Below are 115,343 nucleotides of genomic sequence, written 5' to 3'. Positions count from 1 at the left end.
CGGGATTTCAATTAGATTCGGAATCAATTGGTTATTTTGAAAAAACCTCTGGCGTTGTGTTCAGTGAAAATGCGGTTCGGACATACCGGGCATTAGCAGAAAAAAATGGAGCAGACCTATATACAAACAGCTATGTCCAAGCGATTGAAACAACAACTGATCGTGTAACTGTGAAATTAGAAAATGGTGAAGTCGCAGGGGAAAAGTTACTCATCACTGCTGGGAAAGGGACAAATCAAGTAACAAAGCTGCTTGATATTACATTGCCGCTGACACCGGTACGTAAGACATTTTCCTGGTTTACAGCAGCCGAAGAAGCGAACTACGAAGAAGGGGCGTTTCCCGGCTGGGGCCATATCGGGGAGGAAAGTACATATTATGGCTTCCCGAGTATTGACGGTACAGGTTTGAAAATTGGCAGACATGACAGCGGACAACCTTTAGTTGATCCGGGAGAGTTGGACCCTTTCGGAGCTTATCCGGAAGATGAACAGGAGACGCTGCATTTTGCGCATGAGCATTTTTCGAAGGATATAGAATTAAAAGAAGGCAGGGTATGTACGTATACTAATACCCCTGATGAGGATTTTATTATTGATTACCTGCCGGGACATGCCAATGTTGTGGTTGCTTGCGGCTTCTCCGGTCATGGTTTTAAATTTGCAAGTGGTATTGGTGACTGTTTGGCAAACATATTAATGGAAAAAGAATCGGCTGTCAGTTTGGGAAGTTTTCGATTAAGCCGATTTGATGAATCATTATAAAAAGGAAGGGTGTGGTTGACACATCCTTCTGCAGCATATAGATAAGAAAGATTTAGAATTATAGAATATAATAAGGGTGTGTTTTAGAAGTCCGTTTACACACCAAGTATAGACATAATTGTTTGATTTTTGGTATTATATAGAAACATCTTTTATTTTATAATAAAAAGAAATGCAATGTGGCTTCTGTTGCTTTTTTCTTTTCAGAAATAACTGATTAAATTATCTGAATTTTATAGATGAGAAGCTGAGAACGAATGGATTTTAGGAGGATTTGAAAGTGAAGACGTTAGAAAGAATCAGTACCTTTGCGGGAAATACTTTTGCCTTTTGGGTTATTTTGTTTGCGATTATCAGTTTCCTGTTTCCGGCCGGTTTTACTTGGATTTCGCCGCATGTAGGTATTTTGCTTGGAATTATTATGTTTGGTATGGGGTTAACCCTTACCCCGAAAGATTTTAAAGATGTATTAAAAACACCGAAAAGTGTACTCATTACGGTTCTTGCACAATATATCGTGATGTCGCTCATAGCATATGGTTTAGCTGTTGCTTTTCAATTGCCGTCTGAGATAGCAGTTGGCGTTATTCTGGTAGGATGTTCGCCGGGCGGAACAGCTTCCAACGTTATTACTTACTTAGCAAAAGGAAATACAGCTTTGTCTGTATCAGCAACAACGGTTTCCACTTTATTAGCACCAGTGTTGACACCGGCATTAACCCTTTTATTAGCGAACCAGTGGATGCCCGTTTCCTTCCAAAATATGTTTATGGAAATATTGCAGGTTGTTCTTATTCCGATTATTTTAGGATTTATCATCCGATTATTATTTAATAAACAAGTTGAAAAAAGTATTCCCGTACTTCCGCTTGTTTCGGTCATAGGTATTGTTGCAGTTGCTACGGCAGTTGTTTCTGTAAATAAAGATGCTGTTGCCACGTCGGGTTTACTAATTTTTGGTGTTGTCGTGTTGCATAATTTATTAGGTTTGTTATTTGGTTTTGTTATTGCCAGACTATGTAAATTAAGTTTCCCGGATCAAAAGGCAGTATCTATCGAAGTTGGTATGCAGAACTCGGGCTTGGCTTCTACATTAGCATTAACATTCTTTACTGCTACGCCAATTGCCGCTGTGCCAAGCGTTATTTTCAGTATATGGCACAATATTTCCGGGCCGGTTCTTGCGACTTTTTGGTCAAAATATGATGAGAAAAACGAAAATACGTAAGGCAAAAGTTTTCAGAGAAAAATTGCCTCAAGAAAAAGCCGTCAATACAATTTTTGACGGCTTTTTCTTTAATTTACAGATTGGTTTAATAGTTGTAAGTCTTGTTTGGATAAGCGTTCTCCATAAAAAGTTACTTTTCCTTCTGAAATGGCTCTTTGTTCAATTTGGCCGTCTGTAAACGCATCGTTCGGAATAATGGAAGGGACAGGAGCGGTTATTTGTTTTCCTTCACTGTCATAAAGCAGGTATCCTTCTTTTTCATCCAAAATAAAAGAATGCACTTTCATATTTGGTGTGATAAGCAATGTTAACCTATCGGTATCATTCCAGATCACTTTCACTACCATTTTATTTTTTCGTTTATTTTCAACAAACGCTTTCCACTCCAAAATAGAGATATTATCTTGCATATTGATACAGACCTCCTGTATATGTGATTCATTCGTCTCACTCAAAATGATTGGTAACTTTTTGAGCATATTGCCACAGGAATAGTTTAACAGATACAGTATATTCTTGCTTAAAAAAACTGCTGTGGGGTATATGTGAGTGAAAAAGGAAGGATTCCTGACGATTGTAGCGTTTAAGGAATGTAAACGAAGGGGGAAGCGTTAAAATCAAAGAATTTGGGTTCATTTTCTGAAATATGGGCGAATAAAGAATTTTGAATAAAAACAGATTTTTGGTATAATTCATTTTAAGTACTTTGTTTTTATCCATATCAACCAAAATAACGATTAGGGGGCAAATGAGGATGGGGAGTAAAAAAAGTTATTGGATTTTGATGCTCGTATTCATTTCATTACTTATTTTAGCAGCATGTGGCGACGAGGGTGATGCTTCTGGCGATGATGGAGAAGCAGAAGCAGAGAATGGGGATTATGATTTGAATGACTCATACACCGTTGTAAGTGATAATTCTTTTGTGCCTTTTGAATTTATGGAAGACGGGGAGTTAGTTGGTTTTGATATTGAATTAATTACAGCGATTGCTGAAGAAGCAGGATTTGAAATTGAAGGAGAAATTCAAACAACGAATTTCGATGGAATTATCCCGGGCTTACAAACAGGCCAATTTGAAATTGCGGTAGCTGGCATAAGTATTACAGAAGAAAGAAAAGGAACTGTTGATTTCAGTGATCCTTATTATGAATCAGGTATTACCATTGCTGTCCCGGAGGATAATGAAGATATTAACAGTTTAGAAGACTTGGAAGGGAAAACGGTTGCAACAAGGTTAGGCTCTACAAGTGCTCAATTTTTGGAGGAAAATCTGGAGGATAAGACCATTGATACTTATGAACAACTAGATCAGGTATATATGTCTGTTGAAAATGGAAGTGCGGATGCAGCGGTGTATGACCTGCCTAACGTAGAATACTATATCGCAACAACTGGTGATGGATTAAAGGCCGTAGGGGAAACTTATCAGGCAGAAGACTACGGTATTGCGATTTCTAAAGGAAATGAAGAGTTAGTAGCTGCGATTAATGATGCTCTGGCTACGCTACATGAAAATGGAACATATGATGAGATTTATGACAAATGGTTTGACGCTTCAGAGTAAAAAAAGGGCAGGTACCTCATAGAACGACGAATTAAAATATGAAGTGCAGTTCATTTGGCAGAGATAAAATAAGGAGCTGGCAATCCGTGCACGGCTCTTTATTTTATTGTTAAGAGAGGTGAGGGGATGTTTGATTTTACGCAGATTGTTGATTTTTTACCGCAACTAGGTAAAGGTTTGTATTATACATTATTAATCTCCGTTATTGGCTTATTAATCGGATTTGCTTTAGGAGCTATATTCGGTTTGGGAAGAATTTCCAATAATAAGTTCTTTTTTATTATTGCGTCCATTTATGTGGAAGTTATCCGAGGAACACCGGTACTTGTGCAAGCCATATGGATTTTCTTTGCATTACCTATTATTACCCAATACAATCTGGATTCCATTACAGCCGGTATTGCCGTTATTGCGATAAACTCGGGAGCATATATTGCAGAGATTGTTCGAGGCGCTGTTGATTCGATTGATAAAGGACAGATGGAGGCAGGGCGTTCTTTAGGATTAAATAAACATCAGGCTATGCGATACATTATTTGGCCACAGGCTTTCAAGCGGATGATTCCGCCTCTTGGAAACCAATTCATTATCAGTATTAAAGACACTTCTTTATTATCCGTTATTTTAGTTCCGGAATTAATGTTCCAAGGCAGATATATTGCTTCCAATTATTTTAATGCAGTGGAAATTTATACAACCGTCGCTCTGTTTTACTTAGTTATTAATTTTAGTCTATCCTTATTGCTGCGGTATATTGAAAGAAGGTTGAATTATTAATGATTACTGTGCAGGATCTACACAAAAGCTTTGGAGAGAATGAAGTTTTAAAAGGAATTCATTGTAAAGTAGAAGAAAAAGAAGTCGTGTGTGTCATTGGCCCGAGCGGATCTGGTAAGAGTACATTTCTGCGGTGTCTGAATTTATTAGAGGACATTACAAGCGGCGATGTAATTGTTGATGGCTATCCCATAAAGGATAAGACGACAGATATTAATATGATACGTACCGAAGTAGGAATGGTATTTCAGCAATTTAACCTGTTTCCGCATAAAACAGTAATCCAAAATGTGATGCTTGCACCTCAAAAGGTTCGTAAGCTTTCCGAAAAAAAAGCAAGACAGCGAGGAGAAGCTTTGTTGGAAAAAGTGGGGCTGGCTGAAAAAGCAGATCAGTATCCATCCCAATTATCAGGAGGACAGCAGCAGCGGGTAGCGATAGCGCGGGCGCTTGCTATGGAGCCGAAGATGATGCTCTTTGATGAACCGACCTCTGCACTCGATCCGGAGCTTGTCGGCGAAGTTTTAGAGGTAATGAAGCAGTTAGCCAAAGAAGGAATGACGATGGTTGTTGTGACACATGAAATGGGATTTGCCCGTGAAGTGGCAGATAGGGTACTCTTTATGGATGAGGGCGTTATTATGGAAGAAAATACCCCAGACGTCATCTTCAGTAACCCTGCTTCTGAACGAACAAAAGACTTTTTAAATAAAGTTTTATAGTTACATGCAGTTCAAGTAGAAAGCAGATTGATAATGGTGTTAAGAATCTAATAACCTGCTTTCTATTTATTTTTAAAAAACATATACTGGTATTATGGAAGCGGGTGATTATTGGCAGGAAAGAAGGGTAATAGTTTTGGAAAGATTGTTTCGATGGCTATTATTTTTTGGAGGCGTATTTGTTTTTAGCGGCGGTATTGCGCTGGCAGTGAACATGCAGCATTTAGGCATCCACCCGTGGGATGTGTTAAATGTAGCTATGTTTGACATGGTTGGCTTCACGGTAGGGACTTGGAATATTATTATTTCCTTTCTGTTAATTTGTATTTGTTTCTTTTTAGACCGGAGTTATATTAAAGCAGGCACTTTTCTAAACGCATTATTAGTCGGATTATTTGTTGATTTTTATCACTGGACCGGTTTGCTTCCGACAGCAACAGACACGTGGCTGGATATCCTGTTTATATTGATTGGCATTTGTTTGATGGGTTTTGGCGGAGGCGTGTATAACGCAGCAGGTATTGGGTCTGGACCGCGTGATGGCTTTATGCTCTCGCTTGCAGATAAATTTGGAGCGCCGATCGGCAGAGTAAGGATTATCACGGAGTCCAGCGTGTTGGTGCTGGGATTGCTGATTGGTGGACCCGTTTTTCTATTTACATTTGTTTTTACGGTTATTCAAAGTCCGATATTCCAAGTGACGTATGTAAAGGTTGGAAAAATGGTATTGAAAAAAACGTATAAGCAAAACCAAAATCAAAAGGAACGCAATACACAGGCTTCCTCATAATAACCGATAGAAATGGACCGTTTCACTGAATAACAGATGAAACGGTCCATTTTAATAAAGCTAGATCAGTTGATCAAATAAAGCTGCTATACTTTCTTGATTTCCATCAAAGCCTTGCAGCCATAACCATGTAAAAAAGCCTGTCAAGATAATGAGAAGAATAATTATGATTACAACATAAGACCCTTTCAAATGGTACACCTCTTTTCATTGTTGACAATATCTTTCTAATTGTCTGGCTGACCTTTCCTTATTTAATTGCTGATAACACATCATAATGTTCCGGTTGAATATCCAGTTTATCATCTAAAGTTAATTTTGCAAGCTGTTGACCAAGAAAAGGTCCCATCGTTAATCCAGAGGAGCCGAGCCCGTTTGCCAGCAAAACATTGGTATATCCCGGAAGTTCCCCGATAACTGGCAAGAAACCAGGGGTATATGGACGGAAGCCGACCCGGGTTTCTAATACAGTAGCTTCAGCTAAATCAGGTGCAATCGCAAGTCCCTGATGTAAAATATCAAGAGAAGCGCCTGCGGTAACCCGGTAGTCAAAGTTTGTTTGATCTTCATGTGTAGAGCCGATGACAAAACGATGATCATCCTGTGTGAGTAAATATTTCGCTCCCGGCGGCATGACAACCGGCCAATCGGATGTTTCCAATCCCGGCATTTCCAGATGCATGATTTGTGCACGCTGGAAAGAGACATCGAGCTGGATTCCCAGAGATGCTGCTGTTTCCTTCATCCAGGCACCATTTGCTAAAATAACTTTTTCGGACGCAATGACTTCATTATTGCATAGGACACCTGTGACTCTATCTCCGGTCACTTGCAACGCTGCATCCCCTGATAAAAGTGTAGCGCCATTAGCTTGGGCTGCGTTTTTTAAGGATTGTAATAATTTTCTTCCGTCCACCCGTGCAGCCCCGCTTATAAAAACCGCTTGATAGTCTTTATCCAGCATAGGGAAGCGCTGCTGCGTTTCCTCCGCGTTTAACCGGATGATATCCCCGATTTCCGGAGCATCTTCCCGCCGTTGATACGCTCTTTCTTCCATGCCGTCTAACTTGGCGGTATCCGTATGCAGGCTGAGCGCTCCAACTTGTTCATACCCCGTGTCCTGTTCACCAAGTTTTTCTAACGCTGTTATCAAAGATGGATAGATACGGGCGCCGTTTTTAGCGAGGTGATACCATTTTTTATTGCGGCGCTGAGAAATCCACGGACATATAATGCCGGCAGCGGCATCGGTTGCCTGTCCTTCATCGTTCCGGTCAATCAGAATGACCTCTGCACCTTGCTGCGTAAGATAAAAGGCGGTACTGGCACCTAAGATGCCGCCGCCGATAATAACATAAGGTTTACGCATTTTTATCTTCAGCAATAACCTGATGCATGGTTTTGATTTTACCGAGAAGCTCAGCCTCACGGAAGGATAGCATAATTAATAAATCACCGTGTGTTTCGACACTGCCGAATGGCACTTTAAACGTTACATTGGATTTCCAAAATAGTTCGTTAAACTCATTAATACGCTGCTGCTGAAGTTCCAAATCTCTTAGCAGTTCTTCTAAGCTGGGAGGTTCTTCTTCCCAATCTTGCGGACTTATGCCGGAACTGAAAAAGTCAGCATAGCTTGCCGGAATATTCTCCGACTTAACAGGGTAACGGAATAAGAATTTTTCCATAGTTACGAGCGCGTGGCCCAAATGCCAGCGAATCGTTGTATCAAAATAGTCTGCTTGTACATCGACAACTGCATCATCCAGTTCGGATGCAAATGTAAGCAAAGCAGTACGCGTTAAATTAAATTGTTTTCTAGTCATTTTATTCATCCCTCCAACAAGATTTATTATAATCTAATAATCGTTATTTTTACAGTATTTTGAGTCAGTTGAAACATTTCTATAAGAAATTTTTAAGAAACACGATTTGGACTGGAGCAATCGATAGTAAATATGATAATCTATATATGGAAAGTTTGTCGAGGGAGGAATAAAGAGATGTCAAAAACATTTATTTTCGGACATAAAAGTCCAGATACCGATACGATCAGTTCCGCTTTAGCTTATGCGGATTTAAAAACAAAGCTGGGAGAAGAAGTAAGGCCGGTACGTTTGGGAGAAGTAAATGGGGAAACACAGTACGCCCTGGATCAATTTGGAGTGGAAGCTCCGGCACTTATTCAGGAACTGGAAGATGGCGCCGAGGTGATTTTAGTAGACCATAATGAATTTCAGCAAAGCGCAGATAATATTGAGAATGCTGCTATCCGTGAAGTCATCGATCATCACCGTGTATCCAATTTCCAAACAAAAGAGCCGCTTTATTTCCGTGCGGAACCAGTCGGCTGTACAGCAACTATCTTAAATAAGATGTACAAAGAAAATCATATCGAATTAGATAAAAGTATTGCCGGATTATTATTATCTGCCATTATTTCTGATTCATTATTGTTAAAATCACCAACTTGCACAGAGGAAGATGTAAAAGCTGCGCGTGAATTGGCCGAAAAAGCAGGTGTAGATTTAGAAGCATATGGTTTAGAAATGTTAAAAGCAGGTGCAGATATTAGTGATAAATCTGTAAAAGAATTGATTTCGATGGATGCGAAAGAATTTGCGATGGGTGACGCTAAAGTTGAAATTGCACAAGTCAATGCAGTAGATGTCAGCGAAATTTATCAGCTTCATGACGAATTAGTGAGCGAATTGACAGCAGCAGTAAATGAAAAAGGGTTGGATTTATTCCTGTTTGTTGCTACAGATATTTTAAATAACGATTCCGAAGTATTAGCAGTCGGACCTGCAAAAGCGAATGTAGAAAAAGCATTTAACGTTACGTTAGATGCTAACGACCGTGCGGTATTAAAAGGTGTCGTTTCCCGTAAAAAACAAATTGTAACAGCATTAACAGAGCAATTCTAATATACAATTGTAAAGAAAATCCCTCTGGCTTTATAAGTCAGAGGGATTTTCTTTCTTTAAAGGATAAGAACCACCCCAAAAGACCGGGGGCGCAGGTCTCTACGTTTTTCGACGCACACGATGTGCTAGTGCAGGTGTTGCGACAAGGATGTCGCGTTCTTAGCCTGCAAGGGCGCTCTGCGCTTTTCTTAACAGATATGAATGTTAAACCGGTGATATCAAAAAAAGCTGACCGTAATTGGTCAGCTTTTTTGTTTCTGGTTATTAGCCTTCTTTAACAACGTTAGCAGCTTGTGGTCCGCGGTTGCCTTCTTCGATGTCGAAAGTAACTGTTTGACCTTCTTCTAAAGTTTTGAATCCTTCGCCTTGGATTGCAGAGAAGTGTACGAATACGTCGTCTCCACCTTCTACTTCGATGAAACCGAAGCCTTTTTCAGCGTTAAACCATTTTACAGAACCTGTGTTCATTCTTTTACCTCCACGTGCACTTGTTGCACTGTTTATTACTATTTAGTTCAAAGTTAAATCTCAAGACGAAAGGTCAATCCTTTATTGAATCCCATCCTGTGTTTCGACCGAACCTAAATAATTAACTATATTATAGCATCTACAATGATAAATGCAAACCTTTTTTGAAAAAAAGGTTCTAAATGGGCTTGTTGATCGGTTTTTATTTCTTGGTATGACCTTTGAACGCTTGACAGGTTAGGGTTTTCACCTATTACTAAAAATTAAAAGAAATTAGGTGTCTGCCATATTCGACTTGTACGTTTATCACATATATTAGGTAGAGAGCAGAAAAGGGAGGGAACAGTGATGCAAAGAAAAGGGCCATTTCATCACCAACATCCGAATGAAAAAATGATTGTTCATCCGACAAAACATCAATATGTTCATACGACATCTGAATCAGTTATTCATCATATTCACCCCGTGCACACAACGTATGTAAATCATCCTGTACGAAAACATCCACATCATCAATCCGGTGAAAATCATCCTGTACGAAAACATCCACATCATCAATCCGGTGAAAATCAGGCGTTTATGGGCAGACCACAAGCAGCTCCTCGTCCGCCATTACCCCCTGGTCCGATGAATCCGCCATGGCAGAGGCCGTCCGGACCAGCGCAAGAACGCAGAAATCACCCTATTTTCCCGCAGCGTAGAAGCCCGGGAATGTGGTAAAAGAGTAAAAGGCAGTATGCCCTGCCTTTTACTTCAGCAGGACATGCTTTCAAAACAAAGGTTCTTACGTTAAAATACATATCATATGGTATGGACAGGTATTTGAGAGAAGTATGTGAATTGTAAAATAGGAACTTAAGGAAGGATATAATAGTGAAAATATTACACGTAACAGGTTATAAACCAACAGAATTAGGTATCTTTAAAGAAGATGATTCACGGATTGTTTTTATTAAAGCGGCTTTAGAAAAAAGGTTACGGGCATTTATCGAAGAAGGGATAGAATGGGTGATTATTTCTGGGCAAATGGGAATTGAACTATGGACAGCAGACGTTATCATGGATTTAAAAGAGGAATATGACATACAAATAGGGGTGTTTCCGCCATTTGAAAATCAGGATCAGCGCTGGCCGGATCCCATTAAGGAAAAATATGAAGAATTAATGATGACAGCTGATTTTTTCAAACCGCTCTATAAAGGAGAATACCAGGGAGCGTACCAATTTCGGGCAAAAGATTTATGGCTGATTGATAAAAGTGACGCTGCTTTGCTTCTTGTAGACGATGAAAATCCTGGAAGTGTGAATTATTTTTATCAAGCTACCCAACGGACATCGAAGGAATACCCTATTTTTACGATTACACCGCAAGATTTAGAGGAAACGGTAGAGGAACTGCAAATGCAGGACCCCAATTACTGGGATGAGCCGGATAATTATTGAATGGTACAACCTTCCTGTGTCATAGGATGATATGAAGGAGGGGTGTGCGCTATGTATTATACTTATGGAATGCCTAATTATGGCTACAATATGCCCGATCGTCAAAATAATCAGCAGCAAGGTACCATCACAGTTACTGGTGTCGGAACCGTCATTGTTTCACCAAGTATTGCCCGTATTTCATTGGTTGTTTCGACAATCAATAGTTCACTGGAAGAAGCGCAGACAGAAAACGCAGAACGGATGAATCAGGTTTTAGGGGTTCTGCAGCAAATTGGTATTCCAAGAGAGCAGATTCAAACAACCAGTTTTTCCGTCAGGCCCATTTATAACTATCAGGAGGGCAATCAGATATTACAGGGTTATGAAGTTCGGAATGAAATCACCATTGTTACCGATGATATGGACGGGATTGGGGAAATGATTGACCGTGTCACGGAAAATGGTGTCAATGAAGTCCTGTCGATAGAGTTTTCTGTAGAAAATCCGGAAAACTTTTATTTGGAAGCATTAAGTTTTGCGCTGGCCGATGCCAAAAGAAAGGCGGAAAGTTTGACGGAACAGCTGGGGGCTAATTTAACTCCGGTACCATTAAAAATAAATGAACAAACAACGTCACCAGGTGTCGGCCCGGCGCAAGTTTTCAAAATGGTATCTACCCCGATTGAACCAGGTAATCAATCAGTAGAAGCCAGGTTGGAAGCAGTGTATCAGGTTTAGGGGAACGATAGAATACCGTATGCAATGGGAGATAAAAATAAACGCACGATAAACCGTATCTATATGGTCGTCGTGCGTTTGATATGCATAGGTATGGTATGCATTAATGCAGGTTTTGAATTTTTTTCTCCTGTTGGGCAAACTTACTTAACAGAAAATTGGTCGTTTCCTGTGTCTCGGATAGTTCGACTTTAACACCATCTACTTTCTTATCCAGGTTATCGAAACGCTTGTCCATTCTGTCAAATCGCTGATCCATTTGCTCGAAACGTTTATCGATATCCTCAAACCGCTGATCGATCTTTTCAAAACGTTTATCGATATCCTCGAACCGCTGATCGATCTTTTCAAAACGTTTATCGATATCTTCAAACCATTTCTCCATTCCATCAAACCGTTTGTCCATTTTCTTCGAGTAATCTGAAAGCATGGTAGATATTTGTTTTAGAACCTCTGAATTTTCCATAGTAAAACCTCCCTTAAATGATGGACTGCATGTAACCATAGAATTCCAAATCGTGGCTGCTTATGAAGAATGAACTGATGAAGATAAACGATAGGGAGCCTGTATGAGGAGATATAGATACTTCTTTGATTACATGTGTACAACTATTATATATGATAAAAGGGCCATTTGGAAGCAGAATATATCAAAGAATAAGCTAATATTTTAATTCCCTTTCGTCCGCTTATACAAACGACAAAAAGTAATAGAAAATAAAAATGAAATGCTCCTCGACAAAAAAATTAGAACATCTTTATAAGATTTGCTATACTGGGATGCATAAAAAGAATGGGAGAAATCAATATGACGACTGCACTACTAACCAGAATCAACGAACGGCTTCCGCAATTCTCTAAAACGGAGAAAAAAATTTCTATATACATATTACACCATGCCGAACTCATTCCCAATATGACAACGAAGGAATTGGCGGAAAAGGCAGATGTCAGTGAAGCAAGTGTGATTCGTTTCGCTAAGACCATAGGAGTGGGGAGTTTTAAAACATTTAAACTTTCGTTAGCGCAGGAATTAGCTGTCCAAGAAGACTATATTACCGATTTTTCAATTTTACAGAAAAAGGATTCTCCCTATGAACTGTTTCAAAAAGTGGTTCACGTCAATAAGAATGCTGTGGAGCTGGTTATGGAATCATTGGATCGAAAAGAACTGAATGAAGCAGTGACGGCATTGAAAAATGCCCGGAAGATAGTATTTTATGGCGTGGGAGGTTCCTCGATTGCAGCAATGGATGCCTTATATAAATTTACCAAACTTGGATATCAAGTGGAATTTAATCTGGATTTCCATTATATGCTTTCAAAAATTCCCCATTTTAACGAAGAAGACGTATTTATCGCGATAAGCATGTCTGGAAAGACGAAAGATGTGCTGGATTTGGCACGTTTGTCTCAGAAAAAAGGCGCGAAAGTGATTGCCATCACAAATATGAGTAAATCTCCGCTATATAAAGAAGCGGATATTTGTTTAGCAACACCGTATGTGGAACAGGATTTCCGAATTGGAAGTATCACTTCAAGGATGACGCAGCTGACCATTGTGGATAGTTTATATATCAGTATTTTTAATATTATTGGTGAAAATGTGTTGGATGAATATCAAGAAGCTAGGGAACAAGTAGTAAAATTAAGGAGGTAACTTCTTTTTTTGGTAAAAATGAAATTAAATTTCATGATTTATAAAATTAACATTGACTTTTAATTTCAATAAGAATTAAAATAGAATCATAAGATAGAGGAGGATGATGGAATGCTGGATAAATTAACAACAGAGGCGCAAAATCAACATTCGATGCATTTAGATCAAATGCCTGTGAAGGACATTTTATGCTTGATGAATCAAGAAGATGAACAAGTTTTAACAGCCATTAAGAATCAACTTCCACAGATTGAGAAGGCGGTGCAATATACGATTGCATCATTTAAGGATCAAGGAAGACTTATTTATGTCGGAGCCGGCACCAGCGGAAGGTTAGGTGTTTTAGATGCTGTAGAATGCGTTCCAACATTCGGTACCTCATCAGAAATGGTAAAAGGTATTATTGCGGGCGGAATGAAAGCGCTTTACGAAGCGGCGGAAGGAGCTGAAGATAATCCGAAACTTGGAGCAGCAGATTTAAAAGAGATTCAGCTATCGGAGAAAGATACAGTCATCGGAATTGCAGCAAGCGGGCGTACGCCTTATGTTATTGGCGCATTACAATATGCTGATTCAATAAATGCAAATACGGTGAGTATATCTTGTAATAAAGATGCTGTCATGAGCGAGTACAGTTCGGTGGGGATTGAACTTCAAACAGGGCCGGAAGTATTGACTGGTTCTACCAGGTTAAAATCGGGAACCGCTCAGAAAATCGTCCTGAACATGATTTCTACCACAGCAATGGTCGGAATCGGAAAAGTGTACCAAAATTTTATGGTCGATCTAAAACCGACGAATGAAAAATTAGTGGAAAGATCCAAAAGAAACATCATGGAGATGACCGGTGTCGATTATGAAACAGCAACATCCTATTTTGAAAAATCAAATCACCAAGTGAAAGTTGCGATTGTGATGATTTTATTGCAATGTTCCTGCGAAGTTGCTGAAAACAGGCTTGAAAATGCGAACGGGTTTGTCCGGGATGCGTTAGCGCAATAACAAGGAGGGATGCATAATGAAGAAAGAACGGAGGATGGCCGAGGATATCTTAGCGTATGTTGGCGGAGAGAAGAACATCAAGCGGGTTGCCCATTGTATGACACGTTTGCGTTTGTCTTTAAAGGATGATTCGAAGACAGATTTGCAAGCTTTAAAAAAAGTGGACGGCGTGATGGGTGTTGTGGAGGATGAAACGCTGCAAATCGTAATCGGACCTGGTACGGTAAATAAAGTTGCTGCAGAGATAAGTCAGATTACAGGGTTAGGAATCGGCGAAGAATCCACTGCAGAGGAAGAAGATTTGACGTTTGAAGAAAAGGCAGCACTGGATAAGGAAAAAATGAAAGAAAAGAACCGGACGCCATTTAAAAACTTTTTGCGTAAAATTGGTAATATTTTTATTCCTTTGATTCCTGGACTGGTAGCATCAGGTGTTATTAACGGCGCGGCTAACTTTGCAGTCAACGCAGGAGTGGACGATGAACAGACATGGATGCAAATACTACTCTTGTTTGGCGGCGTTATCTTTGCTTCTTTGGGAATATTAGTAGGATGGAATACCGCCAAAGAATTTGGCGGAACACCAGTGTTAGGTGCGATTGCGGGAATGATTTTATTTAGTCCGCAGCTTGAAAGTATAACGATTTTTGGAGAAGAATTAACTCCTGGAAGAGGCGGTTTATTTGGTGTGATTCTTGCCGCTTGGCTGATGACAGTTGTTGAGAAGAATGTACGCAAAGTAATGTGGAACGCTGTAGATATTATTTTCACGCCATTAATTACCGTACTGGTAGTCGGATTGGTGTCATTATTTGCTATTATGCCGGTAGCAGGCTTATTATCAGATGGTATTACAATAGGTTTGATTGCATTAATTGATACTGGCGGTGTCATTGCAGGTGCCTTGCTTGCTGGATTTTTCTTGCCATTGGTTACAGTTGGTTTGCATCATGGTTTAACACCGATACATCTGGAATTAATCAATTCATTTCAGGAAACAGCATTATTAACGATTCTGGCAATGGGTGGAGCCGGGCAAGTCGGCGCAGCAGTTGCAATTTATATGAAAACAAAAAATACACATTTGAAAAACATTATTAAAGGGGCTGCTCCTGTCGGATTCCTGGGTATCGGGGAACCGTTAATGTATGGGGTAACTTTGCCGCTTGGCAGACCGTTTTTCACAGCTTGTTTAGGAGCTTCCGTTGGAGGTGCATTCCAGGCAGTAATGGGTACAGCTGCTGCAGGAGTCGGTGTGTCCGGTTTATCATTGATACCATTAATTACAAACGGACAGTATATCAGTTATTTCATCGGCCTTGTTATTTCTTATGTGTTTGGTTTCTTGTTCACATATGCATTCGGTTTTAAAGATAGTATGGCAGATGGAATTTAGCGGGGGCTGTTTCAGCCTCCCTTTTTCATATTATAATGGAGGGTATCGCTATGTTAGGAATTTCGATTTATCTGGGAAGTACACCAATAGAAAAACAGCTTCCCTATATTCGCAAAATGAAGGAAAGTGGATTTGATTCCATTTTTACCTCTTTGCATATACCTGAAGATGATCAGACAATATACAAAGAGCAGCTGCAGGCACTTGGGAAAGCAGCGAAAGACTTAGAGATGGAATTGATGGCAGATATTTCGCCAGATTCGTTACAAACCCTGGGAGTCAGCTGGGAAAATGCAGATCAATTACTGGACTGGGGGCTTTCCGGTCTGCGAATGGATTATGGCGTTGATGAACAGACAATGATTGATGTATCACATAAAATGCGAATTGCATTAAATGCTAGTACGTTAAGTGTTCATTCATTAAACCGGATGAAGGAAAAAGGTCTTCATATGGAAGCGGTGGAAGCGTGGCATAATTATTATCCGCGTCCGGAAACAGGTCTGGAAATAATGGATTTTATTGAAAAAAACATAACACTTAAAGCAGCAGGTTTAACTGTTATGGCATTTATCCCCGGAGATAAAAATTTGAGAGGACCGTTATATGAAACATTGCCGACGTTAGAGCAGCACCGTAACTCTCCTCCTTTTACAGCTTTTATAGAAATGGAAAAGCTGGCCGGGCTGGATAAAGTTGTAGTCGGAGATATTGAAATAAGTGATGCCGCACTGGAGCAATTTCAAGTTTATAAGCAGGGAGAGATTTTAATCCGGGCTGTTCCTGATAAATCAGCAGATCCGGATATGATGGGTAATACAGCAGGTGTATGGACCAACAGGGCAGATAACGCAAGGGATTGTGTGCGTGCTGTTGAATCAAGGGGGTATGCATCATTTGGAGCAGCAGTTATTCCTCCTTGTAACAGTATCGAGCGTATTGCCGGTTCGATTACTGTAGATAATGAGAAATACATGCGTTATCAAGGGGAAGTGCAAATAACGTTAAAAAATTTGCCGGCCGATGAAAGAGTAAATGTACTCGGTCAGGTTATTACAGACGATTTACCATTGCTGCATTGGATAAAAGGTAATCAGAAATTCCGGGTGAAATGGTTGTAATGAGGCAGACGAACAAATGCGGTCAACCTGCATGAAATAAGCTGAAATAAAAAATAACTTCCATTTTGTTTTCCCGCTACCCTCTGGAGCTGATGTCGCACGCGTTGTCTGTATAGAAAACAGCAATGCAGGTTGACATTCTTGAAATTCTGACGGAATTCTGAAGATATAGCATATTTATTCACCTCTAAAGAAAAATGTGGAATAATAAAGACAGGCTAAAAGAAAAAGTGGGGATGCTTAATGGATATACATATTGCAAGAATGACACAAAAGTATGCTGTAGAGGCGCTTTGCTGGAAGTATGAAAAACCTTATGATTTTTATAATAATATATTAACAACCAGTGCGATTGTAGAATTGCTTGGCGGCAATTATTATGCCATCGTGGATTCATCATATAAGTTAGTTGGTTTCTTTTGTACCGGCCGCTCAGCCAAAATTCCTGCCGGGGAGAGAAACGCCGCGTATATAGAAGATTGTGTTGATTTAGGCTTAGGTATGAATCCAGCGCTGACAGGTAAGGGAAAGGGAGATATGTTCTTAAAAAGAATCCTGCATTTCATTGAGCAGGAGCATAAGGGAAAGTCAATAAGGCTTACGGTTGCTTCCTTTAACAAACGGGCCATCCGTTTGTATGAAAAAAATGGTTTTATCAAAGAACATCTATTTTATTATAAGGAGATGGAATTTATAACGATGAAACGTCACAACTCATCCATATAGAAAAAACGTACATTTATCATATTCATAGTTATTTGCGCAGGACAAAACCGCTTCTTTTCATAAGATGTATTATGCATTGGAAAGGAGGGAGTCCGAATGAGTCGAGATAACTGTCAATGTAGCCGTTGCCGTAATTCGAACCGGGATGAGGATGTGCGTGTTCATCCAACAAGGCATGAGGTTCGTCATCACAATAGCGTAAGAACAGTTAAAAATATTCACCCAACAGAAATTAAAAATGTGCATCGTACCACTGTTCGTAATGAAAATTATTATCCAGTCAGAGAATCCAATGTGAACGAAACGGTTGTTGAAAATTATGATTGTGGCAGCGATGTAAATGATTCAAGCAACTGCCGCAGAGTTGGCGGTTCGAACAATAATGGTTGCGGAAATAATCATCATCATTCAGATCATTGCAAGGAACGTTCTGAAAAATGTTCATGCAAAAGAAAACGATCTTGCTGCTCAGGCAGAAATCGTAACTGGTTCTTCTAAAGAATGAACATGTTAAGAGTGGGAGAGTATTCCTTTCTCCTGCAAATGAGCATGTAAAAAATCATAACCCTAAAGAAGAAATTTTTCAACAAAGGATAATTTCTTCTTTAGGGTTTTTTATTGTAGTGTAACTGGCTGGGATTGGGGCTGGGGCTTAACTGGCCCCACTAAAACTTTCGCTAGGTAGTTTTAGTGCTTATCACTTGAATCTAATATAAATTTCACGACTTTCGAGCTTTAAAAGTAACTTCTTTTCCATAGGAACAGGGATTGATCGTTTCTTCCAGTAGAAGGTGAAGTGTAAGGATCACCGCTGCGGCGGACCGTTTTGCTTTCCTAGGGGCACGCTCTTCAGCTAACTTTTGCCAAGAAGAGCACTTGGCAAAAGTGGATCTTCAGATGGTGCTGATCCCTCAGGAGTCAAAACGGTCCGCCTCCGCTTGTGGGATGTTCTATACATGAAATAGTTAAACAAATACACGTAGATCAGACAGAACACATTTTTCGTGGTGCATGAAAGCTATTCTCGATATGAACGATTCATGCTTTTATCAATCATTTGAAGCACCAGAATGATGGTTTATCAGGTTAAAACCGTGACTCCTGGGGTTTCGCTTACTCGCCCCATCGAAAAGAGTTGTACGTCGGAAAGCGGAGGGGTTGCCGGAGCGGCAGCTACACACCATCTCCTGTTCAAAAAATAAAAGGATGCTTTAATCAAAAGCAAGCATGATAATAAAGATCATGTTCTTCCTGGAACAGCAACGTTTATATACTTATTCTCATCTGACAACATTGAGCCCTGCGATTACTCGGTCTATTAAAACCGTTGCTGTAATTACTTATCCCATCGAAGGAAATTTCATTTTACGCAAGAACATACGGTATATTTTCAAACAGATTTCTTGCTATGGATGAATGAATATGGTAATAATATTTATTGTGTTTAAAAATGTTGCAATGATATGTGATAAATATAACATGTAAATAGAGTAATACGAGGGGGAATATGAATGAAAATTGCCGCTATGATTGGAAGCAATCGCGCAGAATCTTACAACAAACAGCTTGTAGAATATATGAAGGATCGTTATCAGGAAAATGTGGAAATCGACATTTTACCGATAGAAAAGTTGCCATTTTTTAATCAGGATGAAGAATTAAATCCGCCGGAAATAGTTAAAGAAATCCGTCAGCGTATTAAAGAGAGTGATGCACTTTTATTTGCCACGCCTGAATATAATGGATCGATTTCGGGGATGTTAAAAAATGCAATTGACTGGTTTTCACGAGTAGATTTAGTCATGGTAAATAAACCCGGGATGGTCGTTGGTGCTTCGATGGGAGCGCTTGGTACCGTTAAAGCACAATTGCAGCTCCGCCAAATTTTAAATGCCCGCGGAGTCGGTGTATTAACACTGCCGGGAAATGAAGTATTAATTGGTTCTGTTCAGAACAAAATGGATGAGCAAGGAAATGTAACAGATGAACAAACGATTGATTTTCTGGATTCCGTTGTTCATAACTTTGTCCATTGGTGTGATACAGTATTGAAATAATGTGATGCCGGTGATTTTACAGTCACCGGTTTTGTACGTATTTACGGATTATTATCGTGTTCTATCCTGCAAGAGACGTATGGAAATAGGGGAAATAGGGTAATAAAAAAGTACATATGTTAATTAAATTGAAGGAAGGGTTGAAAATGGATGAGCATCATAAACCATCATTAGAAACAACAAAACGCAGCCGATTGCCCATTCTGGTTGTTTTATTATCGGGAGCCTTTGTTGCTATTTTAAATCAGACATTACTAGGAACAGCACTGCCGCATATTATGTCGGATTTGGATATTGATGCCAATACTGTGCAATGGCTGCAGTCGGCATTTATGCTGGTAAATGGAATTATGATTCCAATTACGGCATTTTTAATTGGAAGATTTACAACACGCACGCTATTTTTAACAGCCATGTCGCTTTTTACTGCTGGTACGATTATATGTGGAATAGCTCCAGAATTTTTCTCTTTGTTATTAGGCCGTGTTCTTCAGGCTGCAGGCGCTGGAATTATGATGCCGCTGATGCAAACAATTTTAATGTTGATTTATCCAAGAGAAAAACGGGGCAGCGCGATGGGAATGTTCGGTTTAGTTATCTCCTTCGCGCCGGCAATCGGACCGACCTTGTCCGGTTATATTGTAGAGAGCTTTCCGTGGAGAACGTTATTTTTTATGGTGTTGCCAATCGCTATTTTAAACATCATTATCGCTTACTTCTTACTTAAAAATGTAACAGAACGAACTTTCCCTGAATTGGATAAGCTATCCATTTTACTTTCTACATTAGGCTTTGGCGGTATCCTTTACGGATTCAGTACTGCTGGAAATGCAGGATGGCTGAGCTATCAGGTCATTGGTTCACTGGTTATCGGCGGAATCATGTTGGCTTGGTTTATTACCAGACAGATGAACTTAAAAACGCCCATTCTGGAATTCAGGGTATTTAAGTATCGTATATTTACCATTACTACCGTTTTAGGTATGGTTACCTTTATGACCATGATTGGAGCAGCGGTTATTTTACCAATGTACATGCAGCAGATGCTGGGATTCAGCGCCTTTCATTCCGGCCTGGCGCTACTTGCAGGCGCTGTTGTACAAGGGTTGATGAACCCTGTGACAGGAAGGCTTTTTGACCGGTACGGAGCAAGATATCTAGCGATGATCGGCCTGGTTCTCATTGTTATTACAACATTCATGTTAAGTACACTGACGCCCGAAACAAGCTTTGTATTTATTGCCACGGTACATGCTTTCAGAATGCTGGGAGTAGCTATGGCAATGATGCCTGTTACCACAGCTGGCCTTAATGTATTACCGGAAAAATATATTGCACATGGGACAGCAGTGAATAATACATTAAGACAGGTTTCAGGCGCAATCGGTACAGCATTGCCGATTACAATCATGTCTACTGCTGCTATTCCTGAGCAGGGCATTGAAGGGATGGTCCACGGTGTCAATATTTCCTTTCTGGTAACCGGAATTATTGCTATTGTTGGGTTCATCATGACTTTCTTTATTCACGACCGGGATCATTAAGTGATTACCATCGAATCGGCTATAAAGTACTCCTTTATCCAAACTAAAAAAAGACCTTAGAGCTCTAAGGTCTTTTTTTTATACACTGAATACTTCTACTTTTTTACTGTCTGTTTTATTATAAGCTCCGTGCATGACAGGTCCTACATATTCGTTTAGCTTCCAGCCATTTGCAATAGCTGCAGCGACAAAGGTTTTTGCTGCTTTGACTGCATCATGCACATTCTCTCCATGAGCTAAATTGGCTGTGATAGCTGCTGCGAACGTACAGCCAGCTCCGTGGTTATATGACGTGTCTACTTTTTCGCTTTCCAACAGGTCAAAGTCGGTTCCATCATAGAATAAATCAACAGCTTTGTCATGATCCAGTTGTTTTCCGCCTTTAATGACAACATTTTTTGCGCCCAGGGCATGGATTTTTTGAGCTGCTTCTTTCATTTGTTCGATTGTTTTCACTGGAGCCATTTGTGCTAATTGGGCTGCTTCAAATAAGTTAGGTGTTACAACCAAAGAACGAGGCAGTAATTCTTCACGCATCGCATCGGTATTTTCTGGCTGAAGAACTTCATCTTCTCCTTTGCATACCATGACTGGGTCCAGCACATATTTATCAATATGGTATTCATCAATTTTTTTGGCACCCAGATTAATAATATCTACAGAGCCTAGCATACCGGATTTCATGGCATCTACGCCGACAGAAAGAATCGTGTTCAATTGTTTTTCCACTACATCTACATCTATTGGTGTAACGTCATGACTCCAGCCTTCCGGATGCATTGTTACAATGGAAGTTAAGGCAGTCATGCCGTAAACATCATGTTCTTGAAACGTTTTTAAATCTGCTGCAATTCCAGCTCCGCCGCTGGAATCAGAACCGGCAAGCGTTAATGCTTTTTTCATTGTCATTGTTTTTCCTCCTTCAACACAACATCGTCTGTTATCTTTACAAACGCTGTGTGCCTGCATCTCTATATAATATCTCTTGTAGTTAGGATAATCCTTTCTGACCTAATTGTAAAGCAATGCAAAACATGAAACCGGATGTCGTTTATTGATTAATAAATGTATTCGTTGCATTTATACGACCCTTGACTTTAGTCGCATGTAATTTATCTCCCTGCAGCCACTTTCTAAAAGAGAATACAAATGGCTGACGGTCACCGCCTAATGCGATCCACGCAGAGAGCTCACTAGGTATATAAAGGGCGGTATGAAGGGTTCCTGCCCAAGCCCCATATTTTTCAGAAAAAATGCCCTGATCAACATCGTTTAACATACGAAATGCTTCGTAAGGAGAATAAATCGCTTGTTGCTTGGCTTCTATTTTCTGAAGCCGCTCCATGGATTCATCGGAACGATATCTGTTTTCTTCTGTCAATGCATCAAAATGATTGGTGCAGCTGCTGCCTTCTCTGACGAAGAAATGACGCGGGGAAACTTCTACAATACGTTTTTTTCCGGAGGGATCTAATAACACATAGCTGAATGTATTTCGATGGGGGATATCCCGCAGTAATTGAATGGCTTCTTCTACAGTAGCACAATTTTCTAAAATGAACCTGCCAATCATATTACAGATAAAGCCGTCACCTGATTTTTTGCGATTGACGAAATTATAACCCATTGTCAGTCCTTTTTCGTTGATACCATCTGTACGGCCGGTAATCTGCATGGACGGACCGGCGCTGGCGTATCCTGTATCAGAAGGAGCATAGAGCACATACCGGCCTTCATAAGAATCCGGTGCATTGTCATAATTCCGGACCAGAAAATCCTTTTTTGTATGAATCGAACAGCCGCTTCGGCCATACTCGTAATAGTATCCGCCAAATTCACGTATCGCATCATTCCACGACATATCTAAACCATCGCTTAATCCTTGTATCTCTTCCCAAATAGCGGGGGAAAAAGTCTGGAATGCGGCTTTTACTTCCGCTTCATCAACCAGAAAGTTTCTCCAGCGTTTGCTCAAGAGTGCTCTCCGGTGTGTGCGTATCGGGGAATTTTTTAGTTTTTCTGCTTGAAACAGCCCGAATTGATAATGACTTCCGCTGAATTGTATAATATCAGTGTGAACAGATTGCATGATTGTTCTCCATTTCTTTCAGATTTGCAATGTTAGTGTATCTTGTTAAAACTGGTTTGAAAAGAAATCCGCTTGATGAAGCAGAGGAGCTGTAAAATGGCAGAAAAGATAAGCTATAATGAATTATATCAAAAATTATTCCATTATTATGGTCCACAAGGATGGTGGCCGGCAGATTCGGATTTTCAGATGTTAATCAGTGCGATTTTAGTACAGCGGACGAACTGGAAAAATGTCGCTTTGGCTTTAGACAACTTAGGGAAAGATGTCACAGCCGGTACGCTCATTCAGATGGGGGAAGAGGAACTTGCTGAGAAAATACGTCCCAGCGGCTTTTACCGGATGAAAGCAAAAAAGGTTAAAGCCTGGCTGAACTGGTTTCAAAAGTATGATTTTCAAATAAATCAGGTGAAGAAAGCAGATCGGGATACGTTGCGTCATGAATTGCTGCAAGTCTACGGTATTGGCGGAGAAACAGCGGATGCGATGATGCTTTATGCTTTTGATAAGCCCGGTTTTATTGCGGATAACTATGCAATGAGGCTATTTCAGCGGCTCGGTTATTCGATTCCGAAGACGTATGATGCTTTTAAAACAGAGGTGGAGGCTTCCGTCCCTTTTGATTTAGACATGCATCAGGAGTTTCACGCATTAATTGTCGAGCATGGAAAACAATATTGTAAGAAGACACCATTATGTGCTACTTGTCCGCTTCATGCTTTTTGCAGAACAGGAAAAGAAAACACAGCACAATCACAGCATGCATGAAAATATTTTTACCATATGAAACAGGGGCAGCATATGACGATTTACTGCCCTTGATGTTCCATCTGGTCTATTTTTTGCTGTAACAGCGTAATTTGTTGCTGCATCTCTATAAGCTGCCGGTTTGTAACAGGTGCATTTTCTTCAAACGCAGTTTCTTCTTCTATATCCTGGTAGTATAAAATAGTCGAGCCGACGACAGCCACGATACTTCCCAGGGTAGCAACTATTTCGCCATAATAAACTAATTTATCTCCGAGAGATTTCTCATCTGTATTTACACTTGATGACGGGCTAAGAAAGAAGTTAGACATCGTATAACACCCCTATACGTCATTGTATTCTTATCTCATGCATTTGGGACAGTAGTGTATAGGTTAATATATGTGTTTTTCTCAAAAACTCTACTATATCATGTTCAAAGAATGTTCATTACATGAAGCTATCATGCGCCGTATGGTAAGCGATGTGAAGGATGCTGTTGTATAATGGAATAGAAAGGATATCGTAATACGCTTTGTCGTTTAAGAAGGTGGTGGTCTGTTGTTAAAGGAATTTATGAAAACTTTTCGTGGCAGGATGATGTGGATGGGGGTTGCCTCTGTTTGTATGGCATTCGCCATTGTAGTTCAGAGCTATTTTGTTGTAACGATTATCCAGGATTTGTTTTTGGATGGTGAAGCATTTTCGTCTATTCTTCCTGCTGTCAGTATTTTAATCGGTATGTTGTTATTACGAACAATGTTTCAATATATTATCAAGGAATCCGGAATCAAAATGGCACAGACGGCAAAAATTTCTATGCGGGAAAAGCTGCTTCAGCATTTTACCAGTCAGCCGGTAACCGAAGCAGATAAAGGGCAATCTGGCCAAAAAACAAGTTTGTTTATGGATACCATAGATGAAATTGACGGATATTTTAGCCAATATCTTCCGCAAGTCATGCAATCTGCTGGTATTGTCTTGATTGTCTGGGCAGTTATTTTCATCTTGAATTGGACAAGCGGGCTGATCATTCTTGTTTCTGCTCCCTTTATCCCCATTTTCATGATGCTGATCGGGGTGAAGACGAAGGATAAATCGAAAGAACAACTGTCACAATTAGCGGCATTTTCAGGAACTTTTCTGGACACCTTGCAAGGTCTTCCGACGGTGAAATTATTTGGTCAATCTGCCGATCAGAGAGAAAAAATCGCGAAAGACAGTACAAATTTTCGGGATGCAACAATGGGGATATTAAAGGTGGCATTTACGAATTCATTAGCTTTGGAATTTATCGCCATGCTGAGTATCGGTCTGATTGCATTAGAAATTGCGATTCGTATGATTATTTTTCAAAATCTCAGCTTTTATACCGGCTTTTTTGTGTTACTGCTTGCTCCGGAGTTGTTTAATCAATTGAAACAGCTTGGATCTGCTTTTCATTCCGGAAGGGCAAGTATGGGTGCTGCCTCGCGCGTGGAAGAAACGCTGGAGGAAGAGACTGCTCCGGTTTCTTGGGGACAGGAACCGCTAGAAGAGCAGAAAATACCGGAATTAGAGCTTGACCGGGCTGTTTTTCATTATGAAGAGGGAGATTTTCAACTGGAGGCGTCTTCCATGCGTGTTTCAGCCTATGAACAGGTGGCGATTATTGGGAAAACCGGTGCAGGGAAATCGACTTTGCTGTATTTACTTGCCGGTTTTCTGCCTGTGAAGGAAGGGGCATTCCTGATTAACGGCGTTCCGCAAGAGAAGATACAAAAAGCAGATTGGTTCGGAAAAATCGGGTATTTGTCTCAACAGCCTTATATTTTTTCTGGAACGGTACGGGAAAATATATTGCTTGGTTCTCAAGAAAAACAAAGTGATGAAACCATACAGGAAGTTGCTGCACAAGCGGGAATCCGGGAATGGATTGCTTCCTTGCCGGAAGGATTGGATACCGCTATTGGAGAAGGCGGCAGAGGCCTGTCCGGTGGGGAGAAACAGCGGGTTGCGATTGCCCGGACCCTGCTGAAAAAGCCGCAGATACTGTTTTTTGATGAGCCGACGACAGGATTGGATATCCAGACGGAGCATATTTTGCAACAATCCTTAGATACTTTAAAAAATAAGGCAACGATAATAACCGTTGCACACCGCCTGCACACCATTCGAAATGCCGATAAGATTTTTCTAATGGATCAAGGGAAAATAGCAGGTGAAGGCACGCATACAGAGCTTTATCACCATAACCTAATGTACCAGCAGATGTTAGACACACAGCAAGGGGGAACGGAATCATGAAGGATCTCAGTCTGGTTATGAAAATGATGCTGAAAGAAAAAAAAGATATATTTCTCTCTATCTTTTTTGGGTTTCTAGCTGGGATTACAGCTGTTTCTTTGTTTGCAGCAAGTGGATATTTAATTTCACAAGCTGCTTTTGCACCGCCGATTTACACGTTAATGGTGCTGGTGGCCAGTGTGAAACTGCTAGGCATTTCATCGGCTGTCAGCAGATACGGAGAACGTTATTTTTCCCATCGCGGCACCTTTACAATTCTGAAAAATATCCGCTTAAAGGTTTATGACCGGATAGAACCGTTAGCAAACAGGATTTTACAAAAATACCGGAGCGGCGATATTTTAGCCCGGGTTGTCGGCGATGTGGAGAGCTTACAGCATTTCTTCTTACGTGTGTTTTATCCGCCGGTTGTGCTGGCAGTTGTGTTTATAGCTACTGTTTTCTTTACCATGTATCTGTCTGTTGGCGTGGCGCTTACGATGATTGCCGGTATGGCGGTTGTACTCCTTGTGTTTCCGTCTGTTTTTTATCTGTTTCAGAGAAAGACAGCGGCATCGATGCGTGAAAGAAGAGGTGCGTTGTCCTCCGCATTCACAGATTATTTATATGGTTTCCGGGAATTGACCATCTTTCAGCAAGCTGAAACTAAAAAACAGCAATTAGATCAAGATATGCATCACTATGAAGCAATGAAAGCGAAAGAAAATCGTCAGCTTGCCATGCGGGAGGCAATGGTTATATTCTTTTCTTTTCTCGTTGCTGTGATTGTCCTTGTGCAGGCAGGTTTTTATGTGGCAGAAGGGAATCTGGCTGGAACACTGTTAGCGGTGATGTTTATGATCGCGATTACGGTGTTTGAAGATACTCCTTCCATGGCAGTGCTTCCTGCTCATTTAGAAGAAAGTAAAGCTTCTTCCAAGCGTCTTATCGAAGTGTGGGATAATGAAACACCTTCCGACACCGCTGAACATGAATTAGAAGCAGATGTACCGATTCAATTTGATTTTAAGGATGTTTCCATTCAATATCCGAATGAAAAAAAAGCAGCTGTACAGCATGCTTCTTTTCAAATTCATCCCGGTGAAAATATCGCTATTGTCGGTCCCAGCGGTTCGGGAAAATCCACGTTGATGCAGGCAATGCTCACCTTTGCGCCCATACAATCTGGACAAATTGATGTGAATGGCAAAGCATTAAGCACCCTTGTTCCTGATAGCCTGTGGAGACAAATGAATGTATCGCTGCAGCATAATCATTTTTTCTATGGCAGCATGTATGAAAATTTACGGTTTGCAAATAACGAAGCAGGGGAAAAAGCTTGTCGAGAAGCGTTGAAAAAAATTCAATTAAGCCATTTTTCGTTAGAGGATCAAGTATTGGAAAAAGGATCGAATTTGTCTGGCGGGGAAAAACAGCGCCTGGCCCTTGCCCGCTTGTTTTTACGTGATGCTTCTGTGTGGCTGCTGGATGAGCCGACCTCCTCCTTAGATGCCATTACAGAGCAGGATATTATGGATGAAATAGAGAAAGCAACCAAATATCAGACGGTGGTGACTATCAGACACCGGTTAACAGGATTAGAAAACATGGACAAAATTATTGTGATGAACCATGGTGAAATTGTTGAACAAGGCACCTACAGGGAATTGATGAAAAATGAGAAAGGATATTTTAAAGCCATGAAAGAGCTGGAAAATCAGCAGTTAGCTTTTTAACAAGTAAAAACCCGCGCATTGCTGTGTTCCTTTAAGCAATGCGCGGGTTGTTTCTATCTGTCCTTCGCTGCAGCAATAAAGGCAAAAATAATTGCTGCAATCAGGATAATAAAAGGAGCGACAAAAATCAAAAATTGATTAAGCATATCATCACTTCTTTCCTTTAATATAGTTTTTATCAAACAGGAACAACTTGAGTAATAAATACAGGGACGGAACAAGCAGTATCATACCTAAGATAAAGGCCACAATCAGCGAGATAGCCATGGCCGGATTGGTAAATCCTTCATGGATGCTGACATGCGGATATAACAAGTATGGATAATGTGCTATTCCGTATCCAAAGAATGCAAAGGCGAATTGTCCGGTCAGAAGCCAAAAAGCAGTTCCATAATTACGGCGTTTCCAAATCAGTACGACCGTAAATATCCATAGAATAAAGGAAATGGCGAACATCCACCATAAACTCAAAAGGCTGTCAAAATGCGATGCATTATGGAAATAGAGTTCCACAATAATTCCTGAAGCGGCAAGAATTAAAGGAACGGACCAGCCTAATGCATATTTGCGCATGAGATCTGTTGCATCCTTATCTCCCGTTTCATTGGCATACCAAGTTAAGAATACGGCGGATATATAGAGTACAGCGATGATACTCAGGACAACAATGGACCAGGTTAACGGACTGAAGAACAAGGCACTGTAATCTAAGACCGGATTGCCATTTTCTATAGAGACAAATCCGCCTTCTGAAATGGTCAGCACAATGGATAAAGAAGCAGGTATAAGCAATCCGGATAAGCCATACATAATGGCATAGCCTTTGTGACCCTGCTTTCCATAAGATTCAAATGCATAATAAGAACCGCGGATAGCTAGTAAAATTAAAGCCAGACTGCCTGGAACCAGCAGAACGGTTCCGAAATAGTATGCCGTCTCTGGAAAGAAACCGACGATCCCGACAAAGAAAAAGACGAAGAATACGTTGGTAACTTCCCACACAGGAGACAGATAACGCTGAATAATTTTAGAAAGAATATGCTGTTTTCCGGTAACGATGCTATAGGCGTTGAAAAAACCTGCTCCATAATCAATCGACCCAACAATAATGTAACCAAATAAGAATAACCAAAGAACGGAGATACCGACAATTTCCATTATCATGATGGATCACCACCTTGCATGCGTTCTAAATCCTTTTCTACCGGGTTTTTTCGGAACATATGTCGTAATACGACAACTGTACCGACCCCGAGGATAAGGTAAAGGAGGGCAAATAACACGAACATCCAGCCTACATAATCACTGGTTGTTGCGCCTTCTTCAATCGTCATCAGTCCTCTTAAAATCCATGGTTGACGGCCCATTTCCGCCATCCACCAGCCCGCTTCAATGGCCAGGAAGGAAAGCGGTCCGCCTGCAACGATAAGCCGGCGATACCAAGGTTTTTCAACAAAAGCCCATTTTCTCCGCATACCAAACCAGTAAAGCAGCGATAAGGCAATCATAAACATGCCGATGGTTACCATCGTGTCAAAGAAATAATGAATAACAAGCGGCGGCTGTTCATCCGCCGGGAATTCTTCCAAACCGGTTACTTCCGAGCTTGGAAATCCATGTGCCAAGATACTCAAAGCATACGGAACATGCAGGGCATATTGCGGTTCATTATTTTCATCTAATGCGCCCCACATCACAAGCGGTGCCTCTGTCGATGTTTCAAAATGCCATTCCGCTGCAGCCAGCTTTTCCGGTTGATGTTCTGCTAAGTATTTCCCAGATAAATCACCTATTAAAGCTGTTGCAACTGCAAAGATTAAACCGACCTTCATGGCCATATGCAGGGATTTTTTGTGGTATTCCTGATTTTTATTCTGCAGCAGCCGGAACGCGGCGATTGCTGCAAACATGAAGGCAATCGTCATATAAGCTGTAGACAGCACGTGAGACACTTTTGTCGGCATCGATACCGTAAACATCGCCAACAGCGGATTGGCATTGACCAATTCTCCGTTTACCAGGTCAAAGCCGGCCGGACTGTTCATAAATGAATTGACGACTGTGATGAAATAAGCCGACATGCCGCCGCCGACAGCTACTGGGATTAATAACAGCAAGTGTTTTTTTGGATTGTCAAAACGATCCCAAGTGTACAAATAAATGCCTAAGAAAATTGCTTCAAAGAAAAAGGCGAATACTTCCATGAACAGCGGAAGAGCAATGATGTTTCCCGCTAATTCCATGAAGCTTGGCCATAACAGAGATAATTGGAGTCCAATAGCTGTCCCTGTTACAACGCCGACAGCAACAGTAACAACAAATCCCTTTGCCCAGCGTCTGGCCATCAACAGGTAGTGCTGATCATTGTTTTTGATGCCGATCCACTGTGCAAGCATAATCATGAGCGGAACTCCGACACCGATTGTGGCGTAAATAATATGAAATGATAATGTCAACAGCGTTAGCATTCTGCTGGCAAATGCCGGATCTTCAAATAAGGTCATAGGTCAGCCTCCTTTATGCGTTTTTAAACTGTCTGTATTTTAACATTCCCTTTGACCAATTAATTAATCCAATGGAATATAAAATTCATTTTGCTGCACCTTGTCTTCTTGACCATATGTCCTTTCAATAAAAGTCAGATTATGATGATAATCGATACATAAAATAGTCGATGCTCTAGTTCCATAATCCGGTGTGTCAATAAAGATAGAAGACAGTGCTTTTTCTAAATCCTTATCAACTCCAGTCTGTGGTAAGTGTTTATCATCAGCCTGTGTTTTATCCTCTAACAAGGACCATAAGTCTTCTGTATGCACGTCTGTATGTGTTTGCAGATAATCGGCCAGGCCGCTCTTTGAACGTTCGACTTTGGGCCAGGCTGTATTCAGTGTGTCATTGCTTAATCCATGTATCCCAGGTTCAATCTGAATAATTTGGTTATACACATTATTATAGTGATACAGTGAATCTTTGTCACCGAAAAGAAGGTTATATCCAGCGTAGTTATGACGATTTTTTGAAAGCTGATGTGAAAAGGCTTCATTGCCATTATTCTGTAACAAAAAATCTACCGGAAGTTCTCCGCGAGAGAATTTCTTAGCGTCTGGGACTGAAGGATCACGAAAATTTGTCACTGCTGCGAATTTTCCCTGCTTTGAAACAGCCAGCCAAGTTCCAGACTGCAGTAAATCTCTTCCGCCCAGAATATCCGGTTTATCTTCCCAAAAAGAAGCAGGCAATGTCGGTCTCTGATAAAATTCATCTCGATTACTAAGTAAAATAAATTTATATTTTGGGTGAGCCTGATAAGCAAAAGTAATTAAACACATTCGATATAGCACCCTCTTTCTGTATAATCACCCCCAAAGATCGGGGGCGCAGTTGTTACGTTTTTAAACGACGCTTTCCGCTTTCCTATCAGAAGTCAAAACGGTCCGCCTCCGCTAGTGAGATGTTCTATGCATGAAGTAGCTGAACAAATAAACATAGATCAGACAGAACCTATTTTTCGTGGTGCATGGTAAAAATGTTCAGCAATTAGTCCTTTCTGCGCATGAAAGCTATTATTTCATCTAATTTCATTAAGATGTTATTTCTTCCATGCGCTGTAGAATCCTATTAGAGCACTGGGCAACCGCGGAGAAGCCCATGAAAAGCGGAGGGCTTGGCCGGAGCGGTTGTTATTAGCAAAAATACAGTATTTTATTCTCCATGGAGTTCGGTGAAAAAACTACGATATTTTCAGTATATATTTGTTGTCTCCAGTATACTTTTCTGATATTTTAGAATCAATATGTATGTTTTTGAAAAGAAGACAGCATTACCGGTTGACAAAGTGAAGATTTCTGATGATAATAAATATCAATCATATTTGAATCGCAGAACGTTATGGAAGGATTAGTAAGTAAGCCATCACAATGTCAGAGATGGAATTGGAGGATGGAAGCAATAGGAAAAATGTTTCTTTATTTGCATCTATCCAAAGCTGTAAGATTCCTCATTGTTGATTTATCGAACCTGCCTTCATCAGTCTTATGCAAACATAAGCGTTTTCCAAACGTTATCTTGGAATAAGTGAAATGCGATTTTGTACATCGTATTTAAGTTGTGGTGGTACCGCGGAAGTAAACTCTTTCGTCCCTTCGTTTTTATCAGGGGATGGAGGAGTTTTTTTATTTTCATCGACATGTTTTTTAGAAAGTGAGAGGTGAAAGAATGATGGCAGCAAAACGTATTGTCGTAAAAATAGGCAGCAGCTCGTTGACCAATACGCAGGGCGAAATTGATAAAGAACAGCTGGAAGATCATGTACACGCGCTGGCACTATTGCATGCGCATAATATGGAAGTGATTTTAGTTTCATCCGGAGCAATAGCTGCCGGCTTTAAACAATTGGGGTATTCTTCCAGACCTGTTACACAAAAAGGAAAACAAGCAGCTGCTGCAGTCGGACAGGGGCTGCTGATTCAGACCTATATGGAAAAATTAAAAGCATACGATATTACGGCTGCCCAAATTCTGTTAACCAGAAGTGATTTCTCCGATCAGGGAAGATATCGAAATGCGTATGCGACAATGGAAGAATTACTGGAGCGGCGCGTTATACCAATTATTAATGAAAATGATACGATTGCGATCGATGAGCTCACATTTGGAGATAATGATATGCTTTCTGCTTTAGTGGGCGGCTTAATTCATGCCGATCACTTAGTGCTGTTAACAGATATCAACGGCATATATGATAAAAATCCGAATAGGCATCCGGATGCTGTACGATATGATCATTTAATGAAACTGAGTGAAGATTTAATTGAACAAACAGAAGCAACAGGGTCCAAGGTAGGCACAGGAGGAATGAAATCGAAATTGTTAGCTGCTAAGATGGCATCTTCTGTAGGAATTCCGGTATTTATCGGACGCGGCCACGGGAAAGAGAAACTGACAGCTATATTAAATGGTCAAGGCGATGGCACTTATATTGACAGTGAACGAAAAGTACATCTGCCTGCGAATAAGCAGTGGATTTCTTTGCATTCCCAGTTAGATGGACGTGTAGTCATTGATGAAGGAGCAGAAAATGCATTAATGCATCATGGCAGCAGTTTGCTTTCCCCCGGTATTACCGCAGTAGAAGGGTATTTCGCCCGTGGAGATGTTGTCGAAGTCTATGGAAATTCCGGTTTATTAGGAAGAGGACAGGTCAAATGTTCCTCTGAAGAATTAGAAGCTGTTATGAAATTGCGTGCATCTACGTATATACAGACTGTACCAACTATTGAAGTCATCCACCGCGACAAATGGGTATCATTTGCGACAATGAAAGGAGAATTATCATGAGTGAAGTCATTGAAAAAGGAAAACTTGCAAAGAAAGCCAGCTATCAAATTGGAATATGCACAACAAAGGAAAAGAATGACGCATTAGCAAAGATTGCGGAAGGATTAAGAAAAAATGAGAAAGCAATTCTTGCTGCTAATCAATTGGATATTCAATCTGGAAAAGAGAAAGGGTTATCTCCATCCATCCTTGACCGGGTGGAATTAACAGAAGAGCGGATTACAGATATTGCGGATGCTATTTTACAGGTGATTGATTTAACAGATCCAATTGGCGAAGTGATGGAAACGATAGAGAAGGATAATGGACTTGAGATTGACAATACACGCGTTCCTATCGGTGTTGTCGGCATGATTTATGAAGCAAGACCGAATGTCACTGTTGATGCAGCAGCACTTGCAGTGAAAACAGGAAATGCGATCATCCTGCGCGGCAGTTCCTCTGCGATTCATTCGAATCTGGCAATTGTCAAAATTATTCATGAAGCGCTAGCAAACAGTGCGGTTGTCCCAGATGCAGTTCAATTAATTGAAGATACCAGCAGAGAGACCGCAAGTGAATTATTCCGGTTAAACGATTATTTAGATGTGCTTATTCCGCGTGGCGGCAAGACACTTATTGACACTGTCGTCAGAGAATCCCGTGTACCAGTGATTGAAACGGGTGCTGGTAATTGTCATGTCTATATAGACGATTCTGCAAAGCCGGACATGGCAAAGGCAATTACGTTAAACGCCAAGTTACAGCGTCCATCTGTCTGCAATGCCATCGAGTCTCTGCTGATTCAATCCGATTGGTTTGATCAATATGGAGAAGAAGTGATCAGTGCTTTGATTGAAAAAGGGGTTACAGTCTATGGCGATACACCAGTAGTGGACAAAGTTCCTCTAGTGCAGGAAGCAGCCAATACAGATTGGGGAACAGAATACCTTGATCTGAAAATCAGCGTAAAAATTGTAGAAGATGTGTATGAAGCAATCGATCATATTAATACGTATGGTACCAAGCATTCTGAAGCCATTATTACGGAAACAGCGGATCATGCATCTATTTTTAAGCAAAAAGTAGATGCAACTACGGTATATCATAATGCTTCCACCCGTTTTACGGATGGTTTTGAGTTTGGTTTTGGCGCGGAAATCGGCATCAGCACACAAAAACTGCATGCAAGAGGCCCAATGGGATTAAAAGCATTAACATCGAATAAATTTATTGTTTCCGGTGACGGACAGATTCGGGAATAGATAAAAATGGATAATGATTTAACAGCTCAGGCTGTCGGGAAACTCTCGACAGCCTGAGCTGTTCATGATAAACCAGCTCTTCAAACAATCTTGCTCAGCTGATAAGTTTTGTTTTGCAAATACTTCAAATAGCGATAAAATATATAGTATACAGAGATGTAGAAAAGAGAGATGTAACATGATAGAGCAAATAACCGATGATATTTACCGCCTTCTGGTCCGCTTTAAAGGGGCAATGGGAGAGGTGAACAGTTATCTTATTAAAGGAGACAATGGCTACACCGTCATTGATACAGGAATCCATGCACCAGAAACGAAAACACTGTGGGAACGTGTGTTGAGCACCTATAAAATAGAAAAGCTTGTCCTGACACATACGCATGAGGATCATATCGGCTTAGCGCGCTGGTTTCAAGAAATATATAATATTCCAGTATATGTATCCCGGCGCGGGTATGAAGAAATGCGTAAAGGCAGCGATGCAAAAGCACGGAAAAATCGGATGAAACGCTTAATAAAAAAGCATGGTGCTCCGCCGATTCCAATAAAAATAAAAGATCAATCTCATATTTTTAAATTTGAACCGGACGGGTTTTTTGATGACAATGATGCAATTACACTCGGCAACCGGTTGTACCAAACGGTATGGACACCAGGCCATGCACCGGATCATTACTGCTTTTATCAGCCGGAATCAGAGATAATGATTATCGGCGATCATGTATTAAATTATCTTTCCCCGGTAATTGGACTGTGGATGGGAGAAGAATATAATCCATTGGAAGATTATCTGGAAGCATTGACTGCATTGAAAGACTATCCGGTTCGATTGGCTTTGCCGGGTCATGGCGATATGATCGAAAATCTGGATGAACGGATAATAGATATATACCGTCGTCATGAGAAGCGGCTGGAGCAATTGTTGGAGCTGATGACAGAAGATGAAATGACTGCTTTTAAATTAACGACGAAAGCATATGGGCCAATGAAAAACGCGGCTTTTGCAAGTCAATTTATGGCCACCCTGACAAGATTGATTTATTTGGAAGAACAGTCAAAAGTGAAAGTGCAGACTACAAAAGGGAAGAACTATTATGGACTTCCCGCAACAGATTTAGAAGCTATTAGGAGCTGATAACCGATGAAGTTTGCAGCAATCGATTTTGAGACAGCCAATGAAAAAAGAAACAGCGCCTGTTCAATTGGCGTCGTTCGTTTTGATGAAAAGGAAATCTTTGATGAATATTATTCCCTGATTAACCCGAAGAGCGATTTTCGCAGCATGAATATTCGCATCCATGGTATTCAAGAGGAAGATGTACAAGATGCACCTACTTTTGAAGATTTATGGCCAAGTTTGCAAGAAAGGCTGGAAGGACATGTCATTGTGGCGCATAATGCCAGCTTTGACATGAGCGTGTTGCGGCAGTCTTTACTAAAATACGATTTAAGGAATCCCGATTTTACCTCTTTATGCACCGTGAAAATATCCCAGCGTGTATGGCCGTATTTAGACAATCACCGTCTGCATACAGTGGCCAATTATCATGATATTCCACTTATTCATCACCATGCCTTGGAAGATGCTAAGACATCGGCGCTTATATTGATGAAAGCACTGGAAGCTCAGCAGGAGGGAGGAGCAGAGTACTTTCTGGAAAGGTGGCTCGCTTCAAAGAGAAATAATCGAAAAACAAATGCTAAACCGAAGTCAGGAAGAGGCCCGACAAAGCTGCATTTATGATAACGGGAGAGACAAATACCTGCATGAAAAATCTAGTTAAACATGGCATTCCAAGTCGAGAGAACAGTATGCAATTGACGCTGTTTTCCTGTAAAAAAAGAAAAAATTAGGCTGTCCATGTGCTTGCCTTTTTTATCAAAAAAGCGTATGATATAAACTACAAGCTACGTTGTTCGTATCCATAAAAGTTTTAACCTCTAAAGTTGGAATAGGGAGTTTTACATCGAAATTAAAATGTCGAGCCGTCATAAAGGAATGGAAGACAGGAAGATTTCTGCGGACACCCACTTTGCGAAGTGGTGGTTAAAAACTTTTTATTGCACGATACGGCAAATGTGGCCTGTGTACATAATAGATTGTCTAAGATCCCGGTAACAATTTCAGTTACCGGGATTTATTGGTTGCATGGGTGTTTATATTAAACCTCATCATGTTGTGAACGGCTGCGGACAGTTTAATTAACGTTGGCTAAAGTCAACGTTTAGTTCTTACTGGACCGGGAATTATAATAGTGTAATGTATTATCTTTTTTGAGAACAGGAAGGAGAAATAGAAATGCCAAGTAGATTTGATGAAAAAACAGTTATTGTTACAGGTGCAGCAAGCGGTATCGGCGAAGCCACTGCTAGAAAATTCGCTGAACAGGGAGCAAAGGTCGTGCTTTCCGATATGTCTGAAACAGGAAAAGCGTTGTCAGATAAGCTCAACCAGCAAGGTCTGGAAACGACTTTTATTGAAGCGGATGTGTCCAAAGAGGAAGACGTACAAAATTTGGTAAATGAAACTGTTGCGAAGTATGGTCAATTGGACGTATTATTTGCGAACGCGGGAATTGGAACCAGCACCCCAATTCATGAATTATCCTTTGAAGAGTGGCAGAAGGTAATTGATGTCAATCTGTCAGGTGTATTTTTAACTAATAAATATGCCATCGAGCAAATGTTAAAACAAGACAATGGCGGTGCGATCGTTAATAATGATTCCATTCATGGTTTTGTCGGAAAAGCAGGCGTTGGCGCCTATGCTGCAGCAAAAGGCGGTGTGAAGCTGCTGACTCAAACAGCCACAGCCGAGTATGCAGCAAAAGGCATACGGGTCAATAATGTGAACCCTGGATACATTGATACACCGTTATTAAAAGACGCTCCGGATGAAATGAGACAAGATCTTGTAAGTCTTCATCCAATCGGCAGACTTGGAGAGCCGGATGAAGTTGCCAATGCGGTGTTGTTTTTAGCAAGTGATGAAGCTTCCTTTATTACAGGTTCAAGTTTACTGGTTGATGGCGGCTATACAAGTGTATAATAGTCATAAAGAAAGTCTCCTGGTAACGGGAGGCTCTTTTTATGATCTCAACTTTTGGACTTTAAAAAGTAACTTTCTTTATTCCATACACCTAAGGATAAAGGGAAAGGTAGAGTTTAAGGCGGCCGCTGCGGCGGACCGTTTTGCTTTCCTAGGGGCACGCTCTTCAGCTAACTTTTGCCAAGAAGAGCGCTTGGCAAAAGTGGATCTTCAGAGGGTGCTGATCCCTCAGGAGTCAAAACGGTCCGCCTCCGCTAGTGGGATGTTCTATGCATGAAATAGCTGAACAAATAAAAGTAGATCAGGAAGAACACATTTATCGTGTTGCATGGTAAAAATGTTCCGCAATCTTTCCTTTCTGTGCATGAAAGTTATTCTCGATATGAATGATTCATGCTGTTATGCAATCATTTGAAGCACCAGAATGATGGTTTATTTAAGCTAAAAAGCGATTATTTCATCTCGCTTTATCAGGATGTTATTTCTTCCAAGCGCTGTAGCATCCTATTAGAGCGCAGGCAAACTACGTAGACTCCAATGGGAACAGGGCGAGCTGAAGATCCACTTGAAAAGCGGTCTTCTTTTCAAGTTAGCTGAAGCCGTCCCCATAGAAAGCGGAGGGCTTGGCCGGAGCGGAAGCTATACACCATATCTTGTTCAAAAAATAAAAGAATGATTGAAATCAAAGCTAGCATGATAATAGAGATCATGTCCATTCTGGAACAGCAAGGTTTATATGCTTATTCTTAAGTGCGTTAGTTGAGTTATGATAAAAAGCACTTCAGAGATCGATGTCTGATTTCGCTAAAATGGAACAATTAAGGACAACCTTTTAAAATATTAAATCGGAATTGTTAGAAAGATTTTAATTTTTTTCTTATGCTTGTTTTTGTGCGTGTACGTGCTATACTATAGGCATTCTTTATTTTTAACCCAATACAAAATGAATATTTTTCATATAATCGCGGGGATATGGCCTGCAAGTTTCTACCAGTTTACCGTAAATAAACTGACTATGGAAAAGTATAAAAAGCATGTATCATGTCTAAAAATAATACACGCTTGCTTGATTATTCGACAAAAATTCCGAAAATCTACTTTTCCATAAAAGGAGATTTTCGGAATTTTTTACATTAGGAGGAATCATTCATGGATTTATTGAAAGAAAAAATTGTAGCAGAGGGAAAAGTCTTATCAGATACCGTACTAAAAGTGGATGCCTTTTTAAATCATCAGATCGACCCTGTATTTATGCAGGAAATCGGCAAAGAATTCGCGAATCGGTTCCGTGATAAAAATATAACTAAAATTCTTACGCTGGAGTCCTCCGGTATTGCCCCTGCAACGATGGCAGGGCTGGAGCTTGACGTTCCAGTTATTTTTGCAAGGAAACGCCAATCATTAACATTAACCAATAATCTGTTAACAGCTGATGTTTATTCCTTTACCAAACAGACCACCAGTAAAATTTCTGTATCCCATGATTTTATTCAAGCGGATGACCGGGTGCTGGTTATCGATGATTTTCTGGCAAACGGACAGGCAGCGCTGGGCTTAATGGATATTGCGGAACAGGCAGAGGCGACTGTTGCCGGAATCGGTATCGTTATTGAAAAAGGTTTTCAAGAAGGTGGACAAGCACTTCGCGATAAAGGGGTGAAGGTGGAATCATTAGCAATTATCGACTCCTTAGAAAACAAGCAAGTGGTTTTTAAAGAGGAGGTCCGCCAGCAATGAAAATGGCAGCATTAGGTTTTCAGCACCTGTTGGCAATGTATGCCGGTGCCATTTTAGTACCGCTCATTGTCGGAGATGCTTTAGGGCTGAATCCAGAACAATTAACCTATTTGGTAGCAATCGATATTTTAATGTGCGGCGTGGCTACGCTGCTGCAGGTGTTAAATAGTAAGTTTATCGGTATTGGTTTGCCGGTTGTTTTAGGGTGTACCTTTACTGCTGTTGCGCCAATGATTGCTATTGGCGGACAGTATGGTATCACGGCCGTTTATGGTGCGATTATCGTATCTGGTTTATTTGTTTTCATCGTGAGCGGCTTTTTTGGAAAACTAGTCCGTTTTTTCCCGCCAGTTGTCACTGGTTCAGTCGTAACAATTATTGGAATTACGTTAATTCCTGTAGCGATTAATAACTTAGGCGGCGGAGAGGGAGCTGCCGATTTTGGCTCCACTGCGAATATTGCGCTTGGTTTTGGAACGTTATTGTTTATCATTTTAATGTATCGATTTACAACAGGTTTTTTAAAATCCATCGCCATATTAATTGGATTAGGTGCAGGGACAATTGCTGCCGCTGTGATGGGAAGAGTAGATTTTTCCGCTGTTGCTGATGCTTCTTATTTCCATATGATTCATCCATTTTATTTTGGAACACCAACTTTTGAATGGTCGGCTATTATTACGATGATTTTGGTTGCGATGGTGTCATTGGTCGAATCGACAGGTGTGTATTTTGCTTTAGGCGATATTACCGACAAGGATTTAAAAGAGAAAGATTTATCCAGAGGATACCGGGCAGAAGGTTTAGCGATTTTTCTCGGAGGGATTTTTAATGCATTTCAATACACGGCTTTTTCTCAAAATGTCGGTTTAATGCAGATGACAGGCGTGAAAAAAAGAAGCGTGATTGTTATTACCGGAAGTATGCTGGTAGTATTAGGATTCGTTCCTAAAATTGCTGCGATAACAACCATTATTCCAACCTCTGTCTTGGGCGGGGCCATGTTAGCCATGTTTGGAATGGTCGTTGCACAAGGTATAAAAATGCTTAGTACGGTCATATCAGAGTCCTCTGAGAATTCGATGATTATTGCATGTTCTATTGGCATGGGCCTGGGCGTTACCGTTGTACCAGAGTTATTTGCAGTACTTCCGAATTCCCTGCAAATTTTAACCAGCAACGGTATTGTGGCAGGAAGTGTTACGGCGATTGTGTTAAATATTATTTTTAACATGACCCCAAGGCGTAAAAAGGAAAAACAAACTGCTGGAACAGGTGAACTGGCAAAAGAAGCATTATAATGAATTCAAACTGTCACTCAGGTGGCAGTTTTTTCTTTGATTTCATAGATTACTGGAATTCAGGCTTATAGTAAGCTAAAATCAAAGTATATATTCATGCAAATGGAAGGAGGAACTCAAGATATGACAGATTTATCAACCAGTACACTTCTTATTTATGGCTTTGTTATGTCAGCTGCACTGCTCATTGGCATCATTCAGTGGGTCAGAAGAAGATATGAAGCATTAGCTGTGACCGCTATTATTTTATCTCTTTTATTACCTCTTGTGAGTTTTTTATATAGTATTAACCGTCCGGAAGGGATGGACGAAATAGCTTATATATGGCAGCAGGCCAGAGGAAGAAGCGGAATGGGTGTGTTTCTTTTATTAGGGCATCTGTATATCCTTTTCTGGTGTCTGTTTGGTCCGGAATTTAAACGCTTATTTGCGTTTCTTGTTCCCAAAATAAAACGTATGATTCAATGGTTTAAAAACCGTAAACAAAAACGAAATAATAACAACATGAAAGAGGAGATGTAAATGTTAACAGAAAAAGAGAAAATGCAGGCAGGAGAAATATATAATCCGGAAGATAACGGATTAGTAAAAGATCGGCTGCATGTCCGGAAAATGATACGGTATTATAATGGATTGACAGAGGACGATACAGTCAGACGCACCAACTGTCTAAAAGAGATATTTGGATCCACAGGAGAGTCCCTGTTTATTGAGCCTGATTTTCATTGTGATTATGGCTATAATATCCATGTTGGAGAACATTTTTATGCAAATTTTAATTGTGTCATGTTAGATATTTGTCCGATACGAATCGGTGATAATTGCATGCTGGCACCGGGGGTACATATTTATACAGCAACACATCCGATCCATCCGGCAGAACGTAATGCTGGAAAAGAATACGGGAAACCGGTGACCATCGGTAACAATGTCTGGATTGGCGGCGGCGCCATCATTAATCCCGGCGTAACCATTGGGGATAATGCCGTGATTGCGTCTGGATCTGTCGTGACAAAAGATGTACCTGCAAATGTTATTTATGGAGGAAATCCGGCTGCGTTTATTAAAACGATAGAACTGTAGGATAGCATGTACCAGGGAGGGAAGATATGGATAAACTGCAATCCTTCGCGCCGATTATTGGTGCAAAACCTAAAGTATTGATTCTCGGATCCATGCCGAGTAAAAAATCATTGGAAGAGCAAGAATACTACGGAAATCCCCGTAATCATTTCTGGCCAATGATGTATCGTATTCTGAATGAAAAAGCAGCTGTAACGTATTCTGAAAAAATAGAGATTATCCAAAAGCATCAGCTGGCTTTATGGGATACAATCGGATATTGCTTCCGGCAGGGAAGTCTTGATATGCACATTGAAGAAGAAGAACCAAATGATATTGCCGGACTGTTAAAAGAATATCCATCAATTCAGCTGATTGCTTGTAATGGAACTAAGGCCTATCACAGTTTTAAAAAGTATATCACTCCCATGCTGGAACAGGAAATAGATGTTCTCAAACTTCCTTCCACCAGTCCCATTCCTGGGAAATATAATAAATCATTTGAAGAAAAGATAGAAGTTTGGCGTGTGATTGAAACCTATTTAGATGAAACGAAATCGTAAGTAAAAAGCTTATCGAAGCCGTTTACAGTGTAATGAAGGGCGGACTGGTATTGCATGATGAGGTAACTGCTAAGGTTATGCCGAAATTATTAAAGCAATCTAAAACACAAGTGCTACAGCCGAAATTGACCTTGATATTGACCTGACTGAGAGAAAGAGAGATTGCCAAATGAGTTGGCCAGGGCAAAACAAATGAAGAAATTGCTGCAGAATTGTATTTGTTCATTGGGATAGTAAAAAACCATATTTCTGTTATTTTATAAAAGATAGAATGACATGAACGGATACAGCTTGCGATATTTGCCGTAACGCATGATATAACGTAAAAGATATTGGAGCATGTAATCTGTAATATACACTTCCAAGAAAGTTCGGAAGGCGAATGTCAAGAAATTGTACGAATTCCCTGCTGAAGTTAGCCGTTACATAATTTAAGATGGAGATAACCTAAAAAAAGTTTGGTGAAGAAGATATGATTGCAATATTTTTAGATGAATTTCATTTTTCAACGTTATGGAATGGTGGAATCTTTTTATTTTGTGCATTTATCATAGTTGGTTATTTTTTTATGATTCCATCCCGCGGCAAGAGCGGTATGTTACACCCTATTTCTTTCCTCCTTGGCATGGTGGTTCTCTTTTTGGCTGCAGGCAGTCCGTTAAATATTATTGGCAGATTAACGCTGCAGGCACATATGTATCAAATTGTGGGTTTATTATTTATTGCAGCGCCTCTGCTGGTGATTGGATGGCGGCCAAAATCCTGGATCAGCCAAAAAATCAGCTGGATACAAAAGACGCTGGCTTTTCTCCGGAAACCGGCAACAGCGATTGTTTTGTTAACCATCTTTTTTTACGGGTACCATACCCCGTTTATGTTTGATATTGCCCGTATCGAGTTATATTGGAATCATTTCTTTATGCTGGGTCTGTTTATGGCTGCAATGAATTTCTGGTCTGCTTTTTTCTATTATTGGCTGGAAAACCGAGTTCGATGGTACGCCATGGCTATTCAAATATCTGCCTTTTTGCCGTACTGTTTTTATGGCCTTTTGTCGAGCACCGGGATTTACCAGACTTACAATGACCCTGCTGTTTTTTTGGAATCTTTAAGGGTTTGCATTCCGGTTGATTTACAGATGCCGGATGAGTTTTATACCGGCTTCCTGCCTTTTGATCCGGTCTATGAACAGCAGATGGGGATTTTAATTTTCCTTTTCAGTATTGCGCTGATATCCGTGATTACACTGGTCTGGTCACAAAGACAGTTAAAAAATAAGATAAAATGATAGATATTAAACAGCAGAGCTTCAAAGGCAGTTCTGCTGTTTTTGTGTGTCAGAAGCAAACCACAGATACTCCTAAGTGGTTTGCAGGCTAAAACCGTGACTCCTTGGGCTGGGGCTGAAGCCGTCCCCATAGAAAGCGGAGGGTTTGGCCGGAGCGGAAGCTATACACAATGTTCATACCGGAACAGCTAGGTTTACATGCTTACTTTTAGGTGCGTTAGTTAAGTTAACCGTTTAATAGCGCAGTTTTTTTCGCGGTGGTTGCTGCTCTTAAAATTTAAAATATCTCAAACTACCAGGCAACTTCCCATAACTTGGATGATACGCAGAAGTTTTTTTCTTGTATAATGGATAAAGAGATTGTTAGACAGAAAAGAGGGTCAAAAGGTGAGGAAAAAGAAAAAATGGATTTGGATTATTTCCGGAGTAGTCCTTCTACTCCTTATTATAAACTTTGCAGCAGCGATTTTCTTTTATAATCTCGCTATTGAACGTAATGTAAAAGACTTTTTAAATGATAATGATGACCTGGAAGTAGAAGCAGAAACCATGGACGTATTATTAGACGGCGATTGGCGGGATTGGTCGGATGAACAGCCGTTTGAAACATGGCATCAGGCTTCTTATGACGGGCTTGATTTACAGGGATATTATCTGGAGGCGGAACAGCCTACCAATAAAGTGGTTATCTTCGCTCATGGTTATCTGGGCAGAGGGGAAGATATGTCTTTATATGGACAGCATTACTATGAAGACTTAGGATATAATATATTTACGGCAGACATGCGCGGACACGGTGAAAGCAAGGGAGATTATATTGGTTTTGGCTGGCATGACCGTATTGATTTAATCCATTGGATTGATGAAATTATCGAACATGTTGGTGATGATGCTGAAATCGTGTTACATGGGGTTTCCATGGGAGGATCCTCTGTTTTAATGGCGAGTGGAGAAGAACTCCCGCCAAATGTAAAAGCAGTTGTGGCAGATGCATCCTATACAGATGTGAATGATCTGTTCTCTTATCAAATTGACCGGATGTTCCATTTGCCTTCTTTTCCGTTTATTCCGTCTACGAGTCTGGTAACGCAGATTCGTGCCGGCTATGGGCTGAAGGAAGCCTCTGCTTTAGATCAAGTTGCAAAAGCAGACGTACCCATATTATATATTCATGGAAAAGAGGATGTCTTTGTACCGACTGAGATGACAGAGGAACTCTATGAAAATACCAACAGCGAAAAAGAACTGTTGCTTGTGGACGAAGCGAGCCATGGAGAATCCTTTGTGAAAGACGAAGAACTGTATAAAGAGACGCTGGATAGCTTTCTGGAGCGTTTCATAAAGTAAACACCATGCATAATTGGAAACCTGCTGCAAAAAGTGCATATATAAAAAAGGCGTTGATTCGTTAGCTGTATAAAGCGAATCAACGCCTTTTTTAATACACTTATCATACGAAAGAATAGATAATTTGAAGAAATTTAATTAATATTTATAAATTCCCTTGCATAAACATACATAAAAATTTATAATAATGAATAATTCATTTTTCAGATAAGGGAGAGAGTGTTTTGAAGAAAGCAGCAATTATTGGCGGAACAGGATACGGGGCGATTGAACTTATCCGGCTTCTCCAAGCACATAAAGAAATAGAGATTACGAAAATTATATCCCAATCACAGGCAGGAGAGGATTTAGCAGCAACGTATCCGCACCTGACCGGTATAGTTACGACAGAAATGGAATCTTTAGATACAGAAGTGTTAGAAAAAGAGATTGATATTTTATTCCTGGCAACCCCGGCGGGTGTGGCTAAAAATATCATTCCTTCCTTTCAAGGTACTTCTGTCCAGTGCATCGATTTGTCCGGTGATTTTCGGCTTTCCCCGGAAGAATATAGCGAATGGTACGGGAAAGAGCCTGCTGATGCCGCTGTTTTAGAAAAGGCCGTGTTTGGACTCAGTGATATTTTTACTGAAGAAGTCAAAGCAGCATCTATTATTTCCAATCCAGGCTGCTTTCCGACTGCAGCTTTATCTGCATTAGTTCCGCTTATCGACGGTGATAAAATCCATACAGAAGGTATTCGGATTGATGCAAAGACAGGCATCTCCGGAGCTGGGAAAGGGTTAAGTGAAAAAGCCCATTTCTCTTCAGCAAATGAAAATGTGGTTCCTTATAAAATTGGAAAGCATCAGCATATTCCTGAAATAGAGCGCTATGCTTCCAGGTTCACGAATGAAGACGTGAAAGTATCTTTTACAACACACCTCATTCCAATGACCAGAGGTTTACTGTGTACGATATATGCAGATATGAAACAGGAAGAAACAACGGCGTCTATTTTGGAACATTTACAGCATTATTACCGGGAAAAACCTTTTGTCCGTATTTTACCAGAAGGGCAATTTCCGGCAACAAAAGGGGTAACAGGCAGTAATTACTGTGATATTGGCGCATATGTAGATGAACGGACTAACAGTATTGTGATTGCTGCAGCGATTGATAATTTAGTAAAAGGAGCAGCTGGTCAGGCAATTCATAATGCCAATCTGATGAACGGCTGGGAAGAAACAATGGGATTGGAATTTATTCCGGTATTTCCATAATAAGAGGAGGAAAACACATGGAACACACATTATCGAAGTCATTTAAAATAGTGGAAAATGCACATATTGATCAGCCAAAAGGGTTTACAGCAGGTGGTATACACGCCGGTCTGCGTAAATCCAAGCTTGACTTCGGCTGGATTTATTCCGAAGTTCCGGCAAATGCAGCGGGTATTTATACGATGAATACATTCCAAGCTGCTCCGCTTGAAATTACTAAAGAAGCATTACAAGCTTCCGATCAGCTTCAAGCAGTGGTGGTGAATTCAGCAAATGCAAACTCATATACCGGAGAACAAGGTTACCAGGATGCAGTGCAAATGCAGCAGTTGACTGCGGGGAAAATAGGAGTTGACCCTTCCTTGGTAGCAGTTGCTTCGACCGGTGTGATTGGCGAGATGATGCCGATGCATTTGATTAAACAAGCAATCGCACGGATTGGTGAAAGTGAAGCAGCCGATGATTTCGAACATGCGATTTTAACTACGGATACCAAAACAAAACATATTGCAGTGGAAGTGGAAGTAGACGGAAAAACTGTCACCATCGCCGGTGCTGCGAAGGGATCAGGAATGATTCATCCCAATATGGCAACGATGCTATCCTTCATGACAACGGACGCGAAAGTCGATACTGCCAGCCTGCAGCAAGGGTTAAAACAAACTGCCAATCAGTCATTTAACCGTATTACTGTAGATGGCGATTGCAGTACTAATGATATGGTGCTTGTATTAGCCAATGGCATGCAACAAAATGAAACGTTATATCCTGAGCATCCCGAATGGGAACAATTTATGCAAGCATGGCAATTTGTCAGCCGCGAACTTGCAAAAATGATTGCCAAGGATGGCGAAGGAGCGACCAAATTGGTTGAAGTAGAAGTGGAAGGAGCTGCCTCGGAACAGGATGCAGCCGGGCTGGCCAAAGCGGTGATCGGTTCCAGTTTGGTGAAAACAGCTATTTATGGAGAAGATGCCAATTGGGGAAGAATTATCAGTGCACTAGGAACGTGCGGTATTCCTTTTGATAAAAACGGCTTATCCCTATCTATCGGATCGGAACAGATTATCCAAGAAGGACAATTACTTTCCTTCCATGAACCGAATTGTGTAGAAGAACTGGTCAAAGATACAGTCCACATTTTTATCAGCCTGAAAGAAGGTTCGGAAAAAGCAACGGTATGGGGTTGTGATTTAACCTATGATTATGTACAAATCAATGCATCCTATCGAACGTGAGGTGTTCTTATGACGAAAGTAGTGTTCAAGGTAGGCGGAAGTATTTTGAAGGAACTCCCGAAATCCTTTTATGAGCTGCTGATTGACTTGAAAGAAAAAAAGATTTGTGAGCCTGTGATTGTGCACGGCGGCGGACCGGAAATTAATCAGGCACTGGAACAGATGAACATTGAAAGTACCTTTGTCGATGGATTGCGTGTTACCACAGAAGAAGTGTTAGAAGTTGCACAAATGGTGATGAGCGGAACCATTAACAAGCGTATTGTCAGCCTATTTCAAAAACAAAATGGGAAAGCGATCGGATTAAGCGGGGTGGACGGTAACCTGCTGCAGGCCAAACCGATTCTAAACGGGAAGTTGGGCTTTGTCGGAGAGGTTACTGAAGTGGAAACATCCTGGATCGATATGATTTTGAATGCAGGCGGTATCCCGGTGATTTCGCCGATAGCTTCCGGTGAAGGGGATACCCGCTTAAATATAAATGGCGATACAGCTGCTGGAGCTGTAGCCGAAGCGTTGGGATGCAGGCTCGTTCTTATCAGTGATATTCCCGGTGTGATGGAAACAGTTAATCAAAAAGAAATCCTCCATCATCATTTGACGAGAACGGATGCCGAAGCATTGATTGATTCCGGCGTTATTTATGGCGGTATGATACCGAAAGTACGCTCTGCATTGGCAAGTTTACAAGGTGGTGTAGAGGAATCCGTTATTTTAAACGGTTTGGAGCCCGATGATATATTGAAATATTTAAATGGCGAAAAAGTAGGAACTATTTTAAAGGAAAAGGAGTTTGAGCATGTCTGATTTGAATACTGCAACGACATCATCAGCATTAATGAAAACCTATCAGCGTCTGCCGCTTACCATTTTAAAAGGAAAAGGAAGTTATGTATGGGATGATCAGGACGTAAAATATCTCGACTATACAGCGGGAATTGCAACATGCAGTTTGGGGCATGTACCAGACCAAGTACAGGCAAAATTAAAAGAACAATTGGATGATTTATGGCATGTTTCTAATTTATATCAGATTCCGCAGCAGGAAGCATTGGCTGAAAAGATTGTTTCTGTAAGCTGCTTTGACCAGGCATTTTTCTGTAATAGCGGAGCAGAAGCAAATGAAGCAGCTATTAAATTAGCAAAAAAATATGCTAAGGATCATCAAAAGCCGGAAAGAACGGAAATTGTTACTTTTTCCAATTCGTTTCACGGAAGAACAGGTTCAACCATGGCTGCGACAGCACAAACAAAAATTCATAACGGTTTTACGCCAATAACTCCCGGTTTCACCTATCTGCCTTTTAATCAGATGGAAGCTATTGAACAGATAGATACGGAAAAAACAGCAGGCGTATTATTGGAACTTGTGCAGGGAGAAGGGGGCGTTCACCCGGCAGACGCGGCGTGGGTCCAAGCGCTCGATACTTATTGCAAGGAAGCGGATATTTTGTTGATGGTCGATGAGATTCAGACAGGAATGGGCAGAACGGGGACCCTCTTTGCCTACGAGCAATATGATATCGAACCAGATGCGATAACACTGGCTAAAGGGTTGGGTTCCGGCTTTCCGATTGGGGCGTTAGCAGCAAAAAATAAAGCTGCAGACAGTTTTTCACCAGGTACCCACGGCAGCACCTTTGGCGGAAATCCGCTGGCAGCAACAGCTGGACTCGCTACATTGGATCAAATAGCAGATACAGCCTTTTTACAAGATGTGCAAGAAAAAAGCATTCTGCTGACAGAAGCATTAAATGAGCTGGTTGAGAACAATACGCTTGTGAAAGAAGTAAGAGGAAAAGGATTCCTCATCGGGCTGGAAGTAACCAATAAAGCAGGCACCTGGGTTGAGAAACTAAGAGAAAAGCAGATTCTTGTGTTAACAGCAGGAGACCATGTCGTGCGTATCTTGCCTCCATTAACTACAGATAAAGAGGAGTTATTCACTTTTATCGGTGTGCTAACGGCTATTGCAGCAGAATTATAAAAGAAGGGAGAATAGTGTATGCCATTACATCCGGGGATTAAAAAAGTGCTTGTGATCGGTTCGGGACCGATTGTTATCGGGCAGGCGGCAGAGTTTGATTATGCGGGGACACAAGCTTGCCTTGCTTTAAAAGAAGAAGGGTTAGAAGTCGTGCTCATTAATAATAACCCTGCCACGATTATGACAGATGAAACGATTGCTGATCAGGTTTATTTAGAACCATTAGAAGTAGAGGCGCTCGAAAAAATCATTGAGCAGGAAAAGCCGGATGGTTTAATTGGAACATTAGGCGGACAAACAGGGTTAAATCTATCTCTGGAACTCCATGATAAAGGTATTCTAAAAAAACATGGTGTATCCTTACTCGGCACCTCCATTGCTTCAATCCAAAAGGGAGAAGACAGAGAGAAATTCAGAGATTTAATGATTTCCATTCAGGAACCGATTTCTGAATCGCAAATCGTGACAGGTATAGAGGAAGGGTTGCAGTTTACGGAGCACATTGGTTATCCTGTTATTCTGCGTCCTGCTTATACATTAGGCGGAGAAGGCGGCGGATTTGCGAAAAATGAAGAAGAATTCCGTGAATTGTTGGCACAAGGCCTGCATTTAAGTCCAATCACACAGGTGCTGGTAGAACGCAGTATCAAGGGCTGGAAAGAAATTGAATACGAAGTCATGCGTGATGAAAATGATGCTTGTCAAATCATTTGTGACATGGAAAATGTAGACCCCGTTGGTGTGCATACAGGTGATTCGATTGTGGTTGCCCCAACACAGACATTAACAGCGGAGCAAAGCCAAATATTACGTGAGGCATCCATAAAAATTATTCGTGCCCTGGAAGTGGTTGGTGGCTGCAATATTCAGTTTGCCTTACATCCGGAAACGAATGAATATTGTATTATCGAGGTTAATCCTCGTGTCAGCCGTTCGTCTGCTTTGGCTTCCAAAGCAACAGGCTATCCAATTGCTAGAGTGGCAGCAAAATGTGCAGTAGGTTATCAGCTGGATGAATTAGTCGATCCTGTCAGCGGAGCAACCTACCTTCATTTCACCCCTGACTTGGATTACACTGTTGTAAAAATTCCGCGTTTTCCGTTTGATAAGTTTTCCGAAGCAGACCGTACCCTCGGCACCCAGATGAAAGCAACTGGGGAGGTTATGTCGTTAGAGAAAACGTTCGAAGGTGCATTAAATAAAGCGGTTCGTTCCTTGGAAATGCATGTTCAATCTTTGCTTTGGCCAACCTTTGCAGAAAAATCGGATGAAGCGCTAATGACGTTGTTGACAGAACCGAATGATTTACGTCTCTTTGCTATTGGAGAAGCTTTCTGGCGTCAATATACCGTTACTGAAATAGCGGAACGGACGCTGATTCAACCTTATTTTTTGGAAAAGATAGCGGCGATTATTCAATTGGAAAAAGAAATGGCAGCAACCGGCTGGGAGAATATCACAGAAGAAAAGATTTTACGGGCAAAGCAATATAATATCAGTGATGTCCAGTTAGCTAAACTTCTCGATATCGAACCGGCCGCTCTTCGTCTATTTTATCAAGAGCATGGGCTAGCGCCTCAATATCGTTTTGTGGATACTTGCCCTGGTACTTCAGGTGAAAATTCAACCTATTTTTATTCTACCTGGTCAGGCGGCAATCAAGTACATCCGGTATCGAATAAGAAGAAGGCACTGGTAATCGGTTCTGGCCCGATCCGTATCGGACAGGGGATAGAATTTGACTACTGCTCTGTGCATGCTGTACAGGCGCTGCAGAAAGCTGGTTATGAAGCGGTTATGATCAATAATAATCCAGAAACAGTAAGCACTGACTATACCGTGGCGGATCGTCTTTATTTTGAACCGCTTGCCTTGGAAGATGTGTTGAATGTCATAGAAAAAGAGAATATCCAAGATGTCCTTGTTCAATTTGGCGGACAGACAGCGATTAATCTGATGGAGCAGTTACAAGAAGCAGGTGTTTCTGTTGTAGGCACAACGCCTGAAAATATGGATAAAATGGAAGATAGGGAACAATTCTATGCTTTCCTGGAACAATTAAACGTTGCTCATATTCAAGGAGAAATTGTTCATGATACGGAACAAGCAAAAGAAGCGGCGCATCAGTTAGGTTTTCCAGTTTTGATTCGTCCATCTTATGTCATTGGCGGACAGTCTATGTTTGTCTGCTACAACAAAGAAGAACTTATCAGTAATGTGCAAAGAGTGCAGATAGATACGTATGACCAGTGCTGGCCGTTATTGATGGATTCCTACATGCCAGGATTAGAATGTGAAGTAGATGTAGTCAGTGACGGAGAAAACGTGGTTATTCCAGGAATCTTTGAACATATTGAAAAAGCAGGGGTTCATTCCGGGGACAGCACGAGTGTGTTTCCGGCTGTCACCTTAACAGAGCAGCAAAAAACACAAGTCTCTCACATATCTAAAAAGATTGCCAAAGAGCTTCCGATTATTGGAATGATGAATATCCAGTTTGTTCTTTATAAAGATGAAGTGTATGTTCTGGAAGTAAATCCGAGATCCTCCCGTACGGTTCCGGTAATCAGCAAGGTAACCGGAATTCCGCTGGTGGCTTTAGCCGTTAATGCGCAATTAGGCGAATCGCTGCACCATTTTATGAAGGAGTTCGCTGCCTATCAGGAGCCGGAATATTACACGGTAAAAGCACCGGTGTTTTCTAAAAATAAATTAAAAGGTGTGGACCATATTTTAGGGCCGGAAATGAAATCCACCGGAGAAGCTATAGGCATGGATGTATCATTGAAAAAGGCGATAAGAAAAGCGGTTATACCTTCTCCCCATAAGGTAAATAACACGAAAAAATGGTTTGTATCAATTAGCGATCATCATAAGGAAGAAAGCATTCCATTGATGCAGGAAATCGCCAAAAAAGCAGAAATGATGGCTACTCAAGGAACGAGTGATTATTTGAAGGAGAAAGAAATTCCTTCTACTGCAGTAAATCGGGAAATAGGTCATCTGAAAGAGCTGTTTTTACAAGATCCGCCGGGATACGTGGTCAATGTTCCAAGCATCGGCAGAGATAAAGAACGGTTCGGTTTCCAGCTCAGGGAGTTATGTATTCAATTAAATATACCTTATTTCACAAGTCTGGAAACAGCAAAACTGGTCTGGCAATATCCGTATTTAGAGAATGCAGATATGCAATCATTGCAGGAGTATATAAAGACATTGTACAAAGAGAGCAGTATAAGTTCATGAGGATGATAAAAGAGACTGCCGCACAATTAGGTTATGAATTGTGCGGCAGCCTCTTTTTATATGATCTAATGAATATAAATCTTGTAATAAAATATATCACTAAACCAATAAATCTTGTTGTACCAGGATGAACATGATTTCTATTATCATGCTTGCTTTTCGTTCAATCATCTTTTTATTTTTGAACAGGATATGATGTATAGCTTCCGCTCCGGCCAACCACTCCGCTTTCCATGGGGACGGCTTCAGCTAACTTGAAAAGAAGACCGCTTTTCAAGTGAATCTTCAGCTCGCCCTGTTCCCACGACGGACAGGACGTCCTAGTGTCGGCCGTTGGTCACAGGACGTGACCGGTCTTAGCCGACTAGGAGTCTACGTGGTTGGCCTGCGCTCTAATAGGATGCTACAGCGTTTGGAAGAAATAACATCTTGATGAATTTAGATGAAATAATGGCTTTTCAGCATTAATAAACAATCATTTATTTGTTCAACTATTTCATGTATAGAATACCTTACTAGCGGAGGCGGACCGTTTTGACTCCTGAGGGATCAGCACCATCTGAAGATCCACTTTTGCCAAGTGCTCTTCTTGGCAAAAGTTAGCTGAAGAGCGTGCCCCTAGGCAGACTAAAGTCGCAACGTCCTGTTGCAACGTCTGCACTAGTACGTCCTGTACGTCGGAAAGCAAAACGGTCCGCCGCAGCGGTCGCCTTATACCTTACCTGCTATTACACGTTTTTTATTAATTTATCGGAGATTTTAGCGTCTTGTTCATATGCTTTTTGTAATGTCCGGGTGATTTTTCCGGGTTCGCCGTTACCAATTACAACACGATCAACCTGGGTAACTGGTAATACTTCTGAAGTGCTGCTGGATAAAAACATTTCGTCTGCGTACTGGATGTCTTCTAATTGGAAGGCTTCTTCAATCAATGGAATGTTTTCATCTTTTAAAAAGCGCTCTATTGCCATGCGTACACAACCGTGCAGGATATTATTCGTAGCTGGATGCGTGTACACTTTTCCGTCTTTTACTAAATAAATATTGGACGAACTGCATTCTGTCACCACGCCATCACGGTGGAGAATAGCTTCATAACAATCATTCTCTTTTGCCGTTTGTTTTGCTAAAACATTCGGAAGCAGATTTAAACTTTTGATATAACAGTTTTCCCAACGGACATCACGCTGCGAAATCGTTTTTACGCCATTTTCCAATAGCTTTTCGTTTCTGGGCAAATCCTGGAGGTAGGCATAGATATTTGGTGTGACTTCATGTGGAAAGGCATGATCACGGGGAGCAGAACCGCGTGTGATTTGCAGATACACCTTTCCATCGGTGTGCATGTTGTTCTTTTCTAATAATTGATACAACAGTTCCGTCATTTTTTCTTTATGATAAGGGATGTTAATTTTGATAGCTTCGGCAGAACGGAAGAGTCGGTTGACATGTTCTGTCAAGAGGTAATATTCGCCGTTATAAATACGAATGACCTCATAAACGCCGTCGCCAAACTGTAATCCTCTTTCTTCAAACGGGTAGCTGAGACTATTCTTATCAACAAAATCTGATTGGCTAAGAATAGTTGAATATAAAGACATGAAAAAATCTCCTTTCATCTTGGGAAACATCATAATAGTTTTAGTTTATTACGCGGTCAGAAAATTGTAAACAGATAAGGTGCTGTATGAAAATGTCAGGCATCGTAGAAGTATATGTGCTGATAGGGGAAGTTATTCTCGCTGTATAAGTTGAAATTAATATTTTACCCTCTGTTGCTCGCTACGGAAAAACACTACGCTTTCCGTGGGCTTGTCCTCAGCCTCCTTTAAAGAAGACTTGCTGATTGGCAAGCCGTCAGGCGCTGACAGAAGCAAAGTCGCTCTTATGCCCCGCGGGTAGAAAAAAGAAGTTCGCTTTTTTCTGCGGGGTCTTCACACTGCGCATTCCCACAGGAGTCTCCGTGTTTTTCCTCCGCTAGTTATAGTGCTTAATCCTAAAATAAATAACTTCATTGTTTAAGCACAAAAGATAGGTTTATTAGTTCAATTTATATGTATGTTTGTTTTTATTCATTTTTTTGGGGAAGAGCCTATTTTTTATGAAAAAAATTAAATTTATTGTTGATTTTTATCGAATGCGTTGCTATAATAATTCTTGTCATTGAAAAAGGAATATCTATCATGCGGGTGTAGTTTAGTGGTAAAACCTCAGCCTTCCAAGCTGATGATGAGGGTTCGATTCCCTTCACCCGCTCCATACATATGTGATAACGCAGTGTTTCGTACGTAGCCTACGAAGTGTTGCGTTTTTATTTTGTAATAAGCATAACGATTTCCATGAATAAATTCTTAAGCAGGAACAGCCGTGTCCAGCTCCGAGCGCCAAAAACTAGGAGACAACACGTGAGTGCCCTACGATAAAGAAGACTTAGCGATTGGCAAGCCGACAGGCGCAGACAGAGGTGAAGTCGCACTTTCATCGACTAAGAACGGTCACGTCCTGTGACCAACGTCGATACTAGGACGTCGTGTCCGTCGTGCCCCGCGGGTGAAAGTCATCATCGGTTCGTACTTCACCGTGATCCCTCTATCTCAAAAGGGAAAGGAAGTTCGACTAAAGTCGAACCACCCCTAAAGAACGGGGGCGCAGTCTCTACGTTTTTCGACGCACACGATGTGCTAGTGCAGGTGTTGCGACAAGGATGTCGCGTTCTTAGCCTGCAAGGGCGCTCTCCGCTTTTCGTTCTGCGAAATAATTGTTTCTGCTACTTTCACATAGTACCCTGTTCATATAGGAGTTCAAAAAGAACGGAGGAGTTATTATGAAACAACTAAAAAATACGTTATCACAAATTGATCATAAAAGTTATAAAGCATATAAACAAATTGCCGGGAGTTACACGTACCCGCGTCATACACTCTATATAGATTATGTACAAGGAGATCCGTTTGCCAGCCCTTCTAAAATAAGGGTTGTTATTCCGGAGAAAGAACGTGCTATTGAAGCAGAATGGCTGCAGACAAAAGCGCGTCGCATTGCTGTAGAAGACGCTTTTGCCAGAGCGGTCAGCAAAGCGGTAAATCAAAATAAAATTTCTGTTAAAGGTTCAGGGAAAAGCGGTATGGTCGCTTTTGACGGCCCGGGTCAGGAGATTTTAGAACGCACTGCTGTAAGCATATCAGAACAAGCGATTACAGTTTGTTTATCTGTAGGTTTACCTGCCAGCGGACGTACGATAAACGGAAAAGAAGCAATGAAATTATTTGACCAGGTCATTCCTTCTTTAATTGAGCATTCCGTCTTGCAAATTCAGAATAAAACGATCCAGCAAGCTGTCCAGTTAGCGGACCAGCAGGAAGCGATATGGCAGCAGATGAAAGAAAATAATTGGGTTAGTTTTATTGCCAACGACTCCATTTTACCGCGGAAAAGCGGCGTCAGCGATTTGCCTGCAAAGGGGGCAATAGCCTTTCAGAGCCCTGTAGAGGATGAAGTGGAACTGGAACTTCCGCATGGTAAAACCATAAAAGGAATGGCGGTCAAACAAGGAGTTACCTTGATTACTGGCGGCGGCTATCACGGAAAAAGTACATTGCTTCAGGCGATAGAGCGCGGTGTCTATCCGCATTGTAACGGTGATGGTCGTGAATTTATCTGTACCGATCCGAGCGCTGTCAAAATCCGGGCAGAAGACGGCAGAGAGATTTCGTCTGTGGATATCTCGCCGTTCATTTCTAATCTTCCACATGGAAAAGATACGACTTCTTTTTCATCCAGTAATGCGAGCGGAAGTACATCACAGGCTGCAAATGTGATGGAAGCATTGGAGATTGGCGCAGAAACGTTACTGATTGATGAAGATACGAGTGCGACCAATTTTATGATTCGTGACGGTCGGATGCAAAAACTGATTGATCCGGAAAATGAGCCAATTACACCATTTATTCATCGCATCACACAGCTGGCAGAAGAAGCGAATAAATCGGTTATTTTAGTGACAGGCGGTTCTGGAGATTACTTTTCAGTAGCTGACAATGTTATTCTAATGGAAGAATATAAACCGAGAAATGTAACCAAAAGAGCCAAGGAAATTGTACAAGAAGATCCTATTGTCGATAGTCAGGTTGAACCGGCAGATTTCATGAACGTAAAGAAACGGAAATTATTAGCTTCTACATTTCCAAAACAGGCGGATAGAAAATTCAAAATCCAGGCGAAAGGGCAATTTCAAATTCTATTTGGAAAAGAACCGATTTCCTTTGCTTATACAGAGCAGCTGACAGACCCGTCTCAAACAAGAATGATTGCCGAAATTATTCAATACCTTTATCGGAATAATGAGGTACAATATGCTACGTTTGCAGATTTAATCGAGCATATTGATGATAAAATGGATCAAGGATTGGAAAAGCTGACAAATAGCAATGGAAAACATCCTGGAGACTTGGCCAGACCAAGAAAAAATGAAATTGCAGCGGTATTGAACCGCATGCGCAAAGCTGCATTTTCTATGAAATAGGCAGCAACGATGTAAGTTAGCACGTGTTTGGGTAAATATAAACCTGTACGGATTTTAAATACAAGAAAGGGGGCGGTATGGTGAACGTAGACGAGCTGAAAAAAGATATTCAAGCCTATGCCAAAACGATTGGTATCGATGAAATTGGTTTTGCGGCAGCTGATATTTTTACGGAATTAAAGGAAAGGTTGCGGCGTCAGCAAGAACTAAATTATCAATCGGGTTTTGAAAAGGGCAGCATAGAAGAAAGAACCGAACCGAAAAGGCTGCTTCCAGAAGCACAATCTATCATTTCCATTGCCGTCGCCTATCCTTCACGGATGGATAACACACCAAGAGGGACGAAAGGCGACAGACGAGGGATTTTTGCCCGCGCTTCGTGGGGAATTGATTACCATGTCGCTTTAAAAGAACGGCTGGATAAACTCGGGGAGTATATTCAAGAGCGGGTACCTGATGCCGTTGTAAAGTCAATGGTAGATACAGGGGAATTAAGTGACCGGGCAGTAGCTGAACGAGCTGGTGTTGGTTTCAGCGGCAAGAATACCTCCATTATTACTAAAGAACATGGATCGTTTGTTTATTTAGGAGAAATGCTGACCAATATTCCATTTATCCCGGATTCCCCGATAGAAGACGGCTGCGGGGATTGTACCATCTGCTTGGATGCTTGTCCGACAGGCGCTCTTATTCAGGGCGGACAACTGAATGCACAGCGTTGTATTGCATTTTTGACACAAACAAAAGATTTTTTGCCCGAAGAATTTCGGAATAAGATAGGCAACCGTTTATACGGTTGTGATACGTGTCAGCAGGTATGCCCCTGGAACCGTGATAAAGATGCGCATTTTCATGAAGAATTAGAGCCAGATCCGGAACTGGTAAAACCAAGGCTCAGGCCGATGCTTCATTTATCAAATCGGGAATTTAAAGAAAAGTTCGGTCACATGTCTGGTTCCTGGCGCGGGAAAAAACCAATTCAGCGTAATGTGATTATAGCGTTAGGTCATTATAAAGAAAAAACAGCGGAAGAAGATTTAGTTGCAGTGATGAAGCGTGATCCGCGCCCGGTTATCCGCGGTACGGCAGCATGGTCATTAGGAAAGATAGGAACAGATACAGCCAGAGAAGCTCTTGCGGAAACATTGGAAAAAGAAGATGATGAACAAGTGCAGTTTGAAATAGAAAATGCGCTGTCTGTGATGAAGGTTAAATAAACGAAAGAAGAATCGATTGCACATATCGATGCCGGTTCTATATATCGCCTCCTCTGCCAGAAGAAAATGCCTGGGGAATGAAGTTTCATTTGAAGCATAAGCTTTCAGAAGGAGGCGATTTTAATGGGCGATATTGCAACAGATTGGCTGCGTTTTTTCCGTGGGGATAAAGCAGGGCAGAACTGGTGGGATAAAAAGAAAGCACTCTGCAGGAAGAGGGAAGCGCAACTTGTAAAGATAACAGGCAATGGGCTTATCTTAGGCAAGCAATCCTATGAAACAACGAGCCGAACAGCATATGCTGTACACTTGGAATATCTGATAAAGCAGGGAAACTTTTTTTATACAGAAGAACAGGTGCTGCCGTATCAACTTGTGAGAAGTGCTGACGGAAAAGTACGGCATGAAGCGTTTGAAAAACCTGTTGTAGAGAAGAACATAAATCCTTTTCCTGTATTTAAACAGGGAAACCAAAAAGAAACACACCGTGAAATAACATATAACCGGCTGGAAGCAGTCAAATATGCAGAACGATGGTGGAATAGTTATAACCCAGAATATCTGCGTTTTGAAGATGATTGTACGAATTATATTTCCCAATGCTTACGGGCAGGAGGCAGTCCGATGTGGGGCGAACCAGTTCGGGAGCGAGGCTGGTGGTATGGTAGTGATTCCTGGAGTTTCAGCTGGTCTGTAGCACATTCTTTCCGCTGGTACTTAAGCGGTTCTGAACGTGGTATAAGAGGAATAGAAGTGGAAACACCAGAAGAATTAAAGCCCGGCGATGTCATTTGCTATGATTTTGACGGGGATGGCGCATGGAACCATACCACGATCGTAGTGCGAAAAGATGCTGATAACATGCCGCTTGTCAATGCCCATACGGATAACAGCCGCAACCGCTATTGGTCGTATGAAGACTCAACTGCCTGGACACCGGAAATACAATATAAGTTTTTCCGTATTGAAATTAATTAGTGGAGTATTGTTTGGGAAAAATAAGATAAAGAACAAGTTTGTAGCGGGAAGGATAATCCCGATGTGTTGAAGTGAGTGCACATAGGCAACTGCGATAAAACTGCGGCTATAAGAAAAGATGAGCAAATGCAGGTTTTTCAAGAATTTAATATTGAAGGAGAATGAATGGTGGGTTTACATGTAGTATTATTTGAACCGGAAATACCTGCGAATACGGGGAATATCGGGAGATTGTGTTTAGCGACCGGAACAACGCTGCACCTGATTCATCCGCTGGGCTTTTCAACGGATGATAAAATGGTGCGGCGGGCCGGACTGGATTATTGGGAGCATGTGGATGTAAGAGAATATCATTCTATTAAAGCATTGTACCAGACTTATCCAGAAGGTAATTTTTATTATATAGAAAATTTTGGTGCAAAGTATTATACGGATTTTGATTTTTCACCTGTGGAAACAGACCAATTTTTTGTATTTGGAAAAGAATCGACGGGAATTCCTCGGGAACTGCTGGAAGGGAAGGCAGATAAATGCCTGCGGGTGCATATGAATGACCAGGTACGATCGTTAAACCTGTCGAATACAACTTCTATTATTATTTACGAGGCGTTAAGACAGCAAGGATTTCCTGATTTACATTAATAAAACATTTAAAAAAGATGTCTCCGGAATAGGAGACATCTTTTTTACGAACTTTGATAAAGCTTCTTTCGTGTTAAGCAGTACGTTGGTCTTCTTTTGGAACGCCCGGTTTTGCTTCGTAACCGGATGTGAAGCAAGAAACTAGAAAAGTTACAACAACGCCCATGATTAATGCTAAATTCATAAACGGATTCCTCCTTCTATGTAGTAATAATACCTGTTTGAAACATTATCTGTTATTTACCTTTATTATAACGGAAAAATCACAGCTTGTGAACTATTCTTATATTTAACGTATACAAGCCAAATATGTTACGTTAAAAGTAAACGATATATACATGTGAATCAGCTTTTTATTATCAGAAAAATAAGAAACCCAAAACGGTTTTGGGGCCATTTTTTCTTCTATATAAAAAATGTCGAATTCTCCCCGGGAATCGGTGCTGATTCCTTGTAACTACCTTGAAAATCATGTATATTAATTAATGTAAAGATAGTAAAATGATTATTACAAAATTGAACCGTTTTCAAAGACGGATTAGTAATGCAATGGGGGTATCAGTCGTGCCAGGAAATGAAGAGTCTGCAGAAAAATTTTGGGGACAGTTTCACGGACCAAATGCGGGGTATTTAGAACAGCAATATGAGCTATACAAAGAAGATCCGGAACAAGTGGAATCTTCTATTAAATCTTTGTTTGATACACACGGTGCACCTGATTGGCTGACAGGAGAAGATGCAGTACGTCCTGTTGTCAACGGGCAAATTGCTTCCAGTGAATATGTATCAGAAAATTTTGATGTGACTAAATTAACCTCAGCAATGAAACTTGTTGAGGCTATTCGGCGTTATGGTCATACAAATGCTGACATTTATTCTGTCGGCGGGTATAAAAGTGCCCCGTCAAAAATGCTGGATTTAGAGCATTATAATTTAACAGAGGAAGATTTGAAAAAAATCCCTGCGACATGGATTTGGGAACGTGAAAAAGAAGGAATTGCAACAGGATTAGATGTTATTAACCTGATGAAGAAATATTATACAGGTACGATTACATTTGAGTACGATCATGTAAATAATGATGAAGAACGCAACTGGCTGTTTGACCTGATTGAAGAAGGAAACGCAAGATATGATCCAGATCAGGAAGACAGAAAAGATATTCTTAAGCGTTTATATGAAGTAGAAGGCTTTGAAAAATTCCTTCATAAAACATTTGTCGGTCAAAAGCGTTTTTCCATTGAAGGTTTGGAAACGATGGTTCCAATGATTGATTACCTTGTCAAATATGCAAATGAAGATAATATCGAGCATGTGATGATGGGAATGGCGCACCGCGGACGTTTAGCCGTACTTGCAAATGTACTGAAAAAACCGTACGATAAGATTTTTTCGGAATTTAATTATACAAGGGACAAGGAATTAATGCCGTCAGAAGGTTCCAAAGCAATTAACTATGGCTGGACCGGGGACGTTAAATATCATTTCGGTGCAGAAAAAGAAGTGATACATGGAAGTAAAGTGAATACCAAAATAACGCTTGCACATAACCCGTCACACCTTGAATTTGTTAACCCGGTTGTAGAAGGATTTGCCCGGGCTGCTCAGGATGAACGTGATGTAAGCGGTTATCCGACGCGGGACATTAACAAGTCTATGCCGCTGGTTATTCATGGAGATGCCGCTTTCATCGGGGAAGGTGTAGTTGCTGAAACGCTGAATTTAAGTAATCTGCCGGGATATACAACAGGCGGTACAGTTCACCTTATTGCCAACAACCAGCTTGGTTATACAACGGATCGTCATGACGGACGTTCAACACGCTATGCGAGTGATTTGGCAAAAGGTTTTGAAATTCCTGTTATTCGTGTAAGCGCTGATGATCCGATTTCCTGTATTTCTGCTGTTAAAATAGCTTCCGAATATCGTAAAAAATTCCATAAAGATGTATTAATTGATTTAGTAGGTTATCGTCGTTATGGACATAATGAAATGGATGAGCCAAGAACGACACAACCTCAATTATACGGAGAAATTGATGAGCATCCTTCTGTATCAACGCTGTTTGCGCGCGCGATGGAACAGCGAAATCTGCTGGAATCCGGTGAATTTGATGAAATCAAGCATGGAGTTGATAAGAAACTTTCTGATATTTATAAGGAAATGACAGAGAGTGAAATCGGAGAACCGCAGCCGAAATCTATGCCGGAAGTATTATCTAATAGATTAGATCAATTTGAAACAGCAGTAGATTTAGAGATTTTGAAGAAACTGAATGCGGAATTGCTGGAACGTCCAGAAGGGTTCAAAGGCTTCCGGAAAACCGAAAGAATCTTGAAACGCAGAGAAAATGCATTAGAAGAGGGAAATAAAGCTGATTGGGGTACCGGCGAAGCGTTAGCATTCGCTTCTATATTAAGAGACGGCACACCAATCCGGTTGACAGGCCAGGATACAGAGCGTGGCACCTTTGCACACCGTCATGTTGTCCTGCATGATGTGGAAACAGGTGAAAAATACAGCCCAATGCATGGATTATCTGATGTCAAAGCATCCTTTGATGTCCGGAACAGTCCATTATCAGAGGCTGCTGTTTTAGGATTTGAATATGGATACAGCGTTTACTCGCCAAGTACACTGGTTATTTGGGAAGCTCAATTTGGTGATTTTGCAAACGCCGGACAAGTTATCATTGATCAGTTTATTGCTTCAGCACGGGCCAAATGGGATGAGAAGTCAAATATGGTACTACTGCTTCCTCATGGATATGAAGGACAAGGACCAGAGCATTCCAGCGCACGGTTAGAACGTTTCTTGCAAATGGCTGCAGAAAATAACTGGATAATAGCGAATGTTACGTCATCCGCACAACTATTCCATCTGCTTCGTCGTCAGGCAGCAATGCGTTCCCGTCCGGAAGCGCGTCCATTGGTACTGATGACACCGAAGAGCAGCCTGATCAGAGATTACAAGATGGCTTCTGGTCCAGAAGCGTTTACAAGCGGCAAATTTAAATCATTACGTGAACAGCCATATTTTGATACAGATCCGGAAAAAACAACGCGACTGTTATTAGGAAGCGGTAAAATTATGGTTGATATTGAAGGGGAAATGGAAGAAGCAGAAGAGAATTGTGACTGGATTCGCTCGCTGCGTGTAGAACAAATCTACCCATTCCCGCAAAAAGCAATTCAAGAAGAAATTAAAAAGCTTCCTCATTTGAAAGAGATTGTATGGGTACAAGAAGAGCCGAAAAACATGGGAGCTTGGGATTTTGTTGATGACCTTCTAAGAGAACTTCTGCAAGATGACCAGGAATTACATGTTATCAGCAGGCCGAAGCGTGCAGCACCAGCTGGAGGAATTCCTACTGTGCATCAAACAGCGCATAAATATATTATTGATCAAGCATTGAGTGAATTCGAAGGAGGAAAATAAAGTGCAAGATATTAAAATACCTGAACTGGCGGAATCTATTACAGAAGGAACGATAGCGGAATGGCTTGTCAAAGAAGGCGATAAAGTAGAAAAAGGCGACGCTATTGTAGAATTAGAGACGGATAAAGTAAATGTGGAAGTAAACGTTGAATTTACAGGCGTTATTTCCGAAATCACAAGTGGAGCAGGAGAAGATGTTTCTGTAGGCGATACCATAGGGAAGCTGGATGAAAATGGGGAAGCCGGAGCATCATCTTCTGATGGAGAAGAAAGTAAGGAAGCTGCTGCAGATGAAAAAGAAGAGGAATCTCCTAAAGAAGAGCCAAAACAGGAGCCGAAGCAGGATTCCTCTCAGGAAAGCAAGGAAGAACCTGCTGCGGAGCAAAATAATGGCGACGTCATTGCTTCTCCTGCGGCAAGAAAACGTGCCCGCGAATTGGGTATTGATTTAAGTCAAGTTCAGACACGCGATCCTCTTGGCAGAGTCCGCCCGGATGATGTTGAAGCGCATAATAATGCACCAAAACAAGAATCAGCACCATCAAAACCGGCAAAGAAAGAGGAGCCTAAATCAGAAAAAACAGAGTTTGATAAACCGGTAGAACGCGTAAAAATGACACGCCGTCGTCAAACCATCGCTAAAAATCTTGTAGAAGTACAGCAAAATACGGCGATGCTGACAACATTTAATGAAGTAGATTTGACTGCTGTGATGGACCTTCGTAAAAAGCGGAAAGATAAGTTCTTAGAGAAAAACGGCGTGAAACTCGGCTTTATGTCTTTCTTCACGAAAGCAGTTGTCGGAGCGCTGAAAGAATTTCCATTATTGAATGCAGAAATTCAAGATAATGAATTAGTTCTTAAGAAATTCTATGATATCGGCATTGCTGTTTCCACCGATGACGGCCTGGTGGTTCCAGTTGTTCGTGATGCGGACAGCAAGGATTTCGCCGGAATTGAACAAGATATCGTTGACCTTGGTACAAAAGCGCGCGATAATAAACTATCTTTAAAAGACTTGCAAGGCGGTTCTTTCACAATTACAAACGGCGGTACATTTGGCTCTATGCTGTCAACGCCGATTTTAAATGCGCCGCAAGTGGGTATTTTAGGAATGCATAATATTATAAAACGTCCAGTTGCTATGCCGGATGACTCCATTGAAGTGCGTCCGATGATGTATATTGCATTGTCCTATGATCATCGTATTGTGGATGGAAAAGAAGCAGTTCAATTCTTAGTTCGAATTAAAGAGATGCTTGAAGACCCATACGATTTATTACTGGAAGGTTAATGATAAGAAAAGACCTTGATACACAGCTCGTATCAAGGTCTTTTCTTTCCATGATATTATTTGCCAGTGAAAAATGTCATAAAACAGATATCATTTAATTTCTTGTATTGGAAATAATTTTAATAATTAATTCTTTTTGAGAGTATTGAAATTCTGTTCTATGTCGAATATGATTATATTTGAAGGAACAACTTGTATGAAAGAAGGAAATAAGCAATGTTTTGTATTTTCCTTGGTATACTTGTGTATGTAAATGAATACTCATTCATTCACTAGTTTTTATGGAAATGAATAAAAGCGCTTTTATTAAGGAGGGAACAATTTGGATATTCTCTTAGGTATTCTTGCAATTATTATTACATTTGGCTTAGCGTTCCTTATGTCCAATAATAAGAAGAAAATCAATTTTATAGGTGTCGGTGTTATGCTGGTTTTACAGCTGCTGATTACCTGGTTTATGTTTTCAACTAGCTTGGGGCAAAATATTATCACAGGGATAGCAAATGCCTTTAATAAGTTAATTGAATTTGGACAAGAAGGAATCGGTTTTGTTGTAAACGGGTTTGTACTGGAAGAGGGCGGCGTATTTTTCTTTAACGTGCTTCTATTAATCATTTTTTTCTCCACGTTGCTTTCGGTATTAACTTATTTAAAGATTCTTCCGATAATTATCAAATATATTGGCGCGGCGATATCAAAAATTACCGGGTTACCCCGAATTGAATCATTTAACGGGGTTAACAGTATTTTCTTTGGCCAGTCTGAAGCATTGATTGCCATCCGTTCTCAATTTCATCATTTAACAGAAAATCGTCTTTATATTATCAGTGCATCTGCAATGAGCTCAGTGTCTGCATCCATTGTTGGATCATATATGCTGATGCTGCCGGAAGAATATATTTTAGTCGCACTGCCATTAAATATGTTCAGCTGTTTAATGATTTCAAGTATCATTGCACCAGTCAACGTTCCTAAAGAGCAGGATAAAGTAGATATTAAAGAAGTCAGCACAGATAAAAGTATTTTTGAAGCAATGGGAAATGGTGCGCTGGAAGGCGGTAAAATTGCTTTAATTGTAGCAGCTATGTTAATGGCTTTTATCGCATCATTAGAACTTGTAAACTGGATTATCCAATTGATATTTGCAGGAGTTACCATAGAAGAAATTCTTGGATATGTTTTTTATCCGATCGGCATTCTGATGGGAATTGCTCCAAATGAAGTGTTGGAAGCGGGAAGTATCATGGGTACGAAAATTGTTACCAATGAATTTGTTGCTATGTCGTTGTTTGAGCCTTTAACAGAGCAGCTTTCTGAAAAAACAGTCGGTATTGTTACAGTATTCTTAACAAGTTTTGCTAATTTCTCCTCTATTGGTATTATTGCAGGTACAGTTAAAGGAATTGACAGTGCTAAAGCTGTGATTGTTTCTAAATTCGGCATGAAGTTGCTGGCAGGTTCGATTCTAGTATCGATTCTTTCCGCAACAATTGTTGGCTTATTCTTATAAAATAATGTAAAAGCACCCTGAACTTCAGGGTGCTTTTTTTAAAGATACAAAAGTATACGATTTCCTTTTTAAATTTTTATTCAGGAATAGCCATGTCCACGAAAGCGCCAAACTTTAGAGATTTCACGTCGTGCCCTACGATAAAGAAGACTTAGCGATTGGCAAGCCGATAGGCGCAGACAGAGGTGAAGTCGCACTTATGCCCTGCGGGTGAAAAGAAGACTTGCTGACTGGCAAGCTGACAGGCGCAGACAGAAGTAAAGTTGGGACTGCGCTTACTCGTCCCATCAAAATCGCCGCACTTATGCCCCGCGGGTGAAAGTCATCATCGGTTCGTCACCTCACCGTGATTCCTTTATCTCAAGTGGTAAAGGAAGTTCGACCATGGTCGAACCACCCCCAAAAAACGGGGGCGCAGTCTCTACGTTTTTAAACGGGCGCTTTGCGCTTTTCGTTCAATAGCCGTTAGCCATGTTTAGCTGCCTTTTACCGGCTTATTCTGCTTAACATTACGTTGAACATATAGTAAACGAAGCAGAAGGGCGATCGCGCCTGCGCTTAATCCGACAATAATGCCGATCCAGTAGCCGAAAGCTTCTAAATTCGTATAGTTTGCGAATAAAAATCCGACCGGCAGACCGATAATCCAATAAGAGACTAATGCGAGAACTAGTGTTATATTCACATCTTTATATCCTCTTAAGGCACCTTGAATCGGGGCGCCGATAGCATCTGCGAGCTGATAAAAAATCGCAAACAAGATAAATTGTTTTGTTAATGCAATTACTTCTGGATTGGTATGGTATAAACGGGCAACCGCTCCATCAAACAGGAATAAAATAATCCCGATGAAAACAGCAATCATAATGCCGCCGATAATCCCGAGATACGTATAGGAACGGGCATCTTGAAAACGTTTGGCACCTACTTCAAACCCGACAGCAATGGTCAGAGCCATCCCGACACTTAACGGCAGCATATATAACAATCCTGCAAAGTTCATGGCTGCTTGGTGAGCCGCAATAGTATTTGTGTCATAGTTACTCATCATGATGGTTACGACGGAAAAAATGCTTGTTTCAAAAAACATAGCCAGCCCGATAGGCATACCAATTTTTAATTGGCTGACCCAATAGGAAAGCTTGGGTTTTACAAATACTTCAAAAACCCGGTATGTTTTGAAAGGGGCAACCCGATGGATCATATACAAAGAAATGATACTGACAATCCAATAAGTGACACTTGTCGCAATTCCTGCTCCAATGCCTCCGAATGCCGGCATTCCTAACTTGCCAAAAATAAAGATATAATTCAGGAATGCATTAATGGGCAGCGATATTAAGATAATAATCATCGAAGCTCTTGTCTGTCCCAGACCATCCATAAAACTCCGGATCGTGTGAAAAAGAAATAGGGGAATAATTCCTGTTCCCAGCGTTACTAAGTAATATTTTGCAATATGATGGACATCCTGTTCTAAACTCATCAGCTGTAATATCGGGTCTAATACAACAGAACCGATAAGGAGAATAAAGAAGGACAAAGCAATAGATAAGTAAATTCCCTGCTGAATAACTTGCGGAACATCCTCTTTCTTTTTAGCTCCGATCAGCTGGGCAATAATTGGCGTAATTGCAAGAACTACCCCATTAACAGCTGTTAAAATAGGTACCCACAGACTGGAACCAATCGCAACGCCTGCTAAATCACCAGCGCTGGATTGGCCAGACATAACGGTATCAAAAAAATTCATCAGATTCATACTGACCTGTGTTACCAGGATAGGAACCATAATAATTATAAAAAGCTTGATTTTCTGTCTGCGATTGCTTGTTTCGTACATCTTTCATCTTCCTGACATTTCGTGATTCTTTAATTATCATAAATTAATAGGTGCACTGGCAATTTTACACTGATATAATGATTTGGGAAAGGATGAATTGATCCATGGAGAAACGAAATAAAAAACGTATATTATTTACTGGCGGAGGGACTGCTGGTCATGTGATTGTTAATTTAGCACTTATACCATATTACCAGGAGCAGGGCTATAAAGTCGATTATATTGGATCTTATGAAGGGATCGAGCGAAATTTAATTGAAAAATTAGATGGCGTCACTTATTATCCGATATCTACGGGGAAGCTGCGCCGCTACATGTCCAAGGAAAACTTTAAAGATCCATTTAAAGTTTTAAAAGGAACGATACAGGCTTTTCGTATTTTAGGGAAAGGTAAAAAGCCATCGGTTGTTTTTTCAAAAGGCGGATTTGTATCCGTACCGGTTGTTGCAGCAGCGAAATTAAGAGGAATTCCGTCTGTGATTCACGAGTCTGATTTTACCCCCGGTTTGGCAAATAAGCTGTCCATACCATTTACAAAAAAAGTACTAGCGACATTTCCGGAAACAATGAAGTATCTTCCGGAAAAGAAAGCAGCTTACGTTGGTGCAGTTATTCGTGATGAATTATTTACAGGGGATAAGAAGGCTGGTTTAGATTATGCCGGACTTCCGGGAGAAAAGCCTGTTCTTTTAATCATGGGCGGAAGCGGCGGATCGGAAAAAATCAATGAAACGATCCGTGAAGCATTAGATGGCTTATTAAAGGAATTTGAGATTATTCATATCTGCGGAAGCGGAAAAGTAGATGTTTCCCTTCGTATGCCAGGGTACGCGCAGTTTGAATATGTACATGAGGAATTAAAAGATATCTTTGCGGCAACTGATTTTGTGGTATCTCGTGCTGGTTCTAATGCGATTTTTGAATTTTTAGCGTTGCGCAAGCCCATGCTGTTAATCCCGCTTTCCCGTGGTGCAAGCAGAGGGGATCAGATTATTAATGCCGATTCTTTTAAAGAAAAAAATTACGCCAAGATTGTGGAAGAAGAAACATTAACAGCAGAAAAACTGACTCAGGAAGCAGAATCCCTGAAAAAAGCGGCTCCTGTAATGCTGGATGAAATGAAGAAGTATAAGAGTGAGGAATCTAGACAGAAAGTAATCGAAATCATTACATCTATTCAAAAAAAGTAAGCTAATTGCATATGATAGGACCTGCCCATCTCTATAAAAGGGGCAGGTCCTTTGGTTGTTTAATCTTCTCTTGTAACCACATCTAATTTTCCGGTTTCTGGATCAATGACTAATCCATGAACATTCACTTCATTCGGAAGCAATGGATGATTACGAATAATGCCTACACTTTGCGTCACGGAGTCCTCAATTTTTTCAAAACCGTGGAACTCTTTATGAAGGTTAATTCCGGAATGTTCCAAGGTATGTAATGTATCTTCAGTTATTCCTCGATCAAGCATGGTTTGCTGTAATGCTTCTGTGTCCACATTAGACATGCCGCAGCCGTGATGTCCGATGACAACAACTTCCTCCGCTTTTAAAGTGTAAATCGCTACTAATAAGCTTTTCATAATACTGTCAAAAGGCTTACGAATAATAGCGCCGGCATTTTTAACCATTTTCACGTCGCCATTACGAATATTTAAAGCTTTTGGAAGCAATTCTACCAGACGTGTGTCCATACAAGTAAAAATAACCATCCGTTTATTTGGGAACTTGTCCGTTGTATAAGCTTCATAGTCTTTACTATCCACAAATTTTTCATTGAAATCTAAAAGTTGATCTAAATTCATATTTTTTCAGCTCCTTTAATAGAAAATAATAGCACTAAATATAAAATATGAAAATAAATAAAATGTAAAAAGTCATTAACAAATAGCTTGTTTGATTTATTTTAAAAACACAATTGGCTTTATATCAGACAAGAGAGCATTGTTATAGCCGGTAAGAATACATTTGCCATATATGAAACAGAATGAATATAGATGCTCCAGATAGAAAAGAAGGGCTGCTTCTGTTTAGATTTGTTAAAATAAACACAGGATATGTTAGCAACAAAAGGGGGGGTTGGACTTGAAGGACCAAGAGAAGCATCATGACAAACGAAAACATATGGATAAAGACTTAATAGAAGATTTTGATGAAGAAGAAATGAATGAACTGGCGATGCAAGCAAAAGCAGACGCATTGCAAAGAGAGCAGGCAGAGAGAAATGAGCCGAAACACAAGCCAAAGCGGCGATTTTCAAAGGTAATCGCTGTTCTCATTGCAGTTGCGATGGCTTTATATGCCTTTTCGCTATTTCCAAGAGTGATTTCGATTCCTGCTCTTGATTTTCTTCAAGCATCGAGCCGCCTTTTACAGGATGAACAAGTAGCCGCGTATAAAGAAGCTGTCGTTGTAATTGAAACAAATGATGGCAGGGGAACAGGATTTTCGATCTCTGAAGAAGGGACGATTGTAACCAATCAGCATGTTATTGAAGATGAGGAGACTGTAACGGTAGCTTTTCCGGAAGAAGGCTTATTTCAAGGAGAAGTCGTGGAGGAAATGCCTGAGATAGATTTAGCGGTGGTGGAAGTAGAGGAGGATAATCTTCCGTATCTCCCTCTGGATGATACAGCCACAGCAGAACAAGGAGATTATATCCGTTTTATAGGGAACCCGTTATTTTTTAATGGCATTGCTAATGAGGGTACCATCTTAAGTCCGCTGCAACTTTCCGACTGGGAAGAGGAAGTTATGATGATAAGAGCGCCAGTATATCGTGGAAACAGCGGCAGTCCGGTTATAAATGAGGAAGGAAATGTCATTGGGGTGATTTTTGCTACATTGGATCATGAAGAGCATGGAAATGTCGGCCTTTATGTACCCATTCATTATTTTACAGATAGATAACAAATAAAATAGAGCAGTTTAAATTGCTGTTAAAAGGGTATGGAACAGTAAAACCTTTTTTCGGGGGTGTTTACATGTTTCTCAGTTCAACATTAACGAATTTAACCATTCATGCAACAGATGGAGAAATAGGCAAAGTCAAAGATTTATATTTTAATGACAATTGGGAATTACGATTTATTATTGTCGATACAAGAAAATGGCTGCCCGGAAAGAAAGTACTGCTGCCTTATCATGTGCAAGAAGAAATCAATTTGGAAGAAGGCTATATCAAGGTAGACAGAGATAAAGAAACCATACGTGACAGCCCGAAAGCACCTATAGATGACAATGATTATATTTTTGCTTATCAAGAAGCAGTGATGGATTATTTTGGCTGGAACAGTTATAAAGACAATGCAATCATAGATTCCGATCATGGTCCAGTGCAAACCGGGAATGGAGATACGGAAAATCATCATGCTCCGCCAGAACCAGATTTAGATGCACCGGCAAGCTCCAATGATAATTTAAGAAGTATGGAAGAATTGATGGCATTTAAAGTCCATGCGAAAGACGGTAAAATCGGTATTATGGATAATGTTATTTTAACAAAACAGGGAAATATCCAATATCTTGTTGTAAACAGCAACGAGAGCTATGTAGAAAATAATTTATATCTATACCGTACGGAGCAGGTTACCTCCGTAGATTGGTTTGAAAAAGATTTGTATATAGATGATTCCGTAGAAGGATTAGAACAAGTCACATCATTAAAAAGTAACGAGGAAGTTTTCCGTCATGTAAACCATGCGTAAAATCACTCCATCAACAACAATAAACAGCAGCGTTCAGCATTTCATCTTGACCATTGCAGGTAAGGGTGGAATGCTTTTTATATAGCATGTATATTTCTTACTAACTCAACTTTCGCACCTGAGCATAAGCATATAAACCTTGCTGTTCCGGGATGAACATGATCTCTATTGTCATGCTTGCTTTTGGTTAAAGCATCCTTCTATTTTGGGAACAGGGTAGGGTGTTAGCTTCCGCTCCGGCCAAGCCCTCCGCTTTCCGACGTACAACGGTTTTTGATGGGGCGAGTAACCGCAGTCCCAGGACGTGCAAGTGCAGGCGTTGTGACAGGAGTCACGGTTTTAGCCTGCAAACCACTTAGGAGTCTTCGTGGTTGGCCTGCGCTCTAATAGGATTCATGCACCACGAAAAATGTGGTTTGTCTGATCTGACTTTTATTTGTTCAGCTATTTCATGTATAGAACATCCCACTAGCGGAGGCGGACCGTTTTGACTCCTGAGGGATCAGCACCCTCTGAAGATCCACTTTTGCCAAGCGCTCTTCTTGGCAAAAGTTAGCTGAAGAGCGTGCCCCTAGGAAAGCAAAACGGTCCGCCGCAGCGATAGCCTTACACCTTACCCGCTAACCTTTGTCAACAGATGAATAGAAGAAACAATCACCCCCTGTTCCTATGGAAAAGAAATTACTTTTTAAATGGCGAAACTTAAGTTACTTGTAATATTTTTTACAAAAACCAATTTTTTTCGGGTCTGTTTTACAAAAAAATGTTTTTCGTCATATTAATTTAAATGAAATGTTATTCGTTTGTGATAGTAACGGCGCAGGATATAGGGTAATATGAAGTATAGAGACTAAAAAAGTCTGTGTATATATAAGCAATAAAATTAATTTTATTGCTATTTAAAAGTTCATTGAAATAATGAATTTAACCAACAAGAACGACAAAATGGAGATTATTTAATATGAAAATAATAAATACGAAGACAGATTGTGTAAATATAAATGTTAAACCCGAAAAAACAAAAAGAATGTCGAATTATATAATGTTTGGGGGAGTTATAAAATGATGATGACGAAACAATTAACAGATACCCCTATTGAAGAAAAAATTGAAGCCATTCAGGAAGGCGATATCGTATTACAAAATGAAATCCTGCAAACATACAAGCCATTTATTGCTAAAAGCGTTTCAGAAGTTTGTAAACGATATATTGATCCGAAAAAAGACGACGAATTCAGTATTGGATTAATGGCTTTTAATGATGCTATTTTTTCTTTTGAACCGGATAAAGGCAGTTCCTTTTTATCCTTTGCTAAACTCGTTGTGAAGCGAAAAGTTATCGATTATATCCGTTATCATCAAAAGCGCCCGAATCTGTTATCCTTAGATGAAATAAACGAAGAAGAGCAGATGGAAAACCCGCTGATTATTGCTGCTGCTAAAGAAAAACATCAAATTGAAGCGGAGAATGCCAAAAGACGGGAAGAGATTATTTTATTCCAGGAAAAATTAAATGCGTACCGGCTTACGATGGAAGAGCTGACCCAGGCTTCCCCGAAGCATAAAGACGCCAGAGAATCAGCGGTACAGGTAGCTTATGCCTTATATCAGGACAGCCAGTTAAGTGCATATGTCCAGCGCAAGAAAAAGCTGCCGATTAAAAAATTATTAATGAAAGTGGAAGTCAGTAAAAAAACATTAGAACGGAATCGCAAATTTATTATTGCTATCTTTATTGTGTTGAGCAGTGAATATGCTTATCTTAAGGACTACCTTAAGGATTACCTCAAGGATGTGAAAGAATGAAAAAAGGAATTGTGATGGAAATCCATCGCAAATATGCCATTTTACTTACGAAAGATGGCAGTTTCGAAAAGGGAATTATTTTAACAGCATATGCGGACCAGGGAGATGAGGTTATTTTTCAGTCTGTAGTTGAAAAATCCGGATGGAGAAGCTATTGGGCGAAAATGCCCTTATCTGTCAGGTTGTCTGCAATTATTCTTTTGGCATTATTCATTTTTAGCTTTTCTCTATTTTATGGCGCGAATAATTCAACAACGGAGGCCTATGTTGCTATTGATATCAATCCCAGTATTGAATTAGAGTTGGATGATGATATGGTGGTTACAGATATCCATGCTGTAAACGAATCTGCAGATAAGCTGATTGAAGAAGTGCGCAGTATTTCAGAGCGGAATGTCAGCTCGGTTTTAACAGATATCATGCATGAAAGTGAAGATCAGGGAATGGCAGAGGAGAAAACAATGATTGTAGGAGTCAGTTCGGAAAACCCGAATGACAAACTGGGAAATCTTATTTCAAAAATCAATACATACATAGCATCTATCCCTGAATGGGAAATTGCAACATTGCCGGTTCCGGAAGAGGTCCGGAAAAGCGCACAAAACAAAAATAAATCCATGAATGAAGTGATGGCTGCTGAATTGGCAAATCATCATGTTGAAATAGAACAAACATTTTTAGATATAACAGACGCGGATAATCGTGCTATTATTGATTTTTTTTATGGAGAAGAAGCGTCTGATTCAGATACAAATCGTTCTATAGAACAGGAAAAAATGCCGATGAAGCTGCAAGATACGGAATGAATAGATGCAACATTTGAAAAGAAAGAAGAAGAGGATGATTCCATTTAGACTGTGCCAGGTGAAATACTTCTTTGCTGGAAGAAAGTAGTAAAATGGAGATGGAATAAATGACTGTATAAGCAGATGCAAGCCTGTTTTTGACCAGCATCTGCTCCGTCAGCGCGGGGCTATTCTAATTCATACATCCATGGGCTGCTGATTTGAAGAGCATGTTCTAAATAATAAAGCAGGGTATCATGTGATTGATTGACATGTTTCTGGCTCGAAGAATGATGATAAGCATAAAGAAAGTGTTCAATTTTTTTGGCAAGTAAATCATCATCTGTCCGTGACATTAATATGAACAGGTTATCCCATTGGCCCCATATGGTGTAGTATAATGCTTTATCGTAGTCAGGTATCAACATTTTCACTCCTTTATCAGAAGGAATTCTGCAGAGAATAGAAGGTAAATGACAATTGCAGTGCCATGTGACGTTCCTCGTGTTTAGCTTCTCCATTGTTCTTTAAATATCTCTGCAACTTTCATGGTCTTATTTCCATAAATTAACGAATGCTTTATGCATAATTCCTTATTTGTTTATCCATAATAAAGGCAAACAAGTAAGGAGGAATGAAAATGAAATTACGTTTATTTACGGTTTTAACCGTTCTTATGATGGTCTTAGTTGCTTGTCAGAATACGGATAACCAGGATACTAATCCGAATGACACGGATGGAAATGTAGAGCCGACACGTTACGAAGGTCAAAACATCAATGATGGTGGCAGAAATGGTGACAGGGATCAAAATCGTAACCACATGGTAGAAAGAGATGCTGATCGTAATGCAAATGCGGAATACAATGTATCCAAAGAAGCAGCTGAAAAAATTACGAATGAAATGGATAACATCGATTATGCGTATGTGTTAACAACAGAAAACAATGCGTATGTAGGAGCAAACTTGGATATAGACAATAATGATAACGCAAGAAATGACAGCAACATGGAAATCACGGATGATGTGAAAGGTGAAATTGCAGATATTGTTCGTTCCGTTGATTCATCCATTGACCATGTTTATGTCACGTCTAACCCAGACTTTTTAGACTTAGCAGACAGATATGTCAATGATATGGATAATGGCAACCCGGTTGAAGGCTTCTTTGACCAAATGGGCAGCATGATTGACCGTGTTTTCCCGGATGCCAGATAATTTCTGTGATACCGTACAGGTACCTTTTCTGAGGGAATGAAATCGTTCCATCATTGATCAATGTATCTGTCAAAGAACTTGATGAATCCAATTTCTTCCTAACTTTTAGAAAGAAATTGGATTTTTATTTTCTCTCCGAAATTGAAAAGAACGGCCTGATGCTTTGAGAACGCACGCTGCTTTTCTTACTTCATCATTTCATGTATGATGAAAAGAGATACGATGCTAATCAAAGTATAAAGAAAAGGGGAGTTTCACAACATGTCTCAAAAAATGAACGTAGAAAGTTTTAATTTAGATCATACGAAAGTAAAGGCTCCTTATGTACGGCTCGTAGGTGTTACGGAAGGCGTGCATGGAGATAAAGTGTATAAATACGATATTCGTTTTAAACAGCCTAACAAAGCTCATATGGAAATGGACGGATTGCATTCTTTAGAACATTTAATGGCGGAAAATATTCGTAATCATTCAGATGTGGTATTAGATATCGGTCCAATGGGATGCCAGACTGGTTTTTATCTTTCTTTAATGAATCAGGATAATTACGAGGAAGTACTGGATATGGTGGAAAGAACATTAAAGGACGTTTTAACAGCTACAGAGGTTCCTGCATGCAATGAAGTACAATGTGGGTGGGCGGCAAATCACAGCCTGGAAGGTGCAAAAGAAATTGCTGCCGAGATGCTGAAGTATAAAGACACGTGGCACGAAGTATTTTAATTAAGTAGCCGCGAGAAGCTTCATATATCCAACGATGAAGGAGGAGAGGCGCTATGAGCGATAAGGCAATTGCTTATCTGAAAGACAATCAAGACGCACTATTACAAAAATTATATGATTTTCTGGCTATTCCAAGTGTAAGTACGGATCCAGCTCATAAAGAGGATATCATACGCGCTGCAGATTTTTTAACGGAATACTTAAATGAATTAGGATTTGAAAGTGTAGAAAAAGTAGAAACAAAAGGGCATCCGCTTATTTTTGCGGAATATACAAAAGCAGGTCCGGAAGCTCCGACTGTTTTGCTTTACGGCCATTATGATGTGCAGCCGGTAGACCCGATTGACCAGTGGAAAAGCCAGCCATTTCAGGCAGAAGTGCGTGATGGAAGAATTTATGCCCGAGGGTCAAGTGACGACAAAGGGCAGGTATTGATGCACCTGGCTGTTTTTGAAGCTTTCTTAAAAACAGAAGGGAAGCTGCCGATGAACGTCAAAGTTTGTATTGAAGGTGAAGAAGAAATTGGAAGTGAAAACCTTTATGAGCTTCTGCAAGAAAAGAAAGAAGAATTTCAAGCAGATTTTGCGGTGATTTCTGATTCAGGGATGGCCGAAAAAAATCAACCGACCATTTTGTATGGCTTAAAAGGGTTCACCGGAATTGAAATCACCTTAACCGGCCCTGATCATGATCTTCATTCCGGAATGTATGGCGGTGCTGTTCGTAATCCCTTGATGGCGATGAGTCACTTGCTTGCATCAATGAAAGATGAGAATGAGGTCATTACAGTAGATGGTTTTTATGATGGGGTAGAGGACTTGACATCAGAAGAGAGAGAACTGATGGAAAAAGCACCTGGAGAAGATTTTGTTAAAGCAACCAATATCCCGGAAACGGTCTCTGAAAAAGGATATACAGCAAAAGAGCACACGATGGGCCGTCCGACATTGGAAGTAAATGGATTGTTTGGCGGGTATCAAGGAGAAGGTACGAAAACCATTATTCCTTCTGCGGCAACTGCAAAAATTACTTGCCGGCTTGTTCCTGGTCAGGAACCGCAGGATGTACAAGATAAGTTAGTGAAACATATTGAAAAATTTGCTCCAGCAGGTGTTCATGTGAATATTATGAAAGAAAGACTCTCTGCGAAAGCTTACAAAGTAGAACCGGAGCATCCATTAATTAAAAAAGCTGCGAAAAGCTATACAAAAGCATTCGGAAAGGAAACTGTTTTCTTAAGAATGGGCGGATCCATCCCTGTCGTTGAATGGTTGGAAGCAACGTATCAATATCCAATTGTCCTGCTGGGCTTTGGAACACCAGAAGACCGTCTGCATTCACCAAATGAAAGCTTTCCAATAGACAGCTTTGAAAAAGGCATGGAAACATTGGCTTATTATTGGACAGAATTATAAAGGAAAACTTTTATGTAAAACAAATGAAAAAGATCAGTTTTCAAGAAACCAGTCTTTCATGGAAACGGGTCTTTTTTATTAATCAACACGCAACTTTCACACCTAAGGATAAGCATATAAACCTTGCTGTTCCAGGGTGAACATGATCTCTATTATCATGCTTGCTTTTCGTTCAATCATCCTTCTATTTTTTGAACAGGATATAGTGTATAGCTTCCGCTCCGGCCAAGCCCTCCGCCGCAGCGATAAGCCTGACACTTCACCTTCTCTTCTTCAACTGTATGGAAAAGAAGTTACTTTTTAAAGTGCAAAAGTCAGGCTAATATAAATTTCTCTGATATGCTTAAAAAATGAAGTTATTTATTTATGTAAGAATGAAGCACAGTAACTAGCGTAGTCGAACGTCATCAGGTAAAATATTAATTCCAAGTTATCTACATAAAGTATTTTTTGCAAAAACAAGTAGTAAAGTGTAGCAAAAGAGGGAATAGGATTATAAGTACAAAATTCGGGAAAGGAGATGTGTTTATGGAGATAGCAATCATTACAGGAGCGTCCAAAGGATTGGGAGCATCAGTTGCAAAACTGTTTTTAGAGTCAGGAATTCATGTAGCGGGCATGTCCCGGACAGATAATAACAAATTATATGACTATGCAAAAGAAAATAATACACATTATGATTTCATTCCATGTGATTTATCAGACAAAGATTCCATACAAGCCGCATGTAAAAAACTTGATGACTTTGTATTTCAAGATACATTATCAAAACTGTATTTAATTAATAATGCCGGTTTAGTTGATCCGATTGACCGGGCCGAAAATATCGACATGGATAGTCTGATGAAGCAAATACAAGTAAATACAACTGCGCCTATGTTCTTAACAAATCATTTTTTAAGAAAAGCAACGGAAAATAATGTGCAGCTTCTGACAGCAATCGTAACTTCCGGAGCAGCTGAAAAGCCAAAGTACGGATGGAGCGTTTATTGTTCAACCAAAGCCAGTATGAACATGTACACGAAAACAGTTGCGATAGAACAGAAGGAAACAGGGCATAAGATTATTGCATTCAGCCCGGGCGTTATGGATACAGGAATGCAGGAAACCATTCGCTCCAGCTCGCAAGGTGCGTTTAAAGATGTAGAAAGTTTCCGAGCGCTAAAAGAAAATAATCAACTAAAAGATGCTGATATGATAGGCGGAGTGTTGATTGATATTCTAATGGATGACAACATTGAAAACGGGAAAATATATGATGTGAAAGAGTATCTTTAATCCTTATAAAAAGAAAGCAAAGGCTTTTTCTCAAAAAAATAGTCATTCGCCTTCCCAATCTGGATGAACGTGCATAAGTTAAAGTAGTTCAGATAGAGGAGGTTATACACATGGGTAAAGAATGTTGTGAGCATGATTGCAATAATCAAAGCTTCGGCTCAGCGGGCTTTGCGTTATTAGTTGTGTTATTTATTTTGTTAATTATTATTGGAACAGCATACTCAGGCAACCAGGGCTACAATGGTGGCTATTACTGTTAATAATGTTAGAAAACTTGGTTGTCACCAAACCTTTAGGTGACAACCTTAGTTACACTGATGCAGTAAGAAAGTTTATACTTTCTTAACTGCCAATAGAAGAAGCCTTCCCCGGCAAGGATTTGTTGCCGGGGAAGGCTTCTTCTATTTGTCACCTAGATGTTGCAGTGTTTCCAGTGTTACTTTTTTACGCAAATAATTTTGTGTAAAAATAGTTATGAGAAGTATAACAACAAGCAGGGTGAACAGCATCATATAGGCGCTGGTAATTGCCGTATTCCACAGAAGTATCGTTATAATTCCAAACAAAGCAACTTGGCCGAGAAAAATAAAAAACGGAATGAATCTTCCTTTAAATAATTCCTGTTCATCTGTCCAGTGAAGTTTCGGATTTTGAATATCAACGATAAAATTAATCATGACAGCTAACCAATTATATAACAAGGAAATAACAATCCAGCCAATGAAGATGGGAACAGGAAGTTGGATATAAATACCGACACCAACGATAAGAATAAAGGGCAGCAGTGCCACCAGATAGGCAATAAATAATTTTGCGTTAATTAATTGACGAAAAGGAATCGGTAAAAATAACATTAATTTTCGGCTTTCCCCTTCTCTCGAAATGGATGTAAAAGCTGTTGCATTCATGCTGAATATCAATACCGAGACCATAAATAAGATAAGCAAAAGGTTTTTCTCCGGTACAGCAGTAATGAGCGCAGTCAGTTCCTCTCCCATATCCAAAAACAGAATCACAGTCAGGAATACCGGGAAAAATAAGGATTGAATGACACACTGCATCAGAAAGGCAGGGGTGCGAAAAATGACTTTTACGTCCTTAAGCATATATGTGATGAGACTGGAACGCTGTTTTGTCAGTTTCTGTGCGGCTCTATCCGATAAACTGCCTTTGCTCCCGGAACTCATTCCGCGGACACCTTTCAAATAAAAACGCTGACCTGCCCAAACAAACAATAATACACTGATTATAAATAAAAGCAGCAGGGCAAGCAGAGACAAAAAACCGGACCAGCTGGCCGCAAAATGAAGACTGCCTGCACCGAAGTAAGCGGGCGGAAAAATCAGGGTAATTAATCGCATAAAGCCTTCCTGTTCTTGCATATAGGTCATTAATGTATCCATTAACGCGCTGCTATCCATATTTAACCGAATCACCACATTGATGAGAATAACAAACAGCAAAGAGGCGGTCCCCATAAAGATTTTAGAACGATCTTTATTTTTAGCAATATTGACATAACGCATAATAAACATAAGAATAACAGCAACGAGACTAAATGGAATAATAGGAAAAATGATAAATAAAATAAAACCATAAACATAAAATAAAAAAGGTGCATCGCTTAAACTTCCATACATAAATAGAAAGGGAAGCAACATAAATGCAGCAGCGAAATAATTATAAATTAACGGGTTTGCTGCCTTCCCGGCTAGTAATTGATAAGGATGAACCGGTAACGGGATATAAGCTGAAATATCATCGGAAAAATAAAAAGCAGATAAAATCATAACAAATGATAAAAACATTAAGACAATTGCAACAGAGAGAAGCACTAACCCGAGAAGCATACTTTCCTGGTTTATTTCAGCCAGAAAATTGTAGCTGTAGGTAAGCATGGAATGCAGCCCTTGCAGAACCAAAATAGCAAACGGAATTAAAAAAATAGCGAGAATAACGTACACCCATGCGTTACTCTGTTTTCCAGCAGAAGAATACTGCATTTTTAACATGATCTTGGTCAGTGTCCATGTATTACGCATCATTGGTCAACTCCAAAAATACATTTTCAAGGGACTGATCTGTATGGTATTCATCCTGCAGTTCCTCTATCGTACCGTAAAATAAAAGCCTGCCATGATTAATAATCGCTACTTCATCACAGAGCTGTTCTACGACTTCCAGCCCATGACTGGAAAAGAATACAGTTTTTCCTTTGTCGGCATGCTCCCGCATCATTTGTTTTAAAGCATAGGATGATTTTGGATCCAGACCGGTCAGCGGTTCATCTAAAATCCAGATATCCGGATCGTGCAGCAGTACAGATGTAATCATTATTTTTTGCCGCATGCCATGAGAGTAGCTCTGAATATAATTTCCCAGTGCATGATCAATCGCAAATTGTTTGGCATAATATGTTATTTTTTCTTGGCGCTCCTCTGCAGGGACTTGATATATATCTGCAATAAAATTTAAATATTCCATCCCTTTTAATCGCAGAAAGATATCTGAACGATCAGGTACAAAACCGAAATTTTGTTTTGCTTTTAACGGGTCCTTTTCAATATCAATGCCATTTAATGTAATGGTTCCATCATCAATTGGCAGAATACCGGTCATCATATTAATCGCAGTAGATTTGCCGGCACCGTTAGGTCCCAGAAAGCCAATGATTTTCCCGTCAGGTATAACCAGGGAAAGATCTTCAATAATTTTCTGATTGCCATCGAAACTTTTATTCACGTCAGAAATTTCTATCATCGTGTAACCTCCAACTCTATTTACTTGTCCAAATATATATTTTAGAGGATGTTCAAAAAGTCCAATAAAAATGACGCGGCGAGATTTCTGCGTTGACTAGCAAATTCCAATACTCACGTATTATAAAACATACGCTCCGTTTGGAATTTGCTAGTCGCCTTGAACTTCTTGGTCCTATTTATCGGACTTTTTGAACACACACTTTAAGGAAATATATGTTTATGATAACATGCGGTTTCTTTTTATCAATAAATTGCAGTTACTATTTTGCAGACAGAAGCTATTTTTTGCTTAATGTATAGCCGGACATTCTGGCATGATTTTCTATTTCCCTCCGTCAGAAAATTTGTGCTTAAGGGCAGGAAAAGGGTCTTTACTATCCGATTCAGAATGGTTGTGTTAAAATTTACAATGGAATATGGGTGTGAAACATTATATAAAATTGAATTGATTTCCTATATAGTATCGTGACTAAAGAATACAGAAAGGAAGAAAATTGATGATTACCAGAAAAAGTAAAAGAGAAGTACAACAAATGCAAGACGCCGCAGATTTGCTTGTTGCTACACATAAAGAAATTGCTAAAAGGGTTAAGCCGGGTGTAACAACGCTGGAACTGGATACATTTGTGGAGAAATTTTTGGAAGAGCATGGCGCTACGCCGGAGCAAAAAGGCTATAATGGTTATCCTTATGCTATCTGTGCTTCTTTAAACGATGAAATATGTCATGGCTTTCCGACAGACAGACCATTAGAAGAAGGAGATATCCTGACAGTCGATATGGTCGTTAACTTAGATGGAGGTCTAGCTGATTCTGCATGGACATATGCTGTGGGAAATGTAGATGAAAAAGGGCAGAAGCTGATTGACGTTACGAAGGAAGCATTGTATCGCGGAATTGCCCAGGCAAAACACGGTAACCGTCTTGGAGACATTGGTCATGCCATTCAGTCTTATGCAGAAGCAGAAGGTTTTTCCGTTGTGCGTGACTTTACTGGTCACGGAATCGGACCTACGATTCATGAAGAACCGCATGTTCCGCATTATGGGTTGCCTAATAAAGGAATCCGTTTGAAAGAAGGAATGGTCATTACAATCGAACCAATGATTAATGAAGGCGACTGGCGCAGTAAGATGGATGATAACGGCTGGACGGCCAGAACGATTGATAAAGGACGTTCTGCACAGTTTGAACACCAAATCGTTATCACGAAAGATGATGCGATCATTCTGACAGATCAAGATAAATAAGCAGCAAGAAGCCCTGATGAACGATATACGCATCAGGGCTTTTGTTTGTTATTTTTTAGCTGTTCTCGCGCCAAATAAAATAGTAATGATCGGGCTCAGCAGACAGAAAAACGCAAACGGCAGGTACGTCAGTACAGGAACACCTAAGACGTCTGCGATAAATACGCCGCATACACTCCAAGGAACAAGCGGATTAATCACTGTCCCTGCATCTTCTAACGTCCGGGATAAAGCTTTTTTTGTTAATCCTGCCCGTTCATAAATTTGCTGAAATGTTTCTCCGGTTAATAGAATAGAAAGGTATTGTTCGCCGATGAAAACATTGACTCCAATTGCCGTACAAGCGGTTGAAGCAATAATCGATCTGGTTCTTCTCAGTCTGGTTTGAAGTGCCTCCAGAATGACCGGAAGAATTCCCGTCACGAATAATAATCCGCCAAAGCTTAACGCAAGGAGTACAAGGGCAATTGTGAAAAACATGCCTTCCAGACCGCCCCTGGTAAGTAATTCATTTACAGGATCAAACTCGGAATTTCCAATATATCCGCCGAACCAAATCCCCGGAACAGCCGTTAACGGAAATTTATTAACAGCAATTGCAAAAATACTGGCAACGATACTGCTGATAGACAGAGATATGAAAGCGGAAAGTTTAAAAATCGTACAAATAATTAAAACGATTAATGGAATCCAGGAACTCCAATGCACTAGACCTGTAGCTTGTAATGCTTCCTGGTATTGTGCAATATTATTGCCTGCATGAGATTCGTTTGGCGATAAGATAGCAAAAGCAATAAAAGATATAATAAATGCAGGCACCGTTGTTAAACTGATATGTTTAATATGTTGAAACAGATCCACGCCTACGATGGTGGAAGCAAGGTTGGTTGTATCCGACAATGGCGACATTTTGTCCCCGAAAAATGCGCCGGAAACAATTGCGCCTGCTGTGATAGCTATCGAGGCATCCATGGCACCAGCCATACCTAATAAAGCTACGCCGACTGTGGCTGTTGTGGTCAGAGAACTTCCTAAAGAAATACCGATAATTCCTGTAAGGGCAAAGACAACTGCATAAAACCATGTCGTCGAAATAATAGATAGTCCGGTCATCATCAGAACAGGTATCGTTCCGCTGATCATCCAGCTGCTGATTAAAATACCAATAACAAAAAATAAAAAGACTGCCCCCATGGCAGACCCGGCACCTAAAGCCATTGCATGCTGCAGGGATGGATAACTGATCTTATGCCATAAACCATAGGCAATCAGAATAAAAATCCCGATGAGGATAGGGACATGCGGTGCAACATCCAGACCGATCATAAATAAGCTGATAATCACTACAATCATGAAAAGAAAAATGATTGAACCGGTTAATGATGGTTGGTGTTCTGCTTTGATTGAATTCATTTTTAATTCCTCCTGTTTGGTTGTTCCAATGCCATTATGATTTTCACATGAAGTACGCAGGATGGTTAGCATTTTTTTACCAATAAAAAAACTCCGCCCCTAAGAATAGGGACGAAGCACAGCTCCGCGTTACCACCCTGGTTGATGCACAGATGGGTGCATCCGCTTGATTGCAGTGACAAGTATTCTTGCAAAGCCTGTAATTCGAATCCATTATACACCAAGGTTTTCACCAGCCACCTCGTCTCTCATATCCTGTGATATAATGGTCTACTGCGGACTTTTCTTGTCTGACGATAAGATTGTTAATACTGACTATACAATTAATTTACTCGAATTGTCAATAAGAGATTTAAATAATAGGTATCTAACTATCCATTTTGGTTAGCACAGTATGTTTGTACTGTTTCTTTTCAAAAGCAGTTTAGTTTTCTCTTTTCGCAGATAAATTTACAAGAATTCCGGCACAAATCATCATCATGATAATGGAAGAGCCTCCATAGCTGATGAATGGCAAGGTTACGCCTGTTATTGGTAATAGTCCAGAGATCGCTCCTAGATTGATTACTGCCTGAATCATAATCAGAAAGGTCATTCCAATTGCTAATAATTGATAAAAGGAATTGGATAACTGTTTGGCGATGAAGATACCTCTGAACAGAATAATCATATAACAAGCAAAAACGATCAATAAACCTGCAGCTCCGAGCTCTTCTATTGTAATGGCCATAATAAAGTCGGTATGTGCTTCTGGAAGATATCCGAGCTTTTGAACACTGTTGCCTATTCCATTTCCCATGATTCCGCCGCTATTGATCGCAAGCAAAGAGTTAGCCAGCTGATAGCCGCCCTCTGAAAACTCCTCAAACGGATTCCTGAAAGAAGTTAAACGATTCAAACGATAGGCAGAACTGAAGGCGAAGTAAACAATACCTATAGCAGCAACACTTCCTAATAAAAGAAGATGCCGCATTTTCACACCGCTGCATGTAACAATAATGCCGCAAGCAGCTAAAATAATGCCGGCCGCTCCTAAATCAGGCTGTGATAAAATAAGTAAAAATACAATAAGCAATATGATGACTGGAGGCAGCACCCCCTGTACAAAATGGTTGATATATGCCTGTTTTTTTGCATAAATCGAGGCAAAGTAAATCACCATGGATATCTTTACCATTTCTGAAGGCTGAAATAAAAAACCTCCAATTGAAATCCAGCGCTGAGAGTAGTTGCGCTCTACTCCTATACTCGGCAGCAGGACAGCTATTAACAGAATGAATGAAAGCATAACTAGCGCCGGGCTCCATCTGGCATACAGCGCAGGATTTATTAATGCAGCCAGGATAAAGAAGACCATGCTGATCAAGAGCCATTGCAACTGTTTTACAAAAAAGTAATTTCCGCTATTATAATACATTTCTCCAATTGGAAAGCTTGCACTGTACACCATCATCAGTCCAAAAATGGATAAAATAAAAACCACAGCAATCAACAAAAAATCCATTTTTTTCACTTTTGCCCAAAGCATATTCTCATCCTCACTACATAAAAATCATGCCCGAACTGCTCTTTTTGAGAACAAATTATGTTTGCATACCATAATGGCATATTGCCGGCCAGGCTGATCATTATTGAAATATATTTAAAATACTTAAAAAGCAAGATTTTCGGTAATTCTTATTCAATATACTAGGGGTGTTGACATTTCGTCAAATAGCGCAGCGTTTTTCTCCCAACTTGTAATAAAAACGGAACATACAATAACGAAAACGAACCATTTCCTAAGAATATAGAAAATGGTTCGTTTTCATTTCTGCAGTTTAATTTTTGTTGATGTCATAAGGTTCAATGTGGATTAATGCATGGTTAATGCCATATTTTTGATAAAGGTAATCTTCAATATGTTCCGTGATGGCGTGGCTATCCGTTACATTTAAGGTGGGTTCCACTAAAATAGTGATATCTAAAAGCTCCTGATTTCCATGGATGCGCCCTTTAATATCGTTTACTTCCTGTACATTCTCAAAGGTGCGGATCTCTTCTTTCATTTCATCCAATTTTTCATGATCAAATCCATCCGTTAACGTTTCGGTGGAGTCTTTAAAAATATCCCAGGCTGTTTTACAAATGATAAATCCGACCAATATGGCTACAATCGGATCAAGCCAGAATAATCCAAATTGTGCTCCGATAATCCCGATAAACACGCCAATGCTGACAAAAGCGTCAGAACGGTTATCCATAGCAGCGGCATAAAGGGCACTGCTGCCGACTTTTTTGGATAGTTTCAAATTGTAGCTGAAGACACCAAGCATGATAAACGCAGCAAATATAGCTACCCAAGCTGTCAGCATACCAGGTTGCTCATAATCAGAAGTGTAAAGCGATTGACTGGCTGTAAATATGACTTGAAGGCCGATAAATACCATAACAAAAGCGGCGAATAAAGAAGCAATACTTTCTGCCCGATAATGGCCGTAACGATGAATAGAGTCAGCAGGCTTTCGGGCGATTTTTAATCCAACTAATACAGCAACGGAAGTAATAATATCGGTAAAGTTATTTAAACCGTCTGCACGCAGTCCTTCCGAATTTCCGACAGATGCAATAAAAAGCTTTATAACTGCCAGAAATATATAGGCAATGATACTTAGCCAGGCGCCCTTATCACCTGTTTTTACATTTTCATTATAATGATTCATAGCTATCCCACCATGTTTTCAATTTAAATTCGTTGGACAGGCCAACATTTTTGTACATTATTTGGCATTTTTTGAAACGTTGCATAACCTCATACAAATAGTCCTGCGATGATTTCAAGTTAGCTTTTATAGTCTAACAAATTACATACTGGTGGGTCTAGAGAAACATAAGAGACTGCAGGAAGAGTTATTGATAATTGTAAGCATCTTTTCCTTTAGGAAACATTCATTGCTTTGGCTGTACTTATCGACGTTTCTTTTTATAATATAAGAACGTCATCTAATATTTAACGCAACTTTCGCACTTTAAAAAGTAACTTCTTTTCCGTACAGCTGTTGATAGAGGAGAAGGAAAAGTGTAAGATGACCGCGGCGGACCGTTTTGCTTTCCGACGTACAACGGTTTTTGATGGGGCGAGTAACCGCAGTCCCAGGACGTACTAGTGCAGACGTTGCAACAACGGTTTTAATGGGGTGAGTAAGCGCAACCCCAGGACGTTGCGACTTTAGTCTGCCTAGGGGCACGCTCTTCAGCTAACTTTTGCCAAGAAGAGCGCTTGGCAAAAGGGCATCTTCAGAGGGTGCTGATCCCTCGTCCAGCTACAAGCGTCAAAAACTAGACAACTTCCCGAGAGCGCCCTACGATAAAGAAGACTTAGCGATTGGCAAGTCGGCAGGCGCAGACAGAGCTAAAGTCGCACTTATGCCCCGCGGGTGAAAGTCATCATCCGTTCGTAAACTCACGGTGATTCCTTTATCTCAGTTGCTTCGGTCCAGTTGTTACGTTTTTAAACGACACTTTCCGCTTTCCTTTCAGGAGTCAAAACGGTCCGCCTCCGCTAGTGGGATGTTCTATGCATGAAACAGCTGAACAAATAAAAATAGATCAGACAGAACAAACTTTTTCGTGGTGCTTGGTAGCTGAAGCTGTCCCCATGGAAATCGGAAGGCTTGGCCGGAGCGGAAGCTATACACCATGCCCTGCTCTAAAAATAGAAGGACGCTCTAACGAAAAACAAGCATGAGAATAGAAATCATGTTTATTCTTAGGTGTGAAAGTTGAGTATTTAAAAATACTTTATAGTTGAAATTTATAGAAAGTTTGTGCATAATGGATAAAAGCCTTTAAGGGGGAATCATCCATGAAACAAGAAAAAGTCGTTTATCGCTTTTTTCAATATGTAGGTGAACCGTTGACTGCCCGAAAGGAATTAGCATTTGAAGACAAGCTGATTGCACAATTCGTTTTAGACGAACTTGTGTTTAACTGGAACAAATCGCACTTGGAAGACAAAATCAATCAAGCCATTGACGCAAATAATCATTCAGACTTTAAACAATATAGTGAAGCTTATAAACAATATGTATGGGAAGATTAATATAAAAGGCACAGGCCGCATAGATTAGTGTGTCTGTGCCTTTTATTTTTTAAAATTAAATTTTGTTAAATTATGAAAATAGATAGGATTAACAAAATAAATCCATTATAATGCAGGTAAAGGGGGGGGGATATAGTGGAAGCAAAATCGAAAAAGAAAATACAGCGCAGTTGGATGATGTATGATTTTGGGAACTCTGCTTTTGCAACGACGATCATGGCTGCTGTCCTTCCAGTCTATTACTCATCGGTTGCTGCATCTGGTTTGGAAGGGAACATCGCGACAAGTTACTGGGGTTATTCTCAATCTATTTCTGTACTTATTGTAGCAATTTTGGCTCCAATTCTGGGGGCAATCAGTGATTTTTCGGCAGCGAAGAAAAAATTTCTCCGGTTTTTTGCATTTATGGGTATTATTGCGAGTGTTTTAATGATTTTTATCAGTGAAGGAGATTATCTGCTTGCTTCCATCTTATTTATTATCGGATCCATCGGATTTTCCGGCGGGAATATATTTTATGATGGATTTTTACCTGAAATTGCAGATGAGGAAGAGATCGATAAAGTGTCCTCGGGCGGGTTTGCATATGGATATATCGGCGGCGGTGTTTTATTGGCTATTAATGTGATGATGATATTAAATCCATCTTGGTTTGGCATTGCCGGTACGGAATGGGCAAGCCGCATTTCACTGGCATCGGTGGGTATCTGGTGGCTTATTTTTACCATTCCGCTGCTGAAAAATATCAAAGAAGAGAAAAAAGAGAACCCGGAACGCACCAAATCGTATATTTCTATTGGCTTTTCCAGAGTCGGCAACACTTTCCGGGAAATAAAGCGGTTTAAGCAACTATTGATTTTTCTGCTGGCTTTTTGGCTTTATAATGACGGTATATCAACGATTATACGAATGGCAACCGTATATGGAAGTGAAATAGGCATTGGCCAAAATGATTTGATTGTTGCTTTATTAATTACCCAATTTGTCGGTATTCCGTTTACATTCTTTTTTGGCTGGCTGGCAACAAAAATAACTGCAAAGAAAGCGTTATTTATCACATTATATATTTATTTAGGCATTGTTATTATCGGTTATTTTATGAGCACCGCTCTCCATTTTTATATATTAGCCATTATTGTAGGGATGGTTCAGGGAGGAGCACAATCATTGAGCCGGTCCATTTTCGGACGGATGATTCCAACTGGCAAGCACGCGGAATTTTTCGGTTTCTACGGTATTTCTTCCAAGTTCGCAGCTGTTATCGGTCCGTTTATATTTGCGCTGGTTGGCCAGTTGACGGGGAATAGCCGTTTAGGAATACTTTCCTTGATTTTCTTTTTTATCGCCGGAATTGCTCTCCTGAAATGGGTAGATGTTGATAAAGGGATAGAAGAAGCGAAACGTGCTTCGCATAAAAAAGAAGAAGTTGACGTACGTCCGCAATAACAAAAAGCACATGCTGCCAGTGATGAGACTTGAGCATGTGCTTTTTCTATCATACAATCGGAACACTGAAACGGTTGCTGTCCTGATTTGCCAAAGGCGTTCCTGTATCATATGAAATATTGCCGATTCGGCGGGAGAGCTGTTCATATACAGAAGTTCCGCCTTCCTTCCAATAATCCGCAACAAGCGGCAATAAACTGACTGCATCATGGAAGGCGTCCTCGTATAATTCGGCAAAACTTTCTTGACGCACCTCTCCTGTAGCTGCATGCATCCAAGGTTTTTTTGCTTCATTCAGATAATCGATCGATGTATTGACAGGCTGATGAGAATAAGAGCTGATAAACGGTTTTAAGATTTTATTTTTCCACCCGTCCGGATCAGCAAACAGTTTTTGGGCAGTAATCATATCCTGATAAGCGGTTTGGATGTCTTGCATTTGAAAAGACAAAGCAGGATAAAATTTGCGGATACTGTCATCCAGCAAGTACAAAATGGATGCGGGTAAAGGATTACCGACATTTATCTCTGCATATGCTGGATGTTTCCAAAGCTCCATTTTACGAGTGCGGAATGCCCAAATAGTATCAATGATGGTTTCCAATTTTTGATGTTTGCTGCCTTGATAACCCGCCCGGTAATGGATATAAGGGTGTGTATGACGGTCTAATAAATGATGCGTGATAAAGCCCATAACATAAACCTTTGTTTCATCGGATTGTTTACCAGCGCTTTCAATCAGGTGCATCAGAAAAGGACCGCATTGTTTTGTGTGGAGGGCATTGCCGATATCCTTCCCAGTATTATTCGACAGCCAAGGCCAAAATCGGTAATAAAAGAAAGGATCAGGCCCCTGTGCTCCCAAAAACAGCGTATATCGATAATCGGAATGATGCGACTCGCAGGACAGCGCATTACAAACATCTTCTGCGAAAAAAATATGTGTCCAAATATTCGGCATAATGCATTCCTCCTTTCTTTCAAATTGAAATACGCAAAAAATGAAGATAATTTTCGGAAAAGTAATTATTGCTGTATTATATCATGAAAAAGAAATCGAAATAAATTAAAAAATTTGATACACTAGAAAGGGATTCAAGGAAAAGTTTCAAGGAGGAGTTAAGATGGATTATCGTATAGAAAAAGATACTATTGGGGAAATCAACGTACCAGCAGACAAATTTTGGGGAGCACAAACACAGCGCAGTAAGCAGAACTTCCCGATTGGTCAGGAAACCATGCCTGTCGAAATCATTAAAGCGTTTGCAATTCTGAAAAGAAGTACAGCGGTTGCTAACTTTGAATTAGGATTAATGGAAGAAGAAAAAGCAGAAGCGATTAAATACGCTGCGGACCAAGTATTATCAGATAAATTAAATGACCACTTTCCATTAGTCGTTTGGCAAACTGGAAGCGGTACACAATCCAATATGAATGTCAATGAAGTACTGGCTTACGTTGGAAATGAGTGGCTCAATGAGAAGGGCAGCGAATTAAAACTGCATCCTAATGACGATGTAAACAAGTCGCAGAGTTCGAATGATACATATCCTACTGCCATGCATGTAGCAGCTGTATTAAAGCTGGAGGACACGGTTCTTCCTGCTGTCAAGCAACTCTCGAACACACTGGATGAAAAGCAGAAGAAGTTCGCTGATATTGTTAAAATTGGCCGTACCCATTTGCAGGATGCAACGCCATTAACACTCGGGCAAGAAATCAGCGGCTGGCACCGTATGCTGGAAAAATCCTATACCATGATTAAAGAAAGCAATGAGCATCTGCGTGAGCTGGCTATCGGCGGAACAGCGGTAGGAACTGGTTTAAATGCTCATCCAGACTTTTCAGTAAAAGTATGTGAAGCTATTTCAGCGTACACCGGAAAAACATTCATCTCTGCAGAAAATAAATTTCATTCATTGACAAGCCATGACGAAACAGTATATGCACATGGTGCCTTAAAAGGACTGGCAGCAGATATGATGAAAATTGCGAATGATGTACGCTGGTTAGCAAGCGGTCCGCGCTGCGGAATCGGAGAAATTGCCATTCCGGCAAACGAACCGGGAAGCTCTATCATGCCAGGCAAAGTGAATCCGACACAAAGTGAAGCCGTGACCATGGTTGCTACTCAAGTAATGGGAAATGATGCAGCAATTGGTTTTGCAGCGAGTCAGGGGAATTTTGAGTTAAATGTATTCAAGCCGGTGATTGCATATAATTTCTTGCAATCCAGCCAATTATTAGCGGATAGTATATTGTCCTTTGATGAACGTTGTGCAGCCGGAATTGAAGCAAATCTAGAAAATATTGAAAAGAATTTGCGGGACTCCTTGATGCTGGTCACTGCATTAAATCCGCATATCGGCTATGAAAATGCAGCAAAAATTGCTAAAACAGCGTTTGCAGACAATGCTACGTTAAAAGATACAGCCGTAAAACTGGGACTATTAACAGCAGAACAATTTGAGGAATATGTTAAACCAGAAGAAATGACGTATCCAAAATAACTAAACGAAAAACTGCCGGATCGGTGATATCCGGCAGTTTTTTGGTTATACATGTTTGCTCGCATACTAAAAAAGGAAACAAAAAACGGTCTGTTAAAATCGGGAGAAACAGGATAAGACCGCATCATGCGCTGTACATTGAAAAGTTGCCATAGTTATTACCAATAATTAACTATCATAAGATCGGTGAAATTGCAGATGATAGGTGTACAGGAGGTGATAACTATGGCAAACAACAACTCAAACCAATTAGTAGTACCTGGAGTTCAACAGGCTCTTGATCAAATGAAATACGAAATTGCTCAAGAATTTGGTGTGAATCTTGGTGCAGATTCAACTTCCCGTGCAAACGGTTCTGTAGGCGGAGAAATCACAAAACGTCTTGTTCAAACTGCTCAACAACAAATGCATCATGGTCAATAATTTTATTAAACAAAATATTACTGGCTAAAAAGGGGAGCTTATCATAAGCTCCCCTTTACCAATATAAAGGCAATACACTTATTAACGTATCCGATGCTCATTATCTTTGTCGAAGAAGTGGACTTTAGGCATATCAAAGGAAAGTTCCAGACTGTCTCCGCCGTTTATATCTGCCCGGGAATCTACACGTGCAACAAATTCCTGGCCATTGATATTGGAATAGAGAATAGACTCCGCTCCCATGAGCTCAGCAACTTCAATTTTTGCTGTCAGTTTGGACTCAGCGGATGCTTCTAAAAACACTAATTCATCGTGAATATCTTCAGGCCGTACCCCGATAACCAGCTCTTTTCCTTCATATCCCTGATCTTTTAAAGGTTTAAGCTTGGGCTGCGGAATGAGAAAAGAATTATCACCAATTATAAATTTATCCCCTTCCAAGGTACCAGTAAAAAAGTTCATTGATGGGGAACCGATAAAACCGCCGACAAATATGTTTTCCGGAGAATCATATACCTCTTTCGGCGCACCGACCTGCTGGATAATACCATCCTTCATTACCACTAATCGTGTCGCCATTGTCATCGCTTCAGTCTGGTCATGGGTTACATAAATCGTTGTGGTTTGCAGACGCTGATGCAGTTTTTGAATTTCTGCGCGCATTTGCACACGTAATTTGGCGTCTAAGTTGGATAATGGCTCATCCATTAAGAAAACTTTTGCATCCCGGACAATCGCACGACCTAATGCCACACGCTGTCTTTGTCCGCCGGATAATGCTTTCGGTTTTCTGTCTAAGTATGCTTCCAATCCTAAGATTTTAGCCGCTTGATCAACACGTTCTTTAATTTCTTCTTTTTTAAATTTTCGCAGTTTAAGTCCAAAAGCCATATTATCATATACATTCATATGCGGGTATAAAGCATAGTTTTGGAACACCATCGCAATATCACGATCTTTGGGGGAAACATCATTCATTAACGTATCATTAATAAATAATTCTCCGCCAGATATTTCTTCTAAGCCGGCAATCATACGGAGGGTAGTTGATTTTCCACAACCGGACGGGCCGACAAATACAATGAATTCCTTGTCCTGAATATGCAAGTTAAAATCCTCTACCGCTAAAACATCTTTTCCATATACTTTTTGAATATGATCCAGTTTTAATTCTGCCATGTATTTTCCTCCTAAGTTTTACGTAAATATAAATTCGTGAAAGCGTTTTTATTAACTGTTTTCAGTGTACGGAAAAAGCGGTAAAAATCATATGGAGGTATTGCATAAAATTATGTATCGCTATTGTGCATGTTTGCCAAAATGGCTAAATAAACCGTGAAAGCTTTATCGAATTGCTTTATATCCATGCCTGTACTTTCGTGAAATTTATCTAGCCGATACTGTAAACTGTTTCGGTGAATATAAAGTTTTTTAGCTGTTTCTGAAACATTTAAATTACATTGGATAAACATGCGCATCGTTTCCAAAGCTTCTGAATCACTCTGAAACTCCTTTAAAATCCAGTCGCTTACCAGGTGCCGTTCATTTACATGGAGTTTTCCGACAAGGAACAAAGGATAGATTTCACTATAATCCACGACAGCATGATCCGTTTTGGGAATGGCCAGCTCTGCCATTTGTATCAGTTGGTCTGTATAATCAGCCAAATTTTTATCATTTTCTAGATAGGGACCGATGAGAAAGGTGAGTTTTACATATAATTCCCCCATAAAGGTATCTGCAATATGGTGATAGGTGATATCTTCCTCTGGTAAGCTGTTTTTGTCTTCGATAATAAACCCTTGCTTAGGGTTGTTCCAGAGAATCGATACGTCATCTTTAAAAAAGGCCTGCAGTGTTTTCTTAAAAATGGTTGTATCCATCTGTCCTTTTTCAATTTGGAAGAAAATAAAACGGTACCGTCCGTCTTTTCCTAAGTTTTTATCTTGTTGTGTTTGGATTCGTGATTGCCATTCTTTTTCTTTCCATGTTTTTTCAGGTAATTCTATATGGTAAGGAATTAGAAAAGTACCTAAGAGCATTTGGTCTTTTTCAGTTAATTCTTTTATGTCGATGCCTATAATTTTATTATCTAATTGATACCATTGAAAATCCGGATCGACAGTTTGTTGTACTTTGGAAAGTTCTATCAAGCTTGGAAACAGCTTTTTTAATCGTTGTAAATGCAATGTGTCATCTCCTTTTTTATGTATATAAGAACAATCAAAACATTCCTTGTTGTGGTTTCTTATATTTGTTGAATAGATATGGCTATACATACGCTGACAGCTTTGTTATAGTAGCAAGAGACAATGAAGGAGGAGTTAATTTAATGGCAAATTTACAAGAACAAGCAAATCAATTAGAACAAGCACTACGTGAAAGCCAAGAATTTCAAGATCTAAAACAAGCTTATGAAGCAGTAATGGCTGACGAAGTTGCCAAGCAAATGTTTGAAAACTTTCGTGAAACACAACTAAACCTTCAGGAAAAACATATGCAAGGCGTAGATATTCCTGAAGAGGAAATTGAACAAGCAAGACAGATTGTTGAAACAGTTCAACAACATGAGGCAATCTCTAGACTCATGGAAGAAGAACAAAAGTTAAACAATGTGATTAATGAAGTTTCACAAACGATTACCAAACCATTAGAAGAACTCTATGGTGCGAATGAATCGAACGAATAATGAAAATGTAAAACCCCGACGCTGCTTTTTAGCAGCAGCGGGGTTTTTTAACGATGAAAAAGAACCAATTTTGCACTTGGACTGACACAACGATGTGTGTAATCCAAGTATCCTTTTTCCTCAAGTATCGCTGTTCCAATGTGCTTTGCTTCTGTATCTGCTGAAGCATCAAAATGCTCATCAAGCAATTTCTCGCCATCTTTTGAAAATACCGTCAAATAATATGCGACCATCATATAGCCTCCTTAACTTGAAACCGTTTCATAAACTTATTGTAAAACAAGGAGAAAAATGCTGCAATGAAAATGGGCATTGTTAATTTTCATTGCAGCATATATGATGAAGAGGATAAAAGAAGAAATAACCATTGAAACTTTTTTGATGGTGCCACGTATTACAAAAGGAAGGGAGAGAGGTATGTGCTAAAATTATCAAATGTAACTAAGCGCTTCGGAAATCATACGGCCGTTGACCATTTGTCTCTAGAAATCCCGGAAAGTGAAATGTTTGGCTTTTTAGGCGGAAATGGTGCGGGTAAAACAACGACTTTTCGTATGATTCTCGGATTGCTTGATCAAACGTCAGGGGATATTACCTGGCAGGGCGGACCGATTTCTTATAACCAAAGCCATTTAATTGGCTATTTGCCAGAAGAAAGAGGTTTATACCCTAAATTAACTGTAAAAGAACAAATTATTTACTTAGGTCGGCTGCGCGGAATGAAAAAGCAGGATGTTCTTCAAAAATTAGATGCATGGCTGGAACGGTTTAAAGTGCCGGAATATCTGGATAAAAAAGTAGAGGAATTGTCTAAAGGGAATCAGCAGAAAATTCAGTTTATCTCTGCGGTGATCCATGAACCAAAGCTGCTGATACTGGATGAGCCGTTTTCGGGATTAGATCCGTTAAACGTTGAAATGCTGAAGGAGGCCGTTCTCGATTTAAAAAACCAGGGGACGTCTATTGTGTTCTCTTCTCATCAGATGGAGCACGTAGAGGAAATGTGCCAGCATATTTGTATTTTGCAAAAAGGGACACCTGTAGTTCATGGTTCATTACGAGAAATCAAACAAGAATTTGGAAAGAAGAATCTGAATATCCGTGGTGATTTTTCCATGGAATTTTTAAAGGATTATCGTGGCGTGGCCTCTTATAAAGAACTGCCGGATGGATGTGCATTACAGATTGAGGATGAACAGGCAGCGCAGGATATTTTCGCCGGATTACAAGGCAAAGGGTTTGTCCGGAAATTTGAAATAGAAGAGCCTTCGTTAAATGATATCTTCATTGCAAAGGTAGGTGCTTCTTATGAATAAATTCTGGACGATTGTTGGTCATACTTATTTTTCAAGGGTAAAATCGAAATCATTTATTATTACGACCGTGATTACATTAACTATTATTATTGGTATGGCAAATTTACCTTCTATCATTGATATGTTTTCAGGAGAGGATGAGTCGGATGACGTACTGGTCATGGATGAATCTGGAATGTATGGAGATTATTTGCTGGAAGAAGGAGTGAGTGAAGGAGCCGGGGTTTCCTTTGAGAATTTTGAAGGAACCGAGGAAGAGGCGAAAGAAGCGGTTATCGACGAAGAATATGACGGGCTGCTTGTCGTAACTGCCGATGAAGATAACCTGCCTGAAGGGGAATACTATGCCAATCGTATTTCTGAAACAGGAGAACAGGTGCAGATTGAGCAGATATTGCAGCAATTGAAGGTAATGACAGGAACGCAGGAAGCAGGAATCGACCAGCAGACCTTGGATACCATCTACGCTCCTGTAACCTTGCAGACAGAGCAGCTCGATGACAGTGCCCGAACAGCGGAAGAAATGAATCAGTCCAGAGGGCTGGTATATGCGATGCTCTTTATTTTATATATGACGGTACTGATTTATGGACAGATGATTGCTACCGATGTAGCAACAGAAAAATCTTCCCGTGTGATGGAACTGCTTATTTCTAGTGCTCCGCCTATAATGCATATGTTCGCAAAGATTATCGGTATTGCCTTTTTAGGATTGACGCAAATTATTATCCTGCTTGGAGGAGGTTATTTTGCAATTCAGGCAAATGAAGGCTCGATGGCAGGCGAATTTTTTGAAGTCATGGGATTAACGAATAATGATCCGATTATCTATGTTTACGCGGTAGTGTTCTTTTTATTAGGCTATTTCTTATATGCAACATTAGCTGCGATGCTCGGTTCACTGGTAAGCAGAATAGAAGATGTGAATCAGTTGGTGACGCCGATGGTTATGGTGATAGTAGTGGCATTTATCTTGGCAATGATGGGCTTAAGTATGCCGGACTCCACGCTGATTACGGTGACATCTTACATTCCGTTCTTTACACCGATGATTATGTTTTTACGTATTGGTATGCTGAATATTCCTTTCTGGGAGGTAGGTTTATCCATTGGCATTATGGTGGTAACCATTGTTTTACTTGCCGCATTGGCAGCGCGAGTATATAAAGGCGGCGTGCTGATGTATGGTAAATCAGGTTCTCTCAAAGATATCAAACAGGCGATGAAGTTATCGAAAAAGGAATAGAGTAGATAGAGAAAGTCTCCATTGTTTATGTAATAATGGAGACTTTTAAAATCATTTTGCATCTCGAGAAAGGTCTTTTCTTTGACAAAAATACACCAGGGTGGTATTTTAAAAATGTAACCAAAAGGAGGGATATGATGGATTCCTTACATGAACACGCTGTAACACCAAGAACAGATGCAGAGAAAAAAGCAATGACGAATCGATTAAAACGAATTGAAGGCCAAGTACGCGGTATTCAAAAGATGATTGATGAAGATAGATATTGTGTGGACATTCTTGTCCAAATTAGCGCGATTAATTCCGCGTTAAAAAGGGTCGGATTTGAAGTGACAGAACGCCACGTCAAGCATTGTGTCAGCGATGCCGTAAAATCAGGAGAAGGCGAAGAAGCAATCGATGAACTGATGGACGTGCTGAACCAGATGACAAAATAATATAACGTGATAAAAGTCTACACAAGCGGTAGGCTTTTTTTGTTTGTGCGTTTAGCATGAAGGATATAACTCAATTTCGTACTTTAAAAGTAACTTCTATTTCATAGGAACAGGAGTTGATTGTTTCTTTTATACAGCTGAAAAGGAGAAGGTGAGGTGTAAGGTGACCGCTCAGGAGTCAAAACGGTCCGCCTCCGCTAGTGGGGTGTTCTATGCATGAAATAGTTGAACAAATAAACGTAGATCAGACAGAACGAATTTTTCGTGGTACTTGGTAAAAATATTCAGCAAGCATTCCTTTCTGTGCATAAAAGCTATGCTTGATATTATCTATTCATGCTGTCATGATTTGAACTACTAAATCAACCATTTGCAACACCAAATTAATTGTTTATTCAGGCGAAAAGTGATTGCCTCATCTCACCTGAGCAGGGTATTATTTCTTGCAACGCTGTAGCATCCTATTAGAGCGTAGACCAACCACGTAGACTCCTAGTCGGCTAAGACCGGTCACGTCCTGTGACCAACGGCCGACACTAGGACGTCCTGTCCGTCGTGGGAAAGCGTAGTGGGAAGACCCCGCAGGAAAAAAGCGCACTTCTTTTTTTACCCGCGGGGCATAAGAGCGACTTCAGCTCTGTCTGCGCCTGACGGCTTGCCAGTCGCTAAGTCTCCTTTATCGAGGAGGCTGAGCTCAGGGCCCATGGAAAGCGGAGGGCTTGGCCGGAGCGGTTGCTACATACCATATCTTGTTCAAAAATAGCAAGGTTTTGGCGGGAAGAATAAGTGCGGTAACAGAACGTGCATTCTGTTATTTCCTCTGTTAAAATAAGGGTATCATGAAAGCGGGAGTGGGGACAGTGAATTCTGCAGTTACTTTTATCCATGCAGCGGATTTACATTTAGATAGTTTATTTCAAGGGCTCCGGCATGTGCCGGAAAATCTATTTAAAGAGATTCAAGAGAGCACGTTTACGGCTCTGAATCATTTAGTAGATAAAGCAATCGAACATCAGGTGGACTTTGTTTTATTAGCAGGTGATTTATACGATCATGAATCACAGAGCCTCAAGGCGCAAATAAGACTGCGTCGTGCTTTTGAACGCTTAGAAGAACAGCATATTGATGTATATTTGTCTTATGGGAATCATGATTTTACGAAAGGGGATTCTTTCGCTGTGGAATATCCTGATAATGTACATATATTTCCGGATGAGACCGTAACATGGATTCCTTTTTACAAAAACGGCGAGGCTGCAGCAGCGATATATGGATTCAGTTATGAACATCGAGCAGTCTATGAAAATAAAACAGCAGCATACACGCGGACAGAGGAGCATTTTCCGTTACATATAGCGATACTGCATGGCAGTGTAGCAACGAATACAGAGCATGACAATTATGCTCCTTTTCAAATAAGTGATTTGGTAAACAAAGGAATGGATTATTGGGCACTGGGCCATATTCATAAACGGCAGCAACTTCTTGAAAACCCTCCAGTCTTTTACCCTGGCAATATACAGGGAAGACATCGGAAAGAGACGGGAGAAAAAGGCTGTTACCTGATTACCTTAAGTAAACATCAGGTGAAGCAAACCTTTTTACCGCTTCAGGCCATTCGTTATGAAGAAGTGGAAGTGGATATTCGGGATGGTCTGACGCCTTCTCAAGCAGAGAAAACAATCATCAATCAGCTGCCGGAATATAGTGTGCCCACCTTATTCTATTTGCGTATAACAGCGCAAGAGAAAGAAGCGTTTTCTCCGGAAGACGGCCTTATACGGGAACTGATTGAAATCATCAATGAGTCGCTGACAGAAGCTTTTCCATGGCAGTATATTTATCAGCATCAGGTGGTTTTAGAAGAAACATCTCATCAACTGGCAGATGATTTTTTAACAGATATATTACCAGAAGTGGATACAACCTTTATTCATGATGGATTACAAGAAGTCTACCGTCACAAGGATGCACGGAAGTTTTTAACTTCTTTGTCTGATGAAGATGCGCAAGCTGTTAAAAAAGATGCATACAAATTGCTGCATACCTTATTGCGAAAGGAACGGTCAAAGTGAAAATAAAAGAAATAACCATTTACGGCTTTGGCAGATGGATTGATCAGACCTTTTCCTTTTCTGAATCTCATTTGATAACGCTTTTTGGTGATAATGAATCCGGTAAAACAACCTTACATCAATTTATGATTTATATGCTTTTTGGAATGACCAAAAAACAATGCGATTTTTACCGCCCGAAAACAAGCAGTAAACTGGGCGGAAGGATGATTATCGAACATTCTTCTGAAGGAACGATACGGATAGAACGGCTGGATGCCGCAGAGTTAAGGTGTTTTGATAACCAGGGAGAAGAAAAAGATCCGGCCTGGTTTGAATCACTGCTGGGAAATATAAACGCCGAAACGTTCCAATCCATTTATTCCTTTTCTGAACAGGATGTAAATGTACTGGAAGATATGAACGAGGCGGATATCAGCGAATTACTGCTAAGTGTGGGTTTAACAGGATCTGCGGCCATTTACAAGGCAGAGAAGAAGCTGCAGACCGAACTGCAAAAAAGATTCCGGCCGTCCGGGACTAAACCGGTTATCAATGAGAAATTAGGAGAACTGCGCACCAGAGATAAACAAACAGAAGAAAAGAAGCAGCTGGAAAAATCATATAAAGAACAGATAGAAAAAATGCATGCGCTGGAAAACAAACATAAACGAAAAAAAGAACAGATTGCAGAGACTAATGAACAGTTGGAAAAAGAGAAAATGCTTGAAAATACGCTGCCTATCCGAAAAGAAATACTGCGCATAGCAGAGGAATTGCAAGAATTGGCAGACGTCCGTGATTTTCCTTTAGATAATCAAGAGCAAGTAAAAACCATTTATGCAGATAGAAGTCAAATTGACCGGGAAATACATTCTCAACAAGCGACGTTAGATTCCTATATAACGAAGAAGCAGGAAATTGAAGCTGTTTCATTGGAAGATACAGCGCAAGAAGAATTACAGGGTCTGTTAAATCAAAAAGCGGAAATCACCCTGATGATGGAACGCCAGAAAACCCTGGAAGCAGACTATCATTATAAGGCACGCGAAATTTCGGAAATGATTCAGGAAAAGCAGATCGATATAACAACGGAAGAATTAGAAAAGCTGGAGTTGCCGTTTTATCTTGAAAAAGAATGGGCAGCAATACGGAAAGAGCAAGAGTATACCCAGGAAAATCTCACTGATAACAAACAGCAGCGAGAAAAGCTGATGCAAGAAAAATCACGCTTGGAAGAGGAAAAGAAAGAGGTAGAAAAACAACTGCTTGCTGATGTTCATGTAAAGGAATTAGAACAGCGGATAGCAGTTTACCAACAGAGAAATCCTCAGGATGATAGGCAGCAACAAGACATGCACCAGCTGCTTGAGCAAATGATGCAGGGGAAAAGAAAACATCAGAAAACCGGTACCGCAGTCGGAATCATCCTAGTTTTAACGGTTGCTCTGATTGGTTTTTCCGGAAACATGCCTTGGTTATATGTATTAAGTCTGGCAGGAGCAATAGGTGTGTATTATTTTCGGCATATGCAGGAGCAGAGTATAAGAACATTTAAACAGCAGCAAGAAGAATGGCAGCAAAATCATGCAGAACCAGAAATGGATGTGACCGCTGCAGAATATGCGGAAGCACAGGAAATTTTAGAAGAACAGCAATCATTGCAACATCACCTTTCCACTTTACAGGATGCTCTGCAACAAACGATTCGTAAACTGGAAATCAATGAAACCAAACAATCGGATTTGGAAAAACGGCAACAACGATTAGAAGAAAGAATAGTAAATCAGCAACAACCGTTTCCGTTTTTACAATCGATCGATATTTTTTATTGGCAGGATGTTTACCATTTACTGCAAAAACTGCTTCAGCTTACCAAGGAAAAACAGCGAATGAAAACAGAGTCAGATCGTACACAAGAGCAGCTGAACCAGTTTGCTTCCCAGGTTAAGAATTGGTTGGAACAGAACGGTTTTTCCAGTGAGACCGCCTTGGAAGAGATGTTGCGCATATTAGAGAATATACAGCAGCAGGAACAGCAGCGGCAGCATGAGATGCAGCAGCTGGATCAGTTGATCAAAGATGCAGAGAATAAACAATTAGCGCTGAACCAGAGAAGAAACTATTATATAGAAGAACAGGATAAGCTGTTAGAAGCTGCAGGGGCGGCGTCCGAAGAAGACTATTTTGAAAAGCAGGAGCGGAAAGAGCATTTCAATAAACTATTCAGCCGTCAAGAAGAATTAGAAGAAAGAATCCAGATGATGCTTCCGGAAAAATGGCAGCAGAAATGGATGGAGGAATCTGTGGAAACAGACCAGTCCTATAAAAATAAAAAAGAACTTGAATTAGCATTGGCGGAGGAAGAGGAAGCGTTAGAAGAAATAAAAAGTCAGCTGGCAGAGCAGAAATTACGTATTGAACAGCTGGAGTCAGCAGAAGACATCTCCTTGCATATGCATGAACTGGCGATGGAAAAAGAAGAATTGCAAGATATGGTTCAAGAATGGGCAGTGCAAAAAACGGCTTTACGCATGCTCCTAGCTGCCAAGAATCAATATAAGGATAAATATCTGACCCTTGTGATTGAAGCAGCACAAATCTATTTTAAAGAGATTACTGGAAATCAATATGATACAATATATGCAGCAACCGATGAAAAACCGTTTCAGGTGGAAAATAGTAAAAACAAACAGCGATTTCATGTCGGAGAACTTTCGAAAGGAACCAAAGATCAACTCTATATTTCTTTGCGATTTGCTATTAACGAGGTGATGGCAAAAGCATCCGGGCTGCCATTTCTGATGGACGATGCTTTGGTCCATTTTGACAAGAACCGCACAAAGCGAATGCAACAGGTTCTAAAACGTTTGTCTGAAAATCAACAGGTAATATTATTTACCTGTCACCAAGATTTTGCGGAAGCTGCTAATGGAGAAATCGTTCACCTCAGTTCATAATAAGCGCGATTTGGAAGGAGACATAAGATGAAAAAAGGAATTGCATATTTAACGGTCGGTGATAAATTTGAAGGATTTTTATTGATTAATCAATCTACAAAAGGAACAACGAGTAACGGGAAACCATTTTTAACGTTAATGCTTCGTGACGAGTCGGGTGAATTAGAAGCAAAATTATGGGATGCTACCAAAGAGGATGAAGAAAACCTTGTCGCTGAACAGATTATTCATGTGACAGGAGAAATTAATCAATTTCGCGGCAAGAATCAGTTGCGTATTCATTCCATCCGTTTGTCCCAATCTACAGATCAGGTTCAGGTAAGCGATTTTGTCGGCAAGGCGCCGATAGGCAAAGAGGAACTTGGATCAAAATTGACAGAAGCTATTTTTGAAATGACCAATCCCACTTTACAGCGGATTGTCAGAGGGTTTGTCAAAAAATATCAGCATGAATTACTTATTTATCCGGCTGCTGCAAAGAATCATCATGATGTCGCATCCGGACTGGCATATCATGTTGTCAGTATGCTGGGAATTGCCCGGAAACTGCACGAATTGTACCCGTCCATTGATAGAGACTTGCTCTATGCAGGGATTATTCTCCATGATATCGGAAAAATAAAAGAACTATCCGGCGTGGTATCCACCACATATACACTGGAAGGAAAGCTGCTCGGTCATATTACGATTATGACCGAAGAAATAGCCGAGATGGCAAAAGAGCTGCAAGTCGAAGAAAAAGAAGAGGTGCTTATTTTACAGCACTTGATTTTAAGTCACCATGGCAAAGCAGAATGGGGGAGTCCGAAACCTCCAATGGTGAAAGAGGCAGAACTGTTGCATCTCATTGATTTAATTGATGCCAAAATGAACATGCTGGATAATGCTTTAGATAAAATTCAGCCGGGAGAATTTACAGAACGTCTCTTTGCAATGGATAACCGCTCTTTTTACAAGCCTTCTTTTGAATAAATGGTATCAAAGTGAAGATAATGTCATTTTCTTTTAACTTGTTCATATATATTTAGTAAGGAGCGGACAAGGGGGACATAAGATGAGCTCGATTCCAATTTGGGTATTTGCAGTGATTCTGTTGATTTTGTTCAGTGGATATATGGCATTACGAGCATTTTTAGCTGAAAAAAAACTGGATAAACAGTTTATTGAAAGCGAAGGTAAAATATACATGGAACGAATCCAGGAAGAACGAATGAAAAGACGGGAAGAATGATGGAATAGGATGAATTAAAAACACCCTGTAATTTTTGTGCTTCGTATAAAAATTACAGGGTGTTTTTGATGTTAGGAAAGGACGGATAACATATAAAAAACAATCACCGCTCATTCATAAGCAGTGATTGTTTTTCTAATATAGTACGTTTATTTATTCTTGTGAAGAACCTTCAGGATCTTCTTGCGGTGCAGGCTGTCCCTGACCTTCTTCTCCGCCGCCTTCAAAGATATCCTCTAATCCTTCTTCTGAAATGTCCACGTTCGATTCTTCAATTAAACTTTGGACTTTTTCCTGGATTTCTTGCTGGTCAGCTTGCTGAAGGACTAATTCACTTCTTAATTCATCTTTCAATTCTTCAAAGTCGCCAATGGACTCTTCTTTTTCGCGCACATCATTTACTTTAATGATGTGATAACCGAATTGTGATTCTACAGGATCACTGACATCGCCGGGTTCCATATCGAATGCAACTTCTTCAAATTCCGGAACCATTTCACCGGCAGAGAAATATCCTAAGTTTCCGCCATCTTCAGCATTTTCATCCTCAGAGTATTCGGAAGCCAAATCTTCAAATTCTTCTCCGTCATCTAATTGTTCTTTAACTTCATTGGCTGTTTCTTCATCTTGTACAAGAATATGTTGGGCATCTACTTCGCTATTTTTCCTGTCATAGTACTCCTTCAGTTCTTCATCTGAAATATCCATGTCTTCGGAAATAGCAGCTTCTTGCAGCATTCCTACATAAACGAGGTCTCTAAGTTCTTCTTGACTGCCAAATTGTTGGGAGACCACTTGTTCAAACTGCTCTTCACCCAGTTCATTTTCCATGTTCTCAATTTCTTCGTCTACTTGGCTGTCTGTTACTTCGTAATTGTCTTCCAGAACCTTGATAGTAACCAGTTCTTCCAATACTGCTTCGCCATTACGTGTTTTTAATTCATCATAAAACTCTTCTTTTGTAACATCGCCTGCATCTGTAGACGCAACGACTTCATCGTCGGAAGAATTACACGCAGCTAGTGCTAGTACACTGGCTGATATGGTTGCTGCTAATGTCCATTTTTTCATGTCTGATATACACTCCTACTCTTTCCAAATGTTACTTTGTATTATTTACCATGATTAATATATCATACTTTCTTCGTTAAAATAATTATTTTCAAATTTTTACTTAAAAATCACATTAAACTGTCACATTTAAGACGCGGAGGTAAGAACAAACGAGCATGGCTACCAATATCATATTCGTAACCCGGTCCATTCTTTGAGATTTTTGCTTGGAAAGTTCCATTTTCGTGCTTAAAGAAGTAATCATGACATTGAAGATAAGTAATACAAAAAAGCCAAAAATAATATAAAAGATAGCCATGGTTTTATATACGCCCCTTTACAATAGTGGTACTTCTCTAACTTTATCAAAAACAAAACGTGTTGAACAGTGAAAAAGCCGAGAGAATCCGAAATAAAGAAAGCTTTTACCAGCTGTATACTGCCGGTAAAAGCTTTCTTTTATGGATTGGCATTGGTGTTTTTTAATTTTTCTTCTAATTCACGAATGCTGGATTCAATTTGTTCCAGTGACTGGTGAATATTTTCTTGCTGGGGTTCTACGGCGGTTTTCCAGTCTTCTACGGATTTCCGCATTTCTTCCGTCAGCTCTTTGACTAACACAGCACCTTCTTTGGAAGTTTGGAGCAACTGCTCTTTAATACGCATGCTGTCTTCTTTTAAGTTCATTAATAATTCTTTTAAATCGGAGGATTGTCTTACCACTCTTCCACGAACATCCTTGCCTGATTCAGGTGTACTTAATAGTGCAATACCGGCACTGACAGATGCTCCTACAATAAATCCCAGGGTTAATGATTTTTTCTTAGACATAGGAAACGCACTCCTTTCTTCTTTCACATATACCTTTTCCTTTTACCATATGTATTTAAACATGTCTTTTAAAACAAATGATACATACATATTATAGGGAATGGAATCATTTTCTGCTAGTATAAAGGTTTTTTACTATCTATAGTTTAACATAAAACGGACAAGATATGATAAATATACTTTTTAAAAAATAGAAAAAACATCCGCTCCATTTTAATTGGAACGGATGTTTTGGAAGACGAAGAAAAGAGGGAAAACGGGTTATTTACCTGCTTTTCTTCTTTAACTTATACCGCAGCTACTTTGCTTCGTTTCATAATGCCCTCGACAATCGGATACACAACAAGCATCATAATGGTATTCATGACTGCTGCTGGCAGTACGACAGCTGCAAATAGAGCTGGAAAACCGCCTTCCATAAATCCTATGAGGAACAAGGCAACAGATAAAAAGATACTGCCGCTGATCAATGTTCCTACAAAAGTTAATACAGATGCCGCTACTTTTGTATTCAGATGCTTTCCTACTAATAAAAATAGGAGAAAGAAAGCAACTGCCGTCAGTGGTTTATCTATCAGATTGGCGATTTGACCTCCCGGAGCCGCTGTGGTTAATGCGGAAATAGCTCCTGTTGCAAATGCAAGCAGAAGTACATAATTCCATTTCGGAAATAAAATAATTCCTAAAAACATCATCGCCAGCATCATATCAGGCTTTACTCCGAATAATAACGGGGGCATTACAAAATGCAGTACGGTACCGATGCTTACCAAAAGGGCGAGCATGGTTAAAATTTTTGTCTTCATCACTTAACTCTCCTCTGCTTTTCTAAACTCTGCTTTCCGGCTGTGCGCTTATTGCCAGCCGCGAAAGTTATAGTTAGTATATCAAATGCTGGTCAAAATAAAAAGTACTCCTTGCATTTACTGCTGAATTTGTTCGTGAATAATTTTGGCTACGTCTTGCAAATCATCGGACGTATAATCTTCTGTGTGCGTAATCCAGTTTGGCTTATAGCCATCCCCTTCGCCGTAACGGGGAATTAAATGAACGTGCAGGTGGAATACAGATTGCTCGGCTGCCGCTTCGTTGTTATTGAGTATATTCATACCTAACGGCTGATAAGCGTCACGAATAGCATTAGCAATAACAGGTATTCTGCTGAATAATTCTTTCGCTGTTTCTGGATCCGTTTCATAAATATTCTTCGTGTGTTCTTTTGGGATAACAAGCGTATGCCCTTTGGTTACTTGACTGATATCAAGGAAAGCATACACCTTATCATCCTCGTAAACTTTTGCTGATGGGATAACACCATCGACAATTTTGCAAAAAATACAATCTTCATGCTTCATCATTTGTTCCTCCTATCAATTAAAAATGGATGCTTGCATCTATTGTATAGAGTTATAACGGGTAAAGTAAAGGAATCTATATTATTCTGGTTAAGAGAAGTGTGAAAAAGAATGCTGCTGTCATTTTAAAGCGGGAAATGCTATACCTTATCAAATGTTCCCGTCATTTGCAGAACGGTTCATTTTGGAATCTTTCCCGAATGATGATAAAATCAGAGTAGCGAACAAAGGAGGTAAATAAGGTGAATCCTTTATTACATATTGAAAACTTATACGGGGGATATACCCACAAAAATGTATTGCATGATATCTCATTTGATTTAAATAAAGGAGAAATCGTCGGGCTGATTGGGTTAAACGGAGCCGGAAAAAGTACAACCATTAAGCATATCATTGGACTGATGCAGCCGAAAAAAGGCGTGGTGCAGGTACAGGGAAAAAGTTTTCAGGATGATCCGGAAGCCTATCGCAATCAGATGGCATATATTCCGGAGATGCCCATCCTGTATGATGAGCTGACACTGTATGAACATCTCCGTTTAACAGCGATGGCTTACGGCATTGAGGAGAAGGTGTTTGAACAAAGATTGCCGCAGCTTCTAAAAGAATTCCGGCTCGAGAAGAAATTGAAATGGTTCCCGGTGCATTTTTCTAAAGGAATGCGGCAGAAGGTCATGATTATGTGTGCATTTCTGATTGAACCGCCGCTTTATATCGTGGACGAGCCATTTGTCGGTCTGGATCCATTGGGTATTCAATCATACCTGCAGACGATGGATTCGATGAAAAAGCAGGGGGCAGGCGTCTTAATGTCCACACATATCCTCGCGACAGCAGAAAGGTACTGCGACCGTTTTCTTATTATGCATGACGGACAATTGCGTGCAGAAGGAACGTTGGAAGAACTGCGCGAAGATTTTCAAATGTCGGGCGCAACGTTAGATGATCTATATGTGCAGTTGACAAAGGAAGATAGCCATGTTTGATTCCCATGCACTCTATAAGAAACGCTTATCTTCGCATGTCACGAATTTAAGCAGGTATTTAAAATACATGTTTAACGGGCATATTGCCTTTGCTATGTTGTTTTTCGTAGCTGCGACAGCATATTATTATCAGCAGTGGCTGGAACAGCTGCCGGCGAACTTCCCGACCGGCATCATTATGGGAATCGTTTTAGGCTTGCTGATGAGTTATAATCCGATACGCACACTGCTGCAAGAACCGGATCTGGTATTTCTTATTGCTGCTGAGCAGCGGATGGGGGCCTATTTCCGAAATAGTATTATTTATAGCTTTATCATTCAGATGTACTTGCTTGTATTAGCAGCTGCGGCATTTGGCCCGTTATATTTTGCAAGCTTCAGCGGAAGGACAGGAAGTATTTATCTCGTTATGCTGCTTTTGTTTCTCATTTTAAAAGGGATGAACATGCTGGCCAACTGGAATATGTTAAAAGTCCGGGAGAAAAGTATACGGACCGTTGATTTAACCGCACGGACGCTGCTTAACATGGCGACTGCTTATTTTGTGATAGAAGGGCAGGCTGTATTTGCCATTATCAGTATTGTATTGTTGCTGCTCGTAATCGTGTATGATTTTACGGTAGCTGTCAAACAGCCGGGTATTTCTTGGGAATTATTAATAGAAAAGGATCAAATGCGTCTACAATCCTTTTACCGTATTGCCAACTTATTTGCCGATGTGCCGCATTTGAAAAATAAAGTCAAGAAAAGAGAGTGGCTGACCAAGCCCATTATCAGCAGGGTTCCATTTGCACAGTCATCTACTTATGATTACTTATACCAGCTTTCATTTCTGCGCAGCGGAGATTACTTAGGAATGTATGTCCGGCTGGTTGTCATAGGCGGTATTTTTATTTGGGTTATTCCAAATGTCTGGATAAAAATATTGTTTGCTATTCTGTTTATTTATTTAAGTGTGTTTCAAATGATGGCCCTTTACCATCATCACCGTACACAAATGTGGCTGGATCTTTATCCGGTGAAACCAGATTTAAAACGAACAGCAGTTATCACCATTATCCGGAGACTTGGTTATATACAAACCATTGTTTTCACGCTTCTATTGCTTATCCAGTTTGAATGGCTGGGCAGTATATTAATATTAGCTGGCGGTCTCGCTTTTGTCTGGGCATATATCACATTTTATGTTCATCCCAAATTGGGTAAAATATAAAACAAGCTGCCGGGAGGAATTTTTCCGTCCGGCAGCTTGTTTTTTAATTGTATTTTTCCTGATAAGATACATAAATATTGGCGAAAGCTTTTGCGGCCGTAAGCAGGGCCCTTTCATCAATATCAAATTTAGGATGATGGTGCGGGTAATCATTTCCTTCCAGATTCGCCCCCGTGAGAAAGAAAGCGCCTGGCTTTTCTAATAGGTAATAAGCAAAATCTTCGCCGACCATTAAAGGTTCTATGGTCGAAGCAACATCTACATCATCTATATCCTTACTAGTTTCCAGAACCAGGTCTGCCTGTTCTGGATGGTTGACAACGGGCGGATACCCTTTAATATAGTTAAATTCATAAGAAGCGCCAAATGAATCACAAATACCTTTTAGAATTTGTTCCATTTCTTGAATGATTTTTTCCTGAACAGCGATGTCAAAGTGCCGGACAGTTCCAATCAATTTCGACTGGTCTGCTATAATGTTAAAAGCATTGCCTGCTTCAAAGATTCCGATAGAGATAACCGCAGATACCAACGGGTTTAAACGTCTGCTTACAATCTGTTGAAACTGTGATACCACTTCCGCACCAATGACAATAGCGTCCTGTGTATCCTGTGGAATAGCACCATGTCCGCCTTTACCTTGAACTGTAATTTCAAAACGATCTGTACCAGCCATTAAAGCTTGGGGAGCAGAATAAATACTGCCAAGCGGTAACGGGGCCCATAAGTGGGTGCCAAATACGGCATCTACATCTTTTAAAGCACCTGCTTCAATAATAGGCTTCGCGCCTCCAGGGGCATATTCTTCTGCGTGCTGATGAATAAAAACAATCGTTCCTTCTAATTCATTTTGGAATTGCTGCATGACTTTAGCGAATGTAAGCAAGGTTGCTGTGTGTCCATCATGGCCGCAAGCGTGCATAACGCCGGGAACTTGCGATTTATAAGGAACATCTTTTTCATCTTGTATGGGGAGGGCATCAAAATCGGCACGGAAAGCAACCGTTTTACCGGGTTTTGCTCCTTTCAAAGTGGCTACAACCCCATTTCCGCCGACATTTTTTTCATAGGGAATACCTAAATCATCATAATAATTTGCAATGTATTTAGCTGTTTCTGTTTCCTGGAATGACAATTCCGGATGCTGATGTAAATATCGACGGATGTCAACCATCTCTTCGTATGTGTTATCAAGACGTGAATGAATAGCTGATAACATTGGATCACCTCTTAAATTTTGTTAATACATGAAGAATAATCTGGTCATTCATGTTATTCTACATGTATTCTATTATATCATTTATGAAAGAACCTGTAGAATGAAATATTTCATTTCTCGAAATAATGGAACCATGCGCTAGCAAAAAAATGGCTTTTCACAATAATTGGTTTCAAATCTGTTTAGTTTCAAAAAGATAGAGGAAAGGGAGATTGGATGAAAAATAAATCAGCAGCTATTTTATCCTGTGTATGGATGGTAGCTTTTCTGCTAAGTATTTTTTGGGTAATCCAAATAAAACGGGATATATTACCGTATTTAGACCAGTGGACAGGTGAAATTGTTCCGCTTGTCCATGGATCGGCAACTTATCAATTTTTTAGAGTAATAACTGAAATGGGATCGTCTCATGTATTGATTCCTATTGCGATAGCGGCAGCTGTTTTTTTCATCTTTCTATACAAGCATTGGTATCCGGCGCTATTGCTCTTAGCAGGGTCTTTATTTGCGCATTTTTTCAATGTGTTTATAAAACAGCTGGTAGCCAGGGAAAGGCCGAGTATTTCTGTTGCATTGAATGCAGAGGGATTTAGTTTTCCGTCCGGGCATAGTATGATTTCGATGGTTTGTTATGGACTGATGGCTTATTTCCTATGTAAAAAAATACGTTCGGGAAAATTAAAATGGATTGTGCAGTTATTGTTTGGAACACTCGTCTGTTTGATTGGAATCAGCCGTTTTTTTATCAATGTGCATTATATTACAGATGTTATCGCCGGATTTACGATTGGTTTTGCGATTCTTTACGCTTATATATACTTGGATCAACGAATGCCGGATTTGAAGCAAAGAACAGATTCCTGAAAATTCACGTAAAGCCTTTTCTGCCTTGCTTGGGAAATGGTTATTTTATTTGAAAGCATAAAAAGGCTGTCCGCAAGGGGACAACCTTTTGCATGAACGACATATTATTCTTCTTTTTCGTGCATATGACCTGTAATAACAAACGGCCGTTCCATAAAATAGCTCGGCTGTTTTGCCTTTTGGGACTCATGTGCTTTTTTAAATTGATCGGAATTTTTCCAGTTCTCAAAGTCGGAAAATGATCTCCATTGTGTCAAAACGACATATTTGCTTGTTTTTTCCTGGCGAAGAAAACGCCATGCCTGAAAACCTTCCATTTCTTCAATACCGCTGTCGTTGTGTTTCATACGATATTCAAAAGCGGAACTGCTGTCCTCAGATACCGGGAGATGATTCATAACTACATACCCCTGTTTGGATAATTCGCCAACCGATTTTAATACCTCAAACGATTGTCCGGCTGAAAATATATTTTTAGAACTGTTTTCATAATAGGCAATGCCGCCATCATCACTGGCAATAAAGTAAAAATCGATATCAGTATGTTTTTGCTCCAATTTTTCCAAAAAATTGATTGTTCCTCTTGACATAAATGCCTTCATCAAAATCCTCCTTCATTTATCAACCACTCATGAACATTATCTTCTATAATTAGATTGTACATAAATACAAATAATATTGAAAACAATTTACATCTGTCGGATATTGACGTAATTTAGGTGTGTCCATTCTTTATCAATAGAAAAGAATAACGTATAATAAAAGGGTATATGCTACTTGAGGTGAGCTTATGAGTACAGAAAAAAGAACGGAACAAAGAAACGAAAGAAGAAACGAAAGAAGAAAAAATCAAAAGAATTTGTTCCGGCAAAGAATAAAATGGCTGGGAATTGCCATTGCTGCAGTTTTTCTTTTGTTGTTAAGCGGTTATGGACTGCTTATTTTAGGCGGAAAAATGATAGCTGATGAAGAGGATTTACAGCTGGATTTGACAACAACGATCCGTACGGAAGACGGGGAAGTAATCCGATCATTATATAATGAAAACAGAGAATATGTTTCGTCAGAGCATATCCCCGACCATGTCTTGCAGGCATTTGTTGCCGTGGAGGATCGCCGTTTTTATGAGCACCAGGGTGTTGACCTGCAATCTATCGGCAGAGCTGTTTACCGTGATATTATAACTAGAAGTAAAGCAGAAGGCGGCAGTACAATTACACAGCAATTGTCGAAAAACCTGTTTCTATCCAATGATAAAGCGTGGTCTAGAAAAATAAAAGAAATGATGGCTTCCCTTTATTTGGAGCGGCGTTTAAGTAAAGATGACATATTGGAACTATACGTCAATCAGGCTTATTTCGGCGAGGGAATGTACGGGCTTCAAAAAGCTTCTGAACATTTCTTTTCCAAAGACGTAGGTGATTTAAGTGTGTCGGAAGGGGCGCTGCTCGCAGGAATGATGAAGGCGCCTAATGGGTATTCCCCGATCAATCATCCGGAAAAAGCAGCTGAAAGGCGAAATATCGTCCTGAATACAATGGAATCAGCTGGATTCATAGATGAAGAAACGCTTCAGCAAGAGCAGGATAAAGGGTTGGGAATCAATCAGACAGAGGAAGAAAGAGAAGACAATCCGTGGGTTGACAGTTATGTGGATATTGCTATTAAAGAAGCGGCAGAAGAACATGATTTAACATTTAATGAACTGCAAAGCGGAGGCTACGATATAACCGTTTATATGGATGATGATTATCAGCAGATTGCCTATCAGAACTTCCAGGAAGATGCGTTTTTCCCAGGTAATACAGAAGGAACGGAAGGAGCTTTTGTGATGCTGGACAAGGATAACGGCCACATTGTCACAGCTATCGGCGGGCGCGAATATCATTTTGGTGATTTAAACCGGGCGAATGTCGAGCGGCAGCCGGGGTCAACCTTTAAACCGGTATCCGTATATGGACCCGCATTGATGCAGGAAGATACGTATAATCCGTATACCGTTATTCCTGATCAATATATGGAAGAATATGAAGTAACCAATGCCAATGGAGAGTATAAAAATAACATTACCATTTACCAGGCCATTGTGGAATCGACAAATACATCTGCAGTTTGGCTGCTTGATGAGATCGGTGTAGATAATTCAAAATCCTATCTCGAAAAAATGGGCATGCCAATTGATGATAAAGGATTGTCTATAGCATTAGGCGGATTAGAGAAAGGTGTTACACCGCTGCAAATGGCGCAAAGTTATCAGTCCTTTGCTGACAATGGCGAGATGTCCAAAGCAACAGCGATTGCCGAAATACAAGATCGTAACGACGAAGTGATTTACGAGTCTGAAACAAATAAGGAAGAAGTCTTTACGCCGCAGGTTGCCTGGGATATAACAGAAATGCTGAAAGAGACTGTCCGGACAGGAACTGCGACTGCAGGATCCTACGGTAAAGAACTTGCAGGGAAAACAGGAACAACGCAGCATCCTTTAGTGGATGGAGCGTCAAAAGATGCCTGGTTTGTAGGATATTCGCCAGATTATGTAACGGCAATGTGGATGGGATATGACCAATCAGATGAAGAACATTATCTTACAGGCGGAAGCTCTTATCCGACATCCTTAACGAAAAAAATCTTGACAGATATAGACAATCAGACCGGTTCCGGACTTACGGCTTCCTTTGAAATGCCAGAGGGAGTAGAAGCTTTACCAGAACCAATTGATTTACCGGATATTGAAAATGTGGATGCAAGCTATACTTTCGGCGGATTTGCCATGGTGAAAGGAAAGTTGACTTGGGAAGGTTCGACAGATGATCGCGTTATCTACCGTGTATATAAAGAAGAAGAGGGCAATGATGAATTAGTAGGAGAAGTAGAAGGAGAGAACGAATTTATTGTAGATGACGTCTGGTTCCGCAATGAAACATACTATGTAGTCCCAGTCGATCCGATTACAGATATGGAAGGTTCTCATTCTGCCTCTGTATCCTTTTTCTGATATAGCGCAAATACACTTGCACTAGTACGAAGAAGTGCCTGTAGAACTCCCATTAAATGAAGACTTGTTTTATAAGAAGTATTTTCTTAGAAAGATAAGAAAGTATATAAATTTAAATCTACCACAGTGTGAAACACTGTGGTAGATTTAATGTATGGAGACGAACATTCTAAAACGCATCTTATTTGATGAACAGGGACATTGGGAGAGCTTTAAA

The 115,343-nt window shown here is 40.2% G+C and carries 106 protein-coding genes, 1 tRNA gene, 1 other RNA gene and 1 riboswitch (1 of these 109 running past the window's edge); of the genes, 75 read left to right on the top strand and 33 right to left on the bottom strand.

Annotated features, from left to right (window positions below):
* Together solA and ACFQ19_RS07370 are read left to right on the top strand one after the other, a co-directional pair.
* Positions 1-764, top strand: partial view of an N-methyl-L-tryptophan oxidase gene (gene solA / locus ACFQ19_RS07375; protein ID WP_379591433.1) — the 3' portion only. Its footprint begins 373 nt before the window's first position; 764 of the gene's 1,137 nt are visible here — the last part of the coding sequence; the start codon falls outside the window, past its left edge; the stop codon is at positions 762-764.
* A 280-nt stretch (positions 765-1,044) separates the two neighbouring features.
* Positions 1,045-1,992: a bile acid:sodium symporter family protein gene (locus ACFQ19_RS07370; RefSeq protein WP_379591432.1), complete on the top strand. Its 948-nt coding sequence runs from the start codon at positions 1,045-1,047 to the stop codon at positions 1,990-1,992.
* A gap of 68 nt (positions 1,993-2,060) precedes the next feature.
* Here ACFQ19_RS07370 and ACFQ19_RS07365 read toward each other — a convergent pair whose 3' ends face one another.
* The gene (locus tag ACFQ19_RS07365) at positions 2,061-2,402 is read right to left on the bottom strand and encodes a hypothetical protein (protein ID WP_379591431.1); all 342 of its coding nucleotides are present in this window, start codon (positions 2,400-2,402) and stop codon (positions 2,061-2,063) included.
* Between the two features lie 344 nt (positions 2,403-2,746).
* On the opposite strand from ACFQ19_RS07365, the gene ACFQ19_RS07360 reads away from it, so the two are divergent.
* The 4 genes from ACFQ19_RS07360 (at position 2,747) to ACFQ19_RS07345 (ending at position 5,848) form a co-directional block, all read left to right on the top strand.
* Positions 2,747-3,559 (top strand): transporter substrate-binding domain-containing protein, encoded by an 813-nt coding sequence (locus ACFQ19_RS07360; RefSeq protein WP_379591430.1) that lies wholly within the window; start codon positions 2,747-2,749, stop codon positions 3,557-3,559.
* A gap of 126 nt (positions 3,560-3,685) precedes the next feature.
* Positions 3,686-4,336 (top strand): amino acid ABC transporter permease, encoded by a 651-nt coding sequence (locus tag ACFQ19_RS07355; RefSeq protein WP_379591429.1) that lies wholly within the window; start codon positions 3,686-3,688, stop codon positions 4,334-4,336.
* Positions 4,336-5,058, top strand: a complete 723-nt coding sequence (locus ACFQ19_RS07350) for an amino acid ABC transporter ATP-binding protein (protein ID WP_379591428.1) — start codon at positions 4,336-4,338, stop codon at positions 5,056-5,058. Before ACFQ19_RS07355 ends, ACFQ19_RS07350 begins: the two co-directional genes overlap by 1 nt.
* 136 nt (positions 5,059-5,194) lie before the next feature.
* Positions 5,195-5,848 (top strand): YczE/YyaS/YitT family protein, encoded by a 654-nt coding sequence (locus ACFQ19_RS07345; protein ID WP_379591427.1) that lies wholly within the window; start codon positions 5,195-5,197, stop codon positions 5,846-5,848.
* 60 nt (positions 5,849-5,908) lie between these two features.
* On the opposite strand, the gene ACFQ19_RS07340 is transcribed toward ACFQ19_RS07345, so the two are convergent.
* Genes ACFQ19_RS07340 through ACFQ19_RS07330 form a run of 3 tightly spaced genes read right to left on the bottom strand, consistent with a single transcriptional unit; the run spans position 5,909 to position 7,674 of the window.
* A complete protein-coding gene (locus ACFQ19_RS07340) occupies positions 5,909-6,040 on the bottom strand; it encodes a hypothetical protein (protein ID WP_379591426.1) in 132 nt (43 codons plus the stop codon).
* A gap of 58 nt (positions 6,041-6,098) precedes the next feature.
* Complete coding sequence (locus tag ACFQ19_RS07335; protein ID WP_379591425.1) at positions 6,099-7,217, bottom strand: NAD(P)/FAD-dependent oxidoreductase; 1,119 nt, start codon at positions 7,215-7,217, stop codon at positions 6,099-6,101.
* The gene (locus ACFQ19_RS07330; RefSeq protein WP_379591424.1) at positions 7,210-7,674 is read right to left on the bottom strand and encodes a DinB family protein; all 465 of its coding nucleotides are present in this window, start codon (positions 7,672-7,674) and stop codon (positions 7,210-7,212) included. Before ACFQ19_RS07330 ends, ACFQ19_RS07335 begins: the two co-directional genes overlap by 8 nt.
* A gap of 177 nt (positions 7,675-7,851) precedes the next feature.
* On the opposite strand from ACFQ19_RS07330, the gene ACFQ19_RS07325 reads away from it, so the two are divergent.
* A complete protein-coding gene (locus ACFQ19_RS07325) occupies positions 7,852-8,775 on the top strand; it encodes a manganese-dependent inorganic pyrophosphatase (protein WP_379591423.1) in 924 nt (307 codons plus the stop codon).
* A 264-nt stretch (positions 8,776-9,039) separates the two neighbouring features.
* Here the strand turns inward: ACFQ19_RS07325 and ACFQ19_RS07320 are convergent, their stop codons facing one another.
* On the bottom strand, positions 9,040-9,243 hold the full coding sequence (locus ACFQ19_RS07320; protein WP_080873976.1) for a cold-shock protein: 204 nt from the start codon (positions 9,241-9,243) through the stop codon (positions 9,040-9,042).
* A 348-nt stretch (positions 9,244-9,591) separates the two neighbouring features.
* On the opposite strand from ACFQ19_RS07320, the gene ACFQ19_RS07315 reads away from it, so the two are divergent.
* The 3 genes from ACFQ19_RS07315 (at position 9,592) to ACFQ19_RS07305 (ending at position 11,406) form a co-directional block, all read left to right on the top strand.
* Entirely contained in the window at positions 9,592-9,963 is a 372-nt protein-coding gene (locus ACFQ19_RS07315; RefSeq protein ID WP_379591422.1) for a CotD family spore coat protein, read from the top strand.
* Between the two features lie 153 nt (positions 9,964-10,116).
* Positions 10,117-10,686 (top strand): SLOG family protein, encoded by a 570-nt coding sequence (locus ACFQ19_RS07310; RefSeq protein WP_379591421.1) that lies wholly within the window; start codon positions 10,117-10,119, stop codon positions 10,684-10,686.
* A 51-nt stretch (positions 10,687-10,737) separates the two neighbouring features.
* Positions 10,738-11,406, top strand: a complete 669-nt coding sequence (locus ACFQ19_RS07305) for an SIMPL domain-containing protein (RefSeq protein WP_379591420.1) — start codon at positions 10,738-10,740, stop codon at positions 11,404-11,406.
* A gap of 103 nt (positions 11,407-11,509) precedes the next feature.
* Here the strand turns inward: ACFQ19_RS07305 and ACFQ19_RS07300 are convergent, their stop codons facing one another.
* Positions 11,510-11,872, bottom strand: coding sequence for a hypothetical protein (locus ACFQ19_RS07300; RefSeq protein WP_379591419.1), 363 nt, complete (start codon positions 11,870-11,872; stop codon positions 11,510-11,512).
* 327 nt (positions 11,873-12,199) lie between these two features.
* Between ACFQ19_RS07300 and ACFQ19_RS07295 the strand changes: the two genes are divergently transcribed.
* The 8 genes from ACFQ19_RS07295 to ACFQ19_RS07260 all read left to right on the top strand — a co-directional run bounded on the left by ACFQ19_RS07295 (position 12,200) and on the right by ACFQ19_RS07260 (position 20,912).
* Entirely contained in the window at positions 12,200-13,066 is an 867-nt protein-coding gene (locus ACFQ19_RS07295) for a MurR/RpiR family transcriptional regulator (RefSeq protein WP_379591418.1), read from the top strand.
* A gap of 111 nt (positions 13,067-13,177) precedes the next feature.
* Complete coding sequence (murQ, locus tag ACFQ19_RS07290; RefSeq protein WP_379591417.1) at positions 13,178-14,068, top strand: N-acetylmuramic acid 6-phosphate etherase; 891 nt, start codon at positions 13,178-13,180, stop codon at positions 14,066-14,068.
* A 16-nt stretch (positions 14,069-14,084) separates the two neighbouring features.
* Positions 14,085-15,464 carry a PTS transporter subunit EIIC gene (locus ACFQ19_RS07285; RefSeq protein ID WP_379591416.1) on the top strand — a complete coding sequence of 460 codons (1,380 nt, stop codon included), beginning with the start codon at positions 14,085-14,087 and terminating at the stop codon, positions 15,462-15,464.
* 50 nt (positions 15,465-15,514) lie between these two features.
* Positions 15,515-16,585 carry a DUF871 domain-containing protein gene (locus ACFQ19_RS07280; protein ID WP_379591415.1) on the top strand — a complete coding sequence of 357 codons (1,071 nt, stop codon included), beginning with the start codon at positions 15,515-15,517 and terminating at the stop codon, positions 16,583-16,585.
* Between the two features lie 243 nt (positions 16,586-16,828).
* Entirely contained in the window at positions 16,829-17,311 is a 483-nt protein-coding gene (locus ACFQ19_RS07275) for a GNAT family N-acetyltransferase (RefSeq protein ID WP_379591414.1), read from the top strand.
* 96 nt (positions 17,312-17,407) lie between these two features.
* A complete protein-coding gene (locus tag ACFQ19_RS07270; protein ID WP_379591413.1) occupies positions 17,408-17,809 on the top strand; it encodes a spore coat protein in 402 nt (133 codons plus the stop codon).
* A gap of 1,013 nt (positions 17,810-18,822) precedes the next feature.
* Positions 18,823-19,368, top strand: a complete 546-nt coding sequence (locus tag ACFQ19_RS07265; RefSeq protein WP_379591412.1) for an NADPH-dependent FMN reductase — start codon at positions 18,823-18,825, stop codon at positions 19,366-19,368.
* A gap of 146 nt (positions 19,369-19,514) precedes the next feature.
* On the top strand, positions 19,515-20,912 hold the full coding sequence (locus tag ACFQ19_RS07260; RefSeq protein WP_379591411.1) for a DHA2 family efflux MFS transporter permease subunit: 1,398 nt from the start codon (positions 19,515-19,517) through the stop codon (positions 20,910-20,912).
* 78 nt (positions 20,913-20,990) lie between these two features.
* Here ACFQ19_RS07260 and pdxK read toward each other — a convergent pair whose 3' ends face one another.
* Positions 20,991-21,821, bottom strand: coding sequence for a pyridoxine/pyridoxal/pyridoxamine kinase (gene pdxK / locus ACFQ19_RS07255; protein WP_379591410.1), 831 nt, complete (start codon positions 21,819-21,821; stop codon positions 20,991-20,993).
* A 142-nt stretch (positions 21,822-21,963) separates the two neighbouring features.
* Positions 21,964-23,001 carry a C45 family autoproteolytic acyltransferase/hydolase gene (locus ACFQ19_RS07250; RefSeq protein WP_379591409.1) on the bottom strand — a complete coding sequence of 346 codons (1,038 nt, stop codon included), beginning with the start codon at positions 22,999-23,001 and terminating at the stop codon, positions 21,964-21,966.
* 96 nt (positions 23,002-23,097) lie between these two features.
* On the opposite strand from ACFQ19_RS07250, the gene ACFQ19_RS07245 reads away from it, so the two are divergent.
* On the top strand, positions 23,098-23,769 hold the full coding sequence (locus ACFQ19_RS07245) for an endonuclease III domain-containing protein (protein ID WP_379591408.1): 672 nt from the start codon (positions 23,098-23,100) through the stop codon (positions 23,767-23,769).
* Positions 23,770-23,810: 41 nt separating this feature from the next.
* Here ACFQ19_RS07245 and ACFQ19_RS07240 read toward each other — a convergent pair whose 3' ends face one another.
* Positions 23,811-24,080 (bottom strand): hypothetical protein, encoded by a 270-nt coding sequence (locus tag ACFQ19_RS07240; RefSeq protein ID WP_379591407.1) that lies wholly within the window; start codon positions 24,078-24,080, stop codon positions 23,811-23,813.
* A 229-nt stretch (positions 24,081-24,309) separates the two neighbouring features.
* On the opposite strand from ACFQ19_RS07240, the gene cydD reads away from it, so the two are divergent.
* Positions 24,310-26,034, top strand: coding sequence for a thiol reductant ABC exporter subunit CydD (cydD, locus tag ACFQ19_RS07235; RefSeq protein WP_379591406.1), 1,725 nt, complete (start codon positions 24,310-24,312; stop codon positions 26,032-26,034).
* Positions 26,031-27,749, top strand: coding sequence for a thiol reductant ABC exporter subunit CydC (cydC, locus tag ACFQ19_RS07230; RefSeq protein ID WP_379591405.1), 1,719 nt, complete (start codon positions 26,031-26,033; stop codon positions 27,747-27,749). Before cydD ends, cydC begins: the two co-directional genes overlap by 4 nt.
* Positions 27,750-27,802: 53 nt before the next feature.
* On the opposite strand, the gene cydS is transcribed toward cydC, so the two are convergent.
* From cydS to ACFQ19_RS07210, 4 genes are all read right to left on the bottom strand, one after another.
* Entirely contained in the window at positions 27,803-27,895 is a 93-nt protein-coding gene (cydS, locus tag ACFQ19_RS07225) for a cytochrome bd oxidase small subunit CydS (protein WP_379591404.1), read from the bottom strand.
* 4 nt (positions 27,896-27,899) lie between these two features.
* A complete protein-coding gene (locus tag ACFQ19_RS07220; protein ID WP_379591403.1) occupies positions 27,900-28,913 on the bottom strand; it encodes a cytochrome d ubiquinol oxidase subunit II in 1,014 nt (337 codons plus the stop codon).
* Positions 28,910-30,253, bottom strand: a complete 1,344-nt coding sequence (locus tag ACFQ19_RS07215; RefSeq protein ID WP_379591402.1) for a cytochrome ubiquinol oxidase subunit I — start codon at positions 30,251-30,253, stop codon at positions 28,910-28,912. Before ACFQ19_RS07215 ends, ACFQ19_RS07220 begins: the two co-directional genes overlap by 4 nt.
* A gap of 63 nt (positions 30,254-30,316) precedes the next feature.
* Positions 30,317-31,081 carry an NRDE family protein gene (locus tag ACFQ19_RS07210; protein WP_379591401.1) on the bottom strand — a complete coding sequence of 255 codons (765 nt, stop codon included), beginning with the start codon at positions 31,079-31,081 and terminating at the stop codon, positions 30,317-30,319.
* Between the two features lie 889 nt (positions 31,082-31,970).
* Here ACFQ19_RS07210 and proB point away from each other — a divergent pair.
* The 18 genes from proB (at position 31,971) to carB (ending at position 52,413) form a co-directional block, all read left to right on the top strand.
* A complete protein-coding gene (gene proB, locus ACFQ19_RS07205; RefSeq protein WP_379591474.1) occupies positions 31,971-33,089 on the top strand; it encodes a glutamate 5-kinase in 1,119 nt (372 codons plus the stop codon).
* On the top strand, positions 33,086-34,333 hold the full coding sequence (locus tag ACFQ19_RS07200) for a glutamate-5-semialdehyde dehydrogenase (protein WP_379591400.1): 1,248 nt from the start codon (positions 33,086-33,088) through the stop codon (positions 34,331-34,333). Before proB ends, ACFQ19_RS07200 begins: the two co-directional genes overlap by 4 nt.
* A gap of 178 nt (positions 34,334-34,511) precedes the next feature.
* Positions 34,512-35,468 carry an MBL fold metallo-hydrolase gene (locus ACFQ19_RS07195; protein WP_379591399.1) on the top strand — a complete coding sequence of 319 codons (957 nt, stop codon included), beginning with the start codon at positions 34,512-34,514 and terminating at the stop codon, positions 35,466-35,468.
* 6 nt (positions 35,469-35,474) lie between these two features.
* Positions 35,475-36,077 carry a 3'-5' exonuclease gene (locus tag ACFQ19_RS07190; protein WP_379591398.1) on the top strand — a complete coding sequence of 201 codons (603 nt, stop codon included), beginning with the start codon at positions 35,475-35,477 and terminating at the stop codon, positions 36,075-36,077.
* A gap of 158 nt (positions 36,078-36,235) precedes the next feature.
* A non-coding RNA gene (gene ssrS, locus ACFQ19_RS07185) (6S RNA) lies at positions 36,236-36,423 on the top strand.
* A 209-nt stretch (positions 36,424-36,632) separates the two neighbouring features.
* Positions 36,633-37,382: an SDR family NAD(P)-dependent oxidoreductase gene (locus tag ACFQ19_RS07180; RefSeq protein WP_379591397.1), complete on the top strand. Its 750-nt coding sequence runs from the start codon at positions 36,633-36,635 to the stop codon at positions 37,380-37,382.
* A 934-nt stretch (positions 37,383-38,316) separates the two neighbouring features.
* Positions 38,317-38,418, top strand: a riboswitch (purine riboswitch).
* Between the two features lie 113 nt (positions 38,419-38,531).
* Positions 38,532-39,119, top strand: a complete 588-nt coding sequence (locus ACFQ19_RS07175; protein ID WP_379591396.1) for a xanthine phosphoribosyltransferase — start codon at positions 38,532-38,534, stop codon at positions 39,117-39,119.
* Positions 39,116-40,420 (top strand): nucleobase:cation symporter-2 family protein, encoded by a 1,305-nt coding sequence (locus tag ACFQ19_RS07170; RefSeq protein ID WP_379591395.1) that lies wholly within the window; start codon positions 39,116-39,118, stop codon positions 40,418-40,420. Before ACFQ19_RS07175 ends, ACFQ19_RS07170 begins: the two co-directional genes overlap by 4 nt.
* A 123-nt stretch (positions 40,421-40,543) precedes the next feature.
* A complete protein-coding gene (locus tag ACFQ19_RS07165) occupies positions 40,544-40,942 on the top strand; it encodes a hypothetical protein (RefSeq protein ID WP_379591394.1) in 399 nt (132 codons plus the stop codon).
* Entirely contained in the window at positions 40,943-41,503 is a 561-nt protein-coding gene (locus ACFQ19_RS07160) for a maltose acetyltransferase domain-containing protein (RefSeq protein WP_379591393.1), read from the top strand.
* Positions 41,504-41,529: 26 nt separating this feature from the next.
* Positions 41,530-42,045 carry a DNA-deoxyinosine glycosylase gene (locus tag ACFQ19_RS07155; RefSeq protein ID WP_379591392.1) on the top strand — a complete coding sequence of 172 codons (516 nt, stop codon included), beginning with the start codon at positions 41,530-41,532 and terminating at the stop codon, positions 42,043-42,045.
* 472 nt (positions 42,046-42,517) lie between these two features.
* Entirely contained in the window at positions 42,518-43,333 is an 816-nt protein-coding gene (locus tag ACFQ19_RS07150) for a cytochrome c oxidase assembly protein (protein ID WP_379591391.1), read from the top strand.
* Between the two features lie 387 nt (positions 43,334-43,720).
* Entirely contained in the window at positions 43,721-44,680 is a 960-nt protein-coding gene (locus ACFQ19_RS07145; RefSeq protein WP_379591390.1) for an alpha/beta hydrolase, read from the top strand.
* A 224-nt stretch (positions 44,681-44,904) separates the two neighbouring features.
* Positions 44,905-45,942, top strand: a complete 1,038-nt coding sequence (gene argC / locus ACFQ19_RS07140) for an N-acetyl-gamma-glutamyl-phosphate reductase (RefSeq protein ID WP_379591389.1) — start codon at positions 44,905-44,907, stop codon at positions 45,940-45,942.
* 17 nt (positions 45,943-45,959) lie between these two features.
* The gene (gene argJ / locus ACFQ19_RS07135; protein WP_379591388.1) at positions 45,960-47,180 is read left to right on the top strand and encodes a bifunctional ornithine acetyltransferase/N-acetylglutamate synthase; all 1,221 of its coding nucleotides are present in this window, start codon (positions 45,960-45,962) and stop codon (positions 47,178-47,180) included.
* Positions 47,181-47,189: 9 nt separating this feature from the next.
* Positions 47,190-47,987, top strand: coding sequence for an acetylglutamate kinase (argB, locus tag ACFQ19_RS07130; protein ID WP_379591387.1), 798 nt, complete (start codon positions 47,190-47,192; stop codon positions 47,985-47,987).
* Entirely contained in the window at positions 47,980-49,167 is a 1,188-nt protein-coding gene (locus tag ACFQ19_RS07125; protein ID WP_379591386.1) for an acetylornithine transaminase, read from the top strand. The genes argB and ACFQ19_RS07125 overlap by 8 nt, the downstream gene beginning before the upstream one ends.
* A gap of 18 nt (positions 49,168-49,185) precedes the next feature.
* Positions 49,186-52,413, top strand: a complete 3,228-nt coding sequence (carB, locus tag ACFQ19_RS07120) for a carbamoyl-phosphate synthase (glutamine-hydrolyzing) large subunit (protein ID WP_379591385.1) — start codon at positions 49,186-49,188, stop codon at positions 52,411-52,413.
* A gap of 728 nt (positions 52,414-53,141) precedes the next feature.
* On the opposite strand, the gene dat is transcribed toward carB, so the two are convergent.
* The gene (dat, locus tag ACFQ19_RS07115; RefSeq protein WP_379591384.1) at positions 53,142-54,014 is read right to left on the bottom strand and encodes a D-amino-acid transaminase; all 873 of its coding nucleotides are present in this window, start codon (positions 54,012-54,014) and stop codon (positions 53,142-53,144) included.
* A 584-nt stretch (positions 54,015-54,598) separates the two neighbouring features.
* Here dat and ACFQ19_RS07110 point away from each other — a divergent pair.
* From ACFQ19_RS07110 to ACFQ19_RS07075, 8 genes are all read left to right on the top strand, one after another.
* Positions 54,599-54,672, top strand: a tRNA-Gly gene (locus ACFQ19_RS07110).
* A gap of 565 nt (positions 54,673-55,237) precedes the next feature.
* On the top strand, positions 55,238-56,935 hold the full coding sequence (locus ACFQ19_RS07105) for an ABC-ATPase domain-containing protein (RefSeq protein ID WP_379591383.1): 1,698 nt from the start codon (positions 55,238-55,240) through the stop codon (positions 56,933-56,935).
* A gap of 80 nt (positions 56,936-57,015) precedes the next feature.
* Positions 57,016-58,152, top strand: a complete 1,137-nt coding sequence (queG, locus tag ACFQ19_RS07100; RefSeq protein WP_379591382.1) for a tRNA epoxyqueuosine(34) reductase QueG — start codon at positions 57,016-57,018, stop codon at positions 58,150-58,152.
* Positions 58,153-58,275: 123 nt separating this feature from the next.
* Positions 58,276-59,130, top strand: coding sequence for an amidase domain-containing protein (locus tag ACFQ19_RS07095; protein ID WP_379591381.1), 855 nt, complete (start codon positions 58,276-58,278; stop codon positions 59,128-59,130).
* A 168-nt stretch (positions 59,131-59,298) separates the two neighbouring features.
* Positions 59,299-59,772 (top strand): tRNA (cytidine(34)-2'-O)-methyltransferase, encoded by a 474-nt coding sequence (locus tag ACFQ19_RS07090; protein ID WP_379591380.1) that lies wholly within the window; start codon positions 59,299-59,301, stop codon positions 59,770-59,772.
* A 564-nt stretch (positions 59,773-60,336) separates the two neighbouring features.
* Positions 60,337-63,210: a 2-oxoglutarate dehydrogenase E1 component gene (locus ACFQ19_RS07085; protein ID WP_379591379.1), complete on the top strand. Its 2,874-nt coding sequence runs from the start codon at positions 60,337-60,339 to the stop codon at positions 63,208-63,210.
* Between the two features lies 1 nt (position 63,211).
* Complete coding sequence (gene odhB, locus ACFQ19_RS07080; RefSeq protein WP_379591378.1) at positions 63,212-64,504, top strand: 2-oxoglutarate dehydrogenase complex dihydrolipoyllysine-residue succinyltransferase; 1,293 nt, start codon at positions 63,212-63,214, stop codon at positions 64,502-64,504.
* A gap of 322 nt (positions 64,505-64,826) precedes the next feature.
* Positions 64,827-66,014 (top strand): NupC/NupG family nucleoside CNT transporter, encoded by a 1,188-nt coding sequence (locus tag ACFQ19_RS07075; RefSeq protein ID WP_379591377.1) that lies wholly within the window; start codon positions 64,827-64,829, stop codon positions 66,012-66,014.
* Between the two features lie 475 nt (positions 66,015-66,489).
* Here ACFQ19_RS07075 and ACFQ19_RS07070 read toward each other — a convergent pair whose 3' ends face one another.
* Positions 66,490-67,857, bottom strand: a complete 1,368-nt coding sequence (locus tag ACFQ19_RS07070; protein ID WP_379591376.1) for an MATE family efflux transporter — start codon at positions 67,855-67,857, stop codon at positions 66,490-66,492.
* Positions 67,858-67,961: 104 nt separating this feature from the next.
* On the opposite strand from ACFQ19_RS07070, the gene ACFQ19_RS07065 reads away from it, so the two are divergent.
* Positions 67,962-69,047: an undecaprenyldiphospho-muramoylpentapeptide beta-N-acetylglucosaminyltransferase gene (locus ACFQ19_RS07065; RefSeq protein ID WP_379591375.1), complete on the top strand. Its 1,086-nt coding sequence runs from the start codon at positions 67,962-67,964 to the stop codon at positions 69,045-69,047.
* A gap of 59 nt (positions 69,048-69,106) precedes the next feature.
* On the opposite strand, the gene ACFQ19_RS07060 is transcribed toward ACFQ19_RS07065, so the two are convergent.
* Positions 69,107-69,661: a beta-class carbonic anhydrase gene (locus ACFQ19_RS07060; RefSeq protein ID WP_379591374.1), complete on the bottom strand. Its 555-nt coding sequence runs from the start codon at positions 69,659-69,661 to the stop codon at positions 69,107-69,109.
* Positions 69,662-69,941: 280 nt separating this feature from the next.
* On the opposite strand from ACFQ19_RS07060, the gene ACFQ19_RS07055 reads away from it, so the two are divergent.
* The 4 genes from ACFQ19_RS07055 to ACFQ19_RS07040 all read left to right on the top strand — a co-directional run bounded on the left by ACFQ19_RS07055 (position 69,942) and on the right by ACFQ19_RS07040 (position 74,175).
* Positions 69,942-70,766: a S1C family serine protease gene (locus tag ACFQ19_RS07055; RefSeq protein WP_379591373.1), complete on the top strand. Its 825-nt coding sequence runs from the start codon at positions 69,942-69,944 to the stop codon at positions 70,764-70,766.
* Positions 70,767-70,840: 74 nt separating this feature from the next.
* Entirely contained in the window at positions 70,841-71,563 is a 723-nt protein-coding gene (locus ACFQ19_RS07050) for a PRC-barrel domain-containing protein (protein ID WP_379591372.1), read from the top strand.
* Between the two features lie 1,062 nt (positions 71,564-72,625).
* Positions 72,626-73,369, top strand: coding sequence for an RNA polymerase sigma-I factor (gene sigI / locus ACFQ19_RS07045; protein ID WP_379591371.1), 744 nt, complete (start codon positions 72,626-72,628; stop codon positions 73,367-73,369).
* Positions 73,366-74,175: an anti-sigma factor domain-containing protein gene (locus ACFQ19_RS07040; RefSeq protein ID WP_379591370.1), complete on the top strand. Its 810-nt coding sequence runs from the start codon at positions 73,366-73,368 to the stop codon at positions 74,173-74,175. Before sigI ends, ACFQ19_RS07040 begins: the two co-directional genes overlap by 4 nt.
* A gap of 167 nt (positions 74,176-74,342) precedes the next feature.
* On the opposite strand, the gene ACFQ19_RS07035 is transcribed toward ACFQ19_RS07040, so the two are convergent.
* Entirely contained in the window at positions 74,343-74,582 is a 240-nt protein-coding gene (locus ACFQ19_RS07035) for a YhdB family protein (RefSeq protein ID WP_379591369.1), read from the bottom strand.
* A 212-nt stretch (positions 74,583-74,794) separates the two neighbouring features.
* Here ACFQ19_RS07035 and ACFQ19_RS07030 point away from each other — a divergent pair, with 212 nt between their 5' ends.
* The 5 genes from ACFQ19_RS07030 to ACFQ19_RS07010 all read left to right on the top strand — a co-directional run bounded on the left by ACFQ19_RS07030 (position 74,795) and on the right by ACFQ19_RS07010 (position 79,049).
* The gene (locus ACFQ19_RS07030) at positions 74,795-75,373 is read left to right on the top strand and encodes a YhcN/YlaJ family sporulation lipoprotein (protein ID WP_379591368.1); all 579 of its coding nucleotides are present in this window, start codon (positions 74,795-74,797) and stop codon (positions 75,371-75,373) included.
* A gap of 261 nt (positions 75,374-75,634) precedes the next feature.
* Complete coding sequence (locus tag ACFQ19_RS07025) at positions 75,635-76,096, top strand: S-ribosylhomocysteine lyase (RefSeq protein ID WP_379591367.1); 462 nt, start codon at positions 75,635-75,637, stop codon at positions 76,094-76,096.
* 53 nt (positions 76,097-76,149) lie between these two features.
* Positions 76,150-77,511, top strand: a complete 1,362-nt coding sequence (locus ACFQ19_RS07020; RefSeq protein ID WP_379591366.1) for a dipeptidase — start codon at positions 76,150-76,152, stop codon at positions 77,509-77,511.
* A 528-nt stretch (positions 77,512-78,039) separates the two neighbouring features.
* On the top strand, positions 78,040-78,789 hold the full coding sequence (locus ACFQ19_RS07015; RefSeq protein WP_379591365.1) for a (S)-benzoin forming benzil reductase: 750 nt from the start codon (positions 78,040-78,042) through the stop codon (positions 78,787-78,789).
* Positions 78,790-78,899: 110 nt separating this feature from the next.
* The gene (locus ACFQ19_RS07010; protein WP_379591364.1) at positions 78,900-79,049 is read left to right on the top strand and encodes a YjcZ family sporulation protein; all 150 of its coding nucleotides are present in this window, start codon (positions 78,900-78,902) and stop codon (positions 79,047-79,049) included.
* A gap of 141 nt (positions 79,050-79,190) precedes the next feature.
* Here the strand turns inward: ACFQ19_RS07010 and ACFQ19_RS07005 are convergent, their stop codons facing one another.
* Together ACFQ19_RS07005 and ACFQ19_RS07000 are read right to left on the bottom strand one after the other, a co-directional pair.
* On the bottom strand, positions 79,191-80,834 hold the full coding sequence (locus ACFQ19_RS07005) for a putative ABC transporter permease subunit (protein ID WP_379591363.1): 1,644 nt from the start codon (positions 80,832-80,834) through the stop codon (positions 79,191-79,193).
* Positions 80,824-81,549 (bottom strand): ABC transporter ATP-binding protein, encoded by a 726-nt coding sequence (locus ACFQ19_RS07000; protein ID WP_379591362.1) that lies wholly within the window; start codon positions 81,547-81,549, stop codon positions 80,824-80,826. The genes ACFQ19_RS07005 and ACFQ19_RS07000 overlap by 11 nt, the downstream gene beginning before the upstream one ends.
* A gap of 499 nt (positions 81,550-82,048) precedes the next feature.
* Between ACFQ19_RS07000 and map the strand changes: the two genes are divergently transcribed.
* Positions 82,049-82,801: a type I methionyl aminopeptidase gene (map, locus tag ACFQ19_RS06995; RefSeq protein WP_379591361.1), complete on the top strand. Its 753-nt coding sequence runs from the start codon at positions 82,049-82,051 to the stop codon at positions 82,799-82,801.
* A 48-nt stretch (positions 82,802-82,849) separates the two neighbouring features.
* On the opposite strand, the gene nhaC is transcribed toward map, so the two are convergent.
* The 3 genes from nhaC to ACFQ19_RS06980 form a co-directional block, all read right to left on the bottom strand.
* Complete coding sequence (nhaC, locus tag ACFQ19_RS06990) at positions 82,850-84,214, bottom strand: Na+/H+ antiporter NhaC (protein WP_379591360.1); 1,365 nt, start codon at positions 84,212-84,214, stop codon at positions 82,850-82,852.
* Positions 84,215-84,638: 424 nt separating this feature from the next.
* Complete coding sequence (gene ftsW / locus ACFQ19_RS06985) at positions 84,639-85,742, bottom strand: putative lipid II flippase FtsW (RefSeq protein ID WP_379591359.1); 1,104 nt, start codon at positions 85,740-85,742, stop codon at positions 84,639-84,641.
* Positions 85,743-86,034: 292 nt separating this feature from the next.
* Entirely contained in the window at positions 86,035-86,916 is an 882-nt protein-coding gene (locus ACFQ19_RS06980) for a cation diffusion facilitator family transporter (RefSeq protein ID WP_379591358.1), read from the bottom strand.
* Positions 86,917-87,770: 854 nt separating this feature from the next.
* Between ACFQ19_RS06980 and ACFQ19_RS06975 the strand changes: the two genes are divergently transcribed.
* The 3 genes from ACFQ19_RS06975 to ACFQ19_RS06965 all read left to right on the top strand — a co-directional run bounded on the left by ACFQ19_RS06975 (position 87,771) and on the right by ACFQ19_RS06965 (position 89,741).
* Positions 87,771-87,941: a hypothetical protein gene (locus tag ACFQ19_RS06975; protein ID WP_379591357.1), complete on the top strand. Its 171-nt coding sequence runs from the start codon at positions 87,771-87,773 to the stop codon at positions 87,939-87,941.
* 117 nt (positions 87,942-88,058) lie between these two features.
* Complete coding sequence (locus ACFQ19_RS06970; protein WP_379591356.1) at positions 88,059-88,295, top strand: IDEAL domain-containing protein; 237 nt, start codon at positions 88,059-88,061, stop codon at positions 88,293-88,295.
* A gap of 135 nt (positions 88,296-88,430) precedes the next feature.
* A complete protein-coding gene (locus tag ACFQ19_RS06965; protein WP_379591355.1) occupies positions 88,431-89,741 on the top strand; it encodes an MFS transporter in 1,311 nt (436 codons plus the stop codon).
* Positions 89,742-89,790: 49 nt separating this feature from the next.
* On the opposite strand, the gene ACFQ19_RS06960 is transcribed toward ACFQ19_RS06965, so the two are convergent.
* On the bottom strand, positions 89,791-90,702 hold the full coding sequence (locus tag ACFQ19_RS06960; RefSeq protein ID WP_379591354.1) for a zinc dependent phospholipase C family protein: 912 nt from the start codon (positions 90,700-90,702) through the stop codon (positions 89,791-89,793).
* 163 nt (positions 90,703-90,865) lie between these two features.
* Between ACFQ19_RS06960 and fumC the strand changes: the two genes are divergently transcribed.
* Both fumC and ACFQ19_RS06950 read left to right on the top strand, forming a co-directional pair.
* The gene (gene fumC / locus ACFQ19_RS06955; protein WP_379591353.1) at positions 90,866-92,251 is read left to right on the top strand and encodes a class II fumarate hydratase; all 1,386 of its coding nucleotides are present in this window, start codon (positions 90,866-90,868) and stop codon (positions 92,249-92,251) included.
* 225 nt (positions 92,252-92,476) lie between these two features.
* Positions 92,477-92,674 (top strand): alpha/beta-type small acid-soluble spore protein, encoded by a 198-nt coding sequence (locus ACFQ19_RS06950; RefSeq protein ID WP_080874058.1) that lies wholly within the window; start codon positions 92,477-92,479, stop codon positions 92,672-92,674.
* A gap of 81 nt (positions 92,675-92,755) precedes the next feature.
* Here the strand turns inward: ACFQ19_RS06950 and ACFQ19_RS06945 are convergent, their stop codons facing one another.
* Together ACFQ19_RS06945 and ACFQ19_RS06940 are read right to left on the bottom strand one after the other, a co-directional pair.
* Positions 92,756-93,853: an ABC transporter ATP-binding protein gene (locus ACFQ19_RS06945; RefSeq protein WP_379591352.1), complete on the bottom strand. Its 1,098-nt coding sequence runs from the start codon at positions 93,851-93,853 to the stop codon at positions 92,756-92,758.
* A gap of 110 nt (positions 93,854-93,963) precedes the next feature.
* The gene (locus ACFQ19_RS06940) at positions 93,964-94,863 is read right to left on the bottom strand and encodes a PucR family transcriptional regulator (RefSeq protein WP_379591351.1); all 900 of its coding nucleotides are present in this window, start codon (positions 94,861-94,863) and stop codon (positions 93,964-93,966) included.
* A 143-nt stretch (positions 94,864-95,006) separates the two neighbouring features.
* Here ACFQ19_RS06940 and ACFQ19_RS06935 point away from each other — a divergent pair, with 143 nt between their 5' ends.
* Positions 95,007-95,363 (top strand): YlbF family regulator, encoded by a 357-nt coding sequence (locus ACFQ19_RS06935; protein ID WP_379591350.1) that lies wholly within the window; start codon positions 95,007-95,009, stop codon positions 95,361-95,363.
* A gap of 47 nt (positions 95,364-95,410) precedes the next feature.
* Here ACFQ19_RS06935 and ACFQ19_RS06930 read toward each other — a convergent pair whose 3' ends face one another.
* Positions 95,411-95,596, bottom strand: a complete 186-nt coding sequence (locus ACFQ19_RS06930) for a YhzD family protein (protein ID WP_379591349.1) — start codon at positions 95,594-95,596, stop codon at positions 95,411-95,413.
* Positions 95,597-95,782: 186 nt separating this feature from the next.
* Between ACFQ19_RS06930 and ACFQ19_RS06925 the strand changes: the two genes are divergently transcribed.
* The 7 genes from ACFQ19_RS06925 (at position 95,783) to ACFQ19_RS06895 (ending at position 104,607) form a co-directional block, all read left to right on the top strand.
* The gene (locus ACFQ19_RS06925) at positions 95,783-96,679 is read left to right on the top strand and encodes an ABC transporter ATP-binding protein (RefSeq protein ID WP_379591348.1); all 897 of its coding nucleotides are present in this window, start codon (positions 95,783-95,785) and stop codon (positions 96,677-96,679) included.
* Positions 96,672-97,925, top strand: coding sequence for an ABC transporter permease (locus ACFQ19_RS06920; RefSeq protein WP_379591347.1), 1,254 nt, complete (start codon positions 96,672-96,674; stop codon positions 97,923-97,925). The genes ACFQ19_RS06925 and ACFQ19_RS06920 overlap by 8 nt, the downstream gene beginning before the upstream one ends.
* Before the next feature lie 134 nt (positions 97,926-98,059).
* Positions 98,060-98,362, top strand: coding sequence for a metal-sensing transcriptional repressor (locus ACFQ19_RS06915; RefSeq protein WP_379591346.1), 303 nt, complete (start codon positions 98,060-98,062; stop codon positions 98,360-98,362).
* Positions 98,363-99,222: 860 nt separating this feature from the next.
* A complete protein-coding gene (locus ACFQ19_RS06910; protein ID WP_379591345.1) occupies positions 99,223-100,437 on the top strand; it encodes a metallophosphoesterase family protein in 1,215 nt (404 codons plus the stop codon).
* On the top strand, positions 100,434-103,376 hold the full coding sequence (locus tag ACFQ19_RS06905) for an AAA family ATPase (protein WP_379591344.1): 2,943 nt from the start codon (positions 100,434-100,436) through the stop codon (positions 103,374-103,376). Before ACFQ19_RS06910 ends, ACFQ19_RS06905 begins: the two co-directional genes overlap by 4 nt.
* Positions 103,377-103,403: 27 nt before the next feature.
* Complete coding sequence (yhaM, locus tag ACFQ19_RS06900; protein ID WP_379591343.1) at positions 103,404-104,348, top strand: 3'-5' exoribonuclease YhaM; 945 nt, start codon at positions 103,404-103,406, stop codon at positions 104,346-104,348.
* A gap of 82 nt (positions 104,349-104,430) precedes the next feature.
* Positions 104,431-104,607 (top strand): sporulation YhaL family protein, encoded by a 177-nt coding sequence (locus ACFQ19_RS06895; protein ID WP_379591342.1) that lies wholly within the window; start codon positions 104,431-104,433, stop codon positions 104,605-104,607.
* A 153-nt stretch (positions 104,608-104,760) separates the two neighbouring features.
* Here the strand turns inward: ACFQ19_RS06895 and ACFQ19_RS06890 are convergent, their stop codons facing one another.
* From ACFQ19_RS06890 to ACFQ19_RS06870, 5 genes are all read right to left on the bottom strand, one after another.
* A complete protein-coding gene (locus ACFQ19_RS06890; RefSeq protein ID WP_379591341.1) occupies positions 104,761-105,678 on the bottom strand; it encodes a peptidylprolyl isomerase in 918 nt (305 codons plus the stop codon).
* Positions 105,679-105,793: 115 nt separating this feature from the next.
* A complete protein-coding gene (locus ACFQ19_RS06885; protein ID WP_379591340.1) occupies positions 105,794-105,979 on the bottom strand; it encodes a hypothetical protein in 186 nt (61 codons plus the stop codon).
* A 140-nt stretch (positions 105,980-106,119) separates the two neighbouring features.
* Positions 106,120-106,491 (bottom strand): YtxH domain-containing protein, encoded by a 372-nt coding sequence (locus tag ACFQ19_RS06880; protein WP_379591339.1) that lies wholly within the window; start codon positions 106,489-106,491, stop codon positions 106,120-106,122.
* 287 nt (positions 106,492-106,778) lie between these two features.
* Positions 106,779-107,297 carry a tryptophan transporter gene (locus ACFQ19_RS06875; RefSeq protein WP_379591338.1) on the bottom strand — a complete coding sequence of 173 codons (519 nt, stop codon included), beginning with the start codon at positions 107,295-107,297 and terminating at the stop codon, positions 106,779-106,781.
* Positions 107,298-107,414: 117 nt separating this feature from the next.
* Positions 107,415-107,846 carry an HIT family protein gene (locus ACFQ19_RS06870; RefSeq protein WP_379591337.1) on the bottom strand — a complete coding sequence of 144 codons (432 nt, stop codon included), beginning with the start codon at positions 107,844-107,846 and terminating at the stop codon, positions 107,415-107,417.
* Between the two features lie 242 nt (positions 107,847-108,088).
* Here ACFQ19_RS06870 and ACFQ19_RS06865 point away from each other — a divergent pair, with 242 nt between their 5' ends.
* Together ACFQ19_RS06865 and ACFQ19_RS06860 are read left to right on the top strand one after the other, a co-directional pair.
* Positions 108,089-108,832, top strand: a complete 744-nt coding sequence (locus ACFQ19_RS06865; protein WP_379591336.1) for an ABC transporter ATP-binding protein — start codon at positions 108,089-108,091, stop codon at positions 108,830-108,832.
* Positions 108,825-110,045: an ABC transporter permease gene (locus tag ACFQ19_RS06860; protein ID WP_379591335.1), complete on the top strand. Its 1,221-nt coding sequence runs from the start codon at positions 108,825-108,827 to the stop codon at positions 110,043-110,045. The genes ACFQ19_RS06865 and ACFQ19_RS06860 overlap by 8 nt, the downstream gene beginning before the upstream one ends.
* A 43-nt stretch (positions 110,046-110,088) precedes the next feature.
* Here the strand turns inward: ACFQ19_RS06860 and ACFQ19_RS06855 are convergent, their stop codons facing one another.
* The gene (locus ACFQ19_RS06855; RefSeq protein WP_379591334.1) at positions 110,089-111,264 is read right to left on the bottom strand and encodes a M20 family metallopeptidase; all 1,176 of its coding nucleotides are present in this window, start codon (positions 111,262-111,264) and stop codon (positions 110,089-110,091) included.
* A 216-nt stretch (positions 111,265-111,480) separates the two neighbouring features.
* On the opposite strand from ACFQ19_RS06855, the gene ACFQ19_RS06850 reads away from it, so the two are divergent.
* Entirely contained in the window at positions 111,481-112,128 is a 648-nt protein-coding gene (locus ACFQ19_RS06850; protein ID WP_379591333.1) for a phosphatase PAP2 family protein, read from the top strand.
* 104 nt (positions 112,129-112,232) lie between these two features.
* Here ACFQ19_RS06850 and ACFQ19_RS06845 read toward each other — a convergent pair whose 3' ends face one another.
* Positions 112,233-112,730 (bottom strand): antibiotic biosynthesis monooxygenase family protein, encoded by a 498-nt coding sequence (locus ACFQ19_RS06845; protein WP_379591332.1) that lies wholly within the window; start codon positions 112,728-112,730, stop codon positions 112,233-112,235.
* A gap of 188 nt (positions 112,731-112,918) precedes the next feature.
* Here ACFQ19_RS06845 and ACFQ19_RS06840 point away from each other — a divergent pair, with 188 nt between their 5' ends.
* Positions 112,919-115,126, top strand: coding sequence for a transglycosylase domain-containing protein (locus ACFQ19_RS06840; protein ID WP_379591331.1), 2,208 nt, complete (start codon positions 112,919-112,921; stop codon positions 115,124-115,126).
* Positions 115,127-115,343 lie beyond the last annotated feature (217 nt).

This window comes from Oceanobacillus locisalsi (assembly GCF_042675985.1).
GTDB classification, from domain to species: domain Bacteria; phylum Bacillota; class Bacilli; order Bacillales; family Amphibacillaceae; genus Oceanobacillus; species Oceanobacillus locisalsi.
Note: the sequence above shows the minus strand (reverse complement) of the source record. Positions and strands in the feature narration are given on the sequence as shown.

What these genes read in the sequence shown, in the direction of transcription:
- ACFQ19_RS07365 (WP_379591431.1), bottom strand. Translation starts at nt 2,402, where the DNA reads ATGCAAGATAATATCTCTATTTTGGAGTGGAAAGCGTTTGTTGAAAAT.
- ACFQ19_RS07360 (WP_379591430.1), top strand. Translation starts at nt 2,747, where the DNA reads ATGGGGAGTAAAAAAAGTTATTGGATTTTGATGCTCGTATTCATTTCA.
- ACFQ19_RS07355 (WP_379591429.1), top strand. Translation starts at nt 3,686, where the DNA reads ATGTTTGATTTTACGCAGATTGTTGATTTTTTACCGCAACTAGGTAAA.
- ACFQ19_RS07350 (WP_379591428.1), top strand. Translation starts at nt 4,336, where the DNA reads ATGATTACTGTGCAGGATCTACACAAAAGCTTTGGAGAGAATGAAGTT.
- ACFQ19_RS07335 (WP_379591425.1), bottom strand. Translation starts at nt 7,217, where the DNA reads ATGCGTAAACCTTATGTTATTATCGGCGGCGGCATCTTAGGTGCCAGT.
- ACFQ19_RS07330 (WP_379591424.1), bottom strand. Translation starts at nt 7,674, where the DNA reads ATGACTAGAAAACAATTTAATTTAACGCGTACTGCTTTGCTTACATTT.
- ACFQ19_RS07325 (WP_379591423.1), top strand. Translation starts at nt 7,852, where the DNA reads ATGTCAAAAACATTTATTTTCGGACATAAAAGTCCAGATACCGATACG.
- ACFQ19_RS07320 (WP_080873976.1), bottom strand. Translation starts at nt 9,243, where the DNA reads ATGAACACAGGTTCTGTAAAATGGTTTAACGCTGAAAAAGGCTTCGGT.
- ACFQ19_RS07315 (WP_379591422.1), top strand. Translation starts at nt 9,592, where the DNA reads ATGCAAAGAAAAGGGCCATTTCATCACCAACATCCGAATGAAAAAATG.
- ACFQ19_RS07305 (WP_379591420.1), top strand. Translation starts at nt 10,738, where the DNA reads ATGTATTATACTTATGGAATGCCTAATTATGGCTACAATATGCCCGAT.
- ACFQ19_RS07300 (WP_379591419.1), bottom strand. Translation starts at nt 11,872, where the DNA reads ATGGAAAATTCAGAGGTTCTAAAACAAATATCTACCATGCTTTCAGAT.
- ACFQ19_RS07295 (WP_379591418.1), top strand. Translation starts at nt 12,200, where the DNA reads ATGGGAGAAATCAATATGACGACTGCACTACTAACCAGAATCAACGAA.
- murQ (WP_379591417.1), top strand. Translation starts at nt 13,178, where the DNA reads ATGCTGGATAAATTAACAACAGAGGCGCAAAATCAACATTCGATGCAT.
- ACFQ19_RS07285 (WP_379591416.1), top strand. Translation starts at nt 14,085, where the DNA reads ATGAAGAAAGAACGGAGGATGGCCGAGGATATCTTAGCGTATGTTGGC.
- ACFQ19_RS07280 (WP_379591415.1), top strand. Translation starts at nt 15,515, where the DNA reads ATGTTAGGAATTTCGATTTATCTGGGAAGTACACCAATAGAAAAACAG.
- ACFQ19_RS07275 (WP_379591414.1), top strand. Translation starts at nt 16,829, where the DNA reads ATGGATATACATATTGCAAGAATGACACAAAAGTATGCTGTAGAGGCG.
- ACFQ19_RS07270 (WP_379591413.1), top strand. Translation starts at nt 17,408, where the DNA reads ATGAGTCGAGATAACTGTCAATGTAGCCGTTGCCGTAATTCGAACCGG.
- ACFQ19_RS07265 (WP_379591412.1), top strand. Translation starts at nt 18,823, where the DNA reads ATGAAAATTGCCGCTATGATTGGAAGCAATCGCGCAGAATCTTACAAC.
- ACFQ19_RS07260 (WP_379591411.1), top strand. Translation starts at nt 19,515, where the DNA reads ATGGATGAGCATCATAAACCATCATTAGAAACAACAAAACGCAGCCGA.
- pdxK (WP_379591410.1), bottom strand. Translation starts at nt 21,821, where the DNA reads ATGACAATGAAAAAAGCATTAACGCTTGCCGGTTCTGATTCCAGCGGC.
- ACFQ19_RS07250 (WP_379591409.1), bottom strand. Translation starts at nt 23,001, where the DNA reads ATGCAATCTGTTCACACTGATATTATACAATTCAGCGGAAGTCATTAT.
- ACFQ19_RS07245 (WP_379591408.1), top strand. Translation starts at nt 23,098, where the DNA reads ATGGCAGAAAAGATAAGCTATAATGAATTATATCAAAAATTATTCCAT.
- ACFQ19_RS07240 (WP_379591407.1), bottom strand. Translation starts at nt 24,080, where the DNA reads ATGTCTAACTTCTTTCTTAGCCCGTCATCAAGTGTAAATACAGATGAG.
- cydC (WP_379591405.1), top strand. Translation starts at nt 26,031, where the DNA reads ATGAAGGATCTCAGTCTGGTTATGAAAATGATGCTGAAAGAAAAAAAA.
- cydS (WP_379591404.1), bottom strand. Translation starts at nt 27,895, where the DNA reads ATGCTTAATCAATTTTTGATTTTTGTCGCTCCTTTTATTATCCTGATT.
- ACFQ19_RS07220 (WP_379591403.1), bottom strand. Translation starts at nt 28,913, where the DNA reads ATGATAATGGAAATTGTCGGTATCTCCGTTCTTTGGTTATTCTTATTT.
- ACFQ19_RS07215 (WP_379591402.1), bottom strand. Translation starts at nt 30,253, where the DNA reads ATGACCTTATTTGAAGATCCGGCATTTGCCAGCAGAATGCTAACGCTG.
- ACFQ19_RS07210 (WP_379591401.1), bottom strand. Translation starts at nt 31,081, where the DNA reads ATGTGTTTAATTACTTTTGCTTATCAGGCTCACCCAAAATATAAATTT.
- proB (WP_379591474.1), top strand. Translation starts at nt 31,971, where the DNA reads ATGGCAGCAAAACGTATTGTCGTAAAAATAGGCAGCAGCTCGTTGACC.
- ACFQ19_RS07200 (WP_379591400.1), top strand. Translation starts at nt 33,086, where the DNA reads ATGAGTGAAGTCATTGAAAAAGGAAAACTTGCAAAGAAAGCCAGCTAT.
- ACFQ19_RS07195 (WP_379591399.1), top strand. Translation starts at nt 34,512, where the DNA reads ATGATAGAGCAAATAACCGATGATATTTACCGCCTTCTGGTCCGCTTT.
- ACFQ19_RS07190 (WP_379591398.1), top strand. Translation starts at nt 35,475, where the DNA reads ATGAAGTTTGCAGCAATCGATTTTGAGACAGCCAATGAAAAAAGAAAC.
- ACFQ19_RS07180 (WP_379591397.1), top strand. Translation starts at nt 36,633, where the DNA reads ATGCCAAGTAGATTTGATGAAAAAACAGTTATTGTTACAGGTGCAGCA.
- ACFQ19_RS07175 (WP_379591396.1), top strand. Translation starts at nt 38,532, where the DNA reads ATGGATTTATTGAAAGAAAAAATTGTAGCAGAGGGAAAAGTCTTATCA.
- ACFQ19_RS07170 (WP_379591395.1), top strand. Translation starts at nt 39,116, where the DNA reads ATGAAAATGGCAGCATTAGGTTTTCAGCACCTGTTGGCAATGTATGCC.
- ACFQ19_RS07165 (WP_379591394.1), top strand. Translation starts at nt 40,544, where the DNA reads ATGACAGATTTATCAACCAGTACACTTCTTATTTATGGCTTTGTTATG.
- ACFQ19_RS07160 (WP_379591393.1), top strand. Translation starts at nt 40,943, where the DNA reads ATGTTAACAGAAAAAGAGAAAATGCAGGCAGGAGAAATATATAATCCG.
- ACFQ19_RS07155 (WP_379591392.1), top strand. Translation starts at nt 41,530, where the DNA reads ATGGATAAACTGCAATCCTTCGCGCCGATTATTGGTGCAAAACCTAAA.
- ACFQ19_RS07150 (WP_379591391.1), top strand. Translation starts at nt 42,518, where the DNA reads ATGATTGCAATATTTTTAGATGAATTTCATTTTTCAACGTTATGGAAT.
- argJ (WP_379591388.1), top strand. Translation starts at nt 45,960, where the DNA reads ATGGAACACACATTATCGAAGTCATTTAAAATAGTGGAAAATGCACAT.
- argB (WP_379591387.1), top strand. Translation starts at nt 47,190, where the DNA reads ATGACGAAAGTAGTGTTCAAGGTAGGCGGAAGTATTTTGAAGGAACTC.
- ACFQ19_RS07125 (WP_379591386.1), top strand. Translation starts at nt 47,980, where the DNA reads ATGTCTGATTTGAATACTGCAACGACATCATCAGCATTAATGAAAACC.
- carB (WP_379591385.1), top strand. Translation starts at nt 49,186, where the DNA reads ATGCCATTACATCCGGGGATTAAAAAAGTGCTTGTGATCGGTTCGGGA.
- dat (WP_379591384.1), bottom strand. Translation starts at nt 54,014, where the DNA reads ATGTCTTTATATTCAACTATTCTTAGCCAATCAGATTTTGTTGATAAG.
- ACFQ19_RS07105 (WP_379591383.1), top strand. Translation starts at nt 55,238, where the DNA reads ATGAAACAACTAAAAAATACGTTATCACAAATTGATCATAAAAGTTAT.
- ACFQ19_RS07095 (WP_379591381.1), top strand. Translation starts at nt 58,276, where the DNA reads ATGGGCGATATTGCAACAGATTGGCTGCGTTTTTTCCGTGGGGATAAA.
- ACFQ19_RS07070 (WP_379591376.1), bottom strand. Translation starts at nt 67,857, where the DNA reads ATGTACGAAACAAGCAATCGCAGACAGAAAATCAAGCTTTTTATAATT.
- ACFQ19_RS07065 (WP_379591375.1), top strand. Translation starts at nt 67,962, where the DNA reads ATGGAGAAACGAAATAAAAAACGTATATTATTTACTGGCGGAGGGACT.
- ACFQ19_RS07060 (WP_379591374.1), bottom strand. Translation starts at nt 69,661, where the DNA reads ATGAATTTAGATCAACTTTTAGATTTCAATGAAAAATTTGTGGATAGT.
- ACFQ19_RS07050 (WP_379591372.1), top strand. Translation starts at nt 70,841, where the DNA reads ATGTTTCTCAGTTCAACATTAACGAATTTAACCATTCATGCAACAGAT.
- sigI (WP_379591371.1), top strand. Translation starts at nt 72,626, where the DNA reads ATGATGATGACGAAACAATTAACAGATACCCCTATTGAAGAAAAAATT.
- ACFQ19_RS07040 (WP_379591370.1), top strand. Translation starts at nt 73,366, where the DNA reads ATGAAAAAAGGAATTGTGATGGAAATCCATCGCAAATATGCCATTTTA.
- ACFQ19_RS07035 (WP_379591369.1), bottom strand. Translation starts at nt 74,582, where the DNA reads ATGTTGATACCTGACTACGATAAAGCATTATACTACACCATATGGGGC.
- ACFQ19_RS07030 (WP_379591368.1), top strand. Translation starts at nt 74,795, where the DNA reads ATGAAATTACGTTTATTTACGGTTTTAACCGTTCTTATGATGGTCTTA.
- ACFQ19_RS07025 (WP_379591367.1), top strand. Translation starts at nt 75,635, where the DNA reads ATGTCTCAAAAAATGAACGTAGAAAGTTTTAATTTAGATCATACGAAA.
- ACFQ19_RS07020 (WP_379591366.1), top strand. Translation starts at nt 76,150, where the DNA reads ATGAGCGATAAGGCAATTGCTTATCTGAAAGACAATCAAGACGCACTA.
- ACFQ19_RS07015 (WP_379591365.1), top strand. Translation starts at nt 78,040, where the DNA reads ATGGAGATAGCAATCATTACAGGAGCGTCCAAAGGATTGGGAGCATCA.
- ACFQ19_RS07010 (WP_379591364.1), top strand. Translation starts at nt 78,900, where the DNA reads ATGGGTAAAGAATGTTGTGAGCATGATTGCAATAATCAAAGCTTCGGC.
- ACFQ19_RS07005 (WP_379591363.1), bottom strand. Translation starts at nt 80,834, where the DNA reads ATGATGCGTAATACATGGACACTGACCAAGATCATGTTAAAAATGCAG.
- ACFQ19_RS07000 (WP_379591362.1), bottom strand. Translation starts at nt 81,549, where the DNA reads ATGATAGAAATTTCTGACGTGAATAAAAGTTTCGATGGCAATCAGAAA.
- map (WP_379591361.1), top strand. Translation starts at nt 82,049, where the DNA reads ATGATTACCAGAAAAAGTAAAAGAGAAGTACAACAAATGCAAGACGCC.
- nhaC (WP_379591360.1), bottom strand. Translation starts at nt 84,214, where the DNA reads ATGAATTCAATCAAAGCAGAACACCAACCATCATTAACCGGTTCAATC.
- ftsW (WP_379591359.1), bottom strand. Translation starts at nt 85,742, where the DNA reads ATGCTTTGGGCAAAAGTGAAAAAAATGGATTTTTTGTTGATTGCTGTG.
- ACFQ19_RS06980 (WP_379591358.1), bottom strand. Translation starts at nt 86,916, where the DNA reads ATGAATCATTATAATGAAAATGTAAAAACAGGTGATAAGGGCGCCTGG.
- ACFQ19_RS06975 (WP_379591357.1), top strand. Translation starts at nt 87,771, where the DNA reads ATGCATGAAACAGCTGAACAAATAAAAATAGATCAGACAGAACAAACT.
- ACFQ19_RS06970 (WP_379591356.1), top strand. Translation starts at nt 88,059, where the DNA reads ATGAAACAAGAAAAAGTCGTTTATCGCTTTTTTCAATATGTAGGTGAA.
- ACFQ19_RS06960 (WP_379591354.1), bottom strand. Translation starts at nt 90,702, where the DNA reads ATGCCGAATATTTGGACACATATTTTTTTCGCAGAAGATGTTTGTAAT.
- fumC (WP_379591353.1), top strand. Translation starts at nt 90,866, where the DNA reads ATGGATTATCGTATAGAAAAAGATACTATTGGGGAAATCAACGTACCA.
- ACFQ19_RS06950 (WP_080874058.1), top strand. Translation starts at nt 92,477, where the DNA reads ATGGCAAACAACAACTCAAACCAATTAGTAGTACCTGGAGTTCAACAG.
- ACFQ19_RS06945 (WP_379591352.1), bottom strand. Translation starts at nt 93,853, where the DNA reads ATGGCAGAATTAAAACTGGATCATATTCAAAAAGTATATGGAAAAGAT.
- ACFQ19_RS06935 (WP_379591350.1), top strand. Translation starts at nt 95,007, where the DNA reads ATGGCAAATTTACAAGAACAAGCAAATCAATTAGAACAAGCACTACGT.
- ACFQ19_RS06930 (WP_379591349.1), bottom strand. Translation starts at nt 95,596, where the DNA reads ATGGTCGCATATTATTTGACGGTATTTTCAAAAGATGGCGAGAAATTG.
- ACFQ19_RS06920 (WP_379591347.1), top strand. Translation starts at nt 96,672, where the DNA reads ATGAATAAATTCTGGACGATTGTTGGTCATACTTATTTTTCAAGGGTA.
- ACFQ19_RS06915 (WP_379591346.1), top strand. Translation starts at nt 98,060, where the DNA reads ATGATGGATTCCTTACATGAACACGCTGTAACACCAAGAACAGATGCA.
- yhaM (WP_379591343.1), top strand. Translation starts at nt 103,404, where the DNA reads ATGAAAAAAGGAATTGCATATTTAACGGTCGGTGATAAATTTGAAGGA.
- ACFQ19_RS06895 (WP_379591342.1), top strand. Translation starts at nt 104,431, where the DNA reads ATGAGCTCGATTCCAATTTGGGTATTTGCAGTGATTCTGTTGATTTTG.
- ACFQ19_RS06890 (WP_379591341.1), bottom strand. Translation starts at nt 105,678, where the DNA reads ATGAAAAAATGGACATTAGCAGCAACCATATCAGCCAGTGTACTAGCA.
- ACFQ19_RS06885 (WP_379591340.1), bottom strand. Translation starts at nt 105,979, where the DNA reads ATGGCTATCTTTTATATTATTTTTGGCTTTTTTGTATTACTTATCTTC.
- ACFQ19_RS06880 (WP_379591339.1), bottom strand. Translation starts at nt 106,491, where the DNA reads ATGTCTAAGAAAAAATCATTAACCCTGGGATTTATTGTAGGAGCATCT.
- ACFQ19_RS06875 (WP_379591338.1), bottom strand. Translation starts at nt 107,297, where the DNA reads ATGAAGACAAAAATTTTAACCATGCTCGCCCTTTTGGTAAGCATCGGT.
- ACFQ19_RS06870 (WP_379591337.1), bottom strand. Translation starts at nt 107,846, where the DNA reads ATGAAGCATGAAGATTGTATTTTTTGCAAAATTGTCGATGGTGTTATC.
- ACFQ19_RS06860 (WP_379591335.1), top strand. Translation starts at nt 108,825, where the DNA reads ATGTTTGATTCCCATGCACTCTATAAGAAACGCTTATCTTCGCATGTC.
- ACFQ19_RS06855 (WP_379591334.1), bottom strand. Translation starts at nt 111,264, where the DNA reads ATGTTATCAGCTATTCATTCACGTCTTGATAACACATACGAAGAGATG.
- ACFQ19_RS06850 (WP_379591333.1), top strand. Translation starts at nt 111,481, where the DNA reads ATGAAAAATAAATCAGCAGCTATTTTATCCTGTGTATGGATGGTAGCT.
- ACFQ19_RS06845 (WP_379591332.1), bottom strand. Translation starts at nt 112,730, where the DNA reads ATGAAGGCATTTATGTCAAGAGGAACAATCAATTTTTTGGAAAAATTG.
- ACFQ19_RS06840 (WP_379591331.1), top strand. Translation starts at nt 112,919, where the DNA reads ATGAGTACAGAAAAAAGAACGGAACAAAGAAACGAAAGAAGAAACGAA.